General features: G+C 69.4%; 83 protein-coding genes and 5 pseudogenes. 54 read left to right on the top strand and 34 right to left on the bottom strand.

Going from position 1 to position 91046, the window contains the following annotated elements; all coding sequences use genetic code 11:
- Positions 1-241: GNAT family N-acetyltransferase (locus tag ACNAVT_RS24385; RefSeq protein ID WP_416299482.1), on the bottom strand; the 241-nt coding region annotated here is incomplete at its 3' end.
- A gap of 437 nt (positions 242-678) precedes the next feature.
- Here ACNAVT_RS24385 and ACNAVT_RS24380 point away from each other — a divergent pair.
- Together ACNAVT_RS24380 and ACNAVT_RS24375 are read left to right on the top strand one after the other, a co-directional pair.
- Positions 679-837, top strand: coding sequence for a hypothetical protein (locus ACNAVT_RS24380; protein ID WP_416299481.1), 159 nt, complete (start codon positions 679-681; stop codon positions 835-837).
- A gap of 163 nt (positions 838-1000) precedes the next feature.
- A complete protein-coding gene (locus ACNAVT_RS24375) occupies positions 1001-2038 on the top strand; it encodes an N-acetylmuramoyl-L-alanine amidase (protein ID WP_416299480.1) in 1038 nt (345 codons plus the stop codon).
- Between the two features lie 177 nt (positions 2039-2215).
- Here ACNAVT_RS24375 and ACNAVT_RS24370 read toward each other — a convergent pair whose 3' ends face one another.
- From ACNAVT_RS24370 to ACNAVT_RS24335, 8 genes are all read right to left on the bottom strand, one after another.
- Entirely contained in the window at positions 2216-2926 is a 711-nt protein-coding gene (locus ACNAVT_RS24370; protein WP_416299479.1) for a DNA alkylation repair protein, read from the bottom strand.
- An 81-nt stretch (positions 2927-3007) separates the two neighbouring features.
- Positions 3008-3442, bottom strand: a complete 435-nt coding sequence (locus tag ACNAVT_RS24365; RefSeq protein WP_416299478.1) for a hypothetical protein — start codon at positions 3440-3442, stop codon at positions 3008-3010.
- A gap of 85 nt (positions 3443-3527) precedes the next feature.
- Positions 3528-5489: a 3D-(3,5/4)-trihydroxycyclohexane-1,2-dione acylhydrolase (decyclizing) gene (gene iolD, locus ACNAVT_RS24360; RefSeq protein WP_416299477.1), complete on the bottom strand. Its 1962-nt coding sequence runs from the start codon at positions 5487-5489 to the stop codon at positions 3528-3530.
- Positions 5486-6409, bottom strand: coding sequence for a 5-deoxy-glucuronate isomerase (gene iolB / locus ACNAVT_RS24355; protein WP_416299476.1), 924 nt, complete (start codon positions 6407-6409; stop codon positions 5486-5488). Before iolB ends, iolD begins: the two co-directional genes overlap by 4 nt.
- Positions 6406-7305 (bottom strand): aldolase, encoded by a 900-nt coding sequence (locus tag ACNAVT_RS24350; protein ID WP_416299475.1) that lies wholly within the window; start codon positions 7303-7305, stop codon positions 6406-6408. The genes iolB and ACNAVT_RS24350 overlap by 4 nt, the downstream gene beginning before the upstream one ends.
- The gene (iolC, locus tag ACNAVT_RS24345) at positions 7302-8282 is read right to left on the bottom strand and encodes a 5-dehydro-2-deoxygluconokinase (RefSeq protein WP_416299474.1); all 981 of its coding nucleotides are present in this window, start codon (positions 8280-8282) and stop codon (positions 7302-7304) included. The genes ACNAVT_RS24350 and iolC overlap by 4 nt, the downstream gene beginning before the upstream one ends.
- Positions 8269-9249 carry a sugar phosphate isomerase/epimerase family protein gene (locus ACNAVT_RS24340; protein ID WP_416299473.1) on the bottom strand — a complete coding sequence of 327 codons (981 nt, stop codon included), beginning with the start codon at positions 9247-9249 and terminating at the stop codon, positions 8269-8271. The genes iolC and ACNAVT_RS24340 overlap by 14 nt, the downstream gene beginning before the upstream one ends.
- Before the next feature lie 4 nt (positions 9250-9253).
- Positions 9254-10258, bottom strand: a complete 1005-nt coding sequence (locus ACNAVT_RS24335; protein WP_416299472.1) for a Gfo/Idh/MocA family oxidoreductase — start codon at positions 10256-10258, stop codon at positions 9254-9256.
- A gap of 163 nt (positions 10259-10421) precedes the next feature.
- On the opposite strand from ACNAVT_RS24335, the gene ACNAVT_RS24330 reads away from it, so the two are divergent.
- Positions 10422-11159, top strand: coding sequence for a GntR family transcriptional regulator (locus ACNAVT_RS24330; RefSeq protein ID WP_416299471.1), 738 nt, complete (start codon positions 10422-10424; stop codon positions 11157-11159).
- 110 nt (positions 11160-11269) lie between these two features.
- On the opposite strand, the gene ACNAVT_RS24325 is transcribed toward ACNAVT_RS24330, so the two are convergent.
- From ACNAVT_RS24325 to ACNAVT_RS24315, 3 genes are all read right to left on the bottom strand, one after another.
- Positions 11270-11674: a nuclear transport factor 2 family protein gene (locus ACNAVT_RS24325; RefSeq protein WP_416299470.1), complete on the bottom strand. Its 405-nt coding sequence runs from the start codon at positions 11672-11674 to the stop codon at positions 11270-11272.
- A gap of 322 nt (positions 11675-11996) precedes the next feature.
- Complete coding sequence (coaD, locus tag ACNAVT_RS24320; RefSeq protein ID WP_416299469.1) at positions 11997-12446, bottom strand: pantetheine-phosphate adenylyltransferase; 450 nt, start codon at positions 12444-12446, stop codon at positions 11997-11999.
- Between the two features lie 175 nt (positions 12447-12621).
- Positions 12622-13410, bottom strand: a complete 789-nt coding sequence (locus tag ACNAVT_RS24315; protein WP_416299468.1) for a DinB family protein — start codon at positions 13408-13410, stop codon at positions 12622-12624.
- Between the two features lie 460 nt (positions 13411-13870).
- Here ACNAVT_RS24315 and ACNAVT_RS24310 point away from each other — a divergent pair, with 460 nt between their 5' ends.
- The 4 genes from ACNAVT_RS24310 to ACNAVT_RS24295 all read left to right on the top strand — a co-directional run bounded on the left by ACNAVT_RS24310 (position 13871) and on the right by ACNAVT_RS24295 (position 19039).
- On the top strand, positions 13871-14665 hold the full coding sequence (locus ACNAVT_RS24310) for a DUF6745 domain-containing protein (RefSeq protein ID WP_416299467.1): 795 nt from the start codon (positions 13871-13873) through the stop codon (positions 14663-14665).
- Positions 14666-14789: 124 nt separating this feature from the next.
- Positions 14790-15287 carry a YcxB family protein gene (locus tag ACNAVT_RS24305; protein ID WP_416299466.1) on the top strand — a complete coding sequence of 166 codons (498 nt, stop codon included), beginning with the start codon at positions 14790-14792 and terminating at the stop codon, positions 15285-15287.
- 471 nt (positions 15288-15758) lie between these two features.
- Positions 15759-18353: a rifamycin-inactivating phosphotransferase gene (gene rph / locus ACNAVT_RS24300; protein WP_416299465.1), complete on the top strand. Its 2595-nt coding sequence runs from the start codon at positions 15759-15761 to the stop codon at positions 18351-18353.
- 410 nt (positions 18354-18763) lie between these two features.
- Positions 18764-19039, top strand: coding sequence for a DUF664 domain-containing protein (locus ACNAVT_RS24295; protein WP_416299464.1), 276 nt, complete (start codon positions 18764-18766; stop codon positions 19037-19039).
- Positions 19040-19198: 159 nt separating this feature from the next.
- Here ACNAVT_RS24295 and ACNAVT_RS24290 read toward each other — a convergent pair whose 3' ends face one another.
- Complete coding sequence (locus ACNAVT_RS24290) at positions 19199-19789, bottom strand: DinB family protein (protein WP_416299463.1); 591 nt, start codon at positions 19787-19789, stop codon at positions 19199-19201.
- 241 nt (positions 19790-20030) lie between these two features.
- On the opposite strand from ACNAVT_RS24290, the gene ACNAVT_RS24285 reads away from it, so the two are divergent.
- From ACNAVT_RS24285 to ACNAVT_RS24275, 3 genes are all read left to right on the top strand, one after another.
- Positions 20031-20528, top strand: coding sequence for a SigE family RNA polymerase sigma factor (locus ACNAVT_RS24285; protein WP_416299462.1), 498 nt, complete (start codon positions 20031-20033; stop codon positions 20526-20528).
- Positions 20525-21394, top strand: a complete 870-nt coding sequence (locus ACNAVT_RS24280) for a hypothetical protein (protein ID WP_416299461.1) — start codon at positions 20525-20527, stop codon at positions 21392-21394. Before ACNAVT_RS24285 ends, ACNAVT_RS24280 begins: the two co-directional genes overlap by 4 nt.
- 255 nt (positions 21395-21649) lie before the next feature.
- Positions 21650-23062, top strand: a complete 1413-nt coding sequence (locus ACNAVT_RS24275; protein ID WP_416299460.1) for a lysyl oxidase family protein — start codon at positions 21650-21652, stop codon at positions 23060-23062.
- Positions 23063-23202: 140 nt separating this feature from the next.
- Here the strand turns inward: ACNAVT_RS24275 and ACNAVT_RS24270 are convergent, their stop codons facing one another.
- A complete protein-coding gene (locus ACNAVT_RS24270) occupies positions 23203-23745 on the bottom strand; it encodes a DapH/DapD/GlmU-related protein (protein WP_416299459.1) in 543 nt (180 codons plus the stop codon).
- An 82-nt stretch (positions 23746-23827) separates the two neighbouring features.
- Positions 23828-24784 carry a LysR family transcriptional regulator gene (locus ACNAVT_RS24265; protein ID WP_416299458.1) on the bottom strand — a complete coding sequence of 319 codons (957 nt, stop codon included), beginning with the start codon at positions 24782-24784 and terminating at the stop codon, positions 23828-23830.
- A 175-nt stretch (positions 24785-24959) separates the two neighbouring features.
- Here ACNAVT_RS24265 and ACNAVT_RS24260 point away from each other — a divergent pair, with 175 nt between their 5' ends.
- Both ACNAVT_RS24260 and ACNAVT_RS24255 read left to right on the top strand, forming a co-directional pair.
- Entirely contained in the window at positions 24960-25241 is a 282-nt protein-coding gene (locus tag ACNAVT_RS24260; protein WP_416299457.1) for a YciI family protein, read from the top strand.
- 17 nt (positions 25242-25258) lie between these two features.
- Positions 25259-26023: a hypothetical protein gene (locus tag ACNAVT_RS24255; protein WP_416299456.1), complete on the top strand. Its 765-nt coding sequence runs from the start codon at positions 25259-25261 to the stop codon at positions 26021-26023.
- A gap of 85 nt (positions 26024-26108) precedes the next feature.
- Here ACNAVT_RS24255 and ACNAVT_RS24250 read toward each other — a convergent pair whose 3' ends face one another.
- A complete protein-coding gene (locus ACNAVT_RS24250; protein ID WP_416299455.1) occupies positions 26109-26933 on the bottom strand; it encodes a hypothetical protein in 825 nt (274 codons plus the stop codon).
- Between the two features lie 267 nt (positions 26934-27200).
- On the opposite strand from ACNAVT_RS24250, the gene ACNAVT_RS24245 reads away from it, so the two are divergent.
- Positions 27201-27554, top strand: a complete 354-nt coding sequence (locus ACNAVT_RS24245) for a hypothetical protein (protein WP_416299454.1) — start codon at positions 27201-27203, stop codon at positions 27552-27554.
- 162 nt (positions 27555-27716) lie between these two features.
- On the top strand, positions 27717-28187 hold the full coding sequence (locus ACNAVT_RS24240; RefSeq protein WP_416299453.1) for a UPF0158 family protein: 471 nt from the start codon (positions 27717-27719) through the stop codon (positions 28185-28187).
- 143 nt (positions 28188-28330) lie between these two features.
- On the opposite strand, the gene ACNAVT_RS24235 is transcribed toward ACNAVT_RS24240, so the two are convergent.
- Both ACNAVT_RS24235 and ACNAVT_RS24230 read right to left on the bottom strand, forming a co-directional pair.
- Positions 28331-29068, bottom strand: coding sequence for a hypothetical protein (locus tag ACNAVT_RS24235; protein WP_416299452.1), 738 nt, complete (start codon positions 29066-29068; stop codon positions 28331-28333).
- A 218-nt stretch (positions 29069-29286) separates the two neighbouring features.
- A complete protein-coding gene (locus ACNAVT_RS24230; RefSeq protein WP_416299451.1) occupies positions 29287-29856 on the bottom strand; it encodes a dienelactone hydrolase family protein in 570 nt (189 codons plus the stop codon).
- 65 nt (positions 29857-29921) lie between these two features.
- On the opposite strand from ACNAVT_RS24230, the gene ACNAVT_RS24225 reads away from it, so the two are divergent.
- The 3 genes and pseudogenes from ACNAVT_RS24225 to ACNAVT_RS24215 all read left to right on the top strand — a co-directional run bounded on the left by ACNAVT_RS24225 (position 29922) and on the right by ACNAVT_RS24215 (position 32382).
- On the top strand, positions 29922-30485 hold the full coding sequence (locus ACNAVT_RS24225) for an ArsR/SmtB family transcription factor (protein WP_416299450.1): 564 nt from the start codon (positions 29922-29924) through the stop codon (positions 30483-30485).
- A gap of 236 nt (positions 30486-30721) precedes the next feature.
- A pseudogene (locus ACNAVT_RS24220) lies at positions 30722-30901 on the top strand (sigma factor); the annotation flags it as partial.
- A gap of 41 nt (positions 30902-30942) precedes the next feature.
- The gene (locus ACNAVT_RS24215) at positions 30943-32382 is read left to right on the top strand and encodes a TolB family protein (RefSeq protein WP_416299449.1); all 1440 of its coding nucleotides are present in this window, start codon (positions 30943-30945) and stop codon (positions 32380-32382) included.
- 203 nt (positions 32383-32585) lie between these two features.
- Here the strand turns inward: ACNAVT_RS24215 and ACNAVT_RS24210 are convergent, their stop codons facing one another.
- Together ACNAVT_RS24210 and ACNAVT_RS24205 are read right to left on the bottom strand one after the other, a co-directional pair.
- A complete protein-coding gene (locus ACNAVT_RS24210; protein WP_416299448.1) occupies positions 32586-33185 on the bottom strand; it encodes a hypothetical protein in 600 nt (199 codons plus the stop codon).
- 312 nt (positions 33186-33497) lie between these two features.
- Complete coding sequence (locus ACNAVT_RS24205; RefSeq protein ID WP_416299447.1) at positions 33498-33806, bottom strand: hypothetical protein; 309 nt, start codon at positions 33804-33806, stop codon at positions 33498-33500.
- Positions 33807-33958: 152 nt separating this feature from the next.
- On the opposite strand from ACNAVT_RS24205, the gene ACNAVT_RS24200 reads away from it, so the two are divergent.
- From ACNAVT_RS24200 to ACNAVT_RS24100, 21 genes are all read left to right on the top strand, one after another.
- Positions 33959-34480, top strand: coding sequence for a hypothetical protein (locus ACNAVT_RS24200; RefSeq protein ID WP_416299446.1), 522 nt, complete (start codon positions 33959-33961; stop codon positions 34478-34480).
- 1018 nt (positions 34481-35498) lie between these two features.
- Positions 35499-37532 carry a phage tail sheath family protein gene (locus ACNAVT_RS24195; RefSeq protein ID WP_416299445.1) on the top strand — a complete coding sequence of 678 codons (2034 nt, stop codon included), beginning with the start codon at positions 35499-35501 and terminating at the stop codon, positions 37530-37532.
- Between the two features lie 13 nt (positions 37533-37545).
- Positions 37546-38067 carry a phage tail protein gene (locus ACNAVT_RS24190; RefSeq protein WP_416299444.1) on the top strand — a complete coding sequence of 174 codons (522 nt, stop codon included), beginning with the start codon at positions 37546-37548 and terminating at the stop codon, positions 38065-38067.
- Positions 38068-38075: 8 nt separating this feature from the next.
- On the top strand, positions 38076-38837 hold the full coding sequence (locus ACNAVT_RS24185) for a hypothetical protein (RefSeq protein WP_416299443.1): 762 nt from the start codon (positions 38076-38078) through the stop codon (positions 38835-38837).
- The gene (locus ACNAVT_RS24180; protein WP_416299442.1) at positions 38834-39736 is read left to right on the top strand and encodes a hypothetical protein; all 903 of its coding nucleotides are present in this window, start codon (positions 38834-38836) and stop codon (positions 39734-39736) included. Before ACNAVT_RS24185 ends, ACNAVT_RS24180 begins: the two co-directional genes overlap by 4 nt.
- Before the next feature lie 2 nt (positions 39737-39738).
- Entirely contained in the window at positions 39739-40470 is a 732-nt protein-coding gene (locus tag ACNAVT_RS24175; RefSeq protein WP_416299441.1) for a DUF4255 domain-containing protein, read from the top strand.
- Entirely contained in the window at positions 40467-42455 is a 1989-nt protein-coding gene (locus ACNAVT_RS24170; protein ID WP_416299440.1) for an ATP-binding protein, read from the top strand. Before ACNAVT_RS24175 ends, ACNAVT_RS24170 begins: the two co-directional genes overlap by 4 nt.
- On the top strand, positions 42452-42709 hold the full coding sequence (locus tag ACNAVT_RS24165; protein ID WP_416299439.1) for a hypothetical protein: 258 nt from the start codon (positions 42452-42454) through the stop codon (positions 42707-42709). The genes ACNAVT_RS24170 and ACNAVT_RS24165 overlap by 4 nt, the downstream gene beginning before the upstream one ends.
- A complete protein-coding gene (locus ACNAVT_RS24160; protein ID WP_416299438.1) occupies positions 42706-46038 on the top strand; it encodes an eCIS core domain-containing protein in 3333 nt (1110 codons plus the stop codon). The genes ACNAVT_RS24165 and ACNAVT_RS24160 overlap by 4 nt, the downstream gene beginning before the upstream one ends.
- 16 nt (positions 46039-46054) lie before the next feature.
- On the top strand, positions 46055-46711 hold the full coding sequence (locus tag ACNAVT_RS24155) for a hypothetical protein (RefSeq protein WP_416299437.1): 657 nt from the start codon (positions 46055-46057) through the stop codon (positions 46709-46711).
- Positions 46708-47031, top strand: a complete 324-nt coding sequence (locus ACNAVT_RS24150; protein WP_416299436.1) for a hypothetical protein — start codon at positions 46708-46710, stop codon at positions 47029-47031. Before ACNAVT_RS24155 ends, ACNAVT_RS24150 begins: the two co-directional genes overlap by 4 nt.
- Complete coding sequence (locus ACNAVT_RS24145) at positions 47018-48136, top strand: hypothetical protein (RefSeq protein WP_416299435.1); 1119 nt, start codon at positions 47018-47020, stop codon at positions 48134-48136. The genes ACNAVT_RS24150 and ACNAVT_RS24145 overlap by 14 nt, the downstream gene beginning before the upstream one ends.
- Positions 48133-48648 (top strand): phage baseplate assembly protein V, encoded by a 516-nt coding sequence (locus ACNAVT_RS24140; RefSeq protein WP_393431276.1) that lies wholly within the window; start codon positions 48133-48135, stop codon positions 48646-48648. Before ACNAVT_RS24145 ends, ACNAVT_RS24140 begins: the two co-directional genes overlap by 4 nt.
- A 17-nt stretch (positions 48649-48665) precedes the next feature.
- Complete coding sequence (locus ACNAVT_RS24135; protein ID WP_416299434.1) at positions 48666-49001, top strand: hypothetical protein; 336 nt, start codon at positions 48666-48668, stop codon at positions 48999-49001.
- 50 nt (positions 49002-49051) lie between these two features.
- Positions 49052-49372: a GPW/gp25 family protein gene (locus ACNAVT_RS24130; protein WP_416299433.1), complete on the top strand. Its 321-nt coding sequence runs from the start codon at positions 49052-49054 to the stop codon at positions 49370-49372.
- Positions 49369-51885, top strand: a complete 2517-nt coding sequence (locus ACNAVT_RS24125; RefSeq protein WP_416299432.1) for a putative baseplate assembly protein — start codon at positions 49369-49371, stop codon at positions 51883-51885. Before ACNAVT_RS24130 ends, ACNAVT_RS24125 begins: the two co-directional genes overlap by 4 nt.
- Positions 51882-54512, top strand: a complete 2631-nt coding sequence (locus ACNAVT_RS24120; RefSeq protein WP_416299431.1) for a baseplate J/gp47 family protein — start codon at positions 51882-51884, stop codon at positions 54510-54512. The genes ACNAVT_RS24125 and ACNAVT_RS24120 overlap by 4 nt, the downstream gene beginning before the upstream one ends.
- A complete protein-coding gene (locus tag ACNAVT_RS24115) occupies positions 54509-56998 on the top strand; it encodes a hypothetical protein (RefSeq protein WP_416299430.1) in 2490 nt (829 codons plus the stop codon). Before ACNAVT_RS24120 ends, ACNAVT_RS24115 begins: the two co-directional genes overlap by 4 nt.
- Entirely contained in the window at positions 56995-59508 is a 2514-nt protein-coding gene (locus ACNAVT_RS24110) for a DUF6519 domain-containing protein (RefSeq protein ID WP_416299429.1), read from the top strand. The genes ACNAVT_RS24115 and ACNAVT_RS24110 overlap by 4 nt, the downstream gene beginning before the upstream one ends.
- 266 nt (positions 59509-59774) lie before the next feature.
- The gene (locus ACNAVT_RS24105; protein ID WP_416299428.1) at positions 59775-60548 is read left to right on the top strand and encodes a helix-turn-helix domain-containing protein; all 774 of its coding nucleotides are present in this window, start codon (positions 59775-59777) and stop codon (positions 60546-60548) included.
- 73 nt (positions 60549-60621) lie between these two features.
- Complete coding sequence (locus ACNAVT_RS24100; RefSeq protein ID WP_416299427.1) at positions 60622-61437, top strand: SAM-dependent methyltransferase; 816 nt, start codon at positions 60622-60624, stop codon at positions 61435-61437.
- Positions 61438-61539: 102 nt separating this feature from the next.
- On the opposite strand, the gene ACNAVT_RS24095 is transcribed toward ACNAVT_RS24100, so the two are convergent.
- A complete protein-coding gene (locus ACNAVT_RS24095; RefSeq protein WP_416299426.1) occupies positions 61540-61743 on the bottom strand; it encodes a DUF397 domain-containing protein in 204 nt (67 codons plus the stop codon).
- 545 nt (positions 61744-62288) lie between these two features.
- On the opposite strand from ACNAVT_RS24095, the gene ACNAVT_RS24090 reads away from it, so the two are divergent.
- Positions 62289-62423: a hypothetical protein gene (locus ACNAVT_RS24090; RefSeq protein WP_416299425.1), complete on the top strand. Its 135-nt coding sequence runs from the start codon at positions 62289-62291 to the stop codon at positions 62421-62423.
- A 579-nt stretch (positions 62424-63002) separates the two neighbouring features.
- Positions 63003-63283 (top strand): annotated as a pseudogene (locus tag ACNAVT_RS24085) (VOC family protein); the annotation flags it as partial.
- Positions 63284-63308: 25 nt separating this feature from the next.
- On the opposite strand, the gene ACNAVT_RS24080 reads toward ACNAVT_RS24085, so the two are convergent.
- Together ACNAVT_RS24080 and ACNAVT_RS24075 are read right to left on the bottom strand one after the other, a co-directional pair.
- Positions 63309-63752, bottom strand: a complete 444-nt coding sequence (locus ACNAVT_RS24080) for an OsmC family protein (RefSeq protein WP_416299424.1) — start codon at positions 63750-63752, stop codon at positions 63309-63311.
- Positions 63753-63941: 189 nt separating this feature from the next.
- Positions 63942-64664, bottom strand: coding sequence for a VOC family protein (locus ACNAVT_RS24075; RefSeq protein WP_416299484.1), 723 nt, complete (start codon positions 64662-64664; stop codon positions 63942-63944).
- Positions 64665-64904: 240 nt separating this feature from the next.
- Here ACNAVT_RS24075 and ACNAVT_RS24070 point away from each other — a divergent pair, with 240 nt between their 5' ends.
- On the top strand, positions 64905-65318 hold the full coding sequence (locus tag ACNAVT_RS24070) for a VOC family protein (RefSeq protein ID WP_416299423.1): 414 nt from the start codon (positions 64905-64907) through the stop codon (positions 65316-65318).
- A 286-nt stretch (positions 65319-65604) separates the two neighbouring features.
- Here ACNAVT_RS24070 and ACNAVT_RS24065 read toward each other — a convergent pair whose 3' ends face one another.
- Positions 65605-67788, bottom strand: a complete 2184-nt coding sequence (locus ACNAVT_RS24065; RefSeq protein ID WP_416299422.1) for a penicillin acylase family protein — start codon at positions 67786-67788, stop codon at positions 65605-65607.
- A gap of 683 nt (positions 67789-68471) precedes the next feature.
- On the opposite strand from ACNAVT_RS24065, the gene ACNAVT_RS24060 reads away from it, so the two are divergent.
- On the top strand, positions 68472-68969 hold the full coding sequence (locus tag ACNAVT_RS24060; protein WP_416299421.1) for a GNAT family N-acetyltransferase: 498 nt from the start codon (positions 68472-68474) through the stop codon (positions 68967-68969).
- 95 nt (positions 68970-69064) lie between these two features.
- Positions 69065-69145, top strand: a pseudogene (locus ACNAVT_RS24055) (hypothetical protein); the annotation flags it as partial.
- 2 nt (positions 69146-69147) lie between these two features.
- On the opposite strand, the gene ACNAVT_RS24050 reads toward ACNAVT_RS24055, so the two are convergent.
- The gene (locus tag ACNAVT_RS24050; protein ID WP_416299485.1) at positions 69148-69663 is read right to left on the bottom strand and encodes a hypothetical protein; all 516 of its coding nucleotides are present in this window, start codon (positions 69661-69663) and stop codon (positions 69148-69150) included.
- 193 nt (positions 69664-69856) lie between these two features.
- A complete protein-coding gene (locus tag ACNAVT_RS24045; RefSeq protein ID WP_416299420.1) occupies positions 69857-71389 on the bottom strand; it encodes an MFS transporter in 1533 nt (510 codons plus the stop codon).
- Between the two features lie 221 nt (positions 71390-71610).
- Between ACNAVT_RS24045 and sigJ the strand changes: the two genes are divergently transcribed.
- From sigJ to ACNAVT_RS24030, 3 genes are all read left to right on the top strand, one after another.
- Positions 71611-72555, top strand: coding sequence for an RNA polymerase sigma factor SigJ (sigJ, locus tag ACNAVT_RS24040; protein WP_416299419.1), 945 nt, complete (start codon positions 71611-71613; stop codon positions 72553-72555).
- An 80-nt stretch (positions 72556-72635) separates the two neighbouring features.
- Positions 72636-73976 carry a phytase gene (locus ACNAVT_RS24035; RefSeq protein ID WP_416299418.1) on the top strand — a complete coding sequence of 447 codons (1341 nt, stop codon included), beginning with the start codon at positions 72636-72638 and terminating at the stop codon, positions 73974-73976.
- 227 nt (positions 73977-74203) lie between these two features.
- Entirely contained in the window at positions 74204-74863 is a 660-nt protein-coding gene (locus ACNAVT_RS24030; protein ID WP_416299483.1) for a DNA alkylation repair protein, read from the top strand.
- Positions 74864-75005: 142 nt separating this feature from the next.
- Here ACNAVT_RS24030 and ACNAVT_RS24025 read toward each other — a convergent pair.
- From ACNAVT_RS24025 to ACNAVT_RS24015, 3 genes and pseudogenes are all read right to left on the bottom strand, one after another.
- Positions 75006-75140: pseudogene (locus tag ACNAVT_RS24025) on the bottom strand (phospho-N-acetylmuramoyl-pentapeptide-transferase); the annotation flags it as partial.
- A 165-nt stretch (positions 75141-75305) separates the two neighbouring features.
- Positions 75306-75584 carry a DUF2277 domain-containing protein gene (locus ACNAVT_RS24020; RefSeq protein ID WP_416299417.1) on the bottom strand — a complete coding sequence of 93 codons (279 nt, stop codon included), beginning with the start codon at positions 75582-75584 and terminating at the stop codon, positions 75306-75308.
- Positions 75585-75629: 45 nt separating this feature from the next.
- Positions 75630-76601 (bottom strand): LysR family transcriptional regulator, encoded by a 972-nt coding sequence (locus tag ACNAVT_RS24015; protein WP_416299416.1) that lies wholly within the window; start codon positions 76599-76601, stop codon positions 75630-75632.
- Between ACNAVT_RS24015 and ACNAVT_RS24010 the strand changes: the two genes are divergently transcribed.
- Entirely contained in the window at positions 76583-78010 is a 1428-nt protein-coding gene (locus ACNAVT_RS24010; protein ID WP_416299415.1) for an aspartate aminotransferase family protein, read from the top strand. The two genes, ACNAVT_RS24015 and ACNAVT_RS24010, sit on opposite strands and share 19 nt — an antisense overlap.
- Positions 78011-78539: 529 nt before the next feature.
- Here the strand turns inward: ACNAVT_RS24010 and ACNAVT_RS24005 are convergent.
- Positions 78540-79199 carry a response regulator gene (locus tag ACNAVT_RS24005; RefSeq protein ID WP_416299414.1) on the bottom strand — a complete coding sequence of 220 codons (660 nt, stop codon included), beginning with the start codon at positions 79197-79199 and terminating at the stop codon, positions 78540-78542.
- Positions 79196-80401: a sensor histidine kinase gene (locus ACNAVT_RS24000; RefSeq protein ID WP_416299413.1), complete on the bottom strand. Its 1206-nt coding sequence runs from the start codon at positions 80399-80401 to the stop codon at positions 79196-79198. Before ACNAVT_RS24000 ends, ACNAVT_RS24005 begins: the two co-directional genes overlap by 4 nt.
- A 134-nt stretch (positions 80402-80535) precedes the next feature.
- Between ACNAVT_RS24000 and ACNAVT_RS23995 the strand changes: the two genes are divergently transcribed.
- Together ACNAVT_RS23995 and ACNAVT_RS23990 are read left to right on the top strand one after the other, a co-directional pair.
- Entirely contained in the window at positions 80536-81447 is a 912-nt protein-coding gene (locus ACNAVT_RS23995) for an ABC transporter ATP-binding protein (protein WP_416299412.1), read from the top strand.
- Positions 81444-82295 (top strand): ABC transporter permease subunit, encoded by an 852-nt coding sequence (locus tag ACNAVT_RS23990; protein WP_416299411.1) that lies wholly within the window; start codon positions 81444-81446, stop codon positions 82293-82295. Before ACNAVT_RS23995 ends, ACNAVT_RS23990 begins: the two co-directional genes overlap by 4 nt.
- Before the next feature lie 243 nt (positions 82296-82538).
- Here the strand turns inward: ACNAVT_RS23990 and ACNAVT_RS23985 are convergent, their stop codons facing one another.
- A complete protein-coding gene (locus ACNAVT_RS23985; protein ID WP_416299410.1) occupies positions 82539-82997 on the bottom strand; it encodes a Fur family transcriptional regulator in 459 nt (152 codons plus the stop codon).
- Positions 82998-83134: 137 nt separating this feature from the next.
- Between ACNAVT_RS23985 and ACNAVT_RS23980 the strand changes: the two are divergent.
- A pseudogene (locus ACNAVT_RS23980) lies at positions 83135-83625 on the top strand (permease); the annotation flags it as partial.
- 70 nt (positions 83626-83695) lie between these two features.
- On the top strand, positions 83696-84343 hold the full coding sequence (locus ACNAVT_RS23975; protein WP_416299409.1) for a CatB-related O-acetyltransferase: 648 nt from the start codon (positions 83696-83698) through the stop codon (positions 84341-84343).
- An 860-nt stretch (positions 84344-85203) separates the two neighbouring features.
- Here the strand turns inward: ACNAVT_RS23975 and ACNAVT_RS23970 are convergent.
- Together ACNAVT_RS23970 and ACNAVT_RS23965 are read right to left on the bottom strand one after the other, a co-directional pair.
- Positions 85204-85671, bottom strand: a complete 468-nt coding sequence (locus tag ACNAVT_RS23970; RefSeq protein ID WP_416299408.1) for a hypothetical protein — start codon at positions 85669-85671, stop codon at positions 85204-85206.
- Positions 85672-86257: 586 nt separating this feature from the next.
- Entirely contained in the window at positions 86258-87274 is a 1017-nt protein-coding gene (locus ACNAVT_RS23965) for a 3-keto-disaccharide hydrolase (RefSeq protein WP_416299407.1), read from the bottom strand.
- 379 nt (positions 87275-87653) lie between these two features.
- Between ACNAVT_RS23965 and ACNAVT_RS23960 the strand changes: the two genes are divergently transcribed.
- The 3 genes from ACNAVT_RS23960 to ACNAVT_RS23950 are packed head-to-tail and all read left to right on the top strand — an operon-like array spanning position 87654 to position 90852.
- On the top strand, positions 87654-88337 hold the full coding sequence (locus ACNAVT_RS23960) for a TetR/AcrR family transcriptional regulator (RefSeq protein ID WP_416299406.1): 684 nt from the start codon (positions 87654-87656) through the stop codon (positions 88335-88337).
- A gap of 5 nt (positions 88338-88342) precedes the next feature.
- Positions 88343-89266 carry an ATP-binding cassette domain-containing protein gene (locus ACNAVT_RS23955; RefSeq protein WP_416299405.1) on the top strand — a complete coding sequence of 308 codons (924 nt, stop codon included), beginning with the start codon at positions 88343-88345 and terminating at the stop codon, positions 89264-89266.
- Positions 89263-90852 carry an ABC transporter permease gene (locus ACNAVT_RS23950; RefSeq protein WP_416299404.1) on the top strand — a complete coding sequence of 530 codons (1590 nt, stop codon included), beginning with the start codon at positions 89263-89265 and terminating at the stop codon, positions 90850-90852. Before ACNAVT_RS23955 ends, ACNAVT_RS23950 begins: the two co-directional genes overlap by 4 nt.
- The last annotated feature ends 194 nt before the right edge of the window (positions 90853-91046 follow it).

The raw sequence follows: 91046 nt of genomic DNA, 5'->3' as shown, positions 1-91046 counted from the left end.
TCTGACCGATCATCGCCCCGTCGAGATCAACGACGAAACTCCCGGGCCACCGCTCGGGTGCCCCGGGCATCTCGCGCTCAAGCTCGTCACGACGCCGGGGGCCGCCGAGGTAGGTGTGCACCTCTGGCGACGCCAGCAGCTCGATGAACGCCGCACGGTCCCGGGCCTCGGACTCACGGAGCACGAGCCTCTCGGTCCGGATCGGCTCAGGCGGCCAGGCGACGGGTCCGAGCTCAGTCATGTCGGCCAGCTAATCAGCCGATTTGGCAGCCATCAAGACTCGCGGACCGATCAGCCCACCGGCCCGGGCCCACTCTCACCTACGGGGCCGGGCCCTACATGCCACGCCTGCTGGGAACGGGATGCCTCCCGTTCTCGTGAACAATCGACTTCGGCTGCGCGGTGACGTCGGCCGTCAGTCGGGAGCACCAGTCCGCGGTGACCCGCCAGGTGTCTTCCGCCCCCGTCGTGGTAGCCGTTGTCTACGGAGCTCCAACCGGTGAACAGCGGGAGCGCGCACAGTCGGGCCTCGCGGGGCAGCGGTCGGCGGCCTGTCCAGCAATGGTGTTTCACCACCGCAGCCGGCCGTTGACGCCGGGACCGTTGAAAATTGCCAAGCGTTGCGGTGGAATAGTCGAAATGTTTCACCATCGATCCTCGCGGATGAAGGGTGGCGCCATGTCAGTCCGCCCACCCCGTCTTCTCGGCGTGGCGGCGACCGGCACCGTGCCGGCCGTCGCCTCCCTGGCCGGGATGTCCGGCGCCGCGCCCGCCGAGCCGGCCTCCATCGCGGTCATCGATCCGAGCACCGTCCGGTGCGCATGTGGCCCGTATTGACCTACGTCAGAATCATCCGCCAACCCGCAACAGTTGTCGTTGTTGTTCCACACCCCCATGGAGGCAGCGCATGTCAACTCATCGACACGAGGTCGGTCGTCGCACCCTGTTCAAGGCAGGTCTGGGTACTGGGATCGCGGCGATCGTCGGCACCGAACTGTTCGTGGCGGCACCAGCGGGTGCCGCGCCCAGCGCCATGTTCCCCTGGATCATCGATTGCGACACATGGGGTGCGCGTCCGCCAAGGGGAGCGATTCAGATCACCGGCAACACCACCAACAAGATCATCCTGCATCACATGGCGTTCCCGAACGTCACGGACTACTCGCGCGACCACGCGATGCAACTGGCGCGGGACTGCCAGAACCTGCACATGGACGGCAACGGCTGGGTGGACACCGGACAGCACTTCACGGTCAGCCGTGGCGGCTACGTGCTGGAGGGCCGCCACCGCAGCCTGCAGACGCTCGACGCGGGTGGACACCAGGTCAGCGCCGCGCACTGCCCGGGCGAGAACGGAAACGCGATCGGGATCGAGAACGAGGGCACGTACATCACCGAGACACCGCCGGACGCACTGCTCGACGCGCTGGTGGGGTTGTGCGTCGCGGTGTGCCAGCAGTTCCGGCTGCAGCCATGGGACATCTTCGGCCACTGGGACTTCTACCCCACCCAGTGCCCGGGCATCGCCTTCTACCGGTTGTTCCCGATGGTGCGCTCGCGTGTCGCGGCAGCACTTGGTACACAACATTCCGACATCCCCGCACGCCGGTGGCCCGACATCTGGCGCTTCGTCGACGGCCCGGTTGTGCAGGTCGCGCAGTACCTGCTCGCGGATCGTGGGTACCCGCTGATCCCGAACGGCGACTTCGGCTACGACATGAACGCCGTCGTGGCCGACTTCCAAGCCAACCACGGGATTCCGGTCGACCCGGACGCGACCTTCGACGCGGCCACCTGGGAAGCGCTTGTGCCGACCCTCGAAAAGGACGCCAGCGGTCTTCCCGTCAACGCACTGCAGTTCCTGCTCGGCCGCAAGGGGTACGACGACGTCACGGTGAGCGGCGAATTCGACCACAACACCATGAAGGCGGTCCAGGACATGCAACGCCTCCACGGCCTGGTACCCAACGGGAAGGTCAACGTGGACACGTGGTGCGCGATTGTCGGCGGCTCAGTTCGTTCGGCCTTCCGGTACTGAACGCCGCCTGCTGGCTGGTTTTCACGACGATCCGGACCCGACCGACGTGGGCGCTGGAGCGCTGACACGGCGGTCGGCCGGACGTCGTGATGACCGACCCCTCAACAGCACTGCTGGCCGCGATGCGAGCCCTCGACAGCCTCAGGCCGCCTCTCAGCAGTGGCCGGCATCGATCATCTAGACCGCGCCGGACAGGTACTCCCTACGTCGCTGCGGTTCGAACTTTTCGATCGCGTACCGCAGCATGACCCGTGGCATGACCCGGTAACACCCGGCCAGGAACTCCTCCTCCGCCGCTCTGTCGCGGTTGCCCACCTCGCGCAGCATCCAGCCCACCGCCTTGTGGACGAGGTCGTGTGGGTCGCGCAGGAGTCGTTCACTGAGCCGGAAGGTCCATTGGAAGCTGCCGGCCTTGATGAAGGCGAATGTTGCCATGATGGCGGTCCGCCGATCCCACACCAGGCTCGACCCGGCCAACCGATCCAGGACGCTCCGGTCCTTGTCGATCAGCCACGGGCCGACGATGTACGGCGCGGATGAATCCACCAGGTCCCAGTTGTTGATGTGGCCGGTGTTGGACAGGACAATGCTGAAGATCCTGCCCCGTTCCGCCTCGTCCCCCTTGGTGAACTTTCGCACCAGGATGAAGAGCGACGTCAGCCTCTCCTCGTGCACGCCGCTCTTCAGCAGCGTCACCGTTTCGGCCAGGGACAGGTCGCGCCAGTACCGGCCGGCCACCCTGCGCTGCTCCGGCACGGAGACGCCGATGGCCCGGTCGCCCTCGCCGTACCCGCCAGGAGTCATCTGCAGAAACCGGCTCACTCCCTCCGCCCGGCGCGGGTCGGCGAGGCTTGCGAGTTCGTGGCGGACATCCGCGGTCGTGGCCATTACCGTGCAACCTACCGCGACCGCCGGTGTCTACTGTGCTGCGTCTACCTACCAGAGCCGAGATCAACTTTGCCGGAGGCACTACGCCCAGGGCGGAAGGTATCGACCCAGGTAATCGCGAGCACGGAGGATCGGGTCATGCCAATACTGGTTCGGCATGCGGTGGTGGTGCTTCTCGCAGAACTCGGCGAGGCCCTCTATGATCTTGACACGCTCCAGCGGGTGGCCTTCGAAGTCTGTGTTTACCACCAGCAGTTGCGGCTCGGGATTCCAGCCCGAGTGGTCGAACGCCCAACCACCCCAGGCCGCGTAGGTGTGGAAGACCTGCCGCTCGCCCGCCAGGCGCACCCCGGCTATCTCGATCGACCGGGCCGGGTAGGAATCCCGGCACACCCAGGCGAGGATGTGACACGCTCCGGAGGCAAAGAAGGCCTGGTCCGTCCGTTCCCATGCGACGCGCTGGTCTGATCGCTCGATCGCCGTCCGACGAAACGCTCCCGCTGCTTCGGCTGCCACAAGCCGGACGCTAGTGCATGCCCCCGATGCATCCGCTCCTGGCGCCGGCCGGGCATCACCGCCGCGGATCCTCAATGGCTGCCGATCATCGCGGCTGGGCCGTCAGTGGGTCCGTCTCCGCCGGCGCCACGTGAGGACGCTGGTTGGCCTTGTGGGCGGCGTAGGACTGGTGCGCCCGCCGGGTGCTGTCGAGCTCGCTGACCTGGCTGACCGGTACGTCCCACCAGGACTCGCTGTCCGGGGCGTGGACCGTGGGGTCGGTCTCGACGTGGATGACGACGGGTCCGTCGGCCGCGGGGGCGGCCTTGGCGTCCTTGATCGCCTGTTCGAGTTCGTCCGGGGTGCGCACCTCCATGACTGTGGCGCCGAGGCTGCGGGCGTTGGCGGCGAGGTCGATCGGCAGCTTGCCGCCGTCGAGTCGCGCGGTGGCGTCGTTGCGGTAGCGGTACTTCGTGCCGAACCGCTGCGAGCCGAGCGATTCCGACAGCGAGCCGATGGAGTGGAAGCCGTGGTTCTGGACCAGGACGACGATGACCTTCACCCGTTCCTGCACCGCGGTGACCAGCTCGGTAGGCATCATCAGGTACGAGCCGTCGCCCACCATGATGAACACGTCCCGGCCGGGGTCGGCCATCCGTACCCCGATGCCGCCGGGGATCTCGTAGCCCATGCAGGAGTAGCCGTACTCGACGTGGTACGCCCTGCGGTCCCGGACCCGCCACAGTTTGTGCAGGTCACCCGGCATGGAGCCGGCGGCGCAGACCACCACGTCCCGGGGGTCGGACAGCTCGTTCACCCGGCCCAGCACCATTCCCTGGGTGAGCACGCCCTCGGCGAGCGTGTCCACGACCTCCGGGCCGGGGTGGTAGGTCGCCTCGACCCGTTCGTCCCAGTCTCGCCACAGCCTCGCCTGCCGCTGCCGGTATTCGGGGGTCACCGCGTACCCGTCGAGGGCCGTGCCGAGCGCGGTCAGCGCCTCCCGGGCGTCGGCGACGACCGACAGTCCGGCGTGCTTGCCGGCGTCGAAGCGGGCCACGTTGATGTTGACGAAGCGGACGCCCGGATCCTGGAAGGCGGTACGCGAGGCGGTGGTGAAGTCGCTGTAGCGGGTGCCGATCCCGATGACCACGTCCGCCTCGCGGGCGAGCGCGTTGGCGGCGGTGGTGCCCGTCGAGCCGACCGCGCCCATCGCCTGCGGGTGGGCGTGCGGCAGCGAGCCCTTGCCCGCCTGGCTCTCGCCGACCGGAATGCCGGTCGCCTCGCAGAGGGCGCGCAGCGCCGCCTCGGCAGCGGAATAGTGCACCCCGCCGCCGGCGACGATGAACGGCCGGCGGGCCGAGCGGATGATCGCGGCGGCGTCGGCGATGTCGATCGACTCGGCCGGCGGCCGGGCCACCCGCCAGACCCGCTCGGCGAACAGCTCCACCGGCCAGTCGTACGCCTCCGCCTGCACGTCCTGCGGCAGTGCGATCGTCGCCGCCCCGGTCTCCACCGGGTCGGTCAGCACCCGCATGGCACCGAGCAGCGCCGAGGGCAGCTGCTCCGGCCGGTTGACCCGGTCGAAGAAGCGCGACAGCGGACGGAAGGCGTCGTTGACGGTGAGGTCGGCGGCGTACGGCACCTCGAGTTCCTGGAGCACCGGCTCGGCCACCCGGGTGGCGAAGGTGTCCGAGGGCAGCAACAGCACCGGGAGGCGGTTGACGGTGGCCAGCGCGGCACCGGTGAGCATGTTGGTCGAGCCGGGGCCGATCGACGCGGTGCAGGCCCACGTCTGGAGGCGGTCCCTCTGCCGGGCGTAGGCGACCGCCAGGTGAACCATCGCCTGCTCGTTGCGGGCCAGCACGTACGGCAGGTGTTCGACGCCGCCGGCGAGTTCGTTCTGCAGCAGGGCCTGGCCCAGGCCCGCGACGTTGCCGTGGCCGAAGATGCCGAGGCAGCCGGCGAACAGCTTCTGGCGCTCTCCGTCGCGCTCGCTCCACTGGTGGGCGAGGAAGCGCACGACGGCCTGGCCGACGGTCAGGCGAATGGTGGTGGCGTTCGCGGTCATCGAGGCTCTCCCATCGGCAGTCTCGGGTCCACGGCCTGCCCGGCCCATGACCGGCGTACCCACCCGTGGGCCGGGTCGTCACAGATCAGCCAGGCTCGGGTGGGGCCGGGGCCGGCCATCACGTTGAGGTAGTAGAGGTCGTAGCCGGGCGGGGCCATCGCCGGGCCGTGCCAGCCGTGCGGAACGAGGACCACGTCGCCCGAGCGGACCTCGGCGAGGACGTCGATCGGGCGCTGCGGCGTGCCGTAGACGCGGTGGTAGGCGACCGGGTCGGCTCCCTCGACCGGCGTGCCGCCCTCGGCCCCGACCTCGAAGTAGTAGATCTCCTCGAGTTCGGTCTCCACCCCGTCGCGTTCCTCGTCGTGCTTGTGGGGCGGATAGGAGCTCCAGTTGCCCGCCGGCGTGATGACCTCGCACGCGATGATCGAATCGGCGTCCAGCACCTGCGGGGTGCCGAAGTTACGCACCTCGCGCGAGGCTGTGCCGGCGCCGCGGAGTTCGACCGGCACGTCGGTGGCGACCAGGTGGCGCACCGGCAGCGGGGCGGACCGCTTCGTCGCCTTGGCACCGGCCAGCGCGACCACGACCTCTGCGCCACCGGGGTTGCGCACCGTGAGGCGCGCCTCCCGTGGCACGTAGCAGACGTCGGTCGGACCGGCGAAGACGCTCGCCCGGCCGGTGAGCCGGACCTCGTGCCGTACGCCCGTGTGGTCGACCACCTCGACGTCCGAGCCACCGCGCAGCGGGACGACGATCATCTCGCTGTCCTCGGTGGCGAGGTCCACCCGGCCCGCCGGGGCCAGCGTGGCCACCCGCAGGCTGGTGTGCTCCCACCCGTGCAGGTCGTCCGTGATCGCCACCTGGTAGTCGTGTCCGCCGGCCGTGCCGTGCGGATGCCACCAGCGGCCGGTTCCGGTCATGGCCGCCGCCGGTGGACGAGGGCGGCCGCGGTGTCGACGGCCGCTGCCACGTCGTCGTCGGGTGGGAACAGCAGCGCGCGCCCGACGACCAGCCCCCGTACGGCGGGCAGGTCCAGCGCCGCGTCCCACGCGGCGTACGTCTCGTCGGGGTGGCCACTCGGATCACCGCCGAGCAGGAGGGTCGGTAGGGTGGTGGCGTCCATGACCCGGGCCAGGTCATCGACGACCGGCAGCTTCAGCCAGGTGTGCTGGCTGGTCGCCCCGAGCCCTGAGCCGATGTGGATCGACGCGATGACCGATTCGGGGTCCAGCAGGTTGCGGACCCGGCCGTCGACGCGAACCGAGAGGAAGGGCTCCACCATCGCCATCAGGCCGCGTCCGGCCAGCTGGGTGACCGCGTGCCCGCTCGCCTCCAGCGTTGCCACGGTCGCCGGATCGTCGAGGCAGATCCGGGTGAGCATCTTGCCCCCGTCGAGACCGCGGGCGGCGATCTCCGTGATGTTGTAGGCGGTGAAGCGGTCGTCGAACTCGAAGACCGAGCCCTGCAGCCCGCCCCGGTTCATCGAACCGATGGCGATCTTGTCGTCGAGCACGCCGAGCAGCAGCAGATCGTCGAGGATGTCGGGGGTGCCGAGCACACCGTCGACACCGGGGCGCGACAGCGCGGCGGCGAGACGTTCCAGCAGCTCGCTGCGGGACGCCATGGCCTGGCGGTTGTCCCCGACGCCGAGGGCACCACGGGCGGGATGGTCCGCGGCCACGATCAGCAATCGGCCGTCACGGCCTACCAGCTCGCGGCGCTTGCGGGCGGCCCACCCGGCGGCGATCCGCTGCGGTTCGCGCACCCGGACCTCGGTCAGATCCCGAATACCCAGTCGGTTCGAAGTCGTGGTCATCGAGACACCTCCTCTTCCCGCGCGCCGAGGAGGACCTCGACCTCGGCTGTGGTCGGCATGGCACTGGAGCATTCGAGGTGGCCCGCGACGATGGCCCCCGCCGCGTTGGCGAACGACACGACGCGGTGCAGATCCCAGCCGCTGAGCAGCCCATGGACGAGGGCACCGCCGAACGCGTCGCCGGCACCGAGCCCGTTGACGACCGCCACGGGAACCGGCGGCACCTCGACGCGCTCTGCGGCGGTCGCGGCGAGGACACCCTTGGGCCCCTGCTTGACGATGGCCAACTCGATTCCCAAGCCGAGCAGGGCGTCGGCCGCGCGGTGCGGCTCGGTCTCACCGACCGCGATCGCGCACTCCTCGCGGTTGCCCACCGCGACCGTGACGTGCCGCAGGGCCTCGCCCACCTGGGCGGTGGCCTCGGCGGGGCTCGACCAGAACATCGGCCGGTAGTCGAGGTCGAGGACGGTGTGCGTGCGGCGCCCGCGGGCCCGCCAGGCGACGAAGTGCGCCGAGCGGGACGGCTCCTGCGACAGGCCGGTGACCGTGCTCCAGTAGACGGCGGCGTCGCGGATCGCGTCGACCGGGATCTCGTCCGGTTCGATCAGCAGGTCGGGGGCGACCGGATAGCGGTAGAAGTACAGCGGGAAGTCATCCGGGGGGAAGATCTCGCAGAACGTCACCGGCGTCGGCGGGCCGTCGACCTCGCACACAAACGCGTCGTCCACGTTGAACTCGCGCAGCGCGCGGTGGATGTACCGGCCGAACGGGTCGCGGCCGGTGCGCGTGACCAGGGCGGTACGACGCCCGTGCCGGGCCGCGGCCACCGCCACGTTGGTCGCGCTGCCACCGAGGAACTTCTCGAAACGCTTGACGTCCTCAAGCCCCACGCCGTGGTCGAGCGGATAGATGTCCACCCCGGTCCGGCCCATCGCCACCAGGTCGTACGCCGCCGCACCACGGTCACCTGCCGGCATCGGTCCGCCCTTCCGTCACCACAGATCCGGCAGCGGGCACCGCGCCGGCCACGGCACCCAGGTGCGCCATGCTCGTCCGCACATCCGCCACCGGGTCACCCGCCGCACCCGCAACCGGGGACCCCGACAGGATGGTGTCCTGCTCGAGGACGTACCAGCCGGCGTAGCCGTTGCCCTCCAGCGCGGCCACGATGGCCTGAATGTCGACGTCGCCCCGGCCGAGCGGGACGTACATGCCGCCGGCCACCGCCTCGGTGTAGGTCGCCTCCCCGGATTGCACGCGGCGGGCCCAGTCGAGCCGGACGTCCTTCAGGTGCGTGTGGGCGATCCGCCCCGGGTGCCGCTGCGAGATCGCGACCGGGTCGCCGCCGCCGATGAGCAGGTGCCCGGTGTCGAGGCACAGCCCGATGCGGCTGTCGGCGAGGACGCGTTGCGTCTCCTGGCCGCTCTCGACCATCGTGCCGACGTGTGGGTGCAGCGTGGCCACGAGTCCGCTGGCGGTGGCGACATCGGTGATCCGGTCGAGGTTGCGCAGCAGGAGGGCCCATCCGGATCGGTCCAGGACGGGTCGGTCGTCGTAGCCGACGCGGCCGGTGGCGGCGGCGATGACGATCGTGGACGCCCGGGCCGCGACGAGGCCGGCGACAGCGCGTTCGACCTCCGGGAGCGGGTCGTGGCTCGGATCGTGCAGTACGACGGGTACGAACTGGCCCACCGCCGCCAGCCCGTACTCGGCGAGGACTGCCGCCTTCGCCCGCGGATCGTCGGGCAGGAACCCGTCGGGGCCAAACTCGGTGGCAGCCAGGCCGAGCTCACGCATCTGGCGCAACACGACCTCTGGTGCGAGCTGGTAGCCCCAGCCGGGAACCTCGCACACGCCCCATGAGATGGGAGCGCCGGCGATGCGTTTCGCCACCGGCGCGGCGTCACCGGCCGATGAGGTGGCTTCGGTGCCCACAGTCGTCATGGCCTCAGTTCCCCTTGATCTCGGCGAGGGCGACGGGCCGGCGCTCGGCCCGGGACAGTTCGCACGCCTCGGCGACCCGGAACGCCTCGAGCGCGTCCTGAACCGTGCACGGTGAGGCGCGAACGCCGCGGGCGACCTCCGCGAAGGCGGTGAGCTCGGCCTGGTACGCCGGCAGGAAGCGCTCCAGGAAAGACCAGTTGCGGGGCCCTCGGGGGAAGTCGACCTCAGCCTCTGCGGAGTCCATCGCCAGTGAATGGTCCAACCCGACCGCGATCGTCCCCTTCTCGCCGAAGACCTCCATCCGCACGTCGTGGCCACCGCCGTTGTACCGGGTCGAGGAGACCAGCACGACGGTGTCGTCGTCCATGGTCAGCAGCGCGCCGCCGGTGTCGACGTCGCCGGCTGCCGAGAAGAAGTCGGCGCCCTTGTTGCCGCCCGTCGCGTAGACGGTGGCCACCTCCCGCCCGGTGACGAAACGCAGGATGTCGAAGTCGTGGACGTTGCAGTCGCGGAAGATCCCCCCGGAGGTCGGAATGTAGGACTCGTGTGGCGGCGATTGATCATGGGTGTTGGCGCGGATGGTGTGGATGAACCCGAGTTCACCGTCCTGTACCGCCTGCCGGGCGCGCTGATAGCCGGAGTCGAAGCGCCGCTGGAAGCCGACATGCACCGGCACCTCGCTGGCCGCGACGAAGTGGGCGAGGTCGATCGTCTCCTCGAGGGTCGCCGCCACCGGCTTCTCGCAGAACGTGGGCACGCCCGCGGCGATGCCCAGGCGCAGCAGGGAGGCGTGGCCGGGGGTCGCCGCCGCGATCACGAAGCCGTCGATGCCCGAGGCGAGCAGCGTCTCGACGTCCGGGGCGGCGCTCGCCCGTACCTCGTCGGCGACGGCCCGGGTGGCCTCGATGTTGGCGTCCATGATCACGAGGTCGTCGACGAAGTCGAGGCCAGCAAGTGTTCTGGCGTGAAAGGCGCCGATCCGTCCGACACCCGCGAGCCCGATGCGCATCCGTATCCCATCCAGTTCGTGGTGGTATGCCCCGCCCGCTAGGCGGGCCTGCAGGGCCGCCGACGTTGCAGGAGAGCCTGCCCGCAGGCAAAAGTTCTGTCAAGAGTTTGTTCTGACATAGTTACGTGCTGCCTTACTATCAAGGCAGGTGTAGAGTTCGGCCGTGGCAATTCAAGTTGGCGTGACGATCGACCGCTCCTCCCCCGTGCCCCTCTACCACCAGCTCGCGGAGCAGCTCAGCAACGCCATTGCCACGGGCCAGCTGCGACCCGGCGACCCCTTCGAGAACGAGATCGCGCTCGCGGAACGCCTCAACCTGTCCCGGCCGACCGTGCGGCGCGCCATCCTGGAGCTGGTCAACCGCGGCTTCCTCGTGCGACGGCGGGGGCTGGGCACCACGGTCGCGAACCGCAAGGTGCACCGACGCGCCGAACTCACCAGCCTCTACGACGACCTCGAGCGCGGCGGTGTCCAGCCCGAGACCACCCTCCTGCGGCACGAGCTGACGCGGGACGAGCACATAGCCGGCATGCTCGACCTGCCCGCCGAGACCGAACTCCTCGCGATCGTCCGGCTGCGGCTGGCCGGCGGTCGGCCGCTGGCCATCCTCCGCAACTGGCTGCCACCGCCGTACACCGACATCGGCAAGGACGAGCTCGAAGAGACGGGCCTGTACGCCGTGCTACGTAAGCGCGGCGTACGTCCCGTCGTCGCACACCAGTCGATAGGTGCCCGCATGCCGGACGCAGCGGAGCGTCGCCACCTCCAACTGCGGCCCGCCGAACCCGTCCTCACCATGACGCGCAGCGCGTTCGACGCGGTCGGCGCACCGGTCGAGTACGGCGACCACTGCTACCGAGCGCAGGATTACAGCATCGACGTCATGATCGACCAGCGCTGACCAGGGCTTCACCCCGTGCCCGTCGACCGCTTCCTCATCGCCGAACTGCAGGCTCAGACCATCGCACCGGACGGGGACGGCCCACGACCGACGCCCGTTGCTGTTTGGTTTCAGGCCGTCGCCTGCAGGTCCGCAGGGCCGGGCACTTCACTCGCGTGCGCCGCGACCACCCGCCACCCGTGCGTTCGGTCCATGACCCAGGTGCGCGTGTAACGCATCCGGCTGTGGAATGCCTCGCCTTCAAACGAGCCGGACAGCACACCCAGGAACCACGTCACTCCCGTGTCACCAGCGACCAGCACCGCCAAGTCCTCCTCGTCGACCCGATTGAGCGACTGCCGGCCCGATCGGTGTAGATCCAGATCATCGGCCTTGGTGTAGGTACCGCCGGTGACGCCAAGGGTGAAAATCAATCGATCGTCGAGCAGACGGTCCAGCGCCTCCACGTCACCGCGGAGCTGCGCCACCTGGAGACGACGCTCGGCAGCGCGGAGGTCGTCAACGGGATCTGACATACCGTCACTCTTTCTTCCACAGCCGCCGCTAATTGAGGCTTCCGTTAATGCGGCTGTCATGCGGGGCCTCCCAGATGATCGTAACGGCATCATCACCGACTGCATCCACGACAGCGGCGCGGACGAGGCACCCGTCCGACGCTCTCATCAAGAGCCACGCCGGCAAGGGCTCGCGGCAGGGCCACTGCTCGCCACATACGCCCCGTGACGTTCCGTTACCAGCGAACCCGGCATCGACCGTGTGGCGCATCCGCTTCTGCGAGAGGAGTGCATCCCACCTCGAGGCGCTGCCGCTGTTCCGGGTACCCCTGGGGGTCACTCTTCAGCGTCTCAGGGACGGACGGGCCGACTGTGCCGAGCGGTATGCGCGTGCGACCGTGGACGAAGTGGCGGCCAACTGCGGACGGGACGGCAACCAGACGGTCTGAATGCCGAGCTGCTCGTTCATCGCAGCGAGCTGGTACTCGTGGCGAAGGTCCGCGGCCGTACGTAGGCCACGGACGATGACCGTGGCGCCGCGGCGCAGGCAGTAGGCGGTGGTCAGGCCGGTCCAGGTGTCCACCTCGACATTGCCCCAGGCTGCCGGCATGGCGTCGCGCACGCGTACGGCCCTGGTCGTGGCCTCGGCGGTTGGTCGCTTGTCGGCGTTCACCGCCAGCAACACGATGATCTGGTCGAACATCACCCGGGCACGGGCCACCAGGTCGCGGTGCCCCGGGGTGAACGGATCGAACGTACCGGGATAGACAGCCAACGAACCGTGCACCGGCACCACTCCACGATCCGACGTAGCCGTCACCGCGACTCCAACCACATGGCCACGATCATCCCAGCCGTACACCTGCGGACCCGACTCTGGGCCTTGTCGTCACTGCCGACCATCCTGATCTGCCGCTGATGGTGCCCGGCCAACATGCCGGGGACCAGGCAGTCGGGTCCGACGCCGATCAGATCTCCCTCGGTCTTGCGCCTGTCTGCAGGGCGTCGAGGTCCCGTTCGGCGAATTGCCGATGGTGCCACTCCTCGTTCAGGACAATCAGCAGGCATTCGCGTACCGGGAAGCTTTCCGGCGGCGGCCAGCCAGTCCCCTCGACCGGTTCGGTGCGGCTGGCCAGCGACTCGTCGGTCAGGCCGTGGACAACCGTGCGTACGGTCGCCATCCGGTCGCGGCGCAGCGCCAGGACCTCGTCGAGCGAGGGACGGACGCCGCGATCCCGCGGGATCCCCGGGGTGTCAGGCATCTCGTCCCATGGCAGGTCGAGCGGATCCCACGGCGAGGGGTCGCCGAGGATCACCCGCCGCACCCACGCGTCGGTGGCGAACACCAGGTGGCGCAGGGTCTCGATAAACGACCACTCGCCGTCCACCGACTCGTGCAGCAGCCCGGGGTCCAGCCTGCGAGCCCGCTCGATGGTGCCGTCCCAGAGCTGCTCGACGATGCCCCACGCTTCCCGGAAGCCATCGGGGCCGGTGGGACGCATTCTGGCTCGCACGGGGTCACGCCGGTCGAGCTCAGCATTGACCAGAGGCGCAACGTCGACTCCGTTGACGACAAGGTTCTGGATCTCACCGTCGATCCGGACGTCGACAAGCTCGACGCCGCGCATCACCACCCCGCTCAGGTCGACGCCGCGGAACCGGGCGCGGGAAAGGTCAACGGCACGAAAATCGGCACCAGTCAGGCCGACACGCGTGAAACGTGAGCCGCTCAGGTCGTCCCCCGTGAAGTCCGCCATGGCCGGACTTTAGCCGCAACCGGCGGGGGTTGCCGCCGTCGCGAGCGTGGCCCAGGCGCGTTTCACTCTCCACGCCTTCCCGGTGACATCCGGGCGCGGGCCGCGCCCGTCTTGCCGACCGCGGCCGCGAGAGGTGCCGCCAGAAGGTCGTCGTCGCTCGTCGTCAACCGGTACTCCTCACCTCACGGTGCCTGCACCCATCACATGCATTCCGACGTGCGCCTGCCCGTTGCCGCAGATGCGCCTCTCCTCAGTAGATCGGGCGTTACCCACGGTAGGCGGTGAGGGGCACACGACGCAGGTGGGTAACCGGCTTGCGCCTGTGCCGCGTCGTGGCCCATAGTCATTTCATGATCTCCTATCGGAAGGGCGGCGACGCCCCGGCGCGATGAGCGCCCCCGCGCGGCGCAACGACGCCGCGAAACCTCCACAGGCCGTTCGCAGCGGCGACCCTCGCGACGTGTGGCAGCAGGCCATCCGGATCCGCCAGGAATGGCTCGACCACGCGCTGTCCACACAGCCGGCTGACAAGTCGACCGCCGAACGCTGCCTGACCGCCATTTACGCCAGGGCATCGCGGCCGCGACCCCGGTTCGAATGGGTCGACTCGCCAGACAAAGCACGCCCCCTGATTTCCGGATGGCCCACCCTCGATCAACTTTACGAGTGCATCCGGGACCGCCGGCGCGGGACACCACCCGTGGCAAGCGACCTCGCCATGGTCGCCTCCCAGTTACGCGGCGCGCTGAGCGCGGGCGTCACTCACACCGATCCCGAACTGTCACCGGTGCGCGCGAGCAAGACCAAAGAACCATGGCCTGAACTGGCGCCGCTGCACGCGCTCGACAGCGGCGTTCCGCTCGCTGTCGTGCTGCACCAAGGCGTACGCACGGCACTGCACCGGAGCCTCGCGCACGGGTATTACCTACCTGTGCGCGCAGCGCTGGCCAGCAGCGCTCCGGTACCCGTGTGCTGGTACGGGCAGCAGGACGCGTCATGGATCGCCTACTACGACATGCTGCATCGACTCGGCCTTGCCGGGTACGGACCGGACGAGGCCGAACACCTCAACGCCTGGGCCGGCCTGGCTCGCTCCTGCGGCTGGTGGTGGCCCGGGGAGGACGTCTGCGTCGTGGTGGACCGGCCCCAAGCAATACGAACCGAGCCGGTCTCCGGAACGGTGCACGACCAGATCCGACTGCAGCCTCACGGAGTGCGCTACCGCGACGGCTGGCAGCCACTCCTTGAAGTGTGACCTGAGTCGATAGCCGGCCGGGACATGCACCCAGCAGTCCCGGTCGGCACCCTCCCATCCGGCAGGCTTAGCCAGGGGCGGGCGAGGGTTCGCCGGCCCGCGGCGCGGGCACTATCGTTCTGGCGTGCACATCCGTTTTGACGTCCCAGCCGATCCCGCCTACCCCGGCCGCGTGGCCGCTGCGCTCAGCAGTGTTCGGCTGCGCAAGTACGGTTATATCGGCGCGGTGCTGGCGGCGGCCGGGGCGATCGGTTTCGCCGTCTCGCGGGCGTTCGCGTGGGGCGACCAGATCTCGCCGCTGTGCATGGCGATGGTCGTGGGTGGCCTGCTGTCGATGCTGTACTCGCCGTGGGTGCGGTTGCGTGCCCGGCGCCGCTCCAGTCGCTACGCTGTCGAGGGCGCCTACGACATCACCGACGACAACATCATGATGCGCAGCGGCTCGGAGTCCGGCGGCATCGCCTGGGACGGGGTCGCCCAGGTAAGGGACACCCCTGAGTTCTGGATCGTGTACGTCGGCCGGATGCCGGCGACCGTGATCCCACGCCGCTTGATGTCCGCCGATGACGCCGAGACGTTGCGAGCCTTTATGGCCGACCGTGGGCTGCTCCAGCGCCGGTGAACTCTTCTGCCGCGAGCCGCGCGCGTCGCCGAGGTCCGGTGGCTCGGCCAGATCACCTCGGCCGCGGCGATGGTGAGCTGACCGACGACCGCGCTGGTCAAGCCCACTCGGGCGACGCGGCCGTGGCCACCGGCGTCTGAGAGTGCCCGGGCACTGCGGCGGTCGTGGGGGTCCCGCCGGAGGTACCCGGCACGCTCGAGGCGGTCGAAGGATCCCAGCCCGCGGCGGACGACAAAGGCAAAGGCAAAGGCAAGAAGATCTCACTCCTTGCCACTTCTAACGTATACCGCACGGGGGGGCTTGCGGCAAGACCCGGGTCTTGCCGCAGAATCGGCGGCCGGCCGACTCGTCAGAGAGAAGGCAACCAGAGACAAGAACGTGCCCGACAAGAGGTTCGACAGAGCTGGAGGCGCCGGTGATCCGATCGGCCAGTGCGGGGCAACGGAACACGGCTGCCTAGGAGGTATCGCAATGATCGAGCAGTACGTGTTGGATCTTCAAGAGGTTGACGAGACGCAGGTCGCGGTCGTTGGCGGCAAGGCCGCGCACCTGGGCGGGCTGTCGCGGATCGAAGGCATCCGCGTACCGGCTGGGTTTTGCGTGACGACGGCCGCCTTCCGGCGGATCATGGCGGAAGCGCCATCGATCGATCGGCTCGATCAGCTGTCGCGCCTGAACCCGGATGACCGGGAGTCGATTCGCACGCTCAGCGCGGAGATCCGCCGGACCATCGAAGGGATCGCCATCCCCGACGATCTGGCGGCGGCGATCACCCGGGCTCTCACCCAGCTCGGCGAGCAAGCCGCCTACGCCGTGCGATCCAGCGCGACGGCAGAGGACATGCCGACGGCCTCCTTCGCCGGCCAGCAGGACACGTACCTCAACGTCGTGGGGCCGGCGGCGATCCTCCAGCACGTCAGCCGGTGCTGGGCGTCGCTGTTCACCGAGCGGGCCGTGACCTACCGCCTGCGGAACGGCATCGACCACCGTACGGTCCACATGGCCGTGGTCGTGCAGCAGATGCTCTTCCCGGATGTGGCCGGCATCCTGTTCACGGCCGACCCCGTCACGGGCAACCGGAAGGTCGCCACCGTGGAAGCCAGCTTCGGCCTCGGCGAGGCCCTGGTCTCCGGCCTGGTGAACCCGGACGTCTTCAAGGTGCGCGCCAGCGAGGTCGTCGCCAAGGCGGTCGCCGCCAAACAGCGTGCCGTGCACGCCCTGCCGGCTGGCGGGACGCAGGAAGTGGCGATCGACCCGCAGCGGCAGGAGCAGCCGGCACTGACGGATGCGCAGGTCGTGCGGCTCGCGCAGCTCGGCCGGCGGATCGAAGCGCACTTCGGCCACCCCCAGGACATCGAATGGTGCCTGGTCGACGATGACTTTCAGATCGTGCAGAGCCGACCAATCACCACGCTGTTCCCCATCCCCGAGACCGGCGACCGGGAGAACCACGTCTACCTCTCCGTCGGTCACCAGCAGATGATGACCGACCCCATGAAGCCCCTGGGGCTCTCCTTCTGGCAGATGACGACCCCCGCGCCCATGGCCGAGGCCGGCGGCCGCCTGTTCGTCGACGTCACCCAAAGGCTGGCCTCGCCGACGAGCCGCGCCGGCCTCCTTGAGATGGTGGGGAAATCAGATCCACTGACCGGGGACGCGCTGCAGACCATCCTCGAGCGCGACGGCTTCATCCGGCCGCTCCCCGACGAGGGTCCCCCCGGGCCACTGTTCGGCGGCGCGCCAGTCCCGATCGAGACCGATCCGGCCATCGTCACCGAGCTGATCGGGCGCAGCGAGGCATCCATCGCCGCCTCGGAACGCGACATCCGCACGAAGTCCGGAGAGGCGCTGCTCGACTTCATCCGGGCCGACATCCAGGAGCTGAGGCGGATCTTGTTCGATCCGCAGAGCCATCAGGTGTTCATGTCGGCGATGGAGGCCACGTGGTGGCTCAACGAGCAGCTGGAGGAGTGGCTGGGCGAGAAGAACGCGGCGGACACGCTCACGCAGTCCGTGCCCCACAACGTCACGTCGGAGATGGGGCTGGCGCTCCTGGGCGTCGCTGACGTGATCCGCCCACATCCGGACGTGGTGGCGGTTCTGCAGCACGTCGAGGACGAGGGTTTCCTGGACGAGCTGCCCAAGCTCACGGGCGGGCGGGAATCGCGAGACGCCATCGGGACCTGGCTCGACAAGTACGGCATGCGCTGCGTCGGCGAGATCGACATCACCCGGCCGCGTTGGAGTGAACGCCCCTCCACGCTCGTGCCCATGATCCTCGGCAACATCAAGAACTTCGAGCCGGGAGCCGGCGAGCGGCGTTTCGAGCAAGGCCGGCAGGAGGCCTGGAAGAAGGAGCAGGAGCTGCTGGAGCGCTTGCGGGCCCTGCCGGACGGGGAGCGCAAGGCCGAAGAGACGAAGCGGATGATCGACCGGGTCCGGACCTTCATCGGGTACCGGGAGTATCCGAAGTACGGCATGGTCAGCCGCTACTTCGTGTACAAGCAGGCCTTGGTGGAAGAAGCCGAGCGCCTCGTGCAGGCCCACGTACTTCGTGAGAAGGAAGACATCTTCTACCTCACGTTCGAGGAGCTCCACGACGTCGTGCGCACGAACCGTGTGGATGACCAGCTCATCGGCCGGCGCAAGGACGCGTTCAGGTCGTATCAAGCGCTCACGCCGCCCCGGGTGCTCACGTCGGATGGCGAGGCCATCGCCGGGACGTACCGACGCGACGATACGCCGACCGGCGCGCTGGTCGGCCTACCGGTCTCCGCCGGGATCGTCGAAGGGCGGGCCCGCGTCATCCTCGACATGGCACGGGCCGATCTCGAACCGGGCGACATCCTCGTCACGGCCCACACGGACCCCAGCTGGACGCCCCTCTTTGTCGCCGTCGCAGGCTTGGTGACGGAGGTCGGAGGCTTGATGACTCACGGCGCAGTGATCGCACGGGAGTACGGCTTGCCGGCCGTCGTCGGGGTGGTGGATGCCACCCGACTGATCCCCGATGGGCAGCGGATCCGCGTGCACGGCACCGACGGGTACGTCGAGATTCTGCCTTGACTGAACCACTCACCGAAAGGCCGAGATCCGTGCGTTCGGAGGTTGGGGTGGAACCGACGGAGGCGGGCCGCCGTTGGCCTGGTTGAGCCCGGTTCAGCGGCCGCGGCTCTGCCAGGGGTCGTGGGAGATGACGTGGCTGTCCATTATTGGTGCCATGACATCGGTAGGCGGCCAGCGGACGAGGCATGCGGACGGTCGGGCGCACAGTCCTGTCGAGCAACGACTGATTGAGTCCGTCGCCCGCGGCGAGGTGCTCGATCTGGCCGGTGACGGGCCAGTCGACGAGGCAGCGATGCGGTCCTGGGGCGATGAGCGGACGGTCTCGGCTTCGGTCAGCGACTGCTTACTGCCCAGCGGCTTGAATCTCCGCAATGCCCAACTGTTGGCGCTTGCCTTGACCGGGTGCGGCATTGAGCACGCAGCAGATTCGGACGACGTTGCCAGTCGACGCCACACGCTTTGCCGCTGATGATCTGATGGCGGCGCTGCGTACACAGGGTGCGCAAACCGCGGCCGTCATCAGGGGTAACGAACTCACGACGGTAGGAGTCCCTGGTCCACGATGGGAAGGTTCGCAACCGCCACCGCTGGAACGGGTCCTGTTCCACCTCCTGCAGGAATATGCACGCCATCTCGGGCACCTCGACGTCGTCGCCGAACTCGCTGGCGGTCCGGTCGGCGAATAGCAGTGCACCGACCCGCGGAGCGATGCCTGTCCGGCGGCGCCGTCCGATCGTCCGCGGTCGGCGCGCTGAGGCCCCGCCAGTCGATCGAGCGGACGTCGTCGCCGATCATGTCGAAGAGCGGATGCTGAACTCACCGATTGTGGCGAGGGGCCCGGGCGGCTATCCGAAGCGGTCAGCCAGCTTCGTCAGCCTGGTGACGTACGCCGGCCAGTCATAGTCGTGAGGGATGTTGGTGTTCTCCCGCCGCAGGCCGATCGCCGTGTCGTGCTGCTCGCGCATGATGTCGGCGTGACCGGCATGACGAGCGAGGTCGCAGGTCACGTGGACGATGATCCTTTGCAGCGTCACGGCCTGTGCACCCGGCCGCCACCACGACACCCGCCCCGGCGCGTCGAGCGGTAGCTGTGCGATCGTCTGATCCGCGAACACCCCGACACGGCGATACAGGTCGATCAGCCCATTCTTCGTCTCCTCCTCCCGTGCGTACCAGTCTGCCTGCGGGTCCTCGTCATACGCCTGCATGGGGACCAGTTCCTCAGGCGTCGGGAACTCGCGCCCGAAGGTAGGCCCGAAGTAGCCGGCTTCGACATTGAGGCAGTGCTTGAGGACTCCCAGCAGGTTGTTGCCGGTCGCGGTGCGGGGCAGTCTGGCTTCGCGTTCGCTCAGCCCGTCGAGCTTCCAGATCAGGTCTTCGCGAGTCGTCTGGAGGTAGTGGTGCAGCGCAGCCTTCGCATCGCCCATGTCAGCCATGCCCGGCAGTCTTCCTTATGCGCCGAGCCATCGTGCGAGGTGTCGTCTGCAAGATCAACGCCGGCTGGGCGGTCGGCATCCTCATCTGCCGCTGGCCGTGGGCGATCATCACTGTCGGTGTTCGTCTGCACCGCGTTCGTGAGCCACGAAAGTCGCCTGGACTTCTCCAAAGCTCGGTTGCGATGCAACCCCACCGGGAGTGCGCTCCGTCGTGCGAGTGGAAGCGATGGGAAGGAGCAGCGTGAAAAAGTCCGAGGAGGACGACTTCCGGGCGTTCGTCGGTGCTCGCATGGACCGCTGGCGACGTGCGGCGTACCTGCTGTGTCATGACTGGCACGCCGCGGACGACCTGGTTTCGATCGTCGTGGGCAAGCTCTACCGGCACTGGCGCAAGGTGACCTCGGCCGACAACCCGGACGGCTACGCCCAGCGGGTGCTGACGAGGTCCTGGCTCGACGAGCGCCGCCGGCCCTGGCGGCGGGAACAGCCGGTGGAGGATCCACCGGAGACCGGCTGGACGCACCCGGACCGGGTCGACGACCGGCATCAGCTGACGGTGTTGCTGGCGCACCTGGCGCCACGGCAGCGGGCAGTCGTTGTGCTGCGCTTCTACCTCGACCACTCGGTCGAGGAAACCGCGGAACTGCTGGGCATCTCCGCGGGAACGGTCAAAAGCCAGTCGGCGCGGGGGCTGGAGACGCTGCGCACCCTGGCGTACTCATCTGGGAGCATTTCATGAATCAGCAGATCTTCGACGAGCACATCGGCACCGCACCGCCGTCGACGGTCGACGTCGACCGGATCATTCAACGCCAGCGGCGCAGACGCCTGCTGCGCCAGATGGCGGGAGGCGGCTCCGGCTTGGTGGCGACCGGCCTAGCGATCTCGGTCGGCGTCGCCCTGAGCGGTGGCGCCCGGCGTCAGCCTGGGCCGCCGGTGGCGGCTCCCGCCGTATCGGCATCCGCCGTTCCGTCGGCGTCCCCCTCCGCGCCGGCCTCGGGTCTACGGCTCGACACCAGCGATCCGAAGGCGATCCAGCAGACCCTCAGCCAGCTGCGGGTGGCACTCGAGACGGCCGTCGCCGGGGCAGCGCCCGACGTCCGATGGATCTACATGCCCGACGTCCCGGGTGAGAAGCGCCTCCCGGACGGTCACCCGGCGATGTACGCCGAGCGGGATCCGGTCGGGTGGGCCGCCCGCTCCGGTGTGGCCCGCCACGGCGATAAGGCCGGCTTGTACATGTGGATCCGGCCGGGCACCTGCAGCTCGCAGGGCGGCGCGGGCCCTGATCCGGACTCCGGCCCGCGCGTCTGCTCGAATGTGTTCGAGTGCGATCACGGCATGAAAGCCGGCACCTGCCAGGCGTCGACGACGGCCGAGGGCCTCGAGGTGGTGGAGACGACCGAGACCAGCCCGGCGAAGAACGGCAAGCAGTACCGCTTCTACCAGGTCCAGGTCAAGCTTCCGCAGGATTACTACCTGCGCCTGTTGGCGGTGAACTACTTCGGGGGCGACGGCAGCGGGGTCACCAGCGACACGCCGCTGCTGACCAGGGCCGAACTGCGGACGTCGGCGACAGCCATCGCCGCCCAGGTCGCCAACTGACACCCACCCACACGATCCCGGATGGTGTCCTTTCCTCGCAGGCTTGAGGACACCATCCGGGATCAGGTAATCCTCGTTGACCCATTGCTGGTGTTGGCGGTCGACTTGCGACGGTGACAGATATGCGACTGCGGAGACGAGCAACCACCTGCACATCCGCGACGTCTGTCAATTGGAACGTCACCCAACAGAGCGGGGAATGCATCAATGACAGTACGAAGAGTGCTGGCCGTGGTTGCCGCTGTAGCAGCCGGGGTGAGCGGGGGGTCAGTCGCGGTCGCAGCACCGGCCGAGCCGCAGTTGCGGTTCGTCGCCGCAGCCCGCTCGGTGACCGTGGAATCCTACCCGGACTACGGCGTCATGCTGGACCTGGGCACGCACCTGGTGGCCGGCAAGAATCCGTTCGAGGTGCGCCTCAAGCGCGCCTCGTATGGCGATCCCATCATGGCCGAGCGGATCGTCAACGGCTCCGCTGGCAAGGGCGTGGCACTGCCCGCTGGACTGGTGACCGACTTCGCCGGGTTCCCGGCGTTCACCCATGTGACCATCACCGGCGGGGACGGCGCGGTCGTCCTCGAACGCGATGAAAGCTTCTGCCCGAACTCCTGGTCCACGGCGCGGACCCGGCCGGACGCGCCGGACAGGTCGCCGTACCCGCAGGACTGCCCGACCAACCCGTTCACCATCGGCGCGGTGTGGGGCATCCAGGCCGGGTGGAGTGCGCCGGCGGGCCTGCCGTGGTGGCAGGCCGAGCCGGTCGACCTGGCCGCAGGCACCTACACCGCGACGGTCCGAGTGAACCAGCCGTACCTCGACCTGTTCGGCATCCCGGCCGACCAGGCGTCCGTATCCATCGAGCTCAACGTGCGCGAATACCAGGGCGATCGGCTTCGGGCCGCGACTGGCGCGAGCACCGCCCGGATCGGCGCGGCCCTGACCCCGGGCGCCCGCCCGGCGGGCAAGAACAGCATCCCGAAGAACGGGCCCAGGCCGGACCTCCGCTCGCTTCCCGCATGGGGCATCGAGATCGGCGGGTACGGCGACAGCGACGGCCGTGACTACCTGTCGTTCAGCGCTACCGTGTGGGTCGCCGGCCAGTCGCCGCTCGTGGTGGACGGCTTCCGCCGCTCCGGCGAGGACATGATGGACGCGTACCAGTACTTCTACGACGCGAAGGGCAAGCAGACCGGGTACGCGCAGGTGGGCACCATGGAGTGGGACGCCCGGGACGGCCATCACCACTGGCACTTCACCGACTTTGCCCAGTACCGGTTGCTGGACGAGCACGCCCAATTGGCGGTGCGTAGCGGCAAGGAAGCCTTCTGCCTCGCCAACACGGACGCGGTCGACTACACCCTGCCGGGCGCCAACTGGCGGCCAGGCAACACCGACCTGCACACCGCCTGCGGTGACCAGTCCTCCCTTGCCGTCCGGGAAGTGCTCGATGTCGGCTCGGGCGACACCTACGGGCAGTACCTGCCGGGCCAGTCGTTCGACATCACCGATCTGCCCAACGGCACCTACTACATCGAAGTGGCCGCCAACCCGGGCGGCCGGCTGTACGAGTCCGACACCACGAACAACACCTCGCTGCGCAAGGTGATCCTCGGCGGTGAGCCCGGTGCTCGCACCGTTGAGGTCCCACCGCACCAGGGCATCGTGGGCTGACCACGATCACCATCCCGGCGCTGGTCGTCGTGTCGCACCTCGGCGATGCGACGACCAGCGCCCAGCGGACGAACTGAGGAAGGTACGGGCAGCCCACCGTGGCGTGATTGGGCGAGGTCGGGGTGGGCCGGAAGAGGCCGTCACCACCATCGGTGCACCCTGGCCTTACTGCCGGTCACCAGGCTTGCCGGCGGAACGTCATCGGCCACGACCGCGCCGGCGGCGATCACGGCATCACGGCCAATGCTCACGCCGGGCAGGATCGTGGCACCGGCGCCTATCCACACATTCTCCGCCACGTCGATGGGCGCGCCGCTGAGCCACCCCCGTCGCTCCTCAGGATCGACCGGGTGACCGACGGTGATGAACGTGGCCTTTGGGCCGACCATGACGCGCTCGCCAAGCCGGATGCCGGCGTAGTCCAGGAACGTGCAGTTCTGATTGATGAACACGCGCTCCGCCAGGTCCAGGTGGAGGCCGTGGTCCGTGTAGAAGGGCGGATAGATCGTCACCCTCGCCGGCAGCGGCCGGCCGAGGATCTGTTCGAACAGTTCCGCCTTGCCCGCTTCGTCCGCGAAGGGCAGGACGTTCAGTCGGGAGGTGAGCTCGGTGACCCGCAGGACCCGCTCGGCCATGGCCTGGAACTCGGCGCTGTGGATGCGCATGAGACGGTCACTGGACATGCCACGATCCTTTGAGGTGTAGCCGGCAACTGGATGAGGCTCATCAGGCGCTGCTGGAGGCTGCTGTCAGCAGCCGGTCGAGTCATCTTTGCCGGGGTTGGGACCTGCGAGTATTCGTGATGTCGCCGTCGCCGCGCCGTGGCGTCGTTGCCCAGGACGGGAGCCAGACCGTCTCAGTGAGCCTTGGCAGGCTTCCGAGGTGGGTGATGATTGCGCGGAGTCCTGGGTGTGGATTTGCTCTGGGGAGGATGAGCGAGAGTGGGTATGCGAGCGCGGGATTCACGATAGGGATGCGGCGTAGGTCGTAGTTCGTCGGCCAGATGTACCGGTTGCGTTGCCCAACGAGGGTGGCCACGTCTGCGGAGTCCGCGAGGGTGTCCAGGAGTACTTCGTCGCCGAAATGTGGGCCTGCCGCGTCGATGCGTAAGTCGAAGTCGGTGGCGAGCTGATCGTAGAAATCTGCCCATTCGCTTCGGGGCGCGATACCCGGCACCCATATCCGATGCTGGCGCAGCTGCGGCGGCGTCAGTCTTCGCGCGGAGGCGAGCGGATGTCTTGGGCCGACAAGAAGTTCCAGCGGGGAGTCGAACGCGTGGATCATTTGCACGTCGCGTGGCAGCGTGGCCGGGTCGGTGACGGTACGAAACGAGGCGTCGATATCGCCTGCTTCGACGGCGGCGACCGCCACGCGTGGGTCGTTGACCCTGAGGGTCACCACGTCGAGGTTGGTTTCGGGATGCGACCGCCAGTAGTCGTGCAGAACAACGGCCTGCGCGGTTCTCAGGCCGAGAACGTCGATCCGAAGGGCCCGAGAGCCGGGCCTGACCGCGGTTATGGCGCGCTCGACACCCGTGACGATGCTCCGCGCGTGCGGGAGAAACGCCTGACCGTCGAGCGTCAGCTCAACCCCTCGGGGGGTACGGGTGAACAGGCGGACTTCCAGCTCGCGCTCCAGGGTGGCGATCCGCTTGGAGACCGCTTGCTGCGTCACGCCCAGCTCGTCGGCCCGGACGAACGATCGCAGTGCTTCGGTGTCCACGGGTTCATCGTAAGTGGGCACAACTGATCGTTGTGGCTCGCCGAGGACTCGGTTGTTTGATCGCGCTCCAGCACTGCAGATGTGAACCGAGCATCCGAACCGTCGGTTGTCGCGAGTAGCCAACCGGTCCGCTGCACGGGATGATCCAGTAACCCTGCCACCAAGGCTGTTCGTTGTGCTGACAGCTCAGCTCGATCACCCTGGAGCCGCTGCCTGCCGGCGCTTCGGCAAGAAATCCGGGTACGAGCGGTGGCAGCCGACCGGCCAAATCGCCGACGGCGGCGCCGAGCTGCAGCCCCGGGACACGGCAAGGACAGTGCGCGCTGGCATGAACGGCCAGCCGGTGATCACCGACGGGCCGTACCTGGAACTCAAGGAGGTCATCGGCGCGGTCGTCATGCTGGAGTGCGACGACATTGACGAGGCCGGTGGCGAGAACCGCGTGACCTTGTCATAGCCGCCTACCATCCGGCTATGACTCGTCGAGCAGCGGTGGCCGCCATTTCTGCAGGCGCGCTGCTTTTACTCGGTTGCTCGGCTGGCGTGTGGACGGGAAACGAACCCGCCCCGGTGCCGACCATCAGCGCTGACGCCACCACGACGGCCAAGGCGATCGAGCTGCTCAGGTCAGGCACGGAGTTCATCGATCAGACGAGCTTCCGCGCCGATGTCGACATCGCGAGTCAGGTCACGACGCTGTCGCACTACGACAATGTCAACAAGCGCGCCGACGGCACGGTCTCGGTGTACGGTCGGGTCACCGAGACCCGGATGATCGACAATGAGGTCTACATGAAGACCGAGCTGGATCTCCCGGGTGTCGGCCACGAATGGATGACCCTCGACCCGGCCCGAGTGCCGTCGGACTTCGCCCTGAGCTTCGCCCCCGGCAAGAACGATCCCGGCGGGTCGGCCCGCCTCATCAACGCGATCGTTACCGCACGAGCAGACGGCTCGCAAATCACCGGGACGATCGACCTGACCCGAATCGGCACCGGCAACGGGATCAGCTTCCGCCCCGGTCCAGATGGCTTTCCTGACAGTGCGCGCAGCAACGCGTTCCAGGCAACGCTGGATGCCGATGGCCGGCTGGTCAGTTTCTTGATCCCAGCCGGCGGCGGGGGGCCGAACGCGTCCCTGCGCTACAGCGACTTCGAGGCAGATATCCAGGTCACGCGGCCGCAAGGAGCCGTCGCCGCCCCCGACGCCCTGTATCCCCAGCTTGGCCTCAACGGCTGAGACCAGCGCGTTACGCAGCGTGACTCGGCGCCGGTCGGCCACCGGCTGAAACTGCCGATGTACGGAGTCAGCGAGTTGTTGGACTCTACTTGGCCATGGCCGCGATGGATGCCGTCATGTCCTTGACAAAGGCATCTCTGGTCGGAGCAGCAACGCGGTCCAGAGAGAGGTAGGGGTTGAGGTCCTCAAGTTCGACGAGTAGGAGTTCGCCGGTTCGTGTGCGACACGCGTCGACGCGCTGAATGCCGTGGCTGACGTCGTTCCAGTCGATGAACCGCTGCGCGAACTCCAAATCGGCATCGGTCGGTTCGTAGGGTTCGAGCAGCCACCGTTGGTCGGCATGAGGCGCGTACAACGCGTACTGGAAGGTTTGATCGATGAAGTAGAACGAGACTTCGTACGCGAAATCGACCCGTGGCTGAACCAGCAGGTTGTCGTAGTCCAGGTCCTGCAGTTGCTCGCGCCGAACGAACTGCAGACCAACGGAGTCAGCGCCGAACTTCGGCTTGGCCACGTACTGGGCGGCCTGTGGCAGGCGTTCGATGTCCTGCAACCGATCAACGGTGGGGATGACGGGGTAGCCGGCTCCGTACAGATCCAGCAGGTACTGCTTGCCGGCCATGTCGGCCTTGCCGGTCAGCTCGGTAAAGACTCGAACACCCGCCTCGCGCGCACGAGCGCGGAACTCGTCGTGATGATCCTGGTAGTACAGGACGGGGCCGCTGTTGCGAACCACGACCACATCAAAGGAGCCCATCAACTCAACCGCATCCAACGGGTGGCACAGGGCGACGTCGAAGTGCTCCCGTAGTTGGGTTGACAAGAAGATGTCCTCGTCGCAGTAGCGACGCCCGCGCGCCTCGTATGCCAGATCGGTGACGTACAGGATGCGGGTTCTACGGGGTGGCACGACGTTCTCCTGTTGGTCGGGTGGGTGCAGTCTCGCCGGATCCTGCGCGAAGGAGTTTAGGCGGCGCGCGATGGGACTCGACCTGCCGCACGCCCACCGCATCTGCCGCCGCCCGGGCATATCGGCCCCCGGGGCCCAGCGTCACTCACCGTAGCCAGCCCCGTGGGCGTGGGTGACCTCCGGCCAGCATCGCGCGTGGGGCGCGCCGCACCGGCGACGATGGTTCCGTGCCCGGAGTTGGTGGCTTCTTCCGCTATCCTGTCGGCCGTGACGGCCTTCAATGCGGCCCTGCTGGCGGTGGACATCCTGCTCGCCGGCGCCTGTGTCGCCATGCTCGTGCTCGCCGCCGTCGTGCTCGTCCGCAGCCGACGCACCGGGACTGCCAGGCTGTTCGGTCGAGCGATGCATCGTCCTGGGCTCTGGGCATCGGCGGTGGTGTGCCTTGTTGTCGCCGGTCTGATGATGATGAGCAGCGAGTTCATGCCCGGCGGTTGGCAGAAGTCGACCTCAGTGATCTACGGCATGCTGTGGTTGGCCTTCCTCCTCCTGATAGTCACCCACTCGCTCAGCCAGCTAAGCGCTGAGCGTCGCCGCGCCCGTGAGCGGCAAGCCAGGCCGTGACGAGCGCCAGCGGGGACGGCCGCGGTCGCGAGCTGACGTGCCCGAACCTGGTGCTGCGGCCTGACGCCGCCGTGCTCGTCGGACTGCTGGCCGTGCTTGAAGGGTTCATCTGGGCAGACATGCGGGTCGAAGCACGGACAGAGGCGGGTTTATGGTGGCCAGATGCTTGACCTGGGCAGGCTAGACCTGGAGGAGATCGCCACCGCGCTCCAGGACCAGACCGACTACGAGCATCGATGGATGATCAACCCGCAGACCGGCGAGATCGGGTTCTGGACGACGGACGGCGGCATCGATGGGCACACGCCCATCGATTTGGACGACCTCGACCTGGTCGGTATTGATCCGCTGCCGTCCTACGTCTGGTACCAGGACATGGCCGACTTCGCCGAGAGGATCAGTGATGCGGCGGCCGGCCGCAGACTCGCGCGAGCGATCCAGGGCAAGGGCGCCTTCCGGCGGTTCAAGAACGAGTTGCATGAGGAGTATCCGCACCTACTGCCAGCGTGGTACGCCTTCAGCGGCGTGCGCGCAAAGCGGCGGGCTGTCGAATGGCTGGTCGACAACTCGCTGGTCGACGACGAAACGGGCGAGCGATTCGTGGCCGAGCACCCAGATCCCGGCCTTCCCTGAGCTGGCGCCCGCCCACGAACCAACATGCGCTACGCCCATGCCCGCAAGAACCTCGACCGGCACCCCAACTACATCCTGGCCCCGGAACCCCTTGGGACACGCGCACATGCCGCGAAGGACGCGCCCATCAGCGCGCGGGGCCGTCAACTAAACGGCTGGAGTATCTTCTCCAGCCCGGCACGCAGCTTACGCCGCGCCGCCGGTTTCACCGCGAGCCGGAACCGCAGCCAACCACCGACATCGGGGATCTCCAACTCGCTGGCAGCATCCTCGGTGAACTGCAGGGCCAGCTCGTCGTCGGACAGCGCCCACCCGCGGAGGCCAGCCTCCACCACACTGTGGGCGGGTTCGAAGCACACGGTGTGAGGCTCATCCTCCTGGGGGTCATGCTGGATGGCGATCCCGCGCCCGGTGCCATCAGCGTGCTCGGCCACCCAGACCGAGAAGATGCCGTCGACCGGCCCCGAACCAGCCAACCGGAGCGTGTCCGGCGGGCCGCCCGCGCACCACGGGCAGTCGATCGGCTCCGGCTCCGGCGGTACGGGTACCGCCCAGATCGCGTCGTCGAGCACGAACCTGCCCTGCCAAGCGCCCTCACTGTCCATCCACACCTGCACGATCCGTCGGCGTGGCCCTCGGTGCACCTGGTAGACCAGCCCGTCGACATCCACGTCACCGCAGTAGGTTGCACTGCCATGCCCGGAACGCGTGCCCAGCGGCGTGACGGTGTAGCCGTCACGGCCCGCGAGGAAGGACCAGTGCTCGACCGCTTCGCGGCGGCCCGGCTCGCCCTCCGCTGGCGCGCCCGACCGCGAGCTGAACAACAGGGTAGATAGGTCCGGCAGACGACTCAGCTCTGTCAGTTCCTCGTAAGTCGGCACGCCCCGAATGATAAAAGCCGATCCCCGGCGGCCCCGCTCCCGAGCACAGGGCGGTACGGCAGCGGGCTGCTCGCGTCGGCGTTCACTCTTCTGCCGCCGTCCGGGCGTACCGGCCCTTGGAGCCAATTGTCACTCACCGTAGCCGATCCCGAGGGCACGGGTGGCCGCACATGCCGATGTCCGGATGAAGCGTGGGCCAGCTAGTTAGGCCACGCCGGTCAGACGGAGGCGAGGAACGCCAGCACCCGCTCCATGAGCAGCGCGGACGCCTCCGGGTCGTACGCATCGAGCGAGGAGTCGACGAAGAGGTGCTGGTCGCCGGGATAGACGAACAGCTCGGCGGCCGCCGTGGAGCCGGCGAGCTCGCGTGCGGCCGGCAGGTCCTCGTCGAAGAACTCGTCGCCCTCCTTGCCGTGGATCTGCACCGGCACGCCCTCGGGCCACGCCTCTCCGAATTCGGCGACCGGGAGGCAGGATTCCATGAGCAGTGCCCCGCGGGCACCGGGCCGGGTCTGCGCGAGCCGCTGGGCGATCGTCACGCCGAAGGAGAATCCGGCGTAGACGAGCCCGGGGCCGAGTTCGTCGGCTGCGGCGATGCCGCGCTCCCGGATCGGGTCGAGCCCCAACTCTCGAGCGAATCCGAACCCCTCCTCGATGCTGCCGAACGTGCGGCCGTCGAACAGGTCGGGCGTGTGCACGGTGTGCCCGGCCTGTCGCAGGCTGTCGGCGAAGCTCCGGACCCCGTCGGTCAGGCCTTGGATGTGGTGGTAAAGCAGCACGTCGGTCACGGCGTTGAACTCCTTGCGAACGATCGAAATTTCTGGAACGTTCCGCGATGCTAGTCTGTTATGCCATGGCCGACAACCCGCCGGACTACGAGCTAGCCGACCGGATGGCGCTGACCAGACCGGACCAGGTGAAGGCCATCGGCCACCCGCTCCGCACGGTGATCCTGCAGCTCCTCCACGAGCGGGCCGCGACCGTGACCGAGCTCGCGGCCGCGGTCGAGCGCCCCAAGAGCACGGTCGCGCACCACGTGGACGTGCTTACCCGGACCGGCCTGCTCCAGGTGGTGCGCACGCGGAAGGTGCGGGCGATCGAGGAGCGCTTCTACGGGCGCACCGCGCGGATGTTCTACGTGGCAGCGGAGCCATCACCCGCTGGCGAACAGATGCCGGGCGACTTCAACGACTTCGAGGTGGCTGCACGCGAGTCCGCGAAGGCGTTCGAGCAGGGAAAGCTCTGGGGCTTCATCCGGCATGCGCGCATCTCGCAGGATCAGGCCTCTCAGTTCTGGGACCAGATGGCGGAGCTGGTTGATGAGTTCGACCGGATGCCGAGGTCCGGCGAAACCATGTACGGGTTCGCGATCGGCATCTATCCCACCGACCACCCGACCCTGCCAGCAGCGGAGTGAACACCTACTCGAGAATCGCGGACGGCCTGATCTATCCGCAACTTCCTCGCTGAGATCGACCCCGCCACCGGATACCTGAAGGAGTAGCTGAGCGGCACTGCCGATGCCGTACTGGTGGCTGGCGTGGGCGAATTCAGCGATTGACCGGCCGCACGGGGAGGGTGCTTGCTGTCCCGCCACGCCCGGCCTCAACCATCGCGGCGACGGGAGGCGTTCTAACGTGCGAGGGGGTGGGCATGACCGAGACGTTCCATCAGTTCCTGGTGCACCGGTCGCCGGCGCTGTCCCGGATGGCCTATCTGCTCACCGGTGATCATCAGCTGGCCGAGGATTTGTTGCAGACCGCCCTGGCCCGGACGTACCGGCACTGGCGACGGATCCACAGCGGCGACCCCGAAGCGTACGTGCGGCGGGTCGCCCCCGACCTGGTCGACCGAACGGCGGAGAGGAGCCCACGATGACCGCTCGACTTCGCGAGGTGCTGCACACCGCCGCGGCTGACGTCCCCGCGTACCCGGTCTACGAGCAGGCCCTCGCCACGGCCCGCCGCCACCGTCGCCGTACCGTGCTCTGGGCCGCTGCGGCGCTGGTGCTGCTCGCGCTGGCCGGGGCGGTGCTGCCGCTGGCCCGTACCCCCGCGGTCGGTCCGGCGGCCGACGCAGCCGCCGCGCTGCCCGACCGGGTCGGCGCGCCGCCCTTCGGCAGTCTGCACGCGACCGACCGGCCGCGACTCGGCCCCGCCTCGGTGATCTTCACAGGTCAGGCTCCCGGGCTGATGCATGGCGACGAGGGCAGCATCATCGCGGTCGTCGGTGCGGACGCCGATCGTTACCGGATCATCAAGGGCGAAAGGGAGGCGCTAGCCGGCGGGGACACGGTCCTGTCCCCCGACGGCCGTCGGGTCGCCTTCCGCTCCCTCAGCCTCACGCCCCGGGTGGAGATCGTCGACCTGGTCAGCGGGCGCAGCCGTACCGTCTCCAGCGGCGTCTCGGGCACGGTCCTGACCGGACCGCTCGGCTGGTCGCCGGACGGCCGGGCGCTGCTCGTCGGGGACGCCGTGCCGGCCAACCCGGAGCGCAGCGCCTACCGGGGAGTGGTGAGCATCGTCTGGCTGGACGGCGAGCGCCGGACCCGGCTGGCCGACGGGTCCGAGGGCTTCGCCTGGCCGGCATTCGCCCCGGACGGCGCACGGCTCGCCTTCCAGGCCGCACGGACGGTCACCGTCACCGACCTGGACGGCCGGCGGCTCTCCTCGTTCACCCTCGCGCCCGAGACGGAACTGGCCGGCAAGGGTGCCTGGAGCACCGACGGCCAGGCGTTGACGGTCACCCGGCGGGACGGCGACAGCTGGAGCCTGCGACGGGTCGACCCGAGCACCGGCCGCGACCTCGGCGCGACGGATAACCCGGCCGTCTCCGGGGTGACCGCCATCCGGCTGCTCGGGTGGGCAGCGGACGGGTCCGCGTGGGTCGTCGCCTACTACCCCGCGCCCGACGCGCCGGCCGCGTTCGACGCGCCCCTCGAGTTGGATCAGCGACTGGCGTACGGCAACGTGGGCACCGTCCGGGTGCTGACCCTCGGCCGGGGCGCGGATGTTCCCACCACCCTGCTCACCGCCCCACAAGACGTCGTGTCGATCGACGTTTCCAACGACGTGATCCGCAGCGGTCGCACTCGCGGCGCAAGCCCGCCTCACGGCGTGGGCCCCCGCTTCTGGTTCTGGGCGGTCCTCATCACCGTCCTGGTGGCCGGTTTCGCGGCGTACCGCAATCGCGAAGGGCTGGCCCTCTGGCTCGACAACCGGCGGGCCAGGCAAGCACGCCGACCGGGTGGGCGATCCTCAAGATCACAAAGGCTGGACAACACCCGCAACGGGCACGGCCGACCCTGGGATTAGAAGGAGATTACGGATGGCTGGGCCTTTGCTCGCCTGGTCGGGCTGTCCGTCGTTGTCGGACGGACTCGGTGTTGGCCGGCGGCCTTGGCTGTACGGATGGCGGTACAGCCGTTGGTCCTCGCGGTCGCTCCTGCCGTGCTTGCGCCGCTCGTTGAGCCGCCGCAACCTGCGGGGATACTGCCCGGCGCAGGACCGCTGCGGCTCTAGCAGTCTGCGTTGTCCGGGCGACCGTCGATGAGGACGATGAGGGTGCTGGTGTGCTCGGGTGTGCCGTCGGCCAGGCTGGTCAGGTCCAGCCAAGTGGTCATTCCGTTGATCGCCTTGCAGTACCTCAGAAAGGCCATGCCTGCGTCATGTTGGGAGATCAGGTAATGCCAGCCAGCAGCCTCGGCTTCCGGCCCGGCGAGGGCGACGAGTTCGTCGACGGTGTAACTGCGGTCGACGCTGTATTGACGCCAAACAGCCGCGAACTGCGGTCCTGCCGACTCTTCGCGGTTCTGCGGGACCCGGTGGTCGCAGGCGCGCGTGGTGGCCGTCTCCATGAGTAGCCGTCCGTCCGGTGGAGCCAGCGAGAATGCCGGGTCCTTCTGGTACGCCGTCACCGCCGCAGCTTGGTCGCTGGGAGGGAAATTGCAGCTCCACCAGGGCGTCACCTGGACCGTCATTGCCGCCAGCGCCAGCAGCACGGCCACCACGACGGCGCCGGCGACGATTCGGCCACGCCGTGACGAGGGGGCGGGATCCGCGTCGTTCATCGCCACTTCGTCGTCAAGCCGGGAAGCGCGGGGGTCGGTTTCGTTCATCAAGGATCTCCGGAGGGGAAGCCGCCGTCGTGAGGGCTCGGCCTTGTGGGCCTTGAATTTAGCGATGTTCTTCGTGTTACAGGAGGGCCTCGGAGAAACCTGGTCGCTTGGCCGAGTCGTGGTCGGTGACCGAGGCTGCGTCCAGGCGAGACGCGGGATAAGCGCCGTCGTCGGCGTTGGTCATTCCCGGTCAGTTGTGAGTGATCGGGTTCAGGGACCGGTGGTCATGGTGGTGGCGTTGCCGTTGGCGGGGGTGACGCGGACCTCGGTGGCCTCGGCGGGCAGCAGGGCTGCGTCTCGGCCGGCGTCGCGCTATTTCCCGGCGCCAATCCGGTAGCTGAGGGTTGCTCCCTCGGCGGCGACCAGGATGCCCTGCTCGTCCGGCAGCCGCAGCCGCACCGGAAGTGGATCCTTCCAGTCCGCGAACCCGCTGGCCGCGACTGTGAAGGGGTCGCCGTCGCGGGCGAGTAGCGCGACTACCCGGGATGGGTCGTCGTCGTACTGGATGGTTTGGAGCAGCAGTCGGCGTCCGTCCGGGGTGGCGCCTTTGATGTGCAAGAGGGGGGATCCGTGATTCGCATGGAAGCCGCCAACGTCGTAGTAGGCGTCGAGCACAGACATCTCAGGCATTTAGATGATCACGGGACCCGCAGATCAGCGTCCCCCTCAACATCTACGCGCATGTGGCCCCGGAGATCGCGCGGAAGCTGCGTCACTGCTGGAGAGGTCACGGCCGCCGTCGACGATTGCTGCTGGCTCGTATCCTGCGGGCCATGCCCGAAGACCCGCTCAGCTCGCGCCCCCCACTCAGGCGAGCGCCCCGTACGTTCATCACCGCGCTGCTGGTGTTCGGCGTGGTGGTGCCATCCGTCATCATCCGTGAGCTGGTCGAGGGCGCGATGGGCAGTGGCCCGCTCGCGGACCTCGGCTGGATCGCAGTTCCGCTGGCGGCGACCGCCTGGCTTGCGCCGCGTGCCTCCTACCGTCGCCGCGACGCACTGTGGTGGTTCATTAGCCCGGTCGGCCTCTACATCTTCGTGGTGATCGCTTGGCGGGTAGCCTTCCTGCCCTACCGCGACTGGCCGCCTCGACCCGATGAGGCATCTCGGGTCCGTTGGCTGCGCGACCGCCAACAGGCCGGGTTGTGGCACCTGACCGGGGCGGTCGCGACGCGCGATGCGGACCATCTGCGGACTGGCACAGTCCGCGGCGATCAGGTTGCCCACCTGGATCTACCTGCCCTAACCCCGGATGGCCTGGCCAGGAGGCGCGAGGAGCAGAGCGAAACACGCTGATGGCCCTGCGCGGCGTACCCTCCCAGGAAAGCCCCGCCGGAACCGAGAGAGGCAATGATGTCAGTCGCTCTCATCCCCCCGACCCTAAGGCGAACAGCCTCGCGGATCGGGCTCGTCGCAGCCGTAGTCGCGATGGCCTACACAGCGGGCGTCATACCGGCGCCCACTCGGATCACAGTGGACCACTGCTACGTGACCTATGACCGGTTGGAGAGGCAGCACAGCCGGTGCGTGGGGCACTGGAGCCGAGTGGGTCTTACCGCTTCAGGACCGGTGCACGGCACGCCCGTCAGCACGCGGTGGCAGGTGCTCACCACGGAGCCGGACGAGAACTACGAATGGGAAGTCACCGTCCCCGAAGCCTCACGTCATCACACCGCCCTCACTGTGCTGACGAGCGCACGGGTTACGCCATGGTCCATACAGGTCCTGCTGATGACGCTCACCGCCACGGCGGTCGCCTATCTCGCCTGGACGACTGCGGGCCGGCTGCGGCGACGAACGGCTGTCAGGTCCGACTCGCGTTCTCAAGCAGGATAGGGCCACCCGGCCAGACATGGGTCACGGTTCAACAGGTATGGACACGGGCTGAAATCGCTCGGCAGTCGACCCGCAATTGGTGCCCGCGTCATAGCGGTTCCAGATTCCCTGGGCCGAAAAGTCCCAGGGTCCGCTTACATAGCTGCTTTATGGACGACACCGGACGATGGGACATCGTTTGTCCGGGCACCTTGGATTGTCGCGCCACAGTTCCTGATTCCTGCTGTCGGCTAATTGTCACAACGGCACTGATCATCAGCTTGGCATCGCGCGGCGGCTGGTCCAAAATCACGACGGGTGGTGGTGTTGCGCTCACCGATCGTTCGAACGTCGTTGATGCACGACTACCGGCCCCTCTGCCTGCAGACGCGTACGAACCTGCCCAGCAACACCGATCGCCGCCTGTCAGAAGCCACCGGACACCGTTGTGGGACCAGCGCCGCTACGAGGAGCTGCTCCCTTGAGGAGGCCGTCCAACATGCTGTCGCCTACCTATCCCGGCGTCTACACGCAGGAGCAGCCTTCCGGTGTGCGGTCCATTGCCGGAGCCCCCACTTCGGTCGCCCTGTTCGTCGGGCCGACCCTTTCCGGCATCGACAACCGGCCGATCCGCTGTCTCAACTACGGGGACTTCGAGCGGAACTTCGGTGGTCTGTACGCCAAGAGTTCGCTGTCGTACTCGGTGCTGCACTTCTTCGCCAACGGCGGCGGCCAGGCCTTCGTGCTGCGCCTGCCGGCGAAGAAGGCCAAGCCGGCGAAGTCCACCCTGCTGCGCGACGGAACCGGAAACTCGGTCACGCTCACCGCACTCAGCTCGGGTGCCGCCAGTAACTCAATCTTCATCGAGGTGGACCCCTTCGACATCGACGCGTACCCGTTCTCGACCACGCCGGCCCACGACAAGAAGCGCTTCAATCTCACCATCGCCGACGCCATCACCGGCCGGGTGGAGCGCTTCACCAACCTGACGACCGCCGCCGGCAATACGCGCACGGCCAACACGGTGGTCAACGATCCGACCACCGGATCCAAGCTGGTGACGCTGACCCTCGACGGCAAGGACGCCGAAGGGCCGAAGGCCACCGGGTCGATCTACGCCATCAGCAAGATGCCCACCGAAGGCAAGTTCACCGCCGATGTCAAGCTCCAGGTTTCGGTGACCCGACGCGCCGCCAATGGGGGCAACGACAACGGCACCTCGATCACCAACCTCAACGTGACCGTGTTCGCGGCGGGCGCCGCCATGCCCACCAGTCCGCTCGAGCTGGTGACCCGCCTGGTTGCGGCCCTGAACGAGGCGATCCGAGCCCAGCCCGCCGAGGCGGCGAAGCTGGGCGGGGCGGCGATCGAGGGAGCGGTGTTCGAGCGCGGCACGCTGATGCGGCTCAAGCTGACGCCGCCCTCCGGCGCTGTCGGCTCGGAGCGCATCCACGACGCCACGGTCACCATCAAGGAGCCGAGCGGCCAGACGACGGTCAAGGACACGTACGGCATCGACACCGCGAAGGCTGACAATCCCTCCCGCTACCTGCTCGGCCAGAAGTACGACGCCTCGCTGGTCACCGGCGAGACGGCCGGCGACAACGGCGAGTCGCACGGGCAGCCCGAGTCGGCCGCGTTCAAGGCAGTCATCACCGGCCTCGAGACGCCCGATCCGTTCTTCAACCTGCTGTGCCTTCCGGACCTCGTACGCCCGTCGACGACCGATCCTAAGGCGCTGCACCACACGAACGCGGCGACGGTGTACGCGGAGGCGGACCGGGTGTGCGCGAAGAAGTTCGCCTTTCTCCTCGTCGACCCGCCGCCGGACACCATCGACGTCGGCACGGCCGAGGCGTGGAAGACGACGAAGTTCCTGTTCTCGTCCAGCCACTCCGGCGCGTGGTTCCCGCACATCCGGGTCGACGACCCCCTCGAACCGGGCGCGATCATGTCGCATCCGCCGTCGGGCGCGGTCGCGGGCGTCATCGCGCGGACGGATGCCCGGGTCGGCGTCTGGCAGGCGCCGGCCGGCACCGACGCCACCCTCGCCGGCGTCTACGGCCCGGCGGTGGAACTCTCGGACGAGGAGCACGGCCTGCTCAACCCGGTCGGCCTCAACGTGATCCGGCGGTTCCCCATCTATCAGACCGTGGCGTTCGGCTCCCGCACGGTGGAGGGCGCCAACGTGCTGGGCAGCCAGTGGAAGTACATCCCCGTGCGCCGGACCGCGGACTACATCCTGCGCTCGCTGTCGGAGTCGTTGCGGTGGGCGGTCCACAAGCCCAACGGCGAGGACCTCTGGTCTCAGCTGCGGGTGAGCTGCACGGCCTTCATGCACGGCCTGTTCCGGCAGGGGGCGTTCAAGGGCATCTCCGCGCGCGAGGCCTACTTCGTCGCTTGCGACGCCTCCACCACCCCCCAGGCCGACATCGACCAGGGCATCGTCAACATCCTGATCGGCTTCGCCCCGCTGAAGCCGGCGGAGTTCGTCGTCATCACCCTGCGCCAGATCGTCCAGCCGACCGCGTGACGGGAGACGAATGATGGGACAGTTCTCGGTCAACGCTCAGCGGCTCGACCCGTACAAGAACTTCAAGTTCCGGGTGAAGTGGGACGGCCGGTACGTCGCCGGCGTCTCCAAGGTGTCGCTGCTCAAGCGAACCACCGAGGTCGTCAAGCACCGAGCCGGCGGCGACCCCTCGACGTCGTACAAGTCCCCGGGCCGCACGGAGTACGACGCGATCACGCTGGAGCGGGGAGTGACCCACGACCAGGACTTCGAGCAGTGGGCCAACAAGGTCTGGAACTTCGGCTCGGGGCCCGGCGGCGAGGTGTCGCTGGCGGACTTCCGCAAGGACATCATCATCGATCTGCTCAACGAGGCCGGGCAGGTCGTGCTGAGTTACGCCGTCTACCGGTGCTGGGTGTCGGAGTACCAGGCGCTGCCCGACCTGGACGCCAACGCCAATGCGGTGGCCATCGCCAAGCTCAAGCTCGAGAACGAGGGTTGGGAACGCGACTACGCGGTGGTCGAGCCGGCCGAGCCCAGCTTCGTCGAGCCGTGACCGTCGCCATGTCAGAGCCGAGCGCCCGCAGCCGGGGGCCGAACGCGCGGGATCTCGCGCGGCTGTGGCCCCTCGGCCGCAGCCGTGGTGCCGGCCCACGGGTCGGTGCCCTGCTGGTGCGGCTGGACGGCGAACAGGCGCGCCGCGACGCGCTCGGCGTCCAGAACCAACGCATGCTCGCACTGCACCGGGACATCGTCGGACGGCCCATCGAGGCCGTCGTCGGATGCCCCGGCTGCAATGCCGAGAACGAGTTCGTGGTGCCGGTCGAACAGATCTGCGCGCTGCCCAAGCCCTCGCCGGAGGCGGCGGTCCGGCTGAAGGTCGGGGACTCCGAGGTACGGTTCCGGCTCCCCACGGTGGCGGACCTGGAGGTGCTGGCCGGCTCGTCGTACGCCGCCGGCATCCAGCGGCTGGCTGCGCGCACCTGCCTGGAGAGCGACCCACCGAGCCTGGGGGCGGCGGACCTGGCCCGACTCGCGCAGGAGTGGGAGGCCCTCGACCCTGCCGGCTCGATCCGGGTCGACCTGAACTGCGCGGAGTGCGCCCGGCCGATCGCCGCGAACGTCGACCCCGCCGAGTTCGTGGCTCGCGACCTGGACCGGACGGTCGAGAGCCTGCTGCGCGAGGTGGACGTCATCGCCCGCGCCTACGGCTGGAGCGAGGACGCCATCCTCGGCCTGGCCGCCGAGCGCAGGCGGTGGTACGTCGAACTCATCGGCTTCTCCCCCAGGTCGCCCGGCCGCCCGCTCGCGGCGGTGGCGCGATGAGTGGCTACCTCGACGCGCTCGCGCGGGCCGCCAGGCTGGCGGGTCGGGGGGACACCGAGGACCCGGACGACACCGGGGGCGCCGTGTCGCTGGTGCCCGCTCTTCCCCGACCCCGGCCGACGTTCGAGCCGGTGTGGGGCGAGCCCGAGACCCCCGCGTGGCCCGACCTCGAGGAGGTCGTCGAGACGGAAACCCTGCCCCCGGACCCCGTGCGGGGCACCGTCGTGGCCCAGGCGGGAGCGCCCGCGGCGGTGCGCGCGTCAGAGCGGCCCGAGGCCGGCGCCACGACCGATCTCGACCGGGCTCGCCCGACGTACACCGCCGAGGCCGGCCCGGGACGGTGGGATCGGACGGTGGCCCAGCCTGACCGCGTCGGTCGGTTCATCTCCGATGCCGGCAAGGCGGAGGATGCGGGCGTTGCTCTCCCGCAGCCGCCTGCCGGGATGGTCCGCGGCGCGCCGGACGAGCCCACCATCAGTCGGACGCCCCGGGCTGAGTCACCGGTCCAGCCCACCGAAGGGAACAGCGCGACTCAGCCGGAGGCTTCCTGGCGACCATCGGCCGAGGCCGCCGATCGAGCGGTGGCGGGTCAGTCGGACGCAGCGGCGCAGCGACCGGTGACGCCGTCCGCCACGGACCAGGACGGCGGGGAGCCCCGGCTGTGGGCCCGGGCCGAGGCTTACCCAGCACCGGCGTCCCCCCTGGCCGCAGTGACCGCAGCGGACGAGCGCCCGGCCGACGGGTCCCGGCAACCGGTGGTCATCGAGATCGGCCGGATCGAGGTACGGATCGCGGCGGAAGCTCCGGCGCCGCCGCGACGTGAGCGCCCCCCTCCGCCGCGGACCGGCCCGACCCTGGCCGAGTACCTCGAGGGCCTCCCGGGCGCGGGAGGGCGGTAGGCATGACCGCGCACTTCGCCATCCCCGCCACCACCTTCGTGCTGCGGGAGATCGTGCAGGAACGACTCAAGATCGCGTACGGCGACCTCACCGCGCCCACCGTCTCGATCGAGCCGCCGCCCCGCCCCCCGGCCACGCCGGCGAACCCGGGAGCGAACCAGCCCGAGCCGGCCGGCATCCACCTCTTCCTGCACCACGCCGCACCCAACCCGGCCTGGCGGAACATGTACGAACCCCACGTCAGCTCGACCGGGCACCGGGTGAGCCGGTCGCCGCTGGCCGTGGACCTGCACTACATGCTGGCGGTGACCGGCGCGGACCTCGAACGCGAGGTGCTCCTCGGCCTGGGGATCGCCGCCCTCACCCGCCACGGCATCGTCCCGCGCCCGAAGATCGCATCGATCCTGACCTCGATCACGGTGCCGGACCCGGCCGCCAAACTGCTCGACAAACTCACCGCCGAGCCGCTCCACGACTCGAACACACAGCCCGAGCAGATCACGATCTCGCAGGCGTCGGTCGACCTCGACCTGTCCACCAAGATCTGGTCCGCGTTGCAGTCACCGCTGCGTCCCTCCGCGTATTTCCTTGTGACGACCGTGTTCCTCGACGTCGGGGACAGTTACCCCGCGCCCGCGCAGGTGGAGCAGGCGGTGGTGAAGGTACGCCCGGCCGCCGACCCCGCGTCGTCGCTGCCTCTCGACACGCTCTCGACGACGGGTACCTCGTCATGACGTCCCTGGAGCCGGGCTTTCCGGCACTCGCGGAGGCGGTGTCGCTCGCGGCGTTGGCCAGGGTGACGGGCGCCGTGACCGCGGATGACGGCGACCCGGTCACCGGCATCGCCGGAGATGCCTTCGCTCCCCTTTGGGACTGGCTCGAGGGCGAGGGCGGCGGCGACGTGTCGGTGCTGCGGTTGCACGCGGGCTTCGGGCTGTCGCGGGCGGAGCTGGCCCTGGTGGCCCTGCTCTTCGCCGCGGGAACCTCCGAGGTCGTCGCCCGCGCCTGCGCCGATGCGGTCGTGGCGACCGGTGGGGTGGCGGGCGGTGGGCTGCCGCTCTGGCTGGCCTGCCGGGCGGTACCCGGTCTGGACCCGGGCGCGCTCGCGGCGTCCCGGCCGTTGACGCGGTTCGAGATGGTGCTCGCCGACGCCCCGGCGCCACGGATCGAGTCGCGGCTGACCCTGGCGGCGCCGCTCGTCGACCGGCTGCTCGGCCACGAGGTGGTCGATCCCGTGCTGGCGGCGCGTATCGGCCCGGTGCCGTCGGCCGCAGATCCGACGGGCGAGCCGGATCCGCTGGCCCCCGCGATCGCCCGCGCCCTCGCCGCGGCGGCGCGCGGGCCGCTCGGCCTGCCCCCGCTCGTCATGGCCCCCGGCGTACGCGTCGACGACCTCGGGCGGGCGCTGCGCTCGTTGGGCCTGCTGCCGTGCCGACTGGCCGTCGCGGACATCCCCGAGGACCCGGCGGAGCGTGAGCGCCTCGCGCTGCGGTGGAGCCGGGAGGCGGCGCTCGACGCCGCAGCCCTGATCCTGCACGACACCGACGCATCCCGGTCCGGGGACGGGGTGGCCGCCTTCGCCGACCGGGTGCTGGGCCACGTTCTCCTGGTTGCCCCGCAGCCGCCGGACGGCCTGTCCCGCGGGGTCCACACACTGCCGCCGGCCCGCGACGATCCGGCGTCGGCACGCCGCCGCTGGGCAGCGGCACTCGGACCGGCGCGGACGCGCCGCGTGGGCGCGGGACTCACCCGCGTCGCCGCGCAGTTCCGGCTGGACGGCGGCGCCGTGGACGCGGCTGCCGCGATGGCTGCGGCCGACATCGAGGCGGCCGGGGACGAGAGCGCCGCCACGGCGGCGTTGTGGCACGCGGCCGCCCGGGCCACGATCCCGGAACCGTTGCCGGGTGTGCGGATCGTCGAGCCGGCGTACCGCTGGGACGACATCGTGCTGCCCGCCCAGACCGAGGCTGCCCTGCGGCGTATCGAGCTGCACGTGCGCCACGCGGCGCGGGTCTTCGACGACTGGGGGTTCGCCGAGCGGATGGGCGGACGCGGCAGCTGGCGCGGTCGGGGGGTCGCCGCCCTGTTCGCCGGGCCCTCCGGGACCGGCAAGACGATGGCCGCGGAGGTGCTGGCCGCGTCGCTCGACCTGCGGGTCATGGCGATCGACCTCAGCCGGATCATCTCCAAGTACGTGGGCGAGACCTCGAAGAACATCGCCAGCGTCTTCGCACAGGCCGAGCGCTCCGGCGCGGTCATGGTGTGGAACGAGGGTGACGCCGTGTGGGGGACGCGTGGCGGCGTCAGCAACGCCGTCGACCGACACGTCAATGCCGAGGTCGGTGATCTCCTGCAGCGCATCGAGGAGTTCTCGGGCTTCACCGTGGTCACCACGAACCTGCGCCACGCCATCGACCCGGCGTTCTTGCGGCGGTTCCGGTTCGTGATCGACTTCCCGATGCCGTCGGAGGCAGAGCGGCTACGGCTGTGGAGTCACGCGTTCCCCCCGGCGGCCCCGGTCGAGATCCTCGACTGGTCGTCGCTGGCTGCCCTTCCGCTGACGGGCGGTTCGATTCGCAACGTGGCCCTGGGCGCCGCCTTCCTCGCCGTCGAAGCGGGGACGGCGGTGGGCCGGGAGGTGATCGAGGCCGAGCTGGCCGAGGAGCTGCGCAAGCAGAACCTGCCGGTGCCACGGCTGACCTGGGCGGACGCGCGATGACGGCGGCACCAGCACCCGTGCGCGTGCGGATCGGCACGCTCCGGGTGACCGCGGCCTCCGGGATCGAGGCGCGCCGACTGGCCGAGGCGCTGCCCGCCGCAATCGAGCGGGCCCTGGCGGCGTGGCCGGACGAGCCGCCTGAGCGCACCCGCTCCGCAGCCATCCGGCGCCAGGAGCAGGTGGCCGATCACCTCGCCGACCAGATCATGCGCGCCGTCCGGGCGGCGCTCGACTCCGGAGGTGGGCAGCGATGAGACAGCTCGCCCAGGCCGTGCGGCCCGCCGTGCGCAGCCGGACCGCCGCGCCGGCCGCCCGCCCGGCGGAGAGTTCGACGCCGCGCCCCTCGTTCCTGCCGTCGACCCAGCAACCGCCGGCCCTCGCCCAACCCGGGCGGCCTCTCCCCGCGCCGCTGCGCACCGAGATGGAGCGGGGGTTCGGGCAGGACCTGGGGCACCTGCGCGTGCACGACGGCGGTTCGGCGCAGCTCGCCGCCGCGCGACTCGACGCCCGCGCCTTCTCGTTCGGCGACCACGTGGTCTTCGCCGGAGGCGAGTTCCGCCCGGACACGCCCGAGGGGCGCGGCCTGCTCGCCCACGAGATCGCGCACGCGCTGCAGGGTGGCGCGCCCGACGACGCCCGCGCGGAGGCCGAGGCCGACGAGGCCGCCCGGGCCCTGGCCGCGGGCCGGCGCCCGACCGTCATTCGTCGGCCCGGGCCGCCGCGGATCCACCGGGCCGCGCGCGCCGCCGCGCCCCCGCCCTCGGTGCCCGCACCCACCTCTGCGTCCGCCCCGGGCCCCGCCGGCGTCCCCCAGACCGCGCCCCCACAGCCCGCGACGGCGGCGGGCCCGGCACTGCGCCTGCCGCCCGGGCTGGAGATCATCACCGACGAACCCGCCGGACTCGGCACGACGGAACTGATCGTCAAGGCCACCTCCTTCACCCTGCCGCTCGAGAAGGGAGCGGGGCCGTGGGTGCAGAAGGCGTACGACGACGCGGCAGCCGGCGGCCGTCTGGTGTTCACGCCGATCATCCAGGGCAACAGGGTCGCGGCGTACAAGGAAGGAAGCGAGTCCTACAAGGACATCTGGCTGGGGAACTTCGGGTTTCCCACGACGAAGGCGCTGTCCTCGGCGTTCACCGCCGCCAAGAACGACGACGTCAAGCAGAGCCTGGCGGACCCGGCCGTCAAGGCGGTCGTCGCAGGACTGGGATCGGACCTCAAGACAGCCAAGTGCGACATCGACCACATCGTCGAGAAGCAGATGGGCGGCACGTCGATCCCGTCGAACCTGCAACTGCTCACCAGTTCGAAGAACCAGGCCTCGGGGCGGGAGACGTACCGGGCCCTGGTCGAGATCGTCAACCAGATCCGCGACCCGTCCATGCGCGGGCCGAACGTCCGCAAGCTGCAGATCCAGATAGCCACGGCAACGGTGCCCGCCGGGGCGACGGACCCGAGCTTCGTCATCGAGAAGCACCTGCGCGACGGCCACGTGGTGGGCTCCGACGCGGTGAAGGCCAAGGCCGAGGGCAAGCCGGTCGCCCTCTCAGCCGGCGGCCAGGGCGAGACAGTGTCCGTGCGCGACACCGGCAGCACGCCGCTGGACGGCATGTCGAAGCGAATCGTCCCGGGAATGCGGCTGAGCACGTACAAGCGCGGCGCCGGCGGGGCAGGCAGCAAACGGGACACGGTCGAGGGAGAGCTGGACAGCCGTGCCGTGTCCCGGACGGGGGCCGACTCGAAGATCCAGCTCTCCGCCGAGCTGGCCCCGCCGGCCGCAGGAACTCCGGCGGCCGTCGCGCAGCCGGCCGCAGGCGCGGGTGCGCCCGATCCGGCCGCCTCCCCACCGGGCGAGGCCAGGGTCCTCAAGCTCGACAAGGCGAAGAACTCCAAGATCGCCTTCTACTACCCGTACCTCAGCCCCGGCACGCTCACCACGCTCGCCCTCGACGAGCAGGGCAACCTGAGCGGCGAGGGCACCATCAGGTCCTCCGTCCCGTTCCTCGGCACCCTCAACGTCCGCTACAGCAAGGACGAACTGCGGCTCGTGGCGCCCATCCCGGCCGACAAACTGGTCACACCGCTGCCCGGGGCGTTCCGCTTCACCGGCGGGGAGCTGGCGCTACAGCTCTCCCCCGAGCTGGTCCCCAGCGGCCAGCTGACCTTCTCCATCGGACCGGCCGCGAAGCCGATCATGCTCGGCGACCTCACGGTGAAGATGGCCGGGGGCGCGCTGGTCGCCACGGGCACGCTCACCCCGGGCGGCAAGATTCCCGGCATCACCGCGGCCGCGGGCGTCGTGGAATGGAACTCGGAGACGGGCTGGTCCGGCAAGATCACGGCGACGTCGTCCTCCATCCCGCGATCCACGGCGAACGTCGAGATCGGCTTCGCCATGACGGGCGGGAAGTTCGACCCGTACGCTTCGGGCGGCATCGACACCCAGGTGCGCGGCACCGCCATGCACCTGGGGGCGCGCTGGGACGGGCAGGGCCTGAGCTACCACGGCTCCGTCGTCGTACCCAAGCCGCTGCCCCTGGTCGACAGCGTCAAACTGGGCGGCCGGTTCAGCGACCGCGGCCTGTGGCTCGAGGGCGACGCGGCGATCGTCTGGAAGAGCATCTCCTCGACGATGCACGTGCAGTACTCCCGCAAGGCCGAGGACGAGGAGGGCCACTTCGCCGGCTCGGCGACGATCGTGGTCAAGACCCCGAAGGCCGACGGGTCGCTGGCGCTGACCTTCGACGAGGACGGCTACCGGGGCAAGGGAACGATCGGCTACCAGGTCACCAAGAACCTGCGGCCCGTCCTCGGCGTCGAGTTGACCAAGGACCATCGGGTCAAGGTCAGCGGCGAGGTCGCGGTCGGCGACATCGCGCTGACCAAGATGTGGCCCTCGCCGGAGGGCGGCAAGATCCCGATCATCAAGGGCCTCGGGGTGAAGTTCAGCATCCCGACGCCCGTTCCCGCGGTGACCGCGTACGGCGAGATCCGCGGCTCCCTCGGCCTGGGCTACGGCGTCGGCCCGGTCATGCTCAAGGGCGTTGTCTTCAAGGGCGAGCTCTACCCGCTCGAGGACGACCCGCAGGTCAAGGCGAAACTCACCGGCGCGTTCGCCGTGCCGGCGTACGGGGAGCTGTACGGCACCTTCGGCGCGTACATCGGCCTGGAGGTCGCGCTCGGCGCGGTCGGGGCGAAGGGCGGCATCGAGATCACGCCGAGGTTGCGTATCTCCGGCGAGGGCGGGGTGGCGGTCGACGCCGACTACGACTCCGGCGGATTCAGCTTCAGCGCGGAGGCGTACGCGGTCGGCCGCCTCACCGCCTCCGCCGCGGTGGACCTCGCCGCGGACCTGTACGCGGCGTGGGGGCTGTTCTCCCACCACTGGACCTACCAGGTCGGCTCGGTGAGCGCGCAGATCGGCCCGGAGATCCGGTTGACGCTCGGCCGGATCGCGTACGCCAAGAACGGCGAGATCACCTGGCCGAACCTGTCCCAGATCAAGGCGGAGCCGGAATCCATCGACCCCCTCGAGGTCGTCAAGGACATGATGCGGCGCGGCGAGGCCCGCGAGACGTGAGGGAAGGGGAGATCAGATGACCACGTTCCCCGGGACACCCCGGACGCTGCGCGGCGGCTTCGTCGTCATGGACGCTGACGGCCGCGCGGTCGTGCGGACGATCCCGTTCCAGTACAACCCGGAGACGCTCACCCGCACCCTGGCCCCCCGCGGCGCGACGGCGGAGGCCGGCGACCGCCTGGAGGCGCTGCGACTGGTGGGCCCGCCCGTGGAGACGTTGAAGATCGAGCTCGTCCTCGACGCCACCGACCGCCTGGAGAAGCCCGGTCAGAACCCGACGACGGTGGCGGAAGGTATCGCCGCGGACCTCGCCGAGCTGGAGACGATGATCGTGCCGCCGGTGGCGGACATCGAGGCAGCCGAGATGCTCGCCCGGCAGGGCACGCTCGAGATCCTCCCCCTGCCGTCCCCGCTGCTGATCCTCGTCCTCGGGCCCAACCGGACGGTCCCGGTGCGGATCACCGAGTTCTCCGTGACGGAGGAGGCGTTCGACACCCGACTGAATCCGATCCTCGCCCGGGTCAGCGTGGGCATGCGAGCACTGTCCACCGACGACCTGCCGTTCGGGTCGAAGGGAGCCGGGCTCTTCCTCACCGCCGCCCGCCGTCGGGAGACCCTCGCGGCCCGGCGCGCAGCCGGCGTGCAGGCGCTGGGGCTGGCAGGTGCGCCGTGACCGCCAACCCCTTTCCCGCCAACAGCCGGTACCACCACGTCCCGGTGGTCACCCGCACCCTGCCCGACGGCACGGTGGAGAGCTATCTGGCCCGACGGATCCTGCCCGCGCCGGCGCGCCATGTCCCGCTGGAGCACCACCGCCTCACCGGCGCGGAACGACCGGACACGCTGGCGCACGACTCCTACGGCGACCCGACGCTGTGGTGGCGCATCGTCGACGCCAGCGGCGAGGCCGACCCGGCCGACCTCACCGGCACCGAGGGCCGGCTCGTCATGATCCCGCTTCCCCTGGAGATCGCCGACAATGGCCACGCTTAGCTCGGTCACCCTGTCGGTCCTCATGGGCCCGGTCGCCGTCGTCCCCGCGCCGGCGGCCGTCATCGACGCGATCGACGGTGCCACCGTGACCCATGCGGTCGGCTCGCGCTCCGGCTTCCAGCTGAGCCTGACGTACTCGAAGACCTCCCCCATCGCGACCACCCTGCTGCCCACCGGGTTCTTCGACCCGATGATCCGCGTCGTGCTGGTGGCGACGCTGCGCGGCGTGCCGGCGGTGCTGGCCGACGGTCCGATCAAGCGCCAGGACGTGACGGCCACCGGGCGGCCGGGCGAAAACCGCCTGGTCCTCACCGGCGAGGACGTCTCCGGGTACATGGACGCCGTCGACTTCACCGGATTCCCGTTCCCGGCGATGCCGCCCTTCGCGCGGGTGGCGCTGATGATGGCGAAGTACGCGCCGTTCGGCGTCGTCCCCCTGACCATCCCCGCCCCCTTCCAGGCGGTCGACTCCCCCGTCGAGAAAATCCCACAGCAGCAGGGCACAGACTTCGAGTACGCCACCAAGCTCGCCAAGGACGCCGGCTACGAGTTCTACGTGACCCCCGGCCCGCTGCCGGGCGCCAACACCGCCTACTGGGGACCGCAGGTACGCGTCGGCGCCGTACAGCCCGCGCTGAGCATCGACCTGGACCATGCCTCGAACATCGAGAGCATGAGCTTCTCCGCCGACGGCTCCGCAATGATCCTGCCGTACGCGCACGTGAAGGTCACCGGGTTCTCCGTGCCGATACCGGTGCCCGACATCGGCCTGCTCAAGCCCCCGCTCGGGGCCCGGCCGCTGGTGCCGACCAGAGGGAAACTGCTCGAAACGGAGCGGATGAAGCCGCCCGAGGTGCTGATGGCCCTGCTGGCCGGACGCGGCGCCGCCGACCCGGTCACCGGCACCGGCACGATGGACCTCACCCGCTACGGCCAGCCGATCGGCGCCCGGTCGCTGATCGGCGTGCGCGGCGCGGGTCCGGCGCACGACGGGTTGTGGTTCGTCCGCTCGGTGACTCACACGCTGGGGCGGGGCAGCTGGAAGCAGTCGTTCCAACTGGCACGGGACGGTCTCGTGTCGAACGTTCCGGAGGTGACGCCGTGACGTCGGGGCCACAGTTCTTCGGCAAGTACCGGGCCACGGTCCTCAACAACACCGACCCGCTCCTGCAGGGCCGCATCCAGGTGCAGCTGGGAGACCGGTACGGCATGTTCCCGTCCACCTGGGCACTGCCCGCGGTGCCCTTCGCCGCCAAGGGCATGGCCGGCGTGGTGGCGCTGCCGCAGGTGGGCAGCATGGTCTGGATCGAGTTCGAGGCCGGGGACCCGGACTATCCGATCTGGACCGGCGCGTTCTGGCCCGACCCGGCCGGGTTCCCCGCGTTGGCGATGGCGGGCGCGACGCCGGCGACGCCCAACATCCACCTCCAGACCAGCACGGGGGTGTCGGTCACCCTGTCGGACCTGCCGGCGAAGCAGGTCCAGGTGCTCACCCCGACCGGCGCGATGATCACCATCGGCGCGGCCGGGATCAGCATCACCAACGGCCAAGGCGCCTCGATCGTCATGGCCGGGCCCTCGGTCATCATCAACGGCGGCGCGCTGGTCGTCACCTGAAGCTGCGGGGAGACACGATGCCTGGACCCCTCCTGCACACCGGCGCCACCTGCACCTGCCCGCACGGCGCGCCGCTGAACATCGTCGCCGCGAGTCCGCGGGTGACCGTGTCGGGCATGCCCGTCGCGGTGCTCACCGACCAGGGCCTCGTTGCGGGCTGCCCGTTCACGGTCCCCGTGCCCAAGCCGCAGCCGTGCCTGACCACGCGTTGGCTCGCCGGGGCGGCCCGGGTGACGGCGTCGGGGCAGCCGGTGCTCGTCAACCCGTCGGTCGCGTTGTGCTTCTCCGCCGACCAGATTCCCGCCGGCCCGCCGATCGTCGCTGCCAGCCAGACGAGGGTGGTCGCCACATGAGCAGACTCGCCTTCCCCTTCGGTCCCACCGGGCTGGGACGATCCGGCACCGTGACGTTCGGCAGCGACGCCCACGTGCGCCACATGCTCGAACTGCTGATCTTCACCGTGCCCGGCGAGCGGGTGATGCGCCCGGAACTCGGCAGCCCCGTGCGGCAGATGGTCTTCGGCCCGGCGGGCGGGCCGACGGCCGTCGCGCTCGAGGCGGCCCTGCAGGCGGCGGTCCAGCAGTGGCTGGGCGATGTGCTGACCCTGCTCGACCTCACCGTGACGGTACTGGAGGCGGACGCGGCCATCGAGGTCGCGATCACGTACGAGACCCGCGCCGACCGCACGGCCGGCGAACTGCGCGTGCGCCGGGACCTGACATGACCGGGGCACGCTACGCCTGCTGCGACGAGCGGCGCCGGGCCAAGCTCGCCGGGCCCGATGCCCCCCCGGATTGCTCCGGCATCGACTACCTCGAAGTCAGGCAGGGCGCCCTGGTTTCCGACCCGACCGAGATCGACATCGTGCTGGTCAAGCCGCTGCCCCTGCCCGCGGCGGCGCTGGACGGGAGCAACATCCGCATCACCGGAGGCGTCCGCTTCCCCGCGCCGGCCGTGGCCCCATCGGTGCAGGAGATCCCGGGTGGGGCCAGCGTCTCGACGTACCGGGTCACCGTGCCGGGCGGCCAGCCCACCGACTTCTCCACCTACCGCCTGGCGATCGTGTCCGGCCCCGGCTCCGACGCCCCGCCGGACTTCCTCGACCCGCGGCTGTCCGCCGTGGACTTCTCGTTCAAGGTCGACTGCGGGTCCGACGGAGACTGCGCCCCCGGCTGCCGCGGCATTCCCGAGACTCCCCCGCCGGAACTTGTGTTCGACTACCGCACCCGCGACTGGGAGGGCTTCCGCCGACTGATGCTGGACCGGTTGTCGGCGCTGGTGCCCGGCTTCGCGTCCGACGACCCGGTCGACCTGACGACGACGATCGTGGAGGCTCTGGCGTACCGAGCCGACCAGCAGAGCTACCGGCTCGACTGGGTGGGGACCGAGTCGTTCCTCGACACGGCCCGCAGCCGTACGTCGGTGGTGCGGCACGCGCGGCTCGTGGACTACCGGCCGGGCGAGGGGGCGAGCGCACGGGCGTACGTCGCGTTCGCCTTCACCTCCGACGGCGCGTTCCCCGACGGCTTCGCCCTCCCGGCCGGCACCCCGATCCTGCCCCGCTCGGAGGGTCTGCCCACGGTCGTGTCGCCGGCGGAGTACGAGACCCTGCTCTCGGCCGCGCCGGTCGGACCGGTGGTCTTCGAGACGATGGCCGACCGCCCACTATGGCAGTGGCAGTCGTCGATCGCCGTGCACACCTGGGGCGACGAGGAGTGCGCCCTCGCCGCGGGGGCCACCGCGATCACCCTGGTCGACGGCAGCTCGGGCGGCCCAGGGGGGCTGGCCGTCGGGGACCTGCTGCTGCTGGCCGAGGTCGCCGCGCCGGACACCGGTGAGGCCGCCGACGCGGACCCGGCCCGGCGCCACGTCGTACGCCTGACCCGCGTGACAACGGTGAGGGACGTGCTGGCCCCGGGGCTCGCCCTGGTCGACGTCGAGTGGGACGCCGCGGACGCCCTGCCGTTCGACCTCGTCGTCTCGGCCCTGGTGCCGGCGCCCGCCGGTCCGGCACGGCGGGTGGTCTGCGCCGCTGCCCAGGGCAACGTCGTGCTGGCAGATCATGGCGCTACTCTTCCGCCGGCGGCTCACCTGGGCCTGCCGCCCGCCACCACGGCCAGGCTGGCACCCCGGCTGGATCCGCCCGCCCCCGAGGAGGGGGTCGCGTGGCGACCGCGGCTGACCGGCGGCCGGCTGGCGCGCGTCGCCGAGCACGGTCCCGCCGACCGCCCGCCGCTGCCGGCGGGTCGGCTGGCCGCGGTCGACCCGGCCGCCTGCCTGCCCGCCGTGACCCTGCTGGACGCGTTCGCGACCTGGGGGGTGTGCCCGGACCTGCTGGCGAGCGGGCGCTTCGCCCGGGACTTCGTCGTCGAGTCGGACGGTACGGGATCGCAGACCCTCCGCTTCGGCGACGGCGTCCACGGCCTGCCCCCCGCGACAGGGGCGACGCTGGGTGTGAGCGGCCGGTTCGGGTCGGGCACGGTGGGCAACCTGGGGCTCGGCGCCCTGGGCCACGTCGTGGTGGCCGACACCTATCGCCAGATCCGGATCGGCGCGGTCACCAACCCGCTGGCCGCCGCAGGCGGCGCGGAGCCGGAGGGGATCGCGGCCGTCCGGGTGGCCGCCCCGCAGGCGTTCCGCGTGCAGGAGCGAGCGGTGACGGCGAAGGACTACGAGGCGGCCGCGCTGCGCTTCCCCGGGGTGGCCAACGCCGTGGCCGTGCCCCACTGGACGGGCTCGTGGCAGACCGTGGTGATCCACCTGGACCGGCAGGGCGGCGCGGCCGTCGACGAGGCGTTCCGCCACGGCCTCCTCGCCCACCTGGAGCGGTACCGCCTGGCCGGCTTCGACGTGGCCGTGCGGCCCGCCCGGGCGGTGCCCCTCGACGTCGAACTGGCCATCTGTGCCGCGCCCGCCGAGATCCGCAGCGACGTCGGCCGGCGGATCCGCGCCGCCCTGTCGCCCTTCGGTTCTGGCAGCACGCCCGGCTTCTTCCATCCCGACCGGTTCACCTTCGGCACACCGCTGTACCTCTCGGCACTGCTCGCCGCCGTCATGGCCGTGCCCGGGGTGCAGAGCGTGACGCCGGTGGTGTTCCAACTCTTCGGTCGCACGGCCCAGGACGAGATCGCCCTGGGCGTCATCCGGCCCGCCGCGACCGAGGTCCTCGAGCTGCGAGACGACCCGAACCTGCCCGAACGGGGCCGGCTCAGGATCACGATGAGGGGGGGACGATGAGCGGCGACGACACCCGGTGCCGGTGCGGGGACGCCGGGTCCTGCGGCTGCCCCGACCCGGCCGCGGCCGGTCGGGTGCCCGGCGATCCGCCCCGCTTCCGGCACTCCGCGATCCTCGGGCGGATGCTCGACCGCATCACGCGGGCCGAGGCCTTCGGCTCCCGTCCCCTGGCCGGACTGGGCACGCGAGCCACGGACGACCCGGCCATCGCGCTGCTCTCCGCAGCCGCAGGCACCGCCCACGTGCTCGGCTGGACGCTGCACCGCCTGTACGCCGACGGCACCCTCACCGCCACCGAGGACCGCGCCGCGCTCACCTCGCTGACGGGGCTGCTCGGGCACGAGCCGCGCCCGGCGATCTCGGCGTCAACGGTGCTGTCGTTCACCCTCGACGATCTCCCGGGCGCCCCGTCGACGGTCACGATCCCGAAGGGCACGAAGGTCGCCTCGATCCCCGACCAGGGGGAGAAGCCGCAGACGTTCGAGACCGACGCCGACATCGAGGCGCGTACGGCGTGGAACGAGATCCGGCCGCTGCGCGCGCCGGCCCCGACCAAGATCACCACCTCGACTGCCGAGATCACCGTGCACGGCGGGGACCTCAACGCCCGCGTCGGCGACCGGGTTCTCGTGTGGGCTGGCGAGAGCCCAGGGAAGGTCACCTGGCTCCTGGCCCGGGTCACCGCCGTCAACGGCTCCGCCGCGATCGACCCGGCGGCGCCACCGCCTACCGTCCTCGGACTCGCCGGCCAGCGCGAGATCACCGCCCCCGCCAACCGGACGACCCCCGCGGCGCAGGGCACCGTGATCCTGCTCGGCGCGCGGGCCCGGGCGTTTGGCGCGATGGCGCCCGACATCACGTTCATGCCCGAATCCGTGCGCCAGGCGCGCGGCCAGAAACTCCCCGACCCGAAGCCCGGCGAGCAACCAACTGGAGACGGCCTGCCGATCGAATGGAAGGACCTCGTCCTGGGACCGACGGACAAGAAGCCGTGGCCGGTGCACCTCGACGCCGTGCATCCCGAGGCCGCGCCCGGTCGGGCCGTCGTCCTCGAGACCAGCGGCGGCACGCCCGGGCCCACCATCGGCCGGATCGCCTCCGCCGTCGAGACCTCCCGCTCCGACTTCGGGCTGTCAGCCCCGTGCACGCTGGTCGGCATCGAGATCGACAAGGACACCGCGGACAGCCTCAACAAACTCGTCCGCCAAACGGTGATCCACCTGGAGACCGCCCGGGCGACCCTCGTCGTCCCGCCCGCCGACCCGGTCCTCCCGCTCACCGACACCAGCCCGCAGGCGGCCCCCCAGCACCCGGACCTCCCACCGGCGAACCAACCGGACCGGCTCTACGTCGAGGGCATCGCCCCCCTGCCGCCGGGCCGCCGCGTCGTTGTCACCGGCCGTGACGCCGACGACACGACGACGGTCGTCGAGGCCGCCACGATCGCGTCAGCGACGACGGTGACCGGGAAAGGATCAGCCGGACCCGCCACGCTCCTCGTCTTCGACGCCCCGCTGGCGGGGCGATGGCGCTCCGCCACGCTCACCATCCTCGGCAACTCGGTCGCCGCCACCCAGGGCGAGACGCCGGCGATGGGAGCGGAGACGCTCGGCTCGGGCAATCCGGCGACGCCGCTGCCGCACTTCGTGCTGAAGCAGAAGCCGTTGGCGCACGTCCCGGCGACCGGCCCGACGGGGTACGCGCCGGCGATCGAGGTGCGGGTCAACGACCGGACGTACGAGCGCACCGACAGCCTCTTCGGCGAGGGGCCCGACAGTCGACGCTTCCGGGTCCTGGCCCGGGGGGACGGCGGCTCGGACGTGCAGTTCGCCGGCCGTCTGCCCAGCGGGACGGGCAACGTCGTCGCGCTGTACCGCACTGGTGGCGGCTCGGCCGGAAACGTGGCGGACGGGCGGCTCACCCAGTTGATGACGCCGGTTCTCGGCGTACGGTCGGTCACCAACGCCGCGCGGGCCGAGGGTGGCCGGGACCCCGAGACCCTCGACGAGATCCGCACCGCCGCGCCCAAGGCGATCCGGAGCCTGGACCGCGCTGTTTCGCTGACGGATTACGAAGCCTTCGCCGAGGGGTACTGCGGGGTCGGCAAGGCCGCCGCGGTACAACTGCGCTCCGGCATGCGCCGCATCATCTGCCTGACGATCGCCACGACCACCCTGAGCCCGCCGCAGCCGGGGTCGGACCTGGTGAAGGGCCTCCGCGACGCGATCCTCGCGGCCGCACCACCCGGCACCCACGTGCGGATCGCGGGATTCGTCGACCTGCCGATGTCGCTGCAGATCTCCCTGGCGACCGATCCCGCGTTCCGGCGCGGCACCGTGGAGGCCGCGGTCAGGACGGCCGTGGAACGCGACTTCGGCCGGGCCGCCCGTCGCTTCGGCGAGGCCGTGCACCGCTCGCAGGTCCTGGCCACGGTGCAGAAGGTGCCCGGCGTGGTCGCGGCGCTGCTCACCATGTTCTCGGCCAAGGGCGCCGACGAGGAGGCCACAGAGGACGCCGAGGGCCGGTTGCCCTGCCCTGGTCCGCGCCTCACCGAGGGGGTACTCGAGCCGGCCAGGCTGCTCTCGGTGTCCGCGGAGGCGATCACGTTCAAGGAGCTGACGCCATGACGAATCAGAGCGCCTCCGGCGCCGCCCCTCCGGCCGCCCGGGTGGAGGCCGTCGCCGACGCGCTGTACCGGCTCCTGCCCGCGCACGTGCGCCAGGTGGACATGTCCTCCGGCGGAGCGCTGCGGGCACTGTTCGGCGTGCTGGCGCTCCCCAGCGCGGAGATCGACGCGGAGACGGACGCGTTCTACGACGCCCTCTTCGTGGAGACGGCCGGCGAGTCCGCCCTGCCGGCGATCGCGTCCCTCGTCGGCGCCGCTCCGCTACGGCCCCTGCCGGACTCCCCCCTCGGCCAGCGGGCCTACATCGCGAACACCGTGCGCTATCGCCGAGGCAAAGGCACCGCCCGAGTGCTCGAGGCACTGGCCGCGGACGTGAGCGGTCTCGGCGCCGTCGTCGTGGAGTACTTCCAGCGCTTGTCCCGGCTCAACCACCTCATCGACGTCCGCCCCGACCGTCCGGGCACCGCCACCCTGGTCGACGGCGGCACCATGTCGCGGGCCGGCAGCGCGTTCGACACCCTGCCGCGCCTGCTCGACATACGCCCGATCAGCCGCGCGCGTCCGGGACGAACCACCGGACGCCACGGCATCACGGCTGTCGGCATCCACCTCGTGCGCCCCGTCGTACCGCACTTCCCGGCCCCCGACCGGAGGCCGTCGTCGCAGATGCTCCCGCCCCAGGATGTCTCCGGGGTGCCCGTGGCCCGGCCCTGGGTCGTCGCCGGCACTGCCCACCCGGGCTACTTCCAGCTCGCGGCACAGCCGGGGGCCGCGCTGCGGCTGTTCAGCCCCGACCGGCGCACCGACGCGGCGGGCGGGCGGCTCCAGGCCCGCGACCTCGCGGACCGGCTGCAGCGGCTGCCTCTGCACCGCGAGACCGACGAACTGCGCCGCGCCAGCCTCGAGGAAAGGCCGGCGCGGTTGCCTGGCCGCCCGTGGTTCGACGAACGCGGGCAACCGTTCACCGTGTACCTCCGACGCGCCACCGAGACGGCCTTCACCCGCGTGCCGCCCGCACAGGTCCTCATCGCCAATCTCGAGACGCCGCCGCCGGCATCGGGTGCCAGGCCGGCGGCAGAGCTGGAATACGCCTGGTTCGGCCCGGGACCGGCCGCCCCGGTGCCGGGTAAGGGGAAGCACCCCATCGCGTGCGCGGTCGACCCGGTGACGGGACGACTCATGGTCGCCGAGCCGGGCTCCGGGGCCAGCGACGTCGCGGAGGTGCGGGTGGCGTACGGCACCGGTCTCGGCCGTGCCATCGGCGCGGGAGCCCAGGACCGCGGGGACCCGGACCAGCCGTTCGAGATCCGGGACGCGGGTGGAATGACCGACCTCGTCTGGGTCGTCGACCCGACGCGGCAGGCCGCCGGCTCGGCGGAGACGGGGAGCCGTACGGTGCCCAGCCTGGCGGCCGCACTCGCCGAGGCGGCAGTCCAAGGGGCGAAGCGGCGGAGTTTCGTGCTGCTGGGGCGCTGCGACCTGGAGGGCGCACCGGGGGGAGCCAGCACGATGGGCGTCACCCTGCCAGCCGAGTCGGAGATCCACCTCGTCGCCGCCGAGTGGCGCGCACCGAAGCCGGTGCCCGGCGTACCGGCCGACGCCGCGCTGCGGGGCTTCATCATCCGACGCGAAAGACGGTTCACGGTGGACGCACCGCTGCGCGTGACGCGCGGCTCGGGCCCGGCCACCGCGCAGGCGGGACGTCTCGTGCTCGACGGACTCGAGCTCACGCAGGGACTGAAGCTGGCGGTCGGCTCGGTGAGCGCGGTGGACCTGCGGTACGTGACGCTGCGATCGCCGGGCAGAACCGCGCTGACCGCCACCGGCTCCCTGCCCCCCGTGCGGATCTCCGTCGACAGTTCGATCTGCGGCCCGATCCGGCTCGGCACGGCCACCACCCAGGTGAGCGGGGAGCTCGACATCCGCGACAGCGTGGTCACCGCCGACGGCGCGGGAGGGGACACCATCGCCGCGCCGGGCCTCGACTGCGCGCTGTGCAACGTGACCGTGCTGGGCCCGTCCGCCATGCGCGCGCTCAGCGCCACAAACACGATCTTCACCGCGGCCGTCACCGTGACCCGCCGACAGACCGGCTGCGTACGCTACAGCTTCGTCCCCGCCGGTTCTGCCACCCCGCGTGCGTTCCGCTGCCAGCCCGCCCTCACTCTGGCGGACACCGCGGCGGCCAAGGGCGCCCCGTTGACGCCGGACGAGGCGGCGAGCCTCCGGCTGTCCGTCCAGCCCGTGCTGATGGACGTTACCGCCGACGAGCCGGCGCTGGCGATGCTGCACCCGCTGTGCCCGGACGCCATCCGGACGGGCGGCGAGGGCGAATGCGAGATGGGCGCCTTCGCCCGGGCCGCGTTCGGTATCGCCACGGCCAACCTCGTCTCGCTCCTCGACGACTTCCTGCCCGTCGCCCTCGAGGCCGGTGTCATCGACGACACCCGGTCCGCAGCCGTCGCAGCCCGGAGGAACCTGCCATGACGATTCGCAACGACGCAACCCGCCAGACGCTGCGGCCGGCGGACCAGCGGCGCCCGCGCTCGGTCGTCGCCCGGCAGGGGCAGGTCCTGTTGGAGGCCGACATCGACCAGCAGGCCGGGCACCTGCTCGACCGGGTCGAGACGGGCGCCGACGACACCTTCGGCAGCGCCGGCCGGCTCGTCGTACCCGCCGGGTCGACCGGTTTCGAGGTGACGCCCGCGGCAAACCCCAGCGCGTGCGGGATCGGCACGGGCCACGGCTACCTGGCCGGCTGGCTCGTGGAGAACGTCCTCGCCGGATGCACCCTCGCGACCCAGCCGCACCCGCGGGACGACAGCAGCCCGCCGACTCCCGTCCTGCTCGCGCTCAAGGCCCTCGTGCGGCACGTCGACCCGGTCGAGGAGCCCGCGTTCGCCGACCCGGCCTTGGGCGACGCGCAGGCCTCCGGCCGGGCACTCGTCGACTGGCAGGTCTTTCCGTTCGCTCCCGGGGGCGCGTGGAGCAAAGCCCCGGACTGCGCATCGGTCTCCGCAGCCCCCGGCTGGAAACAACTGGTCGCCCCGTCGACGGGGCTGCTCGAGGTCATCCCGAGCAGTTCCGCGCCGGCCACCAACCCGTGCTCGCTGGCTCCCACCGGCGGGTACTCCCGCGCGGAGAACCTCCTCTACCGCATCGAGGTCCACGGCGGCACCGCCCGCTCGGACTTCCCCACCGCTGACGGACCCCGGTACCAGCTCAAGGGCCTGAAGATCAAAATGTCCCGGCGTAACGCCTCGGTCATGGCCCGGATCAAGGGGGTCAACGGCGCTGACGTCGAGGTCGAGCCGCCTTCCCTGGATCCGCTGAACTGGTTCGCGCCGGGAGCGTACGCCGAGGTCGTCTCCGTGCACGACGATGTCGACCCGCGCGACGCCCACGCGACTGAGCGGCTCTTCCGCGTCGCCCGGGCCACGGACACGATCGTCACGCTCGAGTCCGCGGACACCGCCCTGTTGAAGAAGGCCAGTGAGGAGGACGGCTGGTTCCTTCGCCTCTGGGACGCCTTTGCGAACGGCGACGGCGTCGCAACCGTGGTGACAACCGGATCGGAGCTCTCGCCGGTCATCGACCTCGGGGACGGGCTCGGCGTGCAACTCGGCTCCGGCAACGCCACGGATGCCGTCTTCCGTCGCGGCGACTACTGGACCTTCGCGGCCCGCGCCGACGGCACGGTGGACTGGCCGACCGGCAGTCGCGAGACGCCCCACGGACCCGTGACCCGCTACGCACCTCTCTCCGTGCTCACCGGGTCCGCACCCAAGGCGGAGGACTGCCGGATCCGGCTCGCCACGCTGACCGACCGAACGCTGCTGTACCGGGGCGGCGACGGCCAGGCCGTTGCCGTGCCGGCGGGCGGCGGGTTCGTGCCGCTGCCCGCCCGGCTGCGGGTCGCGGTGATGCGGGGGAAGACGCCGGTCAAGGGGGCCACGGTGCGCTGGAGCGTGCCGGCAGCCAATCCGGCCAACCCCAAGTGCCGCATCGACGGGCAGGAGTTGGATGCCAATAAGGCCCACTCTGCCGTCACCGGTGCGAACGGGCTGTGCGAGGTGGACTGGGAGATCGACGCCGGGCACGCGTCGGTGGTCCATCAGGTGCAGGCCGAACTCATCTCGGCCTCCGGCACCGCTGAGGGCGAGGCTGTCGTGTTCACGGCGTCGTTCCGCACCGCCGCCACGACGAGCTACGAGCCCGGAGCCTGCAAGGTCCTGGCAGGGGCGGCCACCGTCCAGGAAGCGCTCGACCGACTGTGCCTCAACCTCGGCGGATCGGCGGAGCCTGAGACGCTTGAGATCACGTCGATCCGTCTGATCAGAGACGGGAAGTCAAGAATCGACCTCGTCCGCGACGAGTTCATCCTCAACGGGCTCGACGTGCCTCACGACGCGTTCACCGACGGGATAGGCATCGGTGTGACCGGTCCGGAGATCGAGATGAGGCCGCAGGAGCAGGACCCGATCGTCGAGGTCGAGCTCGACCTGCCGTACCCGACAACGGACTTCGACCGGTTCTACTGGGCGAAGGCGTCGCGGTGGCCCGAAGGCCGGCCCCGGATCACCGGCCCGTTCGGATTCCGACGGATGCGCCTCGACGGGACGGTGGCAGTCAACTCCAAGCGCGACGAGACGTACGAGGCGGGTCTGATCTGGCGCCCGAGCCGGCAGGCGAGAGAGTTCCTGGAGACGATTCCCAACCATCGCTGCGGATACGCCGCCCACCTCTACCTCGGCGAATTGCAGGAGATGGGCTGGGAGTTCGACGACGAGTATCCCCGGGTGTTGTGTCGCCTGCGCGTCCGCTCCGGTCACGTCTGGAGCATGAAGACAAAGAGTCGGGACCGCGTCTACCTGAACGCCGAGCACCTCGGCATCGCGGAGGCAGCGACCGGTCGCGAGCTGCTGCGCGCCGACCGTGATCCGCAACGCGCCGCAGATCTCGACCTGTTCTTCTACCTGACGATCCGGGAGCGATGAGCTCGGAGAGCTCCGCGCTTGTGGTGCGAGGCGGGCGACGGGAACGCCGACGCCGTGATCGTCGATGCCGGATCGGCCTATGGTCACCGACAAGACGCGGTGAGTAAGGTGCTTCGGCAGGCGTACGATCCGCAACGGTGACGGGGTGTCCGGGGCGCGCGTGGGCGGTGACGTGCCGGCCGTCTCTTGTGGATGGCGCGGCGGGCAGGAGGTGGGGCATGCCGGTCAGGGGCCAGCGGGTGGTACGTCGCACCCTCGGCAGGCGGTTGACCCGGCTCCGGCTGGCCAACGCCAAGACCCGGCGCGAGGTGGCCGAGGCGAGGCTCGGCATTTCGGAGCCGACGCTGCACCGGATCGAGACGGGCAAGGTCCCGGTGACGGCGGCGAACGTGCGGGCGCTGTGCTGGCTGTACGGCGTCGACCAGAGCGTCACCGACGCGCTGGCCGAGCTGGCGGTGGGCACCTCGCAGGAGGAGTGGTGGGACTCCAACCCCGTGATCCCTGACTGGTTCAAGCTCTACGTCGGCCTCGAGGCCAGCGCCTCCCAGATGTGCACCTACTACAGCGAAATCCTTCCCGGCGAGTTGCAGACCGAGCAGTACGCGCTGGCGGTGTTCGCGGCCGAGCAGGCGGCCGACGAGGAGACCGCGCAGCGGCATGTCAAGCTGCGGATGCAGCGACAGAAGGCGCTGTTCGCGCGTGAGCCGGCGCCGCGGTTGGCGTTCGTCCTCGGCGAGAATGTGTTGGCCCGACCGGTCGGCGGCAAGGCGGTCTTCGACGCGCAACTTGAGCACTTACGGGACATCGCGAAGCATGACGCCGTGGATATCAGGGTGCTGCCGTTCTCGGTCGGTGCGCATGCGGCGATGGCCGGCGCGTTCCGCATCCTGGACTTCGACGACCCGGACGACCCGGACACGGTCTACCTGGAGTCGCACGTTGGAGCGCTCTATGTTGACGAGCAGCACGAGGTGGACGAGTACCGGCGAATATTCCAATTGATCCACGATCTCGCCGTCCCACTGGAAGAACACCGATAGATGCCTGCCGGTACGATCTGCTCGGTCTGCTCAATTCCGTAGAGCCTGTACGACTACTCACCGAAGGGGTGGCATGGCTGGTACGAGCAACGGCGGCGATGCAAAGTCGGCGACCGCGGCCAGGATCTACGACTACTACCTCGGCGGCACACACAACTTCCCGGCAGACCGCGAAGCTGCCGAGGCGATGCTGCGAGTGTTTCCGGGGGTGCCGGAACTCGCCCGGACCAACCGGGCGTTCTTGCGGCGTGCCGTGCGCTACCTGGCCGCGTCCGGGGTGCGTCAGTTCCTCGATATCGGCTCGGGCATCCCCACCGAGGGCAACGTCCACGAGATCGTCCAGCAGGTCGCGCCCGGTGCCCGGGTGGTCTATGTGGACATCGACCCGGTGGCGGTGGCGGAGAGCCTGGAGCTTCTCGAGGGCAACGAGCTCGCCACGGCCATCATGGGCGACCTCCTCGAACCTCAGGCGATCCTCTCGCACCCGCAGGTCAAGGAGCTGCTCGACTTCGATCAGCCGATCGGGCTGCTGTTGGCCGCGGTCCTGCACTTCGTACCCGATGACGAGGCCGCGTACGAAGCGGTGGGGCAGTTGCGTGCGGCGCTCGCGCCGGGAAGCTACGTCGTTGCCTCGCACGCTACGGCCGACAACGTGGATCACGACCAGGACGACCTTGACGTCGCCCATGACACCTATCGGCAGAAGACCGCGACTCCACTCGGCCTGCGTAGTCGGTCGCAGTTCGAACGGTTCTTCACCGGCCTCGAGCTTGTCGAGCCGGGCCTGGTGTGGCTACCGCTGTGGCGGCCCGCCCCCGACGACCCCCAGCACTTCATCGACGCCCCCGAGCGCAGTTCCGGCCTGGCAGCCGTGGGACGAGCCCTCTAGTCGAGCGCGTCAAGCAGACGTGGGCCCGCCGGCGGTGTGCCGGCGGGCCACATCTTGGTTGTCGTCGGGTCGGGCGCCCGACTAGCAGTCCTGCGTGCCGTCCTAGCCCAGGAGCTGGTCGAACTCTCCTCGCTTGGCGCCGTAGAGAAACGAGTCCCACTCCTCCGCGGTGAACCGCACGACACCGGCGGACGGGTTTTTGCTGTTACGGACCTCGATCAGGCCGTCGTGGTGGCGAGCCTGAACACAACTGCCCCCGTTGCCAGTCGACCTGCTGGACATGATCCACCCGATGTTGTCAGGCATCAGTTGCTCCTCCATGGACGGCGTGCGCCGACCGATCTGTAAATCCTGGGCCTCTCCCCTATGCGATTGCAGACCGTGCAGTCACGTGCTGTAGTCGTCGCCAGGAAAGGGTGAGGACTCAGAGAGCCCGTTTTCCCAGGTCATCGGCCGTCCCTCGCTCCTTGCACCCTAGACGCGCGCGCTCGCCAGGAAGCGAGCCGCACGAAGGGTAACTGAAAACCGCCACCGTGCACGATGTCTCGGTGATGCCTTGTCTGCGTGAAATCTTGCATGGACCTCATTGCGCTGGCATGCTCGTGGAAGCCCAACATCAGCAACAGATGAGCGAGCCGACCCGCCACAGCGGAGGGGTGAGGATGATGTCCGCGGCGCCACCAAACCCGAACCACCAAACGCTGGCCGCCGTGACTCCGGCAGACGGAGTCTGCCCGGGGGACCGTGTTTGGGTGCGATGCGCCGGTTCATGGCGGCCCGGCATCGTCCTGCACTCCACAGAGTCCGCGGCGACAGTGCGATTCCGCCCGGCGGAGACCCTGGGCACCGGAGTGGACACCGTAACCCCCAACAGCCTCCGCCCCCGCCACGACGACGACCCCTACCTCGACAAGGCGGCGCTCGCCGACCCCGATCGGCCCGCGTCAGCTCTCGCAACCCGCACCCCCGCCGGCAACATCGGCTAACTCGCCGAAGACTGCTCAGGTCCCGGGTGGTCCCGGGTACCCCAGATGGCTGCCAGCCCACCCGATACCCCCGGGCGGTTGCTTCCACTCGTTGGCGTGCCTTCTCGGGATCGACAGGTTAGGCCAACGCTTGCGCGCCGCTTGCCGGCTGGCGCCTACCGCTGCACCAAGCTCGGGATAGCCGGCCCCGCACATCGCCGCTTCCTCTGCGCTGGCGGATACCAGGTCGGCGAGAAGCCGACGCATCTGCTCCCCCGCCGCCATGCGGGCCAGGTGAGTCCGCATCCCGTCCGGGTGGCTCCGCTCGTGGTCTGCGTTGCGCTGGGCATCCATGTCAGGCGCGTCCAGCCGCCGCGCCCAATCGGCGGCGACAGCACTCAGTTCCCGCCGTAGTTCCTGCCGCTCGTCCGACGTCAGCTCCCACATCATGGGCTCCCTCGTCAATGGCCTCTCACCCTAGAATCAGTTCGACAACCAGGGTTGTCAACCCTTGAGTAGACGGTCCCTTGGCCGGCATGGTGCGGCGAACCTTCCACCATGTGGGCCCGGTCAGCATTCGTGGTCGGTACCATGGCCGGGATGCCGGTCAAACAGCTCAAGGTGGGTTGCGGGTACGCGATCTCGACAGATCTTTTGGTCTCTACCTACGACTCGGCTTCCGGCACCTTCCCCAGCCCGAACAGGCACACCTGCGCCACCTGGCCTTCGGGCACACCTGGCTAATCTTGTCCGATTTATCCCGCCACGGCTATCACAACGCCGAGCGCGAGCGTCAGGCCCGACTCGGGCCGCCTGGACTCGGCTTCGTGCTCGCCGTACCAACCACTGATCTCGACGCGGTGTCCGACGAGGATGGCCTGCACGGCCGGGTGAGGCCCGGAGGCCTCAGTCCCCGGTGGAACCGGCAGCCTCGACGATCGAGACGGGAGTGCCGAGTTCGACGGTCCGGGAGACGGTGCAGAGCCGGTCGTGCGACTGCTGCAGCGACCGGGGCAGCGCCTCGCGCGCCTTGTCGCCGTCCGCGCCCACCGGGAACGTCACGGTGAACGCGACACGGAGGTTCTGCATCCGGTTTCCTCCGGCCTCGTCCCGGATCTTGTCCCCAGAGACTTCGACGGAGAACTGAGCCGGCTCGGCGCAGCGGCTGGTGATGTGGTCCACGTCGATCGCGGTGCAGCCGCCGATGGCAGCCAGCAGGAGTTCCACCGGCGTGAAGCTGGCATCCTGGCCCGCACCCATCGACATCGATCCGCCGCGGACGTTCCGCACGACGTACTGCCCGACGCTGGTGCGCTCGATCTCCATCGAGCGGAAGGTGTCCTCACTCATGACAGGGAACCTACCCAGGCCTTCTGGGCATCGAGCCACCGGCCTGGCCGGTGGCTCGACTCATCCTCATGTCAGGTCGGAACAGAGCCGACCAGAAGTGCCGCGCCCGCGCTGTGGGCCGCCCACCTGGGTTTCAGCCGAGCGTGATCGCGACCTGAGAGGCTACCGCCCGCCGGGTCCCTGGCCGCGCTATCGGGGCGCCAAAACACAGAACTCGTTGCCGTCGGGATCGGCCATCGCCACCCAGCCGACCTCTTCCTGGCCGGTGTCGATTCGAGTCGCCCCGAGGGAGAGCAAACCGTCGACCTCTGCCTGCCGATCACCGTGGCCAGGTGGAGCGAGGTCGAAATGCACCCGGTTCCTGCCGGCCTTCGGCATCAGCGGCGGGCCACCCCACGTGATCTTCGGACCGCCGTGCGGCGATTGGATCGCGGTCTCCTGGTTCTGATCCCAGACCAACGGCCACCCCAGCGCTTCGCTCCAGAAGTACCCGACTTCCTGTGACCCGTCGCAGGCCAGCGCTCCGACGAACCCGCAGTCGGCAAGGAACTTGTTGCCCGGCTCGATAACGCAGAACTCGTTGCCTTCGGGGTCGGCGAGCACCACATGACCCTCCTCTGGGCGTTGACCGACGTCGATGTGCTGTCCACCGAGTCCCAGCGCCCTGGCCACCGTCCGCTGCTGGTCCTCCAGCGATGTGCTCGTCAGGTCGAAGTGCATCCGGTTCTGGCCGACCTTCTGCTCCTGGGCCTGAACAAAACGGATCCGGAACCCGGTGCCATCACCGGGCAGGAGCACGACGCCGTCGCGCGGATCGTCGGCCATCTCCCAACCCAGGAGCCCGGACCAGAACCGCCCGAGAGGCAACGGTTGGCTCGCATCAAAGCAGACCGCGAACAGTTGACAAGTCATCTCCCCGCCCACCTCCGGTCCGTTGACTGGCCGCCGTCGGCACTCGTCAGCTCTCGGGCCGAAGCCTAGGGGCGAGTCGGCGTCCTCCGCAGCCGAGTTTCGACGGCAGACAGTGAGCGGCCAGCAGCGCGCGCCATCAGCCATCCGCTGATTGGCTCACGGAAGCTCGAAAGAAGGCGCGGTGGGCGCTAGGGCCTGTCTCAAAGTCGGGCTCATTTGATCTTGTGGCAAGATCGCGGGATGCTACGACTAACCGACTTCATCATCGATTGCCCGGACACGATGAAGCTGGCAGCCTTCTACTCTGGGGTGACGGGGCTCCCGGTCAAGGAGGGCAGTAACGAGAACTGGGCCGGTATCCAGTTCGGCGAGATCGAACTGGCCTTCATCCAGGTGGAGGACTACCGCGCCCCGCAGTGGCCCGACAGCGAGCACCCCAAGCAGTTCCACCTCGACTTCGAAGTCGACGACATCGATGCCGAACAGCGCCGCGTCCTGGCCCTCGGCGCGACCCTGCAGCGGGACTGCATCGGCCCCGACGGCTACGGCTTCCGCGTCTACGCCGACCCCATTGGCCACCCCTTCTGCCTCTGCCGCAACAAGGGTGTCATTTGGACCGATCGGGGCCTCATCTGGCCCAAGCGCGACGACTAACGCACCACCCGACCGACCACCGCGGCCCGGCGTATGGCCGCCGGCGACTACGGCTGCTGGGTGCTGCTCCCTCTCTCCCCCCGGGCCCCTTCTACTTGGTGATCGGCGGCGGCACCGCGGGCATATGTGCAGGGAAGGCCCGGGGCTCGGCCACCGCCGAGGCGCGCCGGACCAGCTGACTGGTCCGACGCGCCTGGCCTCGATGAGCTATCGAACAAGAAGGGCGGCTGTCACCGTCTTGAGGTTTGAGTAGCGCCTCGCCGAGGAGTGCGCTTTTGGTGCTTGCTCACTTGCCTGGCTTGTAGCGCCGCTCGATGTGGCCCTTGAGGTCGTCGGGGTAGAAGTAGACGGGCCGGAGGTTGCCGCTCGCGTGACGCTCGGCTTGGTCGGTGAAGTGCGGCGAGTCGGGATGCCCGCTGTTGCCGCCCTCCCGTACCGCCCAGGCGCGCAGCCTTGGCCCAAACTCGACGACCGCTACGAAGGTGTTGCCGCTGCTGGCGTAGAAGCGCTTCGTTCCCGGCTGGCGTGCCCCCGGGTACGTGGCGAGGGAACCCCATGTCCCGGACGTGAAAGGCACCGGGATGCTCGGCTTCGCATCGTCGAAGGTCTGGACGATCTCGCCGTCGTTGCGCTGGAAGCGGTTGATCTCGCCCCAGGGCACTTGCCAGCTGCCGAAATCGTTGTTCAGCCTGTCCACCGCTGCGTCGAGCGAGGCGAGTCGCTGTGCATCAGTGGCGCGTGACCCCGCAGCCCAGAATATGGCGAGCGAGGTCGCGGTCGAGTCCGCGCTCCAGCGATAGTCCCAGCCGCGTAGCAGGCTGATTGGGGCGGTGAGTCTCACCTTCTGCTGGTTGCCCTCAGGCAGTTTGTCCCATGCTGCGACGAGCTGCGGTAGGAGGTCGGCGAAGGCGCCGAGGTAAGTGTCGTAGGCAACATCGCGCAGCGCCTGCGGGGTGAAGTCGTTCCGCGCGGTCATCAACTGGATGACATGCCGCCCGCGCTCGTTCTCGCTGCCGGTGTTGAAGTAGCGGGGATAGTCGGCGGCGTTGGGGCTGTCCGCGCCCGCGCAGGTCCAGGGCCAGTTGTTTGTATTGAATGCCCAGCCGTTCTGCGGGTTCACTGCCTGTGGCATGCTCTCGAGGCTGTGCAGCCCTTGCCAGTCGGTCGCCGGGTCGCTGCCGTCGACGGGCTGGCGATAGTCGAAGCGGTTGTCACGGATCGGCATGAACTGCGGCAACAGGAAGGCCATGTTGCCCTTCGAGTCCGCGAACAACGTGTTGTTCGAGCTGTTGGCCTTGAGGCTCGCCACCTCGATGTAGTCCGCATAGTCCCGCGCCTTGGTGCGCAGGAAGCTTTGCTGCAGCGCCTCGACGGGCTTGTTCATCAGCGCGAAGGCGATCCACTTGCCGGACACCTGGCGCACGATTGGGCCGTGATGCGTGGCGTACGTGGTGAAGCTGCGCTGGGCCTGTCCCGCGTCGGCCGTGCGGTAGGACAGCGTGATCGTCTTCGTCGTCACCGGCCGCTGCTCGTCGCCGTACTGGTAGGAGAGGCTGCCGTTCGCCCCGGTCACGATGGTCTCGGTGAACTCGTCGACGTTGTCGACGGCGGCCGAGGTGTGCATCCAGCCCACGTTCTCGTTGAAGCCCTGGTAGATGAAGAACTGCCCCCAGGTGCTGGCGCCATAGGCGTTGAGTCCTTCGCCGCTGGTCATATGCAGTTCCGAGCGGAAATAGTAGCTGGTGTGCGGGTTGATCAGCAGCAGCGCCCTGCCGTTTTGCGTGTGGCTCGGAGCGATCGCGATGCCGTTCGAGCCCGAGGGCTCGCGGAACGGCACTTCGGCCTCCGCCTCGGTCATCATCGCCACCGCGTTGTTGTCGTAGAAGGCCCTGAGCTGGGTGAGCGACACTCGCTCGATGTCGCCACCGATGCTGCCTTCGCTGAAGCTCAGCGCCATCCAGGGATCGAACCGTGTGATCACGCGCGGGCGCACCTCGGGGTGCGTCGCGAGATAGTAGTTCAGCCCGTCTGCCCATGCGTCCATCAGCTTGCGCAGCCAGGCCGGGCTACTCGCGTAGAGGTTCTTCAGCACCTCCGGGTCGATGAACAGGCGCTGGCGCAGGTCCTGCCAGATCGCAGTCTCGCCCTCGGCCTCGGCGAGGCGGCCGAGGCTGACCAGATAGTTGCGTTCGATGCGGTTGAAGTCGTCCTCGGCCTGGGCGTAGATCATCCCGAACACCGCGTGGGCATCGGTTTTGCCCACCACATGCGCGATCCCCCACTCATCGCGGGTGATCGTCACGTGCGCCGCTTGCTGGTTCCAGCGGGCATGGTCGGGCGGAGTCTGTTGGGGAGCGGCGAGTGCACCGGATGGCATCCCCGCCGCGGCTGCGGCGGCTCCAGCGGCCAGTCCGGCTGCTCCGCCCAGGATGCGGCGCCGGCTCAGCCCTTTGTTCTGTGCGTGGTTCATCCGTCGGTCCACCTTCCTCCGGGCAAGGGATCGTGCCCGGTTTACGCGACATCTGCCGGGGTGAGGCTTCCCACCACCGTTCGATGACGCTTTCGAGGGCCGATACGAGCCGCGGAGGAAATCCATCTCCGCGTTGCGACTGCCACGTCGCATTGCTGGATCCGTGGCGCCATATTCCGACCCATTGATACGGTTACGGGTCGCCGATTCCGGACTCCCGTTTCCTCTATTGGAAAAGCGTGACTTGATGCCATCCGCTCGCATGTCAGGGCGGCTGGACGCAGCGACAGTCGGGCGGCTGGCCGGTGGCTGGATTGCCGCCGTGCGGCCAAGGAACGCGCAATGATCATCGACGTCTCCCGGACCGCTTGGTGATCGACATTCTCTGAAAATGAATACCACTCGCTCTCGCCGGACATCAATAGAGGCAAGCAAATATTTGACTGTGAGACATGCTCGTGATAATCGACATCCATCACACCGTGCCTGTCCCGAACGACGCCGGCGGACAGGTCTACCTCGACTCCACACCCCAGCCGGACCTACTCATCGACATCTTCGGCGCACCCGCACGGGTGACCGGCGGGACAGAACCTCGGCGGCTGGTGATATGTCCCCGCCCTGGATCGCTGGGTCCAGCCGCCTGCGTCACCCCGCGCCGAGCGGTTGTAGCCTCGGCCCCTATGAGTTGGCTGCCTGAGGACTTCGTCCACCCCGTCTACGTGCCCGTGCCCAACACCGCGCTCCACCTGCGGCCGATTCGGGAGGCGGACGCCGCGCGCGACTATCCCGCCGTGATGGGCTCCCGAGAGCGCTTGTGGGAGATCTTCGGCCCGGCCTGGGCCTGGCCCAAGGAGACGATGACCTATGAGGAGAACCGCATCGACCTGCTGCGGCACGAGAAGGAGATAGCCGCGCACCAGTCGTTCAACTACGCGTTGCTGGACGAGGAGGAGACGACGATCTTCGGCTGCGTCTACATCGATCCACCCGAGCGCACCGGCGCGGACGGAGAGGTCTCCTGGTGGGTGGTGGACGACCTCGTAGGCGGCGGGGTGGAGCGTGCGCTCGACGCGCTGGTGCCGCGATGGATCGCCGCCGACTGGCCTTTCCGGCAGCCCCGTTATCTGGGCCGCGACATCGCCTGGCAGGACTGGCTCGCGCTGCCGCACGCCTCGTGACCCGCCGACTGCCATGAGAGCTCAGTGTTCAAGGAACGTGTCGTCCTCGGGCTGATCGTGCAAGAGACGCCTCCCGCCTGCCCACACCCGGCACAATGTCCGCCATCGCTGTCGGCGAGGACCCGGACGCGGCCGACGCCTCCGTCCGAGGCACGGCCAGTGAACTGGTCCTGGCCTTTTACGGCCGTATTACGGTGGACTCCCTGAAGCTCGACGGCGACCGGCGTCTGTTCGACCTGCTTGTAGCCGGGGAACCGGATGAGTAGGACGTAACGACGCGCCACCTGCTGCGCCCCGGGCCGACGAGGGCACGAGTGCTCGGCTCCGCCAGGTCTGTCGGAACATCGGCACCGCCCTCAACCCCACAATGGCGGGCTGACGGCACGTCACCAAGCTGACCGTCTACCTGGTAGATCTCGAACTCCCGGGATGTCGCTGCGGTGCAGGTAGGTAGCAGTGCCCCGTACCAGTCGAGCGGGATGTCGTGGTCGCAGCGCGGGCACGTGATCTGCTGGATGTTCTCGCCCGCGTCGACCACGGTGATCCGGTCGTCGAACTCGACCGTCGCGTCCTGCTGGACGCCGTCCGGGTCGGGAAACACTCGCCGGACGTACGCCTCCGCCTCGGCGGCCGCGGCCCTGGTTGACTGCCAGTTGACGTCAGTCGGGATCAGGGAGACGTAGAAGTCGCTCACGGGCGTGATTCTCATCCACATCCAGTTAGGGGATTCAGCGGCCCGCCGGACCGTCGGCGCAGTTGGAGCGCTTGGCGATCGATCGGCCCCGAAGATGTAGGTGAGTTTGAGAGCACTGGGTGGCAGAATCCGGGCCCCCGGCGCCCGGCGCCGCTGCGGCGCCGGGACTTCCGGGGGTTAGCGACGTGTGCCGCTATCGTGCCGCCATGACCTGCTGGGACGGCTCCCGGGCAGGGGTGCCGCCGTGCCGGGTCAGCGGGCCGCGGCGCAGCAGCGCGCCGCAGATGACGGCGCCGGCTGTGAAGATGCCGGCGCACCACCAGAACACCGTGGTGTAGCTGTGGATCGCCGCGAGCTGGGCCAGCTGCGGTGTCGGGCTTCCGTGCAGGTGGTCGGCCAGGTAGCTGGTGCTGGCGCTGGCCGCGATGGTGTTGAGCAGCGCGGTGCCGATCGAGCCGCCAAGCTGCTGCCCCGTGTTGATGCTCGCCGAGGCCACCCCCGCGTCCTGCGGTGCCACGCCGAAGGTACCGGTGGCAGCCACCATGCCGAAGATGAGGCCCATGCCGGCACCGGTCACCATGAGCGGTCCGAGCAGCGCCGACGCGTAACCCGAATGCGCGTCGATCCTCGTCAGCCAGAGCATGCCGGCCGCGTTGAGCAGCATGCCGGCGATGACCATCGGCTTGGGGCCGAGCCGCGGCATCAGCTTGGTGTTGCCGATGTTGGCCATGGTGCCGCTCAACGCCACCATCGGCAGCATGGCGAGGCCCGAGGTGACCGCCGAGTACCCCAGGGTCACCTGCATGTAATAGACCACGAACAGGAAGACGCCGAACGTGGCGGCTCCGCTGATCAAGACGGTGAGGTAGGCGCCGGCGCGGTTGCGGTCGAGCACGATGCGGGGTGGCAGCAGCGGCTGCGCGGTGCGCGACTGCCAGGCAGCGAAAACGATCAACAGCGCGACGCCGACCACAAGAAAGCCCCACGTCGAGGGCGTGCGCCAGGTGTGCGACGCGGCGTTGGAGAAGCCGTAGACCAGGCAGAACATCCCGCCGGACACCGCCACCACGCCCGGGACGTCCAGCCGGCCGCCCGGCGTCCTCTGCTGACTGCCCACCAGCAGCACGCCTCCGATGATCGCGATTGCGGCGAAGATCAGGTTGATGTACATGCACCACCGCCAGGACAGGTAGGAGGTCAGCGCGCCGCCGAGCAGCAGCCCCAGGCCCCCGCCCGCGGCCGCGACCGCGCCATAGACGCCGAACGCCTTGGCCCGCTCCTTCGGGTCTTTGAAGGTCGTGGCCAGCAGCGACAGGGCGGCCGGCGCCAGCAGGGCACCGAAGACCCCCTGACAGGCGCGCGCCGTCACCAGCATCGAGAAGTTGGCTGCGGCACCACCGACGGCGGACGCGGCCGCAAAGCCGGCGAGCCCGGCGAGGAAGGTCACCTTGCGGCCGATCAGGTCGGCCAGCCGCCCGCAGAACAGCAGCAGGCTTCCGAACGGCAGCGCGTACGCGGTCACGACCCACTGCCTGTCGGCGGCCGTGAACTCCAGCGCGCGCTGTGCCGACGGCAGCGCGAGGTTCATCACGGTCAGGTCGAGGACGATCATGAGCTGGGCGGCGGCAATGACCGCGAGGATCAGCCACCGTCTCGGATCCCCGGCCGTCGTCCGGTCCTCCGCTGGAACCGGCCCGACCACGGGAACTGCACTGCGTGTTGCCACGATTGTCTCCTTGTCACATCGAACGCAACGAGGTGCCCAGGGGGTCACCACGCCGGTAATGACCTCGCTGGGCGGTCCTGCTCACGGGATGGCGGGTTCGTCTCAGCTGTCCGACGACACGACCCGCCGGAACGTCAGGGGGCGCGGCAGCCTCACAATTCGATGCGGTATCTCGTCGGACTGGTGAGGGCAGATCCGAGAACCAGGGAGCCTCCGGAACCATGACCAACCACTCGGGGCCAGGACTCGACCGGTCCGACGCAGGCCTGAGCGCGATCATCAGCGAGCGACGCCAACTGATCAATCTCGCCTACCGACTCCTCGGCTCCCTGGCCGATGCCGAGGATGCCGTCCAGGAGACCTACGCCCGCTGGTATGCCATGTCCCGGCAGCAGCAGGACGCCATCGAGTCGCCTGGTGCCTGGCTGACGAGGGTCGCCAGCCGCATCTGCCTGGACCTGCTCGGCTCAGCGCGGGCTCGGCGAGAGCGCTACGTGGGCGAATGGATCCCCGAGCCGCTGCCCGAACCTACGCAGTGGATCAACGGTCGGTCGGGCGGCGCCGCGACCGACCCGGCCGACCGGATCACCCTGGATGAGTCGGTCAGCATGGCCTTCCTCGTGGTGCTCGAATCGATGACACCGGCCGAGCGCGTCGCGCTCATCCTGCACGACGTCTTCCGCTACTCCTTCGCCGAAATCGCCGAGATCGTCGGCCGCACGTCGGCGGCATGCCGCCAGCTGGCCTCCTCGGCCCGCCGCCGCATCCGCGCCTCCCGGCCGCCCGCGACCCCGACAGCGCGCCAGGCCGGCCTGGTCAGAGACTTCAAACAGGCGTGGGAAGCCAAGGACATCGACGCCCTCATCGGCCTCCTCGACCCCAGCGCCACAGCGATCGGCGACGGCGGTGGCCTGGTACGCGCCAACCCCCGCCCGATCGAAGGCGCCGAGCAGATCGCGCGCTTCTTCGTCGGCCTCGTCAGCCGCGCCAGCGCGGAACTCAACGTGGCGATCCTGGAGCGTACGGTCAACGGGCAGCCCGGGCTGGTCGCCCAGCAAGACGGCCGCACCGTCGCGGTGTACGCGTTCGGCATCGCCGGCGACCGGATCAAGCGCATCTGGGCGGTCCTCAACCCCGAAAAACTTCGGCCCTGGATCACGGGCTAACGAGCGTCTGCAAACCGAATTTCAGCTGCGGCAACCGCCGGTCAGACCGGCGTCAATCTCCGTCCCACAGGGTTGCTGCCGTGACGTACACATTGAACGCCGCATTGACGCTGGGGGCGGTCGTTGCCGCGCTGCTCGCTCCTCCCCACGCGGGCGTCCGCGCCACCACCGTGCAGCCCGCAGTCGTGACCACGGACAACGAAACCCCGATCCTGTACGACGACGAAGCCGGCGGGAATGCCTCCGGTGACGACCCGGCCATCTGGGTCCACCCCACCGACTCCCGGAAGTCGCTGGTGATCGTGACGGCCAAGGAGGGCGGCCTGCGCGTCTACGACATGGGCTCGCGCGAGCTCCAGTCGCTGCCCGCCACCGAGGCACCACGCGTCGACACCGCCGTGGGCCGCTACAACAACGTCGACATCGCGTACGGCGTCCGCCTGGCGGGTCACCCGGTCGACGTCGCCGTCGTCTCGGACCGCTACAACGACCAGCTCCGGTTCTTCGTCATCGACCCGGCCGGCCCGGCAGCGCGTACCCCGCTGACCGAGGTCACCGCCGCCGACCAGAGCTTCCTCTTCAACCCCGACCGTCAGGCCGTCGACGAGGAGCACACCGCGTACGGCCTCGCCATCTGGCAGCCGCGACCCGGCGAAACGTACGCCGTCGTCACCCAGGAGGGGGCGACCACCATCGCGACCGTGCGCATCGTCGAGATCGGCGGCGAGCTCGGCTATTCGGGCATTCAGCGGCTCACCATGCCGAGCACTTTTCCGCTGCCGGACGGGACGACCTGGGTTCCCTGCGAGGAGCCGGGCGTGCCACCGCAGTTCGAGGGCGTCGCGGTGGACCAGGCGTCGGACGTGCTCTACGCCGCGCAGGAGGATGTCGGCCTGTGGCGGCTGCAGCTGCCGCTCGGCTCGGGCGGCCAGCCGAGGCTCGTTGACCGGGTCAAAGACTTCGGGATCCACGACGTCTACGACAGTGAGGCCGAGGAGTGCCGGCCGATCGACCCGACCGCCAAGGGCTACGGCGGCAACCTGCTCACGGCCGACGCCGAGGGCGTCGACATCTACTACGGGCGCGGCTCGACCGGGTACGTGCTCGTGTCGAGCCAGGGCGACGACACGTTCGCGGTCTACGAGCGCCAGGGCGTGAACCGCGGGTTGGGGAGCTTCCGGGTCAAGGGCGTCGGCGGTGCCGACGACATCAACGGTTCCGACGGGCTCGCCGTGACGAATCGCCCCGTCGGCAACTACCGGCAGGGCCTGTTCGTCACGCACGACGAGCCCGAAACCGGGCCCGACGTGGACGACGACCGCGACGCCACGAACTTCTCCTACGTCTCCTGGGGCGATATCGCCCACGCGATGTCCCTGAAAGTGGACACCCGGGCCGGCAACGACCCACGCTTCCGCTGACTCGCCGCAACCGTGAACGGCCTGCTCCAGACATCTGGAGCAGGCCGTTCACGTGCGTGCTGCCGGTCCGGTGATCGCTGCTGCTTGGGCGGTGAAGACGAGGGATGTGGTTTCGGTGGCTGCCGCCGACCCGGCGTGTACGACAGGAGGCCGACTTCGGTCGTAGGCTGCATCTCGCACGCGATGGACAGGAGGCTGAGGTGGCCGAGACGACGCTGACCGAGACGATGGTGGCCGAGGTGATGGCCGAGCTGGCCGAACTCGAGGACCCGAAGGCACGCGAGGTGAACGAGAAGCACGGTGACGATCACGGTGTGAACCTCGGCAAGCTCCGCGCGCTCGCGAAGCGGCTGAAGACGCAGCAGGAACTCGCGTGCCAGCTCTGGGAGACGGGTGACACCGCGGCGAGACTGCTGGCGATCCTGATCTGCCGCCCGAAGGCGTTCGGCCGTGACGAGTTGGACGTCATGTTGCGCGAGGCGCGCACGCCCAAGGTGCACGACTGGCTCGTGAACTACGTGGTGAAGAAGAACCCGCACTCCGAAGAGCTGCGCCTGGCCTGGTCCGCCGATCCGGGCCCAGCGGTCGCAAGCGCCGGCTGGGCGCTGACCACCGAACGCGTGGCGAAGAAGCCCGAAGGCCTCGACCTCGCAGGTCTGCTCGACGTCATCGAGGCGGAGATGAAAGACGCCCCGGATCGCCTGCAGTGGGCGATGAACCACTGCCTGGCTCAGATCGGGATCGAGCACGCCGAGCACCGCGACCGTGCAATCGGCATCGGTGAGCGCTTGGAGGTGCTCAAGGACTACCCGACTCCCCCGGGCTGCACGTCTCCGTTCGCGCCCATCTGGATCAACGAAATGGTGCGCCGACAGCACGATAGGTAGGAAGAAGCTCGGGAATTGCATCAGGTGGGCGCATAGCGGGCAGAGAGAAGATGCGCTGACGGCGATGCTGGCACCCTGGTGGGGAACCAGGCTGCCCGGCGGATCACCGTCGGTGGCACGACACCGGCTTGTCGCGTGGCGTTTATCCAACGACCGCCAAGTAATCCGAGTAGAACAGGCCCAGGCCGACCGCCACGCAGACGCCGGCCACGATCCAAAACCGGACCACAATATTGACCTCGCTCCATCCGGCCAGCTCGAAGTGGTGGTGCAACGGCCGACCACTCAAGGCGTTGCTGCCCCAGTCGTCGCCGGCGGCATAGCCCGAATGGCCGCTGGCGTCTCGACCTCGCCCACCTGGTCATCTGCCGTATCGGCCGAGCGCACAGATCCACCTGCGGCCGCGCGTCGAGCCGCCGCGGGCGCTGACGAGGAGCGGCCGTCAGACGGCGGCTCTCCCGTACCGTTCGGCCGCGCGCGCCTTGGCCTTCGCGGCCTCCACCTCCCGGTCACGAGGAGGCGCCTTGGTCACGAGGCTGTCCAGGAGGGCCCGGGTGGCCGCCGTGACAGCGCGGACCGCCTCGCCGAACGCCTCCTCGTTGGCCGTGGACGGCCGCGTCGCGCCGCTGATCTTGCGCACGTATTGGATCGCGGCCGCCTCGATCTCATCCTCGGTCGCCGGCGGCTCGAAGTTGTGAAGCACCCGAATGTTCCTGCACATGCCTCTACGATGCCAGGCCGAGCCGACAGATGCCTCACATGCTTCTCATTGCCGCCCCTCCGTCGCGACCGACCAACTGGCCGCCGGCGGCGGGCCGTCGGACCCGTCTCGCCAGCCGTGAACGGACGCCGTTGAGAGGTCGCATAGTTCGTCCAGGACGATCTGGCTCGCTGCGGTGAGAGTTGATCGGCTGCGAACAGCCGCATAGACGTGGCGGGTCAACGGGCGACGCAGCGGCCGGGTGGCGACGTGGTAGTGACGATCCACGGCAAGTTCGGGCAAAAGTGACACGGACAGGCCGGCCTCGACATGCGCCAGCAGTAGCTCGTAGCTGGCGAAGCGGCCAGCCACGACCGGCTCGAAACCGGCCTGCCGGCAGGTGCTCGTCACCAGGTTGGACAGGTACGTGCCGGGCATGTCGATGGACCATGCCGCCTCGGCGAAATCGGCCAGGTCCGCCGGTGCGCCCGAGGCAACCTGCGACTGCGGCAGAACGAGCACGATGGCATCGGTCAGCAGGGGAATGGTGTGCACGTCAGGGTGCAGCGGCATGGACCCGTCGATAAAGTCCGCGGCCACGATGATGTCGTAGTCGCCGCGGCGCAGGGCCGGATGGCTGGCCTGCGGGTCGAGTTCGGCGACCTCAAGCTCGATGCTTGGATGCGCCTTCCGGAGCCGCGCGGCGAGCGGGATGACGACGGCCCGTATGACGCTGGAGAAGGCCGCGAGGCGTACCGGTCCCGTTGGTTGTCCGGAGAGGCCCTGTAAGTCCACCTCCGCGGCCTTGATCTGGTCGAGGATGATGCGGGCGTGCCGGGCGAGCATGCGCCCAGCAGGAGTGAGCTGTACGCGGCGGCCGGTGCGCCGCAAAAGTTCGGTGTGGGCCTCCGCCTCCAGGACCGCCAGCTGCGCCGACACTGCTGACGGACTCATGTGCAGGGCTGCGGCGACGGCCCGCATGGTGCCGAGGCCGTCCAGCAGGCTGAGCATCTCCAGGCGTGCCGTGTTTAGCCGCATCGGAAACTCCTTGTGCGCGAATTCCGCACAGCGTAGCCAGAAATCTCAGCTTTTCGTGTATAACGAATCGTCCTACCGTGAGGCGCATGACGCTGACTACCGAGCAGAGTGCCGCCGAACAGTTCTGGTCTGACGCCGACCGCCACCTGGTGCGCTACGGCGCTTCGTTCACGCCCGAGATCATCGAGCGCGCGGCCGGTAGCTTCGTCTACACCGCCGACGGCCGGCAGATCCTGGACTTCACGTCAGGTCAGATGAGCGCCATTCTCGGGCACTGTCATCCCGCGATCGTCGAAACGGTGCAGCGGGAGATCGCGAGCCTCGACCACCTGTTCAGCGGCATGCTGTCGCGCTCGGTCGTCGACCTCGCGCGCCGGCTCGCCGAGTCCCTCCCCCCGCCGCTGGAGAAGGCGCTGCTGCTGACGACCGGAGCCGAGTCGAACGAGGCGGCCATCCGGATGGCCAAGCTCGTAACGGGCAAACACGAGATCGTCGCTTTCGCCAAGTCGTGGCACGGCATGACGCACGCCGCGGCCGCCGCAACGTACAGCGCCGGGCACCGGGGCTACGGGCCCACGCCGCCGGGCAACTTCGCGATCCCCACGCCCAACCCGTACCGCCCCGACTTCACCACCGCCGACGGTGAGTTGGACTGGCAGCGGCAGCTCGACTACAGCTTCGCCCTCGTCGATGCCCAGTCGTCGGGGAGTCTCGCGGCGTGCATCGTCGAGCCGATCCTCAGCTCTGGCGGCATCATCGAGCCACCGCCGGGCTACTTCGCCGCCCTGGCCGGCAAGTGCCGCGAGCGCGGCATGCTGCTGATCGTCGACGAGGCGCAGACCGGTCTGTGCCGCACCGGCACGTGGTACGCCTTCGAGCGTGACGGCATCGTGCCCGACATCCTCACGCTGTCCAAGACGCTGGGCGCCGGCCTACCGCTCGCCGCGGTGATCACGACCGAAGAAATCGAACAACGGGCACACGAGCGGGGTTACCTCTTCTACACCACACACGTGTCCGACCCCCTCGTCGCCGCCGTCGGCAACACCGTGCTCGACGTCCTTCAGCAGGAGCAGATGGACGTACGGGCACGGGAGCTCGGTGAGTTCCTGCGCGCCGGCCTGCTTGACATCAGAGACCGGCACGACGTGGTGGGAGACGTACGGGGGCGCGGCCTGATGCAGGGGATCGAACTCGTCCTCGACCGGGAGTCGCGAGAAGGTTCGGACGTCCTCGGCGCCCACGTAACCCGCCGCTGCCTCGAACTCGGTCTCCATATGAACGTCGTGCAACTGGCCGGCATGGGAAGCACCTTCCGGATCGCACCACCCCTCACCACGACGCGAGAGGAACTGGCCCTCGGTCTGGAAATCCTCGACCAGGCCATCGGCGAAGCGGCGCCAGCGTGACCGACCGCGTGAGAGGGCATGGCGTGCAGGGCCAGGGAGCAACCCATCACATGCCCAACAACCCCAGCATGTAAGCGAGCCTCGTGCGAGCAGCCAACCTGCTGGCTGCCATCCCAGCCCGCCGCACAGGGCAAGCCATCTCAGGTGTCACCCACCGGTGCAGCAGACCCACTTGTTTGCCGCTGCCGCTGGTCGTCAACCCTCGCCGACTGGCTTGGCTGTACGAATGGCTGTACCGCCAAGCACGCTGGGCCGGAAGCTCCATCTTCGACCTGATGCTGTCGGTGAAGAGCGGGCTCTCTGGAAGTCGGTATAGCCCGACTTGAGGCCGAAGACGTCGACAGGCGAACCTTCAACGCTCTCACCGGCGTCGGGGTTGCTAACCACCTGTACGTGGCTCACGTGGTTACGACAGGCCCACCTACACAATGCCCCGACGTCCGAGGTTGTCGGTTCGTTGCCCGTTGAGGAGCTTGTGCGGCGCCGCCTATCGTGGATGGTGAGTGGCGCCGCGTGGGGTCGATGACCGTCAGGTACGCGGTGCGACCAGACCGGTTTCGTACGCGATGATGACCAGATGGACCCGGTCGCGGGCGCCGAGCTTGGCGAGTAGGCGGGTCACGTAGGTCTTGACGGTGGTGACGCTGATGAACATCTCGGCGGCGATTTCGGTGTTCGACAGGCCACGTCCGACGAGGGTCAGCAGCTCGCGTTCCCGTTCGGTGATGCCGTTGACTACCGGCCGTGGTTGCGGCGCTGGTTCGGGTCGGCTGGCGAATTCCTGAATCAGGCGGCGAGTGACGCTGGGGGCGATGAGGGCGTCGCCTGCGGCGACGACGCGGATCGCGGTGAGGATGTCGTCGAGGGCCATGTCTTTTACGAGGAATCCGGATGCGCCGGCGCGCAGCGCGGCGTAGATGTACTCGTCGTGATCGAAGGTGGTCAGGACGACGATCCGCGGGGCGTCCGGTTGGCCGGTGATCGCGCGGGTGGCGTCGATGCCGTCGGTGCCGGGCATGCGGATGTCCATGACGACCACGTCGGGTTGCAAGTCGGTGGCGAGCTGGATGGCTTCTACCCCGGTGCTGGCTTCGCCGGCGACGTCGAGGTCGGCGGCGTCGTTGATGACCATCCTGAGCGCGCTGCGGACGAGGGGTTGGTCGTCGGCGAGGACGACGCGGACGGTCATCGCGGCGCTGCCGGTACGGGTAGGCGGGCGATGACGTGGAAGCCGCCTTCGGGGCGGGGGCCGGCGTGAAAATGACCGTGTAGCAGGTGAACGCGTTCCCGCATGCCGGGGATGCCGTGTCCGGTGCCCGTGCGCTGGGCGCGGCAGCGTCCGTCGTTGTCGATCGTGATGGCGAGCTCGTTGTCCTGCTGGTCGATGGTGACACGACAGGTGGTGGTGGCGGCATGGCGGATCACGTTGGTGATGGACTCCTGAATGATGCGGTACGCGGAGATGTCGAGGTCGGTGGGCAGGGGCCGGTGGTCGCCGAGCCACCGCAGCTGGACCTGAAGGCCGGCGGCGCTGGTCGCTTCGGCCAGTCGCTCGACGTCGGCCAGGCCAGGCGCCGGGCCGAACGACGCCCGGTGTTGAGCCGCGTCGGTGTCACGGAGGAGACCGAGCATGCGCCGCAGTTCAGTAAGGGTCTGCCGGCTGGCGGTTTCCACGGCCGTCATCGCGGACCGTGCAGCGGACGGCTGGGTGTCGATGACCCGGCTGGCCGCGCCGGCTTGCAGGGCGATGATGCCGATGCTGTGCGCGACGCTGTCGTGCAGCTCGCGGGAGATCCGCAGACGTTCGCCGGTGACCGCGTGAGTGGTCGCCTGGGCGATCATTGCCTCGGCGTGTTCGCGGGCTTGCCGGATCGAGTTGCCGGCCAGCCAGGCGACAATCGCGCTGAGCGCGACGGCCAACTGGGTCGAGGTGCCGATCGGGTAACCAAGCAGCACCCGCGCGACCGCGTAACCGGCCAGCACCCCGACTCCCATGGTGATAGCCGCGATCGATGTCCGCCGGGCCTGGGTCGCGGCGATGAAACACAAGGCCACGTCGACGGCCAGGAACTGCAGGAACGCGATCTCGGTCGAGTTGAGCGCCATCGCCGCGGCGACTGACCCGGCCAGCAGCAGTACGACGGCCGGCAGCGGTCGCCGGCGCAGCAGGGCGCTGCCCGTCAGCGCCAGGGCGGTGGCCACCACCAGATAGGACCAGGATTCAGCCGTACGGTCCAACGGATCCCGGAACGGGATGAACGGGACCTCTACCTCGCCCGGCAACCGGACGAACATGACCAGCGAGTACGCCGTGGCGACACACCAGGTCAGGGCCGTCCAGACTCCCGGCGGCACGGCCTTGAGCAGCGGCAGCCTCGTGGCGGTCGACATGCGCCGATCGTAATCTCGCGTGTCTGCGCAGAGCGTCGGCCGTCGGTTGTACAACCACGGTCGACAGCCAACCGGTGCGATTGTCACCGGCGGTGCGATGCGGCCCGTGCCCACCCTGCGGGAGCGTTGGCGGCGTGATCGAAGTCAACCAACTGACCAAGCGTTACCGAAAGGTCACGGCCGTCGACGGCCTGTCGTTCACGGTCCGCCCAGGGCTGGTGACCGGGTTCCTCGGCCCGAACGGGGCCGGCAAGTCCACCACGCTACGCATGATCCTCGGCCTGACCGAGCCCACCAGCGGCACCGCCACGATCGACGGGTCCCGGTTCCGCGACCTGCCCCGGGGACTGCGGCACGTCGGCGCATTGCTCGACGCCGGCGACGTCCACAACGGCCGCAGCGCCAGCGCCCACCTGTGGGCCCTGGCCCTCAGCAACGGCCTGCCGCGCCGGCGGGTCGACGAGGTCTTGGAGCAGGTGGGGCTGGCCAGCGCGGCCGGCCGGCGCATCGGCGGGTTCTCCCTCGGCATGAAACAGCGGCTCGGCATCGCCAGCGCCCTGCTGGGCGACCCGCCGGTGCTGCTGTTCGACGAACCGATCAACGGCCTGGACCCCGAAGGCGTGCTGTGGGCACGTGGTCTGTTCCGTCGGCTGGCCGCCGAGGGGCGCACCGTGTTCGTCTCCAGCCATCTGATGACCGAGATGCAGAACACCGCTGATGAGCTCATCGTCATCGGCCGGGGCAGGCTGATCGCCGCCGAGCCCCTGGCCGAGTTCGCTGCCCGCAGCACCAAGCAGCAGGTCACCGTGCGTACCCCGGACGCCACGGCGCTGGCGGCTCTGCTGACTGCCGAGGGCGCCACGGTTACCGCAAACGGCGACGGTGGTTGCGCCGTGACCGGGCTGAGCGCAGCCCGTATCGGCCAACTCGCCTTCGACCACCGGATCCTGCTACACGAAGTCACCACCCGAACCGCCTCCCTGGAAGAAGCGTTCATGGAACTGACCGCCGACAGCGTCGAGTACCTCGCCGGAGACCAGCGATGACCGCCACCCGGACCCGCGCCCGGTTCCGCGACCTGGTCGCCGCCGAGTGGATCAAGCTGTGGTCGCTGCGCTCCACCTACGGTGTACTCGCGGCCGGCGCGCTGATCTGCGTCGGGATCACCACGAACTCCGCCCGATCCAACGTCGCCCTCATCGCCAGAAGCGCTTCACCGTTGCAGCGCATCGGCATCGACCCGATGATCGCCGCCTTTGCGCAGGAGGCGTTTCAGATCCTCGGGATCGTCGCGGGCAGCGTGGGCGCCATCATGATCTTCGGCGAGTACACGAGCGGGCTGATCCGGACGACGTTCACCGCCGTACCGGCCCGCCGGTCGGTGGTGCTGGCCAAGGTGGTCGTCATGACCGCGGTCATGACGGCCTTCGGAGGGCTCGTCTCGGCGACGTCGTTCGGTGTCACCCAGGCGATCTACCACCAAGAACACATCGGTCTGTCGATCACCGCACCCGGCGCGCTCCGCGCGGTCGCTGCGTCCGCGCTGCTCGCCCCGGTGTGCGCCCTGGTCGGCATGGCGCTCGGCGCGTTGATCCGGCACGCCGCCGGCACCATCGTCGCCGCGATCGGCGTGCTGGTGCTGGCACCGGCGCTGTTTCAGGGCGAGACGTACCGCTGGGTCAAGGAGATCGGAAACGCCATGGTGTACAGCGCCTGGCGGGCGTTGGTCGAGAACCCGGCGCATCAGATCCTGACCGTCCCAGGGCGCCCGAGCCCCGGCGGCCCCACGGAGAAGTACCCGGTGACGATCACCGAGGCATGGATCGTGTTCACGGCCTGGACGGTCGCCGCCGTCGTCACTGCCGTGGTAACCGTGAACCGCCGCGACCCGTGAGGCCGCGCCACCACCATGATGGCGCAAGCGCCGCCCTCGGCTGCCGCTCCCGGCGCAGCCCAGGGCGGCGCCTTCGGCACGGCGGCGATTGCGGTCTACGGAGATATCCGCAAGATCGGCATCACAGCGTGGGCAAACGAGCCCGCCGTTTTGCAGATCTCACCGGCAAGATCGATCCGGAGTTCCAGACGGGATCGCAGGCGGTCAGCGCGGGGGTGGGTCGCTGATCAGGAAAGTCGCCGGTCAGGCGGCGCACTTACCGCAGATGCCGAAGATCTCCAGGGTGTGACCGACGTCGGTGAAGCCGTGCTGGCTGGCAACCTGGTCCGCCCAACGCTCCACCGCAGGTCCGGCCACCTCGATTGCCCGGCCGCACTCGCGGCACACGAGGTGGTGATGGTGGCGGCTCTGGCTGCACCGCCGGTACAGATACTCCCCGCCCGGCAGCCTGGTGGAGTCGATCTCGCCGCTGTCCACCAGCAACTGCAGCGTCCGGTAGACGGTGGTCAGGCCAACCCGAGCCTTGCGGTCGACGAGCATCTGGTGCAGCTGCTGCGCACTGTGGAAGCCCTCCACCTCCCGCAGCAGCGCCAGCACCTCGGCACGCTGCCGGGTGTTGCGGGTCGCACCGGGCGTCGCCTGGGTCACTGTCCGCCGTCTCCGCTCGCCATGGAGCCTGCCTCGACGCAGGCCCCCTGTCATCGTGTGACCGCCGTTGGTCACACGATAGCCGGACCCATTATGCATTGCGCATATGTTCACACCTCGTGCCGTCACCGCCGGGAGCTGAACCTGATCACCGACGAAGGCGCAGGGATGGGCCGCGGCAGACGTAGCTGACCGTGTTCGTGTCGGTGATGGTGCAGGCGGTGCCGTTCCTCGTCTTCGGGGTCGTGTTGTCGGCCGTCATCGCGGTGTTCGTACCCCGTTCGTTCTGGGCCCGGGCCCTCCCCCGCCACCCGGCGCTCGCGGTTCCGGTCGCCGGCGTCGCCGGAGTGGTGCTGCCCGGTTGCGAGTGTGGCTCGGTGCCCATCGCGGGATCGCTGATCCGGCGCGGCGTCACCCCTGCCGCCGCCCTGGCGTTCCTGCTCGCCGCGCCGGCGATCAACCCGATCGTGCTCACCGCCACCGCGGTCGCGTTTCCCCGCAATCCGGAGACGGTCGCGGCCCGGGGCGGCGCCAGTCTGATGGTCGCGCTGTTGATGGGTGGCTGCGGCTGGGCCGTACGGAGTGGATCCGCCTGCCGCACCGCGCCCACCGCGACGGGCTGCCCCGTGCCGCGGCCGCCGGGTCAGTGTCCGGGTGGACGGCGGCCCGCTTCAGCTCAGTGCGGTGATAGCCTGCGGCGGGGCTTTGCGATCTTGGCTACGTCATTCAGCGGCCCGATGAGGAGATTCACGATGGCAGGTGTTCCCGCCGATCCTGGCGTGCTGCATCCGATTCCCGAACAGCCGCGCGTGGTGCTGCTGAAGCCGCTGGTCACCTCGTCGCTGATCGAGGTCGGGGAGTTCACCTACTACGACGACCCGGATGATCCGACCGCCTTCGAGACCCGCAACGTGCTGTATCACTACGGCCCAGAAAGGCTGATCATCGGTAAGTTCTGCGCGCTGGGCGAGGGCGTGCGGTTCATCATGAACGGCGCCAACCACCGCATGGACGGCCCGTCGACTTTCCCGTTCCCGATCATGGGTGGTTCCTGGGTCGAACACTTCGATCTCATCACCAACCTGCCCGGACGGGGTGACACCGTGGTTGGCAACGACGTCTGGTTCGGATACCGAGCCATGGTGATGCCCGGCGTCCATATCGGCAGCGGAGCGATCATCGCCTCCGGGTCCGTCGTCGTCGACGACGTCCCCGACTACGGCATCGTCGGCGGCAACCCAGCCAGGCTCATCCGCCGCCGCTACAGCGAGGAAGACGTCGCCCGCCTTCTGGCACTTGCCTGGTGGGACTGGCCGGCTCAGCACATCACCGAGCACCTCCGCACGATCATGTCCGGCAGCATCGACGACCTCGAGGCTGCGGCACCCAAGCATCGGTAGCGCCGGGTCGGGCCTGGGCGGGCTGATCCACACCGCCTCGGGTGCTGAGCATGGTGTGGGCATGAGGACGGCCACCGCGTTCCAGGGGAAAATGGCGGGAACGCTGATCTCGGCCTGGCCGGCCGCTGAGCATCTGGTCCGTAGCTCCGGCGGTATTCTCGGCCGCCTTCCCTTGACAGGCTGGTCCATCCTGGTGTCTTCGCCCATGATCCTCGGACGGACGGGCCTCGTGGCGTCGTAGCCGGAGCGTCCGAGCAGCAAGGAGAAGGGTAGGGGCGCGCCATGACCGGTCAACTCTCTGAGAATCAGCGAAGGTACAACCCTCTGGCGATTACAGCCTGCTGCATGGGCCTGGTTCTACTGCTGTACGTCAGCGCCGGCCTGGCTGGGCTGACACCCCTGCTAATCGACGTTTCAGTCTATGTGCTGGTGCTCGGCGGCTTGGCGGTTGTCGTAGGCGTCTTGGGGCTGAAGGAGATCAAGGCGACTGGGCAGCGTGGTCGCGGTCTGGCGATTGCCGGGTGCGTGGCTGGCGCAGCCGTATTTGCGGTCCTGACTTTTCTCCTCGTGGCTCTGACCGTGGGGGGCTGGTCGTCTGGCGGCTGCGGCCCGCCCGACCCCTGCTGGTAGGTGGCCCAGGTCGATTCAGGAGCTTGACCTAACCGCAGCGAGAGGGGCGTTGTGGTCGAGCGAGTCGGGCCTGGCTGGTCGGTTCTTTCGCCGAGCCCCGGGCCGGGAAACTCCAATTCGGCGCTGTTTCGTTCCGGTCGCGCATGGGCGACCGGGCCGGGCCTTCAACCGACTCGGACACGCCGACGGCGGCGTGGAACCATCCGCGCCGCCGTCGCCCGTCGCGAAGGTCAGGCCTTCTTGGTCAGGCAGAGCAGGTAGTACTTGTTCCCGCTGCGCTCGTTGCCCCAGAAGACGTAGCCGTCCTCGCCCTCCTTGATGTATTCGTCGCAGGCCTCGCCGGCCTGCGCCTGGGCCTCGGTCAGGCCGTCCACCCGACCCACGACGGTGTACGCCGCCTCCGTGGAGGTGCACTCCACCACCTTGGCGCCGTTGGCCTTCGTGTCCTTGCCTTCGACCACCTCGGGCAGCTTCCCGATGCAGTCGCCCGCCTTCGCCTGCACGGTGTCATTGCGCTGCTCCCACAGGCGGAGGCCGCCCTTGGCGAGACCAACCGCCACGACTGCGAGGAGGAGGCCGATGATGCTGAGGATCTTGCGACCCCGGGACTTCTTGGCCTCCGCCGGGGGCTGCGCCGGGTAAGCCGGCTCGGGCTGGCCGGGCTGCTGGGGGAAAGGCGGTGCGACCTGCTCTGACACTGGTGTTCCTTCCAGGGGGTGATTCAGCAGGCGACACCATAACGATCATGCCGAACGTGGTTCTTCATCCTTTCAGCCAGTTTCCAGACTTCAGCGCCACCAGCCGAGCCACGCCACCGTGCCATCCCGCATGCCGGGAGCCCCGGCCATCCTGGAGTCGGAGCGCCCCGCCGGAGGCGCACCAACCGCAACCGCCGCAACCACCGCCAGCTCGCCGCGCGGTGGCGGTGGGACGACACGTCGAGCGGGTGTCTGCTTGGCCGGCGGTGCTGGTGGTCTGTGGTGCTGGGGCGGTCGCCGGCCGAGAAATGATTGCGGCACTTCCGGAAGGCCGAGGCGCTGTCGGTCTGCCCGGCCGCCACCGGGCTGCCGATCCCCGCGAGTACCGGCCCCTGACCGGCCGGCGGTCCCGTGGGTGCCGACCGCGGATCGCACCTCAGTTTCCTGGACCACTCATCGCACATCACCTGGCCGAGTTACGTCGCACATCAGTTGCCGGATCACGCCGGCAGCCGGCGGGGGCGCGCGGCGCGATGATCCGCCGGGCGGGATGGCCCGGCGGATCATGGCCGTCACCCGGCCAGGATCAGCCGAGGTCCCGCACCCGTACGTTGCGGAAGGAGATGACCGAGCCGGCGTCGTGGTTCTGCAGGCCGATGTAGCCCTGCGCGTACTGCCGCCCGCTGGTGCCCGGGTCGGTCGGACGGCCCGGGAACGGCAGGCCGGGCACGTTGTCGAACTCGTTGATCACCACGCCGTTGCGGATCACGGTGTAGTGCTGGCCGACGAGCCGGATCTCGAAGTCGTTCCAGACCCCCTTGTCTGCCGGGTGGGCCTGGGCGAGGTTCAGGTCGGCGAACCCGTACACGGATCCGGTCTTCCGCGGGTCGTTGCTGCCGATCTCCGGCGAGTCGTTGATCTGGATCTCATGGCCGCAGTTCACGGCAACCCATGCCGGATCGGTCGTGTTGCACTGGGGGTTGGCGGCCGGGTCGACGCCGGGGAACCGCACGAAGACCCCGCTGTTCGACCGCGCGTTCGCGTCCCCACCCCGCTCATCGCGGAACTGCAGGCGCAGTGAGAAGTCGCCGAACTGGGCGGCCCGGTACCAGAGCATGCCGAGCCCACCGCCGGTGGGCGAGTTGGCCGTGACCATCGACCCGTCGTCGCGCAGGGCGAACCCGCGGCCGCCGACGTAGCCCCAGTTCGCGTACGACTCGGCCGTCCCGTCGAACAGGCTGGCATAGCTGGTCGTCTTCCCCACGTCGGACTGCGCTGCGGTTTCGGTCAGCGCGGCGGCCTCCTTGGCGGTGATCACGTCGACGCGGACCAGATCCCGGGCGACGTGCGCCACGTGCGCCACGAACCCGCCGTGGTTGGCCCAGGCACTCTCGTCGTTGATCAGGTCGTTGATCGAACAGCCACCGTCGACGGTCCGGTTCGCCACGCCGCTGTCGTAGTCGAGGAAGCGGACGGTCGGCCGGCTGTCCGGCGCGACGCACGACGATGGTGATGCGGTGGCCGGCGCCGCCGCGAAACCCCCGGTCAGGACCGCGGCGGCGAGGACCGCCGTACCCGCGAGGAAACGATTCCTGCTACCCACGCTGAACCTCCTTGTCTCACCGATGGAGGCAGCGCTGCCGGTTCTCGCTCGTCAGCTCTCCGCCTGCATCGGACTGCCGTTCCCCGCGAAGTCCCTCGGCGCCTCCCGGGGGCGTTACCTGACAAGTGCTCGCCCGAACCTAGAATCTTTCCATCGAGATATCAAGAAGTTTCGCCGCTTGACGGGCATCTTTTGCTTGAGGCGACGGAAAGCCGAGGCCCCAAAAGCCCAGCTTGACCGCTTTTTTCGGACCCGCAGGGTGGCCCTGCCGATCGCATCGATCCGTGCCTCTCGGCTGTCTTGCCACAGCGCTATACGCGTGTATAGTCAGCTGTCGGGATAGGCAAATGGCCATACGTCTGTATAGGGGCTGCAGGTGATGGGGCGGCAGGTTGGCGATCCGGCGTTCGAGGACTTGACCGCTCGGGCACGGATCAGAGAGGCCTCGATCCGCCTGTTCACCGAGCGTGGCATCGCCGGCACGACGGTCCGCGACATCGCTGCGCAGGCCGGCGTGTCACCGGGCCTGCTTCGGCACCATTTCGGGTCCAAGGAGGCACTGCGCGAGGCGTGCGACGTCTACGTGCTGGACCGACTCGTGAAGATCAAGGAGGAACTCGTCCTCGACGGCAAGGTGGGCGACCCGGCCTTCCTTCCATCGGTCCATCCGGCGATCGTGCAGCTGTACAAGTACGTCACCCGGGCCTTGCTCGACGGCTCGCCGAGCGCCGCGGCGATGTTCGACGACATGGTGGTCCTGACCGAGCAGTGGATCAGCAAGTACGCGCCGGACGTCACCGAGGACCACCGGGCATACGCCGCGGTGCTCGTCGGCATGCAGTCCGGGATCCTCGCGATGCACGACCACGTGTCCCGCGCGCTGGGCGTCGACATCTTCACCACCGACGGGCACCTGCGCATGGCCACCGCGCTGGCCGACTTCTACTCCCAGCCGCTACTCGATGCCGAGTTCGTCGCCAAGGCCCGCCGGGCGATGGAGCCGCTGCGGGCACCCAATCCGCCTACCGCCACGGGGGCCGACCCCGGGGCCGAAGGAGCATGAGCATCATGACCGAGGCGATCCGCACAGACGCACTGGTCAAGACGTTCGGGCGCACCCGCGCGCTCGACGGGCTCGATCTCGCCGTGCAGACCGGGGAGGTGCACGGCTTCCTGGGCCCCAACGGTGCGGGGAAGTCCACCACCGTCCGGATCCTGCTCGGGCTGCTACGCGCCGACGCCGGCGCTGCCCGGCTGCTCGGCGGCGACCCGTGGCGCGACGCCACGGAACTGCACCGCCGCCTCGCCTGCGTGCCCGGCGACGTCACACTGTGGCCCAACCTGACCGGTGGCGAGGTCATCGATCTGCTCGGCCGGCTCCGCGGCGGCCTCGACACCAGGCGCCGCGTCGAACTGCTGGAGCGCTTCGACCTCGACCCGAGCAAGAAGGGTCGGACCTACTCGAAGGGCAACCGGCAGAAGGTCGCCCTCATCGCCGCCCTCGCCTCCGATGTCGACCTGCTCATGCTCGACGAGCCCACCTCCGGCCTCGATCCGCTCATGGAGGAGGTCTTCCGCCAGGTGATCCGCGAAGAGCAGCAGCGCGCGGGCCGCACCGTCCTGCTGTCCAGCCACATCCTCGCCGAAGTCGAGGCGCTCTGCGACCGGGTCACGATCATCCGCGAGGGCCGGGCGGTCGAGACCGGCACGCTCGCCGACATGCGGCACCTGACCCGCACCTCGATCCAGGTCGACCTCGCCGGGCCGGCGACCGACCTGGAGGCGCTGCCCGGCGTGCACGACCTGCAGACCCACAACGGCACCGTGCGCTTCACCGTGGACCCAGCCGCGCTCGACGCGGTGCTGCGCCAGCTCACCACGGTCGGCATCCGGAACCTGACCAGCCAACCGCCGACCCTCGAAGAGCTCTTCCTGCGCCACTACGACCGGACGCGGGCCGGCGGAAAGCAGCCGACGGGGGTGGCCTGGTGAAATCGCTGACCGGCACACGCGCCCTCGTGCAGCTCGCGCTGCGGCTCGACCGCGTCCGGCTGACCGTGTGGGTGCTCGGGCTCGCGGTGATGCCGATGGGCACCGCGGCCAACTACTTCAAGCTCTACCCCACCGAGCAGGATCTGCACGCCGTGAGCGCCGTACTGGCCAACCCGTCGCTCGTCGCGCTGAGTGGCCCGTTGTTCGGCGTGTCGATCGGTGGGCTCACCGCGTGGAAGATCGGCGTAACCGAGTTCATCCTGGTCGGGCTGATGAGCCTGCTGACGGTCGTGCGGCACACCCGCACCGAGGAGGAGACCGGCCGGCTGGAGCTCATCCGCGCCACGGTGATCGGGAGGTATGCGCCGCTCACCGCCGCCCTGCTTGTCGCCGCGCTGGCGAACCTGGCCATCGCGGTGCTGAGCGCGCTCGGGCTGATGGCGACCGGGCTACCGGTCGCCGGCTCGGTGGCGTTCGGCCTCGCGACCGGCCTTGTCGGGATGCTGTTCGCCGCGATCGCGGCGGCGGCCGCGCAGCTGACCGAGAGCGCCCGGGCGGCCAGCGGCATCGCCGGCGCCGTCCTGGGCGGCACCTATCTGCTGCGGGCCGTCGGCGACACCGGGCCGACCTGGCTGAGCTGGGCGTCCCCGACCGGCTGGGCGCTGCACCTGCGCCCGTACGCCGGTGAGCGGTGGTGGGTGGCCGCACTGTTCGTCGGGTTCGCGGCGGTCTTCGCCACGGCCGGGTACGCGCTCGCAAATCGCCGGGACGTGGGCGCCGGCCTGCTACCGGAGCGGCCCGGGCCCGCCCAGGCCTCCCCTGCCCTGCGCAGCCCGCTTGCGCTGGCCTGGCGGCTGCACCGCGGCCTGCTCCTCGGCTGGGCCATCGGGCTGGCACTGACCGGGGCCGTCATGGGTGGCGCCGCCGCCGGCATCGGGGACCTCAAGTCGCCGAACCAGCAGCTGACCGACATCCTGGCCCGAATGGGCGGGCGTAGCGGCCTCACCGACGCGTTCCTCGCCGCGATCTTCGGCATCACCGGCATGGTCGCCGCCGCCTACACCGTGCAGGCGACACTGCGGCTGCGCCAGGAGGAGAGCAGTGGGCAGGTCGAGGCGCTGCTGGCCACGCGGGTCGGCCGTCTGCGCTGGGCGGCGAGCCACCTGGCGTTCGCGCTGCTGGGCACGGCGCTGCTGCTGGCCGTGGCGGGTGTCGCCGGCGGTCTCGTGTACGGCGCGCAGGTCCATGACATCGGCGGGCAGGTCGGGCAGCTGCTCGCCGCCGCGCTGGTGCAGCTGCCGGCCGCCTGGGTGCTGGCCGGGTTCGGAACCGCGCTGATCGGCCTGGCACCGAGGCTCAGCGCGCTCACCTGGGCCGCGCTGATTCTGTCCGTCCTGCTCGTTGAACTCGGCGCGCTGTTCGGGCTGAGCCAGTGGATCGTCGACCTCACCCCGTTCGCGCACGTGCCGAAGCTGCCCGGCTCCGCGTTCACCGTGGCGCCGATGCTGTGGCTCACCGCCACCGCGGTCGCCCTGGGCGCGGCTGGGCTCGCGGGGCTGCGGCGCAGAGACATGCCGGTGGTGTGACCACCGGTCGGATCGTTGGCCGCGCGGCGCACCCGCGCGGCCAACGATCGGTTGCGGATCATCGCCGCTTCCCGGTGGCTCAAGGCACAGGTGCCGGCTACCAGCGCAGCAGGGTGGCGATGACGTTTCACAGCATCCTGCGGCGCTCATCTGTACCGGCGCTGCACTAGTTGATCTTCATCGACGGGCTGTCC

It is taken from the genome of Micromonospora sp. SL4-19 (assembly GCF_047921475.1).
Classification (GTDB): domain Bacteria; phylum Actinomycetota; class Actinomycetes; order Mycobacteriales; family Micromonosporaceae; genus Micromonospora.
The sequence above is the reverse complement of the archived record's forward strand: the minus strand, read 5'-3'. Positions and strand labels throughout refer to the sequence as shown.

Excerpts from the sequence above, each read along its gene's own strand:
- ACNAVT_RS24380 (WP_416299481.1), top strand. The coding sequence starts at position 679 with ATGTCAGTCCGCCCACCCCGTCTTCTCGGCGTGGCGGCGACCGGCACC.
- ACNAVT_RS24370 (WP_416299479.1), bottom strand. The coding sequence starts at position 2,926 with ATGGCCACGACCGCGGATGTCCGCCACGAACTCGCAAGCCTCGCCGAC.
- iolD (WP_416299477.1), bottom strand. The coding sequence starts at position 5,489 with ATGACCGCGAACGCCACCACCATTCGCCTGACCGTCGGCCAGGCCGTC.
- iolB (WP_416299476.1), bottom strand. The coding sequence starts at position 6,409 with ATGACCGGAACCGGCCGCTGGTGGCATCCGCACGGCACGGCCGGCGGA.
- ACNAVT_RS24350 (WP_416299475.1), bottom strand. The coding sequence starts at position 7,305 with ATGACCACGACTTCGAACCGACTGGGTATTCGGGATCTGACCGAGGTC.
- iolC (WP_416299474.1), bottom strand. The coding sequence starts at position 8,282 with ATGCCGGCAGGTGACCGTGGTGCGGCGGCGTACGACCTGGTGGCGATG.
- ACNAVT_RS24340 (WP_416299473.1), bottom strand. The coding sequence starts at position 9,249 with ATGACGACTGTGGGCACCGAAGCCACCTCATCGGCCGGTGACGCCGCG.
- ACNAVT_RS24335 (WP_416299472.1), bottom strand. The coding sequence starts at position 10,258 with ATGCGCATCGGGCTCGCGGGTGTCGGACGGATCGGCGCCTTTCACGCC.
- ACNAVT_RS24325 (WP_416299470.1), bottom strand. The coding sequence starts at position 11,674 with ATGTCAGATCCCGTTGACGACCTCCGCGCTGCCGAGCGTCGTCTCCAG.
- ACNAVT_RS24315 (WP_416299468.1), bottom strand. The coding sequence starts at position 13,410 with ATGGCGGACTTCACGGGGGACGACCTGAGCGGCTCACGTTTCACGCGT.
- rph (WP_416299465.1), top strand. The coding sequence starts at position 15,759 with ATGATCGAGCAGTACGTGTTGGATCTTCAAGAGGTTGACGAGACGCAG.
- ACNAVT_RS24290 (WP_416299463.1), bottom strand. The coding sequence starts at position 19,789 with ATGGCTGACATGGGCGATGCGAAGGCTGCGCTGCACCACTACCTCCAG.
- ACNAVT_RS24280 (WP_416299461.1), top strand. The coding sequence starts at position 20,525 with ATGAATCAGCAGATCTTCGACGAGCACATCGGCACCGCACCGCCGTCG.
- ACNAVT_RS24270 (WP_416299459.1), bottom strand. The coding sequence starts at position 23,745 with ATGTCCAGTGACCGTCTCATGCGCATCCACAGCGCCGAGTTCCAGGCC.
- ACNAVT_RS24255 (WP_416299456.1), top strand. The coding sequence starts at position 25,259 with ATGACTCGTCGAGCAGCGGTGGCCGCCATTTCTGCAGGCGCGCTGCTT.
- ACNAVT_RS24240 (WP_416299453.1), top strand. The coding sequence starts at position 27,717 with ATGCTTGACCTGGGCAGGCTAGACCTGGAGGAGATCGCCACCGCGCTC.
- ACNAVT_RS24225 (WP_416299450.1), top strand. The coding sequence starts at position 29,922 with ATGGCCGACAACCCGCCGGACTACGAGCTAGCCGACCGGATGGCGCTG.
- ACNAVT_RS24215 (WP_416299449.1), top strand. The coding sequence starts at position 30,943 with ATGACCGCTCGACTTCGCGAGGTGCTGCACACCGCCGCGGCTGACGTC.
- ACNAVT_RS24210 (WP_416299448.1), bottom strand. The coding sequence starts at position 33,185 with ATGAACGAAACCGACCCCCGCGCTTCCCGGCTTGACGACGAAGTGGCG.
- ACNAVT_RS24205 (WP_416299447.1), bottom strand. The coding sequence starts at position 33,806 with ATGTCTGTGCTCGACGCCTACTACGACGTTGGCGGCTTCCATGCGAAT.
- ACNAVT_RS24200 (WP_416299446.1), top strand. The coding sequence starts at position 33,959 with ATGCCCGAAGACCCGCTCAGCTCGCGCCCCCCACTCAGGCGAGCGCCC.
- ACNAVT_RS24195 (WP_416299445.1), top strand. The coding sequence starts at position 35,499 with ATGCTGTCGCCTACCTATCCCGGCGTCTACACGCAGGAGCAGCCTTCC.
- ACNAVT_RS24190 (WP_416299444.1), top strand. The coding sequence starts at position 37,546 with ATGGGACAGTTCTCGGTCAACGCTCAGCGGCTCGACCCGTACAAGAAC.
- ACNAVT_RS24185 (WP_416299443.1), top strand. The coding sequence starts at position 38,076 with ATGTCAGAGCCGAGCGCCCGCAGCCGGGGGCCGAACGCGCGGGATCTC.
- ACNAVT_RS24180 (WP_416299442.1), top strand. The coding sequence starts at position 38,834 with ATGAGTGGCTACCTCGACGCGCTCGCGCGGGCCGCCAGGCTGGCGGGT.
- ACNAVT_RS24175 (WP_416299441.1), top strand. The coding sequence starts at position 39,739 with ATGACCGCGCACTTCGCCATCCCCGCCACCACCTTCGTGCTGCGGGAG.
- ACNAVT_RS24170 (WP_416299440.1), top strand. The coding sequence starts at position 40,467 with ATGACGTCCCTGGAGCCGGGCTTTCCGGCACTCGCGGAGGCGGTGTCG.
- ACNAVT_RS24165 (WP_416299439.1), top strand. The coding sequence starts at position 42,452 with ATGACGGCGGCACCAGCACCCGTGCGCGTGCGGATCGGCACGCTCCGG.
- ACNAVT_RS24160 (WP_416299438.1), top strand. The coding sequence starts at position 42,706 with ATGAGACAGCTCGCCCAGGCCGTGCGGCCCGCCGTGCGCAGCCGGACC.
- ACNAVT_RS24155 (WP_416299437.1), top strand. The coding sequence starts at position 46,055 with ATGACCACGTTCCCCGGGACACCCCGGACGCTGCGCGGCGGCTTCGTC.
- ACNAVT_RS24145 (WP_416299435.1), top strand. The coding sequence starts at position 47,018 with ATGGCCACGCTTAGCTCGGTCACCCTGTCGGTCCTCATGGGCCCGGTC.
- ACNAVT_RS24135 (WP_416299434.1), top strand. The coding sequence starts at position 48,666 with ATGCCTGGACCCCTCCTGCACACCGGCGCCACCTGCACCTGCCCGCAC.
- ACNAVT_RS24125 (WP_416299432.1), top strand. The coding sequence starts at position 49,369 with ATGACCGGGGCACGCTACGCCTGCTGCGACGAGCGGCGCCGGGCCAAG.
- ACNAVT_RS24120 (WP_416299431.1), top strand. The coding sequence starts at position 51,882 with ATGAGCGGCGACGACACCCGGTGCCGGTGCGGGGACGCCGGGTCCTGC.
- ACNAVT_RS24115 (WP_416299430.1), top strand. The coding sequence starts at position 54,509 with ATGACGAATCAGAGCGCCTCCGGCGCCGCCCCTCCGGCCGCCCGGGTG.
- ACNAVT_RS24110 (WP_416299429.1), top strand. The coding sequence starts at position 56,995 with ATGACGATTCGCAACGACGCAACCCGCCAGACGCTGCGGCCGGCGGAC.
- ACNAVT_RS24100 (WP_416299427.1), top strand. The coding sequence starts at position 60,622 with ATGGCTGGTACGAGCAACGGCGGCGATGCAAAGTCGGCGACCGCGGCC.
- ACNAVT_RS24095 (WP_416299426.1), bottom strand. The coding sequence starts at position 61,743 with ATGCCTGACAACATCGGGTGGATCATGTCCAGCAGGTCGACTGGCAAC.
- ACNAVT_RS24080 (WP_416299424.1), bottom strand. The coding sequence starts at position 63,752 with ATGAGTGAGGACACCTTCCGCTCGATGGAGATCGAGCGCACCAGCGTC.
- ACNAVT_RS24075 (WP_416299484.1), bottom strand. The coding sequence starts at position 64,664 with ATGACTTGTCAACTGTTCGCGGTCTGCTTTGATGCGAGCCAACCGTTG.
- ACNAVT_RS24070 (WP_416299423.1), top strand. The coding sequence starts at position 64,905 with ATGCTACGACTAACCGACTTCATCATCGATTGCCCGGACACGATGAAG.
- ACNAVT_RS24065 (WP_416299422.1), bottom strand. The coding sequence starts at position 67,788 with ATGAACCACGCACAGAACAAAGGGCTGAGCCGGCGCCGCATCCTGGGC.
- ACNAVT_RS24060 (WP_416299421.1), top strand. The coding sequence starts at position 68,472 with ATGAGTTGGCTGCCTGAGGACTTCGTCCACCCCGTCTACGTGCCCGTG.
- sigJ (WP_416299419.1), top strand. The coding sequence starts at position 71,611 with ATGACCAACCACTCGGGGCCAGGACTCGACCGGTCCGACGCAGGCCTG.
- ACNAVT_RS24030 (WP_416299483.1), top strand. The coding sequence starts at position 74,204 with ATGGTGGCCGAGGTGATGGCCGAGCTGGCCGAACTCGAGGACCCGAAG.
- ACNAVT_RS24020 (WP_416299417.1), bottom strand. The coding sequence starts at position 75,584 with ATGTGCAGGAACATTCGGGTGCTTCACAACTTCGAGCCGCCGGCGACC.
- ACNAVT_RS24015 (WP_416299416.1), bottom strand. The coding sequence starts at position 76,601 with ATGCGGCTAAACACGGCACGCCTGGAGATGCTCAGCCTGCTGGACGGC.
- ACNAVT_RS24005 (WP_416299414.1), bottom strand. The coding sequence starts at position 79,199 with ATGACCGTCCGCGTCGTCCTCGCCGACGACCAACCCCTCGTCCGCAGC.
- ACNAVT_RS24000 (WP_416299413.1), bottom strand. The coding sequence starts at position 80,401 with ATGTCGACCGCCACGAGGCTGCCGCTGCTCAAGGCCGTGCCGCCGGGA.
- ACNAVT_RS23990 (WP_416299411.1), top strand. The coding sequence starts at position 81,444 with ATGACCGCCACCCGGACCCGCGCCCGGTTCCGCGACCTGGTCGCCGCC.
- ACNAVT_RS23985 (WP_416299410.1), bottom strand. The coding sequence starts at position 82,997 with ATGACAGGGGGCCTGCGTCGAGGCAGGCTCCATGGCGAGCGGAGACGG.
- ACNAVT_RS23975 (WP_416299409.1), top strand. The coding sequence starts at position 83,696 with ATGGCAGGTGTTCCCGCCGATCCTGGCGTGCTGCATCCGATTCCCGAA.
- ACNAVT_RS23960 (WP_416299406.1), top strand. The coding sequence starts at position 87,654 with ATGGGGCGGCAGGTTGGCGATCCGGCGTTCGAGGACTTGACCGCTCGG.
- ACNAVT_RS23955 (WP_416299405.1), top strand. The coding sequence starts at position 88,343 with ATGACCGAGGCGATCCGCACAGACGCACTGGTCAAGACGTTCGGGCGC.